Genomic DNA, 111,181 nt, shown 5'->3' on the forward strand with positions numbered 1-111,181 from the left:
CGCCGGCCGGGCTGTAGTTGGCGCCCCAGCCGGAGGTGATGGTCTGGCCCGCCGGCAGGGTGAAGGCGAGCGCCCAGTCGGTGAGGGGTGAGGTGCCCGTATTGGTGAGGGTGATCGTCGCGGTCAGTCCGGTGTTCCAGGCGCTGGTGGTGTAACCCACCCGGCAGCTGCCCGGGGTCGGGTCGGTGCCGGGGCCCGGGTCGGTCGGCGCCGTGGAGTCGAGGCCGAAGAAGGTGATGGCCCGGGCCGCCATCCCGGAGGCCGGCAGGGTGTGACCCGCGCCCTGGACGCTGATCGCCTCCACCGGGGCCTGGTCGCCGGTGCTGCCGTAGCGCGTACGGGTCCAGCCCGACTGCGGGCTGTCGGTGGAAGCGGGTGTCCGGCTCACGCCCAGGACATCGGTCCACTGGTCGATCTCTTCGTTGAAGTTCGGGTACCTCAGCGTGGCGTCCTCCGTACCGTGCCAGACCTGCATGCGGGGCCGGGCGCCGGCGTAGCCGGGGTACGCGGCCCGGACCAGGCTGCCCCACTGCTGCGGGGTCCGGTCGACGGTCCCGTTGGCACAGGCGCTGTTCCAGCCGGATCCGTCGCTGGTGGCGAAGCACGAGTGCGGTACGCCCATGAAGGCGGCGCCCGCCTTGAACACGTCGGGGTAGTTGCCCAGCAGGACGTTGGTCATCATCGCGCCCGAGGAGGCGCCGGAGACGAAGACCCGCCCCGGGTCGGTGCCGTAGCGCTGCTGCACGTAGCTCACCATGGACCTGATGCCGACCGGGTCGCTGCCGCCGTCCCGCTTGAGGGCCTGCGGCGAGGAGACGTCGAAGCAGTTGCCGCTCCGGGTCGCCGACGGGTAGATCACGATGAACCCGTACCGGTCGGCGAGCGAGGCGAACTCCGTACCCGAGTAGAAGGCCGGACCCGAACCGGTGCAGTAGTGCACCGCCACGAGGACGGCCGGCCGCTCACGGACGCCGTCCGGTACGTACAGGTGCATGCGCAGACCGCTGGGATTGCTGCCGAAGCTCGTCACCTCGGTCAGTGCGGCGGCGGACGCGGGAGGTGCCACCGCGAGGAGGAGCGCCGAGACGAGGGGGAGGACACAGCCGAGGAGCGCGGTGAACAGTGCTCCCGGTGACCGCCGCGGCCTCGCCCGCGAGGGCACTCGTAGCGTCGATACGGCTGGTGTCGCGGCGACCGGTGGGTGCGCGGACCTCTCGGTCCCAGATCGGCCGGTCCTGGATCTGTTGGTCATGTCCCTGTCCTTCCTAGACTGCCCGCTGTGAAGGGTTTGCTGTTGCGGCTGTCGGCGCTGGACGCGGACGCCGCCACCGCCGTGCGCGTGATCGCCCACTTCGAGGCGCTGCTCGGCAGCGGTCCGGATCCGGTGTCCCTGGTGCGGTCCACCGCGGGTCTGGCCGGGTGCCCGGCGGGGCTCGAACTCCCCGACGGGCGCACGGCACGTTTCGGGCCCGACGGGACGGCCCTGGCCGGAGCGGCGGGGCATGTCTCGGGGCGGGTGGGTCTGGAGCCGTCCGGTGCGGTCTGGCTGGAACGGGCGGGCGCCCCGGGCCCGTTCGACGAGCTCGTCCTGGAATGGATGGCCATGACCGCGCGGGTGCTGGCCGGCAGGCCGTGGCAGCCCCAGGTGCTCCGCGCAGCCGATCCCGCCCTGGTCGAGCTCGTCCTGTCCGGCCGTGAGGACGCCTCGGACCGGGTCCGCGCGCTGCGGCTGCTGGGCCTTGCGCCGGAGGCGGAGCTGCGGGTGGTCGCGGTGGCCGGGCGGCCCGGAGCGGACGCCGGGGTGGAGGCGGTGGCACTGCTGGGACGCGGGGCGCTGCGGGGCACGGTGCGGGTGGCGCGGGTCGGTGCGCTGGGCGCGGTGCTGGTGCAGCGTGCGGGCGGGGGCGAGGCCGGTGCGGCGGCGGAGCTGCGGGAGGCGCTGCGGGCGCGCGACCGGGAACGGGGTGCGTCCCGTAGGCCCGCGCACGGTATCCGCGTGGGCGTCGGCGGCGCGGCGGACCCGCTGGACGCGCGGACCTCCTGGGCGCAGGCGCGGGCCGCCCTGCGGTTCGCGGTGGCGGACACCCCGCAGGACGCGGTGGCCGACCACGGCGAACTCGGTCCGGTCGCCCTCCTGGCGGAGATCCCGGCCGATCGGTTGCGGGCCCAGGAGGACGTACGGAGGCTGGGGAGACTGGCCTGCGGCGAGCCCGGCGAACGGGCCGGGCAGGGCAGCGATCTGTTGGCGGCTCTGGCCGCGTTCTGCCGTACGGGCACCCTGCGACAGGCGGCGGCCGAACTGCACCTGCACCACAGCTCGGTGGCGGCACGGCTGGCGCGCGTGGAGAAGGAGTTCGGCTGGAACCTGCGTGATCCGCAGGACCGATTCCGCGCCCAACTGGCGCTGTACGCACTGCGGTTGGCGGCTAACTCGGCCGACGCCGCCGAGGCGTCCGGGGCGGTTGATGCCGGGGCCTGACGGCGGCCCGTCGTCCGCGTGCTCCTCGTCGCCATGTCATCGCCGCCCAAGTGCCGTGCCCAGCACGTCGATCGCCTCGTGGGTGGCGTCCCGGATGACGGCGGCGTGTTCCACGGCCCACGCCCCGTGGAACGTCCCCGGGAGCAGGCGGATCCGGGTCGGTACGGAGGCGCTCGTCAGGGCGTGGGCGTAGTCGACGCCCTCGTCCCGCAGCGGATCGAACTCCATGACCGAGATGTACGCGGGCGGGAGCCCGGCCAGGGCGCCGGCCGCCGCACGGGCGGGGGCGGCGTACGCGGGGACCGCGTCGGTGGCGCGTACGCCCGCCCCCAGGTAGGCCTCCCAGCTGAGGCGCGCGTTGTGCCGGTTCCACACCGGCGTATCGGTGAACAGCCGGGCGCTCGGGGTCTCCAGCCGGTCGTCGAGAGCGGGGCTGCACAGGTGCTGGAAGCAGGCTGCGGGCCCGCCGCGGTCCCGGCAGAGCAGCGTCAGCGCGGCGGCGAGGCCCGCGCCCGCGCTGTCCCCCCACAGAGCGATGCGATCGGCCCGGATGCCCAGGGCGCCGGCGTTGTCCGCCAGGGCGCACAGTCCCGCGTAACAGTCCTCCAGGGCCGCGGGGAAGGGGTGCTCGGGCGCGAGCCGGTAGTCGACGGAGACGACGAGTACCTCCAACTCCCGGCACAGCATCAGGTTCCAGTCGTGGTCGACATCCGGTGACCCCAGGACGAAGCCGCCGCCGTGCATGCCGTAGACGACGGGGAGCGGGCCGGCGCCCCGGGCGCGTCGCTGCGGTCGGTAGACGCGCAGCACCACGTCCGGGGCGCCGGGCGGGCCGGGGGCGACGAGTTCGCCCACGTCGACTCCAGCGGTGTCCGACGCGGGCAGGACCGCGGCCAGTTGACGGGCCTGGGCGGCTCGGGCGGCGGCCAGATCGGTGATGTCGACCTCGGGCATCATCGCGAGTGCCGCGGCCAGCTCGGGATCGAAAGTGTGCGGTGAACGCATGTCTCTCCTCCGGTCCCGGACGAGCCCCGTGGGGTGGTGATGCGACGCTCTCACGTCGTGTTCCCGCAGGTCATCAGACGTACGTCGGGATATGTGGCACCGGTGCCCGACGCGGCGGCGTTTCTCGTCGTTCCGGCGGTTGGCATTTCACCCGGTGAGCGCGCCGATGTGGCGGGTGACCTGGGAAGACGTGGAGACGGTGAGGCGTGACGACCCTCTTGACGGAGGGCGGGGAGCCTCTCTACATTCTCCCCGCTCGATCGCGAGCGCATCCGAAACTTTCGACCACGACGGGCGAGCCGCACGGGCCCGAGCGCCCGGAGGGGTGAGCCGTCGGTACGCGGAACCGAGGCCGGCATTGACCACCAGCAGGAGCACCGCAACCGGAAGTGCCACCGTCATCGCCGCCGGGCAGCGCGCCCGCCGCGGGACGCCCCTGCTGCCCAACGGCGGGTCGAGCCCGACCGCGCCGGCGGTCCCGGGGGCCGCCCGGGCGGAGGAGGCCGGCACCGGCATCGTCGAATCCACCCGGCGCGGTGGCAGGGCGCTCGCCCTGACCTTCGACGACGGCCCGAACCCGACCGACACCCCGCGGCTCCTGGGGGTGCTGCGCAGGCACCGGGTCAAGGCGGTGTTCTGTCTGTGGGGCGACCACGTCAGGGAGCACCCGGAGCTGGTGCGGGCGATCGTGGCGGGCGGCCACACCCTGGGTAACCACACCATGCACCACGAGGACCTGGCCTCCTGGGCGCCGGAACGGATCCGGGCCGACCTGGCCGCGGCCAACGCCTTGATCCAGCAGGCCGCACCCGGTGCGCCTATCCCCTACTTCCGTGCTCCCTACGGCAGTTGGGGGCAGAGCGCCGAGGTGGCGAGCGGCCTGGGGATGCAGCCGCTGGGCTGGCGGCTGGCTGTCGGGGACTGGGAGCCGCCGGACACCGGCGAACTGGTCCGCCGGATCGAGGAGGGGATCACCCCGGGCTCCGTGGTGCTGCTGCATGACGGCGGGGGCGATCGCAGCCGGACGATCGCGGCCGTCGACCGCATCGTGCCCGAACTCAGGGCGCAGGGCTGGCGCTTCGAGCTGCCGGCCCGGAGCGGGTGACCCCGGTCCGGCCGGTGCTCGGCCTCCCTCGTCGCTGAAACCGTTGCGCCGACGCCGCCCACGCCCGGCGCGAGCAACCAACTACAGCGCTTCCGGGCCCCGTTCGCCCGTACGCACCCGCACCACCGTGTCGACCGACTGCATCCAGACCTTGCCGTCGCCGATCCGGTCGGTGCGGGCGGCGCGCACCACCGCGTCGATGACCGGTTCAGCCTCCGGGTCGGCGACGAGGACCTCGATCCGGACCTTGGGGACCAGGTCGACCCGGTACTCGGCGCCCCGGTACACCTCGGTGTGGCCGTGCTGCCGCCCGTAGCCGCTGGCTTCGGTGACGGTGAGGCCTTGCACGCCCAGGTCCCGCAGCGCGGTCTTCACCTCGTCGAGGCGGTGCGGTCTGATGACGGCGGTGATGAGCTTCATGGGGCGGGGTTCCTGTCCTTGGAGAGCGGCGTCGGCCGGGAGGCCACGGCTTGCGGAGCGCCATGACCCAAAGCGCCGTGATCGTAGGCGCTCTCCGCGTGCAGTGTCTGGTCCAGGCCGGTGAGCTCCTCGTCCGCGGAGGCGCGCAGGCCCATGAACCGGTCGACGGCCCTGCCGGTCGCGTACGTCATGAGGAAGGTGTACGCCGCCACCGCCAGTACGGCCACGGCCTGCCGGGCGAGCTGGCCGAAGCCGCCTCCGTAGAGCAGCCCTTCCGTGCCCCCGGTCATGGTGGCCGTCGCGAACAGGCCGATGAGCAGGGTGCCGACGATGCCGCCGACGAAGTGCACGCCGACGACGTCCAGCGAGTCGTCGTAGCCGAAGCGGAACTTCCACGCGACCGCGTACGAGCAGACGACACCCGCGGTGAGTCCGACGGCGGCGCCGCCCAGGATGCCCACGGTGCCGCAGGCGGGGGTGATGGCGACCAGTCCGGCGACCGCCCCCGAGGCGGCGCCGAAGGTGGTGGGGTGGCCGTCGCGCTTCTGCTCGACGAAGAGCCAGCCGAGCAGCCCGGTGCAGCCTGCGACCAGGGTGTTGAGGACCGAGGCGGCCGCCAGACCGTTCGCGCCGAGGGCGGAGCCGCCGTTGAAGCCGAGCCAGCCGAACCACAGCAGCCCCGCGCCGAGCATCACCATGGGCAGGTTGTGCGGACGCATCGCGTCCTTCTTGAACCCGATGCGCGGCCCCACGACGAGCGCGAGCGCCAGCCCGGACGCCCCGGACGCGATCTCCACGACCAGCCCGCCGGCGAAGTCGAGGGCGCCCAGCGCATCCTTGATCCAGCCGCCGGGGCCCCACACCCAGTGGGCGACGGGGGCGTACACGAGCAGGGTCCACACGGGGACGACGACGAGCCACGCGGCGAACTTCGTACGGTCCGCGATCGCACCGCTGATCAGCGCCGCGGTGACGATCGCGAAGGTCAGCTGGAACGTGGTGAACAGCAGGGTCGGCACGCTGCCGGTCACGGAGTCGGGCCCGATGCCGGCCATCCCGACGTGCCGCAGATCCCCGACGAGTCCGCCGAACGCGTCGTCACCGAAGGCCAGCGAGTACCCGGCGAGCAGCCAGACGACGGTGACGAGAGCGATCGATACGAAGCTCATCATCAGCATGTTGAGTACGTTCTTCGTGCGCACCATGCCGCCGTAGAAGAGGGCGAGCCCGGGTGTCATCAGCAGAACGAGTGCGGTGGCGGCGAGCAGCCAGGCGGTGTCGCCTGTGTCGATGCCGGCCGCGGCCACGGTTACGGGGGTCACGGGGGAGTCCCTCCTCGGGGCGCGTGCGGTGCGGGCGACTGAGAGCGTGACCGGTGCGCGTTTCGTCGGAGGGACCTGGATGTTTCCGCCGCATTTCATTGCGCGGGAGTTGCCGAAATCTCACGGTGCCGGAACGCCCCTTCGGGTAGCTTGCGCCATCTGGTACGTTGCATTGCATGGAACCCGGTAAGGCGAGTGGCCCGGCGGACGGTCAGCCCTCGGGGAGGATCGAGAGCCAGCTGCTCAAGGGAGTGCTGGAGTACTGCGTACTCGCGCTGATGCGGGAAGAGGCGAAGTACGGGGTGCAGTTGCTGCGCGAACTGGAGGAGACGGGTGCCCTGGCGACCGGCCAGGGAACGGTCTATCCCCTGTTGGCGCGGCTGCGGCGCGAGGAGCTCGTCGTCACCACCTGGCGGGAGTCGACGTCCGGCCCGCCGCGGCGCTACTACGAGCTCTCCGAGGCCGGGCACGACGCCCTCGCCCGCTTCACCGCTGTCTGGCCGGGGTTCCGGCACGCCGTCGACCACCTCGTCATGCCGGGCAAGGGGCTCGGTGGGCAGAGCGAAGGGCACCACCTTGAAGACCGATGAAACACTGACGCGCGAGTACCTGGCGGCAGTCGAACGCGAGACGTCGACGCTGCCGGCTGCGGCCCGCCAGGAACTCATCGCCGACCTCGGCGAGCACATAGAGGTCGCGCTCGCCGAACGGCCCGGCAGTGTGCGCGAGATCCTGCGGGAGGTGGGCGACCCGCGCGCGATCGCCGCGACGGCCCTCCAGGAACTCGGCGGAGCCACGACCACGCGGTCCCCCGGGCCGGGTCGCCGCCGCTCGCCGGCCTGGCTTCCGCTGGTGCTCCTGGTGGCCGGCGACGTGCTGCCGTACCTCGGCGGGATCGCCCTCACCTGGATCGGCTTGGCTGTCAGGGTCACCGCCGTCGTGATCCTGTGCCGGGCCCGCCACTGGACCGCGGCCCAGAAGTGGACCGGCCTGACGCTGACCGTCATCGTCCCGGTCGTCGCGCACGTCGCCTGGTACTTCTCCCCCGTCCCCCACCACGGCAGCGCGGTGGAACCGGTGGTGCGCTGGACCGTCATCGCCCTGGTGTTCCTCCTGACGCTCGCCGGCGCCGGATGGCTGTGGCGAAACAGGCGCTCCGCCTGAGCGCTGTCCCGAACCGCCGCCCGCCGTGCGGCGCGGTCGAGGCGCAGGGGCAGGAGCCCGGCAACGCTCGCACGGGGGAACGGAGTTGTGGTGGAGACGCCCCTCGGATCCGTACCCCAGCAGGGTGAGGCAGGGGATGCGGAAGGTGCGCATACTCGGTCACATGAAGAAGCAGGGGCAACTCGCCGACTTCCTCCAGGCACGCAGAGGTCAGCTGCGGCCCGAGGACGTCGGACTGCCGACCTACGGTGAGCGGCGCCGGGTGCCGGGGCTGCGGCGGGAGGAGCTCGCGATGCTCGCGGGCATCAGCGCCCCCTACTACACCCGCCTGGAACAGGGCCAGTCGCGCAACGCCTCCCCTCAGGTGCTCGACGCCCTCGCCGGTGCGCTGCGGCTGGACGAGTCGGAGCGGGCCCACCTGCACGCCCTGGCCCGCGCACCGAGAGGAGGCGGTCCCGCCGGCCGGCCGAAGCCCGAGCGCGTTCCCGAGGCCACCCGGGCGCTGCTGGCAGCCATCGACGGCACACCCGCCGTCGTCCTGGGCCGCCGCAGCGACGTCCTGGCCTGGAACCGACAAGGACACGCCCTGTTCGCCGGCCATCTCGATCCGGCCGGTCCCGATCACCCGGGCCAACGGCCCAACATGGCCGCGATGGTGTTCCTCGACGCACACACCCGCGAGCTCTACACCGACTGGACGGCCAAGGCCAGGGCCGTGGTGGGCAGTCTGCGTCTGACTGCCGGCCGGTACCCGGACGATCCGCGACTGGCCGGTCTGATGGGTGAACTGACCGTGCGCAGCGCGGAGTTCGCCCGGATGTGGGCGGACCACCGGATTCTTGCCTGCGACACCGCCGAGTACGAGATGCGCCACCCGCTGGTCGGGACGCTGACCGTCACCCAGCAGACGTTGCAGAGCCCGCAGGGCGACGGCCCGTCCATGGTGGTGGCCACGGCCGCCCCAGGATCGCCGTCCGCGACGGCCCTGACCCTGCTCGCCCACGCCGTCGCGCCACAGGAGGCGGCCCTTCCCCGGCGCGACGCGCGCCCCCGCACCACCGGCTGATCCGAACCCTCCACCGATCGGCCCACCCCCGCCCCGCGCCCACCGGACGGCGGCACGACCGCCTCCGGGACGCGCCCCCATGACCGAGGCGCCGCGTCGCGATGCGGCGCTCCCCGTACCGAGGCACCGCATCGCGGCTGCCGCCTGCCCGAAACCGGAGAAGCAACCATGTCCGAGCGCACCCTCATGACCACTCTGCCGGCCCTTCTCGTGGCCGCCGCAGCACTCACCGCGGCCGCACCGGCCGGCGCGACGCCGGGAGGCGACAGGCCGCTGACCGACGTCCGTATCGTCCGCCACTTCGACCCGTCCGCGGGCCAGAAGCCGGAGAACGTCGCCCTGCTGCCCGACGGCTCGGCGTACGTCACCTTCGCCGCGGCGCGCCAGGTCGCCCACATCACCCCCAGCGGCGCGACCCACATCCTGGCCACGCTCCCGGCACCCGCCGACGGCGGATCCCGTACGCCCGTCCTCGGCTTCGCCCTGACCACCGGCATCGTCCGCGCCGCGGACGGCACCGTGTACGTGCTGTACGCCACCGGCACCTCCGACCTGACGGGCCTGTGGCGGCTGCGCCCCGGGCAGGACCCGCAGCGCATCGCCGCACTGCCCGCGGACGGACTGCCCAACGGCCTCGCCCTGGACGAGCGAGGACGGCAGCTCTACATCACCGATTCGGCGCTCGGCACCGTGTGGACCGTCCCCACCGCCGGCGGCACCCCCACCACGTGGTCCACCGCGCCCGAACTCGCCCCGGCCGGTTTCCTCGGCGTCAACGGTGCGAAGGTGCACAACGGTGCGCTGTGGGTGACCAACCTCGACCGGGGCACCCTCCTGCGCATCCCCGTCCTCCCCGGCAACCGCGCGGGCGCGCCGCAGACCAGGGCTTCCGCGCTGGCCGGCATCGACGACTTCGCCTTCACCGGTCACGGCAACCAGGTCCTGGCGGCGCTCAACGGCCCCAACCAGGTCGTGCGTATCCGGCCGGACGGCACCAGCACGACCGTCCTCGATGCCGCCGACGGGCTCCAGGGCCCGACCTCCGTCGCCGTCCGCCACGACAACGTGTACGTGTTCAGCGCCGCCTACACCGCCACCGACCCCAACCTGCTGCGCGCCCGCCTGAGCTCCCGCCGGTGACCTCCGGGGCCCGTACCGCCCCGCCGCCCTGCGCGGGAAGGCCTCGCGGCCGCGTCCGGATCCGCCCCCGGATCGCCGGTCGCGGCCGTTCGGGGGAGGCCGACTATCTCTCCGCCCGGCGCGTGGAAATCTATGGCGGCCGTAGTAGACATTGGGTGGTGTGGTGGTTATGGTTTCTCTTGTAGCCGAGATCGAGCAAGGCCCGGCAGAGACGAACTGCCAGGCAGTAGTACCCGCAGAACGGTGCGGTGGTGGAGTTTCGAAGCCAGGGTTGTTGCAGGACGGCGACGGGACTGACGACCGCACCGGGTGGCCCGCGGTGATCAGGGGCCGCCACGAGCAGGACCGCAGTTCAAGCGGTAGCAGTACAGCAAGTGCAGTTCGCAGTACCAGCAGTACGCAGTACCAGCGGTTCGCAGTACCAGCAGTGCCCGTTGGTAAGTTGTTGACCAAGAGGGAAGAACGGAGGAGTTGAGCGCCATCAGGATCGCCCGGGCGGAATGACAGAGCTCGGGTACCGCAGGACATCGATAGTGAGGTGGTCTCCGGTCAAGCAACCGCGATCCCCGTACCCCCGACAGTCTTCAGGTCGGGTATGCGGACACAGAAGGCCGACGCATGATTGTCGGCAGATGGTGTAGCAGTTCCTTCGGGGCCCTGGTGCCAATGGCACCAGGGCCCCTCCACGCGTTCCAAAGTGAGGTGCAAGTGACAGCAGATGATTCGTTCGGCCGTCTCGATGACGACGACTACCCCGCCTACACGATGGGCCGGGCCGCCGAGATGCTCGGCACCACCCAGGGCTTCCTCCGCGCCATCGGCGAAGCCCGCCTCATCACCCCGCTGCGCTCCGCGGGCGGCCACCGCCGCTACTCCCGCTACCAGCTGCGCATCGCCGCCCGCGCCCGGGAACTCGTCGACCAGGGCACCCCCATCGAGGCCGCCTGCCGCATCGTCATCCTCGAGGACCAGCTCGAAGAAGCACAGCGCATCAACGCCGAATACCGCCGCAGCGCCGAATCGGCGGACTCACCGCCCGCAGCCTGAGTGCAGCGCGCCCGCCGGGCACCGGCGGGCGCGCACACCGCGTCCCGGGCGTGATGGTCCGCGGATCCCTCCGGCCGGCCGCGAACCCGTCCTCTCAGTCCTCTCGACGCGCCGCATCCTCCTGCAGGTACGCCGAGATCATGGCGAGGTCGTCGGCGATGCTCAGTACGCCGCTGACATCGGTCGTCGGGGTGGAGGCGCCGTTGACTCCCGCGTAGAAGACGTCGAAGCGTCCGTTGCCCTTGTCCAGGTAGCCGGCGATGGTGATGGCGCCCACGGCCAGGCGGTTGTTGAGTGCGTCCAGTCCGACGGCGGCGCCGGTCTTGGCGAACACCTTCCCCCGCGCGGGGCAGTCGCGGCAGTTGTCGGCCAGCAGGCCGTCGACGCCGAGGATGGGGAGCGCGTTGCGAAAACGCTCCGCCTCCGGCGTGCGCAGCCAGTACGTCAGCATCTGCACCACCGCCTTCGGGGTGGCCCGGTCGGCGGGATTGCCGCCGCGGCCGTCCGCGAGCTGCACCTGCCTGCGGTCGACGCCGGCGCGGTCCAGGAAGTCGGCCAGGACCGGGAAGCCGTCCATGCAGTCCCGGCTGCCCGTGGTGACAGCCATCAGGCACATGGCGAGGTTGGCGCCGAGGTTGTGGCTGACCTTGAAGATGAGCTTGGCGTACTGGGCGAAGGGCGGGGACGTGTACGTGGCCACGCGCGGCCGCCCCTCGTACGAAGCGGGGAGCCCGCCGGCCGGGTTGGGGCCCGTCGGGTGGGCCGTGACCTTCACCCCGGCCCGTTGGAGCGCCTCGATCAGAGCGGTGCGTCCGAAGGCCGACGGGTCGGCGATTGCGGACACCTTCAGCGCCGGGGCGGAGTCGGCCGCGATGGTGCCGGACACCCGGATCCGGGTGCCGTGGTCGGAGGTCGTCACCTCGATGTCGGTCGGCTTCCCCGCGGCCACGGTCTTCACCGTCGACGTGACGCGGTACGGGGCGACCTTCGGGCGCCAGTCCAGCCGTGCCGGGGCGCCGGGGCGGCTGCCCGGGGTGGTGAGCAGGTCGATGAGGTTGTCGTTGATGATCAGTGGGGTCGGGACGGGGTCGAAGCTGGGCTCGGGGTTGAAGAGCCGGTCGTCGACGATCACGTTCCCGTCGACCCGGGTGATGCCGGAACGCCGCACCTGCTGCGCGATCAGGTTGATTCCGGCGAGCGGGTTCTCCGGGGTGAGCGTAGCCCCGGGGAAGCTGTTGGCGTACGTGTGGTCGAGGTCGGTGTAGGCGACCGTGCCGTCGGGACGGGTTCTGCCGCCCATGGTGAGGTCGCCCTGGGCGACCAGGTCGAGGTTGCCCTTCAGGGTGCTGCCGCGCTGCTCGCCGACCGCGTAGACCGGGGTCCTGAAGCGGTGGTTGCCACCGAGGGTCTTCCACGCCCCGGACACGCTGAACAGCTTGGCCGTCGACCCGGGGATGAAGAACTGCTCGGCGAAGCGGCTGTGGATCACCCTTCCGCTGTCCGGGTCGCGCTGGAGCAGGCCCCACTGGGCGTTGGGGTAGTCCGGCTTCCGCATGATCTCCGTGATCCGCGGGTCGAGCCGGTCGGAACGGCCGTCGTCGGCTGACGAGGCGGCCTGGGCTCCCGTGGCCGATGCCAGGGCCAGGAGCACCAGGGCGGAGCATCCGGCGACGACGCGACGCCGAAGAGGTCCGGAAATCCCTCCTCGCACCGCGACGCGCACCGTTCGTCTGGGCAGAATCCTGTTCATGGGCTCAGGTATGAACCCCGGGGGGCGCCGGAGACGGGCGGCGCGAACGGTAGTCACCCGAACGGTGCGACGCATTGGTCGAATTGCCCGGTGAACCACCGGCGGGGCGAGCGTGACGTGCCTCCACCCGGGGCCGCGGCGATCACGGTCCGACGCCCTCGGCGGCACCGTACGACCCCGTCGCGCCCTCCCCCCTGTCGCGGAATCCCGGCCTTTGTCGCCGCCCGCCTGCAGATTTGTCCGCGATCGGTAACCGAGGCAGCCCGCAGGGGCGTTCGTGTGTCTTGATGGGTGCACGGCATCGGTGGAGAAGACAAAGGGGCGGGCGGACATGGCGAAGCACAAGGGAAGGGCATGGCATGTCCGGCTTCTCGCGGCGGCGGTCGGGGTGACCGCGATGGCTGCCGCGACCTCGGTGTGGACCGCGCAGGCCGGCACCTTCACAGGGCCGCACACACGTGTCGCCGCGCCGGAGGCCAAGCCCCAGGACCGGGTGGCCAAGGTGGCGGTGGACATCGCGCACGCCTCGGACCGCGGTGCCAAGGGCGTCAACATCACCATCGACGACGGGCCGGACCCGGTCTGGACGCCGCAGGTGCTGAGCCTGCTGAAGACCAGCGGCGTGAAGGCCACCTTCTGCATGGTCGGCACGCAGGCGCAGGCGTACCCGAACCTGGTCAAGGCGGTCGTGGCGGACGGGCACCGTCTGTGCAACCACACGGTCTCGCACGACACCGCCATGGACAGCAAGTCCGAGGCCTACCAGTCCCAGCAGATCCTGGATGCCGAACGCATGATCACCAAGGCGTCCGGAGGCGTCCGGCCGCAGTACTACCGGGCCCCGGGCGGCGCCTTCACCCCGTACAGCCGAAAGCTCGCCGCGTCCCGGGGGATGCGACCGCTGGGATGGAACGTCGACACCAAGGACTTCGAGCGGCCCGGCGTGGACACCATGGTCGCCACCGTCAAGAGTGAGATCTCCAACGGGCCGACCGTCCTCTTCCACGACGCGGGAGGGGACCGCTCCCAGACCCTGGCCGCCCTGCGCGAGGTCCTGCCCTGGCTGAGGGAGCAGGGGTACTCCTTCGGCTTCCCCGTCCGGTGAGTGAGGTCCCGTCAGGATGACGGGGGGCCGAGGAGGCGCCGCAGTGCCGTCGGGGTGTGGCCGAGGTACTGGCGCATGGTCCGGCAGAGATGGGCCTGGTCACAGAAGCCCAGGTCGGCGGCGAGGCCGGCGAGGTCGTCCTCGCCCGCGTCCAGCCGGTCGAGTGCCCGGCCGACACGGACCCGGTTGCGGTAGCGGGTCAGCGGCACCCCCAGCTCGCGGGTGAAGGAGCGGCTCAGACGGTACGGCGAGGCGCCGAGGAGCTCCGCCAGCGGCAGCAACCCCTCCGAGGCGGGGTGGGCCACACCGATCGCGTGCCGGGCCGCGGCGACGAGCACCGTCTCGTCCCGGCCGGGGCGGCCGTCGGCCGGTACGGCCCCGTCGGCGGTCCGGCCGATGGTGGCGGAGAGCAGGCCCAGGAGCTCCTCGGTCACCGCGTGGTCCACATCGCCGGTGCGGGCGGACGCGAGGACGCGGCGGTGGGCCAGGTCGAGGCGGGCGTCCACGTATACGCTCCGGCGGGCCGGGCGGGCGTCCTCACCCGCCACGACTCTCCACAGCGCGGGCGTCAGGCTGATCGACGTGCACGCGTCGCCCCCGCCGACCGGGTGCGCGAAGCGCTCCTCCTCGCCCGGAACGCCGAGATAAGCCATCGTCAGGTCGACGTCGACCGGGATTCCGGCGGTCTGCCTGCGGAACCGGCCGCGGCGCACGAGCACCACACGGTAGTCCTCCCGCACCTCCGCCGGTGCCCAGCGCGTGTGGTCGTCACGACAGTCCACCGCGGTGACGCAGAAGTCGGGCCCGGCGGCGAGGGCGGTGGAGGTGAGCACCCCTGAACGCTACGCCGGGGGTCGGACAGTGGTCCCGCGCAAGAATCTTCAAGACCGGGGCAGGCCCCGGCGAGCAGGCTGGGCAGCGTCCCCTTCACACCTCGCCTCCCTCGTACCGCCGTCAAGGACTCGACGTCGTGGGAGGCGCCCGCTCTGCCTCGCCCTTGGCGCGAGAGCGGTCACCCCGACCGGAGAAGACCACATGGCCCACATCCGCAAGGAATTCCTGATCGACAACTCACCGGAGAACATCTGGGAGGTTCTGCGCGACGTCGGATCCGTGCACGAGCGCTTGGTGCCGGGCTTCGTCACGGACACCCGTATGGAGGCGGACACCAGGATCGTGACCTTCGCGAACGGTGTCGTCGTGCGCGAACTGATCGTCGACATCGACGAGGCGGCCCGCCGAGTCGCCTACGCCGTGGTCGGCGGTTCGATGACACCGAAACACCATCACGCCTCCATGCAGGTCCTCGACGACACCGAGGGACGCAGTCGTTTCGTCTGGACCACCGATGTGACACCGGACGAACTCGTGGGCCCCATCGGAGAGATGGTCGACAAGGGCGTGCTCGTCATGCGGGAGACGCTGAAGGCCGTCCCGGCTCCGACGGACACGTAGAAGCGTCACATGAGCTCCTGGCGCCGAGGAGGCACGGCTCATCACACTCGCGGTGTGTGGCATTTCTCACATCATTAGCTCGGCAAGTGAAGGCAACTGTACCCATTCGCCCTTTCTGTCTTTCCCGGTTTTGTGGTATGGGCCGAAACGAGGAAGGGATCGTGAGGGCCGGGCGCGGCCCCGGCCCTACGATCGTCTCAAGTCGCACCTGCGTGCCCCACTCCGCTGTGACCCCTTCTGCCTTCTTTTCGGACCCCCGAAGGGCTCTTGTGAAGATTCGCCGCATTCTTGCCGCAGCTGTCGTCGCCGCAGGGTCCACGCCTGCTCTCCTGCTGTCGGTCACCCCCGTGTCCGCCGAGGACATGCCGGCCGCGCAGACTCGGCAGAAGCCGACCGTCGCGGAGTTGACGAAGGCCGCCGCCGCAGCGCAGTTGGCGTACGACGACGCCGTATCGGACGAGAGCACCGCCCGCGCGGCTCTGGAAGCGCTTTGGTCGGACACCGGTCCCCTGGTCGTGGCGGCCAAGGCCGCGCAGGCCGCGGCGGACGCCGCCACCACCGCGAAGACCGAGGCCGACCAGGCGGCCGCCGACGCCGAAGCGGCGGTCGACGCTCTCCCGGAGACGGCGACGGACGCGGAGAGGACCGCAGCGGCGACGACTCTCACCAAGGCGGAAGCCGCCGCGGAGGCGGCCGGTGAGACCAAGGCCGCCGCCGACGCCAAGGCCGCGAAAGCCCTGAAGACGCTGGACGACGAGCGGGTCGCCGCGGCCCGGAAGCTGGGCCGGGCGCAGGGGGCCGCCGAGACGGCGCTCGCTGACAAGACCGCCGCCGACGAGGCGCTGGCCAAGGCGAAGAAGGAGGCCGCCGACGGTCTCCACGGCGGCGACTACTTCGATTTCTGCGTCTCCGAGACCAGGTTCACCGCAGTAGTCACGGGTCTTCCGTCCAGGGTCGTCGCCGGCACGTGGGTCGACTTCCGGTTCCGGGTGACCAACGGCACCGACAAGTCGATGGACATCGTGATTCCGTCCGTCGATGTCTTCGTGGCCGCCCGGACTGGAGCCAGGAATCGCCTCGACCACCTGGTGCACCTGCAGCGGTGGTCCGCCTCGTCCTCGAAGTGGAAGACCCTCGACGTCGAACACCACATGGACAAGATCAGCCCGCTGAAGTCCGGCGCGCACGTCGACGTGAAGATGCGCCTCACCGTAGAGGCCTCGGCCCCCGTGAGCAACGGCCGCACCGTCGTCCTCAGCAACTACTGGAACGGCGACGGCACCTGCGGCCAGAGTGCGAAAGTCGCCGGACCCGCGTTCGTGGTCGTTCCGGCGGGGACTCTGCCGGGCAAGGTCGACGACGCCGAGCCCGGCGCGGCCGGGCCGAACGCTTCGGACCTCGTGCCGCAGAGCGGTGCGTCGGCCGGACCGGTGAGCGGCAGTCTCGCCGCCACCGGTGCGTCCTCCGCGACGCCCCAGCTCGCCCTCGCGAGCGGCGCGGCCGTGGTGATCGGGGCGGGCGCGGTGTTCGCCGTGCGCCGTCGCAAGGACTCCCGCATCTGACGCACGGGGCGGGAGGCCGGCCACGCCCCCCGCCCACGCTTCGAGCGCTCACCGGCCCCGGCACCGAGGGGTGCCGGGCCCGCCGCTGAAACCCGCCACGTCAAGGTCAGGCGCAGCAGTCGGCCTGACCGGGGGGCAGTCCGAGGTTGTCCACGGGGGCCCCGCGTGAGCGCTGCCTCCGCCCGCGCATCATGCCCGGCGCAGCGCGGAGCGGCCCGCGTAGCGCGCCGAGTCGCCCAGCTCCTCCTCGATCCGGATCAACTGGTTGTACTTCGCCGTCCGGTCGGAGCGGGAGAGTGAGCCCGTCTTGATCTGGCCGCAGCCGGTCGCCACCGCGAGATCCGCGATGGTGGTGTCCTCCGTCTCGCCCGAGCGGTGCGACATGACGGCCGTCCAGCCCGCCTCGTGGGCCACGGACACCGCGGCCAGCGCCTCGGTCAGGGTCCCGATCTGGTTGACCTTGACCAGGACCGAGTTGCCGACGCCGGTGCGGATGCCCTCGCGCAGCAGCGTCTCGTTGGTGCAGAAGACGTCGTCACCGACGAGCCGGCAGCGGTCGCCGACGCGGGCGGTCAGCTCGCGCCAGCCGTCCAGGTCGTTCTCCGCCATCGGGTCCTCGATCGAGATGACCGGGTAGGCGTCGATGAGTCCGGCCAGGTAGTCGACGTTCTCGGACGGGGTGCGGCACACACCCTCGCCCGCGTAGTCGTACACCCCGTCGTGGAAGAACTCCGACGACGCCGGGTCCATGAGCAAGCCGATGTCCGTGCCGGGGCGGTATCCGGTGCGCTCGATGGCGGTCATCACGAAGTCGAGCGCCTCCTCGGCGGTACGCAGGGCGGGCGCGAAGCCGCCCTCGTCGCCGACGCCCGTGGAGTGTCCGGCGGCCAGCAGATCGCGGCGCAGGGTGTGGAAGACCTCGCTGCCCATGCGTACGGCTTCCGCGAAGGTCTCCGCGCCCAACGGCGCGATCATGAACTCCTGGAAGTCCAGCGGATTGTCCGCGTGGGCACCGCCGTTGACGATGTTCATCACCGGCAGCGGCAGGAGGTGGGCCTCCGCGCCGCCGAGGTAGCGGTAGAGGGGCAGGTGGTGGGCCGCCGCGGCGGCCTTGGCTGCGGCGAGGGAGACACCGAGGATCGCGTTGGCGCCGAGCCGGGACTTCGTGGCGGTGCCGTCGAGGGTGATCAGGGCGGTGTCCAGACCCGCCTGGTCGGACGCGTCCCGGCCGCGCACGGCCGCCGCGATCTCCCCGTTGACGTGGGCCACCGCGCGGTCGACGCCCTTGCCGTGCCAGCGCGAGGCGTCCTGGTCGCGCAGTTCCACTGCCTCCCTGGTGCCGGTGGACGCGCCGGAGGGGACAGCAGCCCGCCCCAGGGAGCCGTCCGACAGGACGACGTCGACCTCGACCGTGGGGTTGCCCCTGCTGTCGATGATCCGGCGGGCGGTGACGGTGTGGATGGCGGCGTCGACGGGTCCGGCTGTCTGTGCGGACATGGGAGTTCCTTGCCGTTGTCGTGTGCCGTGGCCCCGGCTGCGACAACGCTGGCGCTGAGCCCGACAAGGCAAACCCTACAGCAATGCTGCTCAGTTTGGCTGTACAGCATTGCTGTGTAGGTCAGCTGTGCAGCTTTGCTGACCAACGGGGTAAAGTGCCCTATGCCCACCCCGGAAGCCGCCGCCGTCGCCGCCGAACTGCGCACGGCGATGGGCAAGCTCACCCGACGCGTCAAGCACGAGGACAGCATCCCGCTGGGCCAGGTCGCGGTGCTCGGCGTACTCGACCGCGACGGCGCCATGACCACCAGCGACCTCGCCGCCGATCAGCGCGTACGCCCCCAGTCGATGGCCCGGGCGGTGGGGCTGCTCATGGAGCAGAACCTGATCACGCGCCGCGCGCACCCCACGGACGGCCGCAAGTCGCTGGTCGAACTGTCGGATGCGGGCCGGGCCGCGCTCGAAGCGGAACGCGGCCGCAGGGCCGGCTGGCTCGCGCAGGTCATCGAGGCCGAACTCACCGATGAAGAGCGGGCTTTGCTCGCGCAGAGTGCGGCCTTGCTGGAACGGCTCGCCACCCGCTAGCGCCCCGGCGGACAGCTGTCGCCCCGCCGGGACGCCCGGTGCGCCCGCGGGCCGTCGGCTTCGCCGGAGCGGGAGACACCCGGCCTCCTGGCCACCTCGCTGCGCTCCGCGGGCGGTCATCGCCGCTGCTCCGGCCGCCGGCCGCGCCTCGCCGGCCGCGCCCGGGAAGCAGTCTCCGTAAACAGAGGCGGAACGCCCGGTCAATAGCCGCGCGGATCCGCCCCGTTGACGCGGCTGCGCTCCCGCGGGAAACCCGTCGACAGTCCGCCGATCCCGAGGAGGAGCTCATCGAGCCGTACCTGCGGCTCGGTTGGCCCGTCCGGGGCGGGGGTCAGGCCGGCGGGATGTCGGCGCGAGCGTCGTACTCGGCGCGGGCGGCATCGATGTGCGTCAGGTGCGTGAGGCTCCACTCCAACAGGGGTGCGGTGGCGGTGCGGAGGGCCCGGCCCATCGGCGTGAGCTCGTAACTGACGTGCGGTGGCATGACATTGCGCACGGTCCGCGTGAGGATTCCATCGCGTTCCAGGCCGCGCAGGGTGACGGTGAGCATGCGCTGGCTGATTCCGTCGACGGCCCGCTTGAGTTCGGTGAAGCGGCGTGGACCCTCGCTGAGGTTGCGCACGATCAACAGCGACCATTTGTCTCCGACGATGCCGAGCACTTCACGGACCTGACACGGGTCCTCCGGCTGTGCCGGCCGCCGCGCTTCGTCGCTCGCTGTGCCGCTCATGGTTACCTCCAGAGAACCAGGGCACCCCAATGTGCCTTATTGATCGAGGTGCGGCAGGTGCAGCACGATGATTCCGGTTCCCGAAGAGTACTGAGGCACCAACAGGAACCGTAGCGCTCTCGTGCCTCCATGCCCTGAAGAGGATGCTCCTCATGCCGACCTTTCTGTTGGTACACGGTGCCTGGCACAGCGGCCGGTGCTGGGAGCGCGTGGTCCCGCTGCTGGAGTCGGCCGGACACCGGGTGATCGCGCCCTCGCTGACCGGCTACGGCGACAAGGCACACCTGCTCGGCCCCGAAGTCGGGCTCGACACGCACGTCGAGGATGTCGTGAAGCTGATCCACGAGGAGGACCTGACCGAGGTGGTGCTCGTGGGTCACAGCTACGCGGGCCTGGTCGTCTCCTCCGTGGCCAACGAGGTACCGGAACGGATCGCGCATCTGGTGTACCTGGACGCGATGGTCCCGGAGCACGGCGAGACCGCAGTCGACGTGCAGCCCATGACCCAGAACCTGATCGACCTGGCCGCCGCGTCCGACTACGACTGGCGCATCCCGCCACTGCCCGAGATGCCTCCGCCCTTCGGGCTGTTCGGGGTCACCGACCCGGCGGACATCGCATGGCTGCGTGCGACGCTCTCCGATCAGCCGGTGCGCTGCCTGCAGCAACCGGTACGGCTGGACAACCCCGCCTCGGACGCGGTTCCGCGCACGCACATCCACTGTGTGGGCGCGGAGCCGGAAGGCATCGTGCGGCGGCCCGTCCCCGCCCTCCAGCCCAACGGCTCACCGGCACGGATACGGGAACTGCCGACCGGCCACGACTGCATGATCACCATGCCGGCGGACCTGAGTGAGCTGCTGCTCGAGTCCACCCGCCGGTAGCGTCCGGACCGTGACCGCGGCCCCTGAACCGCTCCGGACAGCGAAGAAGCCCCCGGCCGCTGGCCTGGGGCTTTCTCATGGAGCGGGTGACGAGAACTCCCTCCTCACTTGTCACTCTCATGCCATACGCTGCCCGATAGCAGCCGCGCCCCACGTGCCCCGCACTCCGCGGACACGTCCGGGTGCTGCGCGGTGCTACCGACTCCCGGTCGTCGACCGGGTTTTCTCGTGGGGGTTACATACTGTGCGTACGCGCAGCATCTCGACCGCGACAGCGCTCGCGGTCCTCTTCAGCTCGGTGGTACTGAGTGTCTCCGCGGCCGGTCCCGCATCGGCGGCCACCGCGACCATAGGCTCGCCCGCGGGCATCGTCGTCGACGGCGTCGGACAACGGGTCTTCGTCGGCGACGACACGAACGACAGGATCATCGCCGTCGGCTACGACGGCAAGCTTGTCGACTCGGTGAGCGGCATCGACGGGATCTTCGACCTGGCTCTTTCCGACGACGGCACCACCCTGTACGCGGCGGCGCGGGTCAGCCACGAGATCGTGGCCCTCGACGCGGCCACCCTCGACATCAAGGCCCGGTACCCCGTGGCCACCAGCATCGGCCCGCTGTACGTCGAATTCACCGGCGGCAAGGCCTGGTTCACCTACGAGGACCAGGTGGACGGCCACGGCAACCTGGGCTCGGTCGACCCGGCGGTGGACCCGGCCGGCGGGACGGACCCGGTGACGCTCGGACAGCTCTCCCGGGATTCCCGAGTCGGGGGCGCGCCGCTCCTCGACACCGACCCGTCCGCACCTGGACTGCTGGCCGTCGGCGCGACCGACTTCTTCGACATGACCAAGGACCTGATGGCCGTCGTCGACGTCTCCGGCGCCACGCCCCAGGTGACCGCCTGGCACAACGGCGACTACTCGCTGAACTACGTCAGCGACATCGACCTCGTGCCCGATACCCCGCAGGTGTTGGTCGACGGCACAGACCGGCACGCCTACGCAGACGGGAAGTTCACCGCCGTCGGCGGCTACCCGGCCGGGCAGCGCGCGGACATCGCTCCGAACGGTCTGGTTGCCCAGACCAGCGACGCGAACGTCGCGGTCTACCGGCCCGGCGCGACCAAGCCGATCCGCACATACGCCGCCGACACCTCCATCCTCGCCTGGGCCCCGGACGCCTCCCGGATCTTCGCGCTCGTGAACTCGCCCGGCGGCTACACCCTCAAGGTGCTCACCGACCCCACGCTGAACGTCCCGAGTCTGACGGTGAACGCACCGTCGACCGCCGCGCGCGGCAAGCAGCTCACCGTGACCGGGAAGCTGTCGGCGACAGTGCCGCTGCCGAGTGGGGTCAAACTGCAGGTCACCCGCACCGACCTGGAAAGCCCCCAGGGCAAGGCGCTGCCCGCTGTCACACTGAAGGCGGACGGTTCGTACACCTTCACGGACACCCCGCCGGCCGGCGGCACGGTCACGTACAAGGTCGCCTACGCGGGCGACGCCGCGCACATGGCGGTCAGCGTGTCCGACAAGGTCACGGTTCCCCACACGAAGCCGACGCTGACCCTGAACAAGAACGGCAACGTCTACAACTACGGCGCCGATGTCGCCTTTACCGCACACCTCGGCTCGACGTACAAGAACCGCACGGTCGAGATCTGGGCGAACCCTTTCGGCGGCGACAAGCCCAACAAGCTGCTGAAGACCGGGACGGTCAACTCCAGCGGCAATATTTCCGCGACGGTGGACATGACGCGGGATACGGAAGTCACCGCGGTCTTCAAGGGGGACACCCGCATCGCGCCCCGGACCGTGAAGTCCACGGCATACGCCCGGGTCAAGGTTTCCACCGCCGTCTCCAAGCACTACAAGACGGCCAAGATCGGCTCGACGTCGTACTACTGGTTCCACAAAAGCACCGATCCGCTGCTCACGACGACCATGTCCTCCTACAAGGGGCGTAAGCAACGTCTCGACCTCCAGGTCTACTCGGGCGGAAAGTGGTATTCCGCCGGCTCGGAGTACTTCCCGCTGGGCACGAACGGAAAGTCGGCCGTACGCCTGGGGGCGCCGGGAAAGTCCGGGATCAAGGCGCGGATGCGGTCCGTCTACGTCAACGGGTCGTCCGGTGACACCGTGAACTCCACGACGTATGGCTACTGGAAGTACCTGTACTTCTCCAACTAGGCCGTCCGCCCGGATCACTTCACGGATCCGATGCCTTGTGAAGGGCTCTACCGCTCGCGGTGGGGCCCTTCGAGGTTCGCTGCACGGGGACGGGGCGCGCCCGGTCACCGAGGGGATTCACCGTGTCATCGATACCCGAGGTGGGCATGGCAGCGGGTCTGCTTCCAGAGCTTCTACGCTCCGCCCGCGCTGCTCCAGTCCGGTCCGCACGACGGTAGCGATGTCCTCCACGCGATCCGGGTTCTCGGTCGCGACATCGAGGTCCTAACTGACCCGGTCCACCAGGCCGTCTGCCTGGACCGCGTAGCCGCCGGTGAGCGAGAAGGGGGACAACCGCCGCTTTCTGGCGTCAGGGACGCAGGGATCCACGGCGGACGCCCTGCATGCGGGCGCCAGTCAGCACGGCCCCGTCCGTCTTCGCTGAGATGAGGACAGCGTCCGTCAGGTCGGCGTCGGTGAGGTCGGTGCCGGTGAGGGTGCGCTACGCGGGTCCGCGTCGCCGAGGGAGCATTGCTTCGCCTGACTAGCCCTCGCCGAGTGCGGCGATCCCCTTTCTGATTCCTGCAAGGAAGCCCGGACCGCTCCCCGCGGACGTCTCGGTGCTGCGCGGAAGGCCGCACCAATACACGCCGCAACAGCTTGCACCGGTGCACCCCGCAACGCTCCGGGAATGCATGACACGGTCTCCCGCGCAATCGTCTCTCCGTGTGACGCTGTCGGCTCCGCCCGATCTGTACAGGTCACGTCAAGGCGGGCAGCTTGAAGGAGCCTCGTGCCGGAGCGGATCAAAATCCATCGGTGCGCTCCATGGTCTCCCGTACCGCATCCATCAACTCTTGATCCGATAGGTCGTCAGGATCTTTGAGATCTGGGTCGATGGAATAGTCCTCCACCAGTGAAAAGATCTGATCGAAGGCTGTGAGGAGTGGGTCGCGGAGCCTCTCGCCGTTGTTCTGGGATTCGCGGCGGGCGTCTAGCCAGCCGCGAGCGAACTCCGCTCCACCGATGGATCCCGTGGTGAAGGCCTGCATCAGAGTCACCTGACGAGCAGCGCTTGTTCCGGCGGGAATTTCCCGCGCACGGGCCCAGGCAATGTGGCGGGGAGAAAATGACTGCGAAATTCCCTTGAGTCCCGGCCAGCGCTCGGCTGCGACCCGGGCGTATCGCCCGAAGCGGGCTCGCCCTCCGTCCACCCCTTCCGGAACGGCGCCCTTGAGGAATTCCGCGGTACCTGCCACCAGTGCGTATCCAGGGTGGGAGAACAGGATCGCACCCATCCGGTCCGAGGAGGCAAGGAGGACGGGGAGGTTGATGCCGACCAATTCTGATGCCGCTATGTCTGTTGCAACCGGAAGCCAGGTGCGGTCGGCGGTTTCGGATCCGACCGCTATCACCAGTACAGCGTCCGCTCCTACCCTTCGGCAGCCTTCAGTGATGTGCCGGCCAAGAGCGTCGTCCACGTGCGAGCCGGCGGGCACCGGAACGATTGGCTTGGGGCCGTCGGCCAACCAGGCTGGGTTGTATTCCCCGAGGCTAGACAATATCTCTAGGCATTCGGAGTTTACTTTGCTTGAGGCGTCGTTATCAGTCACCGAAGAAAGGGTAGGTCAGGCCGCCCCGTGCCGATCCTCGTGTGACTGGTTCCGACCGGCCACCTGCTCGAACCACTCGGCCGGCACCAAGCAGGCGACGGTCTTCCCCCTGCGAGTGATGGCGGCGGCCTCACCGGCGATCCGGGTCCGGTCCAGGATCTCGCCCATCCCCTCGCGCAGGTCGATGGTTGTGTATGTCTTCGTCTCCATGCACCGAAACATATGGCAACTATCATAGTTGCCATACATGCTCGTGGGGTGCTGGCGGCCGGAAGGAATTGATGGACGCGTTGGGCGGAACGGGCATGCAGAGCACTCGATCGAACTTGAGCAACAACAAAGCTCCGGGCTATCGACCCGGGGCTTTTTCTGGAGCGGGTGACGAGAATCGAACTCGCGCTCGGGCCTTCCGGCGCCAGGCGGCGGATGGCCGACCAGTCCGATGCGGCGGGTGCGGCCCGCGATACGGGGCAGGCGATCATGTAGAGGGGATGCCGGCGTGCGTGGCGAAGCATGTCTCAAGACCGGTCAGGAATCGAGAAGCACCAGCCTCGGCGCAGCCCCTAGCGTGATGGTCATGGCAACCACCGCTTCCACCGCAGCCGTCACGTCCCTTGCGTCCGTCACTCTTGAGGTGGCCGACCTCGAGGCCGCTCGCCGCTTCTACAGCGCCTTCGGCGTGGACGCGTACATAAGCCTGCGGGCGTCCGAGGCGCACTCCACCGGATTCCGCGGCTTCACCCTGGCGCTCACGGTGTCCGGTCCGGCCACCGTCGACGGTTTCTTCGGCGCCGCCGTGGACGCCGGCGCCACCGTCCTGAAGCCCGCCGCGAAGTCGCTGTGGGGCTACAGCGGCGTCGTCCAGGCTCCGGACGGGACGATCTGGAAGATCGCGACCTCGGAGAAGAACGGCACCGGCCCCGACACGCGCGAGATCGACGAGGTCGTCCTGCTGATGGGCGTCGAGGCAGTGAAGGCCACCAGACAGTTCTACGTCGGCCGGGGCCTGACCGTGGCCAAGAGCTTCGGCGGCAAGTACGCCGAGTTCGCCGCCGGTCAGTCCAGCCCCGTCAAGCTGGCGCTGTACAAGCGCCGCGCCCTGGCCAAGGACCTCGGCGTTCCCGTCGACGGCACCGGCTCGCACCGCATCGTCCTCGGCAGCACCGTCGGTGCTTTCACCGACCTGGACGGGTTCGCCTGGGAGGCCGTCGCGTAGCGCGTCTCCACGCGGACGCCCAGCAGGCCGGGGTCACGGTCCTCAAGCCGGCCGGCACTCTGCCGTGGGGCGGGTACGGCGGCACCTTCGCCGACCCGGACGGCTACATCTGGAGCCTCGCCTGCAGCACCCAAGGAACCGACCAGCCCTACGCCGAGCAGTCGTGATCTCTTGCCATACCGCCGCCCAGGGCGGCGTGGCGTTGCCGCGGCCGTCCAGGAAATGGCGATGGTCCCGGTGGGGAAGTGGGAGCGGGTACCCGGAGCCGGGCGGGACAGAACCGTGGTGAGCCGGCAGAACACCGGCAGAACAACAGGAGGAACACCATGAAGTTTCGGGCACACGTCGAGCCACCTGAGCCCATGCGGGGCCTGGAAGTTCCGCCCGAGGTGGTAGCGGCGCTCGACGGGGGCGCGCGGCCGCCGGTGACCATCACGGTCAACGGGCATTCCTGGAAGAGCCGGGTCGCCCTCCTGCGTGGCCGTCACCTGCTCGGCCTCAGCAACGCCAACCGGCAGGCCGCCGGTGTCGAGATCGGCGAGGAGGTCGAGGTCGAGCTGGAGCTCGACACCGAGCCGCGCGTCGTCGTCGAGCCTGCGGACTTCGCCCAGGCTCTGGACGACGAACCGGCCGCCCGCGCCGCGTACGACAGCCTTGCCCACAGCCGCAAGCGCGAGCACGTGCGCGCCATCGAGAGCGCGAAGAAGCCCGAGACGCGTCAGCGGCGTATCGAGAAGGCCGTCGCCACCCTGCGGGGCTGACCCCCGAAAGCAAGGCTCCGGCGGCAACGAAATCGCCGTGCGGAGGCATCGCCCTGCCCAATTCCTCCTGAAGGGACAATCATGTCAAAGCGACTGATGACCGGTCTGTACTGGTTCCTGGCCTTTGAGTTCGCGCTGGGCGCCGTGACCAAGTACTGGTCGGGCGACACGGTGTTCAGCTCGGCGTACTCCGTGAAGTTCGCCGAGTGGGGATACCCGTCCTGGATGCGCTTCGTGGTCGGTGCCCTGGAAGGTGCTGCGGCTGTCCTGCTGGTGATCCCTGATAAGCGAACACGCTTCCTGGGCGCCACGACGCTGATGTTCGTGCTCACCGGCGCGGTCACCACCCACATTGTCAACCATGACCCGGCGGTGGAAAGCTGGGCCGCGCCCACCCACCTCGTCATCATGGGTATCCTCGCGCTGGCCAACTGGCCCGCCGACTGGCGAGACCTCCTGCGGGCTCCTGCCGCGCCGACAGCCAGAACACCACGTCCAGCCAACGAAATGACAAGGCCGTAGCACCTCGGAAGCCATCCGCATGAGATGACTGCCGTGGACCTCGACGAGATGACCATCGGGGTCCGCATGGCGGCGCCCGAACTGATCACCGGTCGTCGTGCGCCTGGCGACGCCACGTCGGAGGCGGGCAACACGATGGTCCGCGCCGGCCAGTCGCCGGAGAAGGGGCAAGGACGCCTCCGGCGACAGCGTCACGCTCTCGCTGGGCGGGTACATGGCGGAAAAGGCCGAGACGTCCTCGCAGAGCCCGGCCGAGAGCGTGGGCCTCCTGGAAGCAGCCGTGATCCTGTTCATCGTGTTCGGATCGCTGGTGGCCATGGGCCTGCCGATCGTGACCGCCCCTGGCCACTATGGGCGGTCTCGCCCTGATGAAGGGGCGGGGCACCTCGTTCCCGCGCCGAACTTCGCTCCGACCTTCGGCGCCATGATCTGGCTCGGCGTCGGCATCGATTACGCACGGTTCCTCGTGACCCGTTACAAGGACGGCCTCGGGGACGGTGACGACCCCGAGAGCGCCACGGTCAAGGCCATCGTCACCGCGGGGCACGCGGTGCTCTTCGCCGGCACGACCGTGGTGATCGCGCTGATGGGCCTGCTCGTCATGGGGCAGCTGCTGATGACGGGGCTGGCCGTCGCCACGTCGATCACGGTGCTGGTCACGATGATTGCCGCCCCGACGCTGCTGCCCGCGTTCCTGGGCTTCAACGGACACAGAATCAAGTCGCTGCGCCTACCCCGTCGCGCGTCCCGCAGGAACCGGTCCGCCGGCGCACCGTCTTGATGGAACTGCGCGGCAAGGTCAACTGGTGGACGCCGGACGCCGGACACCGGAGGCGACCTCGACCGCACCGACCGGGGCCAGGGAAGAGGTCAACGTCTGCCCCCTTCTCACGTCGCAGTGCGAGGCGCCCCCGGAGTGCATTTTGGGAGAGGCCCCGGAGAGCAGACAACGACGAAGCCCCAGATCGCTGACCTGGGGCTTTGCGGAAGAGCGGGTGACGAGCATCGAACTCGCGCTCTGAGCTTGGGAATCAACGGTTCTTACGCTGTTGGAGCAGCCCTGACCTGCGATTTCGGATTGGGCAGGTGGATGGCTCCCGGTCTCTGGGAGCCGTATCTGACCGCTGTTGTCCGCTCCGCTGGGCACGGATGGGACACGAAAGCTGGCAGTGCGACACGTGCTCCGGGCGGGCGGACTGGTCAGAGGGGGATGATGCGGACTTGGTTGCCGCAGATCTTGGTCATGTCATCGCTGTCGGACGTCAGCAGGGCGACGGGTTTCGGCTGGCGGAGCGCGACCTCGGCGACCGTGGCGTCGACGGCGTACTTGTGCCCGTGCAGTCCGGCACCTTTGAGCAGCTCCGCTGCCGCTTTCGCGACCTGTTTCGGTGACCGGCTCCACCTTGATGCGGGACAGGGCCAGTTCGGGCGGGGCATGTTGGTACGGGAGTGGGCTACTTCCACGATGGTGTTCGCCCCGATCACCAGGTCGGCTCCCATGTCGTGGAAGACCTGCAGCATCGCGAGGAGCTTGCGGTCCTGCGCGACCCAGGCGGACAGTCCTTCCGAGTCCAGGCTCACGCGGCGTCCGCGTCCTTGGAGGAGCCGGCGGAGCCGAAGATCCTCGCGCGGGCCTCGGCGAGCTCCTCGTCGCTGAAGTCTCCATGCTCTTCCTCGTGGCGGCGGAGGTCGTCGCCGAGCAACTGGGACGGGGGACTTCGGGTGGCCGCCACAATGCGCGCCGATGGGCATGCCGGCGGGGTCCGGTGTGCACTCAAGCTCACGACCAGTGGAGGCAGTCCTCCGCGGAGAACTCCCCCACCGCCGAGTCCTTCACGCTTTCAAGGCCCGGGATGTAGGGGCGGACGTCGGGAAGTGGCGTGCAGAAGGTGATGTTGGAGGTCAGTAGTGCCTCGTCGGTATCGGCGAAAGAGAATGAGACGTAAGACTTCACCGCGGTGTCGCCGAAGTCTTCCTGCGCACGCTGCAGGCAGGCTGCGACATACGCCAGGCACCTCCGTACTAGGAGGGGTGCGCGTTCGTTCGTTGCAGTGGGCAGGTCGTAGTCCGTCATTCCCCTGCCGTTGATCGTCGTTTCCTCCGAGAGACGGTCGGAGTATGCCGGGAGGTCCTCGGGGAGGAGATCGGTCAGCACCCGCCCGCCGGTGGGTGTCAAAGACCATCCCCGCTCCACGACTTCGCGGAACATGAGGGGAATGTCCTGGGAGCTCAGTCCCGTTGTGTCTGTCTCCTGCAGGAGCGCTCTCATTTGAGCATTGCTTCGCATATCTGGCCCTCGCCGAGTGCGGCGAGCCCCTTTCTGATTCCTGCAATGAAGCCCGGACTGCTCCCGACGGACTTCTCGATGCTGCGCGGAAGGCCCTCGAACTTCCCCGTTTCGAAGTCGTACTGGTACTTCGCCCCCTTGTTGCTCTGGTCCTGGAAGTGCAACTGCCCGGCTCGCCCGCCGGGATCGGGGTTCTCCACGTCGATCCGGTACGGCCCATGATTCCACAACGTCTTGCTGGTGATCTGGGTGCCGTTGGCCCCGATCAGGCCCTTCGCGTCGGGATCCTTAATCCCGTAGAGCTCGCGGTTCCCCTCGATCCGCTTTTCCACGACGTCAGGGTGATAGGGATCCTTCTCGAGTCAAGGGGACGAGGTATATCCCTCACGCAGCGGCTCGTACGGTGCCAGACCGAGCGGGTCGGACCACCGGTGCGGATTGGGGACGTAAGTAACCGCGTTCGGCGCCGGTTCCAGCCCGAGCGGATCGGGAGAGACGTAGCGGGCAGTTTCGGGGTCGTAATGACGGCTGAGGTTGTAGTGAAGCCCGGTTTCGAAATCTGTCTCGGAACGGAGCCGGCCAGCCGAATCGTACGTGTACGACCAGGTCATTCCCTGTGGGTTGGTGACCTGCGTCAGGCGTAGCTCGGCGTTGTGGACGAATTCGTGACGGGCGCCGTCCGGGTCCGTGCGGGCCGAGAGTAGATCGAAGTGCGTGTATTCGAAACGGGTGGTGCCGCCCGTGGCATCGGTGTGAGTGAGGCGGTTGCCCTCGCCGTCGTAGGTCCATGTCTCCGTAGCGCCGTCAGGACCCGTACGGGCGGCGAGTTCGCCATCGGCGGTCCACGTGAATTCGGTGACGGCTCCCATTGGATCCGAACTGCGGACCGGACGGCCGAAGGCGTCGAGCTGAAAAAAAGCCATGGCGCCGAGCGGGTCGGTCAGCCGGAGCGGGAGTCCTGCAGGGTCGCACAAGACCTCGGTCGTCCCTCCTGCCGCGTCCGTAACAGAGACATACCGACCACGGATGTCGTAGGAGTAGAGGGTCATGAGACCGGAGGGACCAGTGAGCGCCGTCCGGTTTCCTCGGTCGTCGAACGCCTGGTGCCAGCGGGTGCCATCGGCCAGGATGTAGGTGGACAGCAAGCCCCGAGCATCGTGCTCGCGACGTATTTCGGTGCCGTCGGGCCTGACGATGCTGCTGAGCCGTCCATGCACATCATGGGTGAAGACGGTGGTGCGGCCGAGCGGGTCGGTGCGGGTGAGTTGGTTTCCGTCCTCGTCGTAGGTGAAGCGCGTGATGTTTCCGAGCGGATCTGTGGTGGCCAGGATGCGCGAGACGGTGGAGGACCTTGTCGATCGCCAACTGGGCCTGGCCCTGCGCCCATTCGACCGTCCCGGCGAATGACTCCAGCGCGCCCGCGGCCTTCTCGAAGGCGTCGGCAGCCTTGAACCACTGGGGTGGCTCCACGGACACCGAGTCGCGGAACGCGTCTGCCGTCTTGCCCTTGAGCTCGGAGGCGTCCAGGCCCTTGAGCCCGCCACCGACCTTGTCGAGAGCACCTTGCAAGTTCTTCAGCGTCGCGGTCGAGCGGATTTCGGACGGGCTGCCGTAGATCAGCTTCATCTTGTCCTCGGTCTGCCCCAGGTCCATCTCCTCAACCTCGGCGCCCATCCGGTTCGCCACCGAACGCGACTGCTCACGCACCCAGTCCGCGCCGGAGTCCCAGCCCACGTCCTCCAACCGGTCGGCCGTCCAGTCCCCGGCGTCCTCGACCCGGCACCGACCCACTTGGTGCCATCCTCGACGGCGTCCTCAATGACGTCCGGAGTCAGATCGCTGACAAGATCCCCGAGCCCCATGGCCGGGGGCGGAACCTTCGTCGGGGTCGGGACTCTGGGTCTGGCGGTGTGTATGTACCTCTCCGTGCGAGAAGACAAAACTTAGGAGTACACTCCATAGGAGTTCATTCCTAAGGAGTGCCTGCGTGTCCAGTCCCGCGCGCCCGACCAAGCCGGCCCATGTCTTCGACCGGAGCGTCGAGTGGGACGCTCTCGCCGCCTTCGTGAGCCGGCCGCTGCCGCACGCCATGCTCGGGATCGTCAGCGGCAGGCGGCGGATGGGCAAGACCTACTTGCTGCGCGCTCTGGTGGAGCAGCAGGGGGGCTTCTATTTTGGAGCCACGGCGGCGACGGAGACGGAGTCCCTGCGCCAGTTCGCTGCGGCTCTTGCCGGTCATGTGGGGTCGCCGGTTCCCTTCTCCTTTGCCACCTGGGACGACGCGATCTCCTACCTGTTCGGGCTGGCCTCGCCGCGAAGTTCTCAGGCGCCACTGCTTGTGGTCATCGATGAATTTCCGTACCTGGCGAAGACCGCCCCGGAGCTTCCGTCGATAATTCAGCGGGAGGTTGACCGGTTCCAGGTTGAGCAGAGCCGGATGCGGCTTCTCCTGTGCGGGTCGGCGATGTCCGTCATGGGTGGACTGCTGGCGAGTACTGCACCCTTGCGAGGGCGGGCTCAACTGGAGCTGGTCGTAAGGCCTTTCGGGTACCGGGCGGCGGCTGAATTCTGGGGGGTCGCTGACGACCCCGCGCTCGCTGCCCGTCTCCATGCCGTGGTCGGAGGCACACCTGCGTACCGCCGGCAGTTCCTTGCGGACGACGTCCCCACCGGGCTGGAGGAGTTCGACGACTGGATTTGCCGTACGGTCCTCTCGCCCTTCAGTCCTCTCTTCCGGGAAGCCCGGTACCTGCTTGCCGAGGAAGCGGACATCCGGGACACGGCCTTGTACCACTCGGTCCTTGCCGCGGTGGCCCAGGGGAATTCCACCCGGGGAGGGATCGCGGGGTACATCGGCCGTAAGTCGGTGGACATCTCTCACCCCCTTCACGTCCTGGAGGACAGTCACCTTCTGGCGCGGGAAGCGGACGTCTTTCGGTCCGGGAAGTCCCAGTACAGAATCACCGAGCCGCTGATCAATTTCTACGAGGCGGTCATGCGGCCCGCCTGGGCACGGCTGGAAAGCGGACAGGCGCGAGAGGTGTGGGCGCAGTCCGCGGAACGCTTCGCGGCGCAGGTGGCCGGACCGCACTTCGAGACAGTGTGCCGTGAGTACATCCTCGGGCCGGGCCGGGCCCTGCTCCGCTCCTCCCTGGGGGAGGTGGGCGGTGGCGTGGTGACGGACCCCGTAGCGCGGCGGCAGACGCAGATCGACGTAGCCGTGGTGGAACCCGGGTCCGGGGGCAGCAAGCAGGCGGTCCACCTGCTCGGAGAGGCGAAATGGGGCACCGTCATGGGGCTGAGGCACCTGGAGAGGCTGGCTCGGGCACGGGAAGTACTCACCGCACGGGGCGCGGACACCAGTCGATGTCAGCTGGCCTGCTTCAGTGCAGCCGGCTTCAGTGACTCGTTGCGAAGTGAGGTGTCACGCGGAGCACAGGGCGAGGACGGCGTGCTGCTCCTCGGTCTCGACGAGCTCTACGGAGGGGCGTTCCGTGCACAGCTCCACTGACCGAGCGTCAGGCACGGAATGGGCGTGCGATGCCTGATCCGGTCCAGACAACAACGAAGCCCCAGGTCCTTGACCTGGGGCTTTTCTATGGAGCGGGTGACGAGAATCGAACTCGCGCTCTGAGCTTGGGAATCAACGGTTCTCACGGTGTTGGAGGGGCTCTGAGCTGCGGTTTTGGAACGGGCAGGTGGATGGATCCCGGTCTCTGGGAGCCGTATCTGACCGCTGTTGTCCGCTCTGCTGGGCACGGATGGGGCACGAGAGCTGGCAGTGCGACTGAACCCGCCGAAGTGCGCGGTCCGGGCGGGCCGGCTGGTCAGAGGGGGATGATGCGGACTTGATTGCCGCAGAGTTTGGTCATGTCGTCGTTGTCGGAGGTCAGCAGGGCGACGGGTTTCGGCTGGCGGAGCGCGACCTCGGTGACCGTGGCGTCGATGGCGTACTTGTGCCCGTGCAGTCCGGCGCCTTTGAGGAGCTCAGCCGCCGCTTTCGCCGCCTCTTCGGTGACGGGCTCCACCTTGACACGGGACAGGGCCCAGTTCAGGCGAGGCATGTTGGTGCGGGAGTGGGTTACTTCCACGATGGTGTTCGCCCCGATCACCAGGTCGGCTCCCATGTCGTGGAAGACCTGCAGCATCGCGAGGAGCTTGCGGTCCTGCGCGACCCAGGCGGACAGTCCTTCCGAGTCCAGGACGACGGTCTCGATGCGCTCGCTCACGCGGCGTCCGTGTCTTTGGAAGAGCCGGCGGAGCCGAAGATCCTCGCGCGGGCCTCGGCGAGCTCCTCGTCGCTGAAGCCTCCATGCTCTTCCTCGTGGCGGCGGAGGTCGTCGCCGAGCAACTGGTGCCGGATCTGGCGGGCCACGGCTTCCGCTACATAGCCGGAGACGTTGTCCGTGAGCTTGCGGAGCTCCGCCACCTGGTCGCTGGGGAGCGTGACGGTGATGCGAGTCGTTGAGGACATAAGTCAAAGCATACTGGAGTATGCGCATGCTGGCTCGGGTCTCAGGACCCCAGCCTTGACGCCCGCGTCGCATGCTCCGGGTGGAGACATGGGGGCGGTCGCTCTCCGGCCGTCCATAGCGAGTGAGGCTCCGGGCCGGTGCCGCTGGACGGCAAGTAAAAGGCCCCAGTCTTTGACCAGGGCCTTGATCAAAGAGCGGGTGACGAGAATCGAACTCGCGCTCTGAGCTTGGGAATCACCGGCGCCTACGGTTGCCCCGTGCGCCCTGACCTGCTGATACGTCACTCCGCAGGTGCTCCTGGTGTGGTATCGCGGGCCCCGTGTTCGCCGCTGTTGTCCGTCGGGCTGGGCATGGATGGGGCATGATTGGCGCGGTGCTGCGGATATCCGTCGAGGTGCGCACTGATGGGCATGCCAGCGGGGATGCCAGTGCGCGCGCACGCTCACGATCAGGGGGAGCACTTCTGCGTGGAGAACTCCGAGATGGTGCGCCCGTGCTGTTCTCAAGGACCGGGCCTCCTCCACGTAGCCGCCGGTGAGCGCGAGGGGGACAACCGCCGCTTTCGGGCGTCAGGGACGCAGGGATCCGCGGCGGACGCCCTGCATACGGGCGCCGGTCAGCACGGCCCCGCCAGTCTTCGCTGAGATGAGGACGGCGTCCGTCAGGTCGGCGTCGGTGAGGTCAGTGCCGGTGAGGTCGGCGCCGACGAGCCTCGCGCCGCGCAGGGAGGCTCCGCAGGCCACGGCACCGGCCAGGCGGGCGCGGGAGAGGACGGAGTCGTCGGCACGAGCCCTCGTCAGGTCGGCGTCGCCGAGGTCGCAGAGGCCGGCGTTCACTCGGGTGAGTACGGCGCCCGCCAGGCTCGCCCCGCGCAGGTCGGCACCGGTCAGGAAGGCGTCGGTGAGGTCGCAGCCGGTGAGGGTGGCGCCACGCAGGTCCGCGTAGCCGAGGTGGACGCCTGAGAGGTCCAGACCCGAGAGATTCGCACCGGCCAGTGGGATGCCGCCCAGGTCGTTATCGGTGCCCCACGGCTGCGTCCATGAGCGCACCATCGCGCGCCAGTCGCCGGTGCCCGTGGTCAGGGCGGACCGGAGATCGACCAGGAAGGGCGCGTTCTCAGGCTGAGCCCATCGCCTCCGCAACTCGGTTGCGTGGCTCTCTTCGTCCGGGATGCTGGGGGGAGTGGTCATGCGGCTGGCGTTCCGTCCCTCTTGTCACTGTTGTTTGATCTGGTGCAGGAAGCCCTTTACGCGGTCCAGGTGGTAGACCGTTTCGTCGTACTTCTTGATGAGGACTTCGAGTCCTCGATCCGTCATCCCCTCCGGCAGTCGTTCCATCTCCTTCCAGAGGACCTTACGGACGTTCTCCAGTCCCTGCTGTGCCTGAGTGAGGTCCTTGATGTGATCGAACGGCGTTCCGTCCGCCTTCCGTGCCACCACCTCACCCGCGGCCTCCCGGCGGGCCGCTGAGTAGTGATTGTGGTTGGGATCGGAGTTGATGCGGCCAATCGGGTCGTGCTTGATGTTCTCCAGCTTCTGGATGGCGTTCGTCGCCTCATCGCTCAAACCCAGTTCGCGGTAGGGTGAGAGCCCCAACGGGTCGCACCAGGTCAACGGGTTGTGCACATAGGCAGCCGGGTTGGGCGCGGGGGTCAGGCCCAGTGGGTCGGGGGTGAGATATCGGGCGGTTTCGGGGTCGTACTGCCGGAAGGAGTTGTGGTGGAGGCCGGTTTCGGGGTCGAAGTACTGGCCTGGGAAGCGTAGCGGCGTGTAGGCGGTGGCCGTGCTGTTCCATGTGGTGTTGCCCCAGAGCGTGGCGCGTGTGTGCCAGGCGATGTCACCATCCTCGTCGACGAGTTCGGTGGCGGTACCGACGAGGTCGGTGGCGATGGCGAAGAAGCGCTCGTCGACCGTGTTCTGCGAAAGTTCCGTGCTGAGTACCCGCTCCGTCTGGGACAGCGGCCGGACGCCGATGTGGTCCCAGGTCAGAGCGACAGGGCGGGGGAGTCCGGGTGCGATGGTGGTCTGTTCGCACAGCGTCCAGCCGTCCCAGGTGAAACGCACTTCCTCGACGGCCGTCTCGCCGTCCTGCGCCAGCCGTTGTTTGGCGGTGCGGCGGCCCAGCGGGTCGTACAGGTACCGCCAGCGGGAACCGTCGGGGGTGGTGACGGCCGTGAGCCGGTCCTCGACGTCCCATGCGTACTGCCATGTGTCAGCTTTCCGGGACAGCCGGCTTTTGCGGCGCAGGTTGATTCGGCCGCACTGGTCGTGCTCGTAGCGCACGGTTCCGGCGCGAACGACGCTGGTCCCGATGTAGTCGCGTGGGCCGGTCGTCTCGTGGCCAGGGTGGGAATCGGGCCACGACGCCGAGGTCTGGTTGCCGAGCGCGTCGTACGTGTACGTCTCTGCCCAGCGCCTAGCCGCCACGGCCGTCACCCGACCCACCGGATCGAGTTCATAGCGGACGGAACCGCGCAGTGTGTCGTCCAGCGCGGTGAGGTGGCCGTCGGCGCGATAGGTGTAGGTGCGGTGGTTGACGGTACGGGTACCGGCGAGGAGGTGCTGTTCCGCCAGTCGGCCAGTCTCGTTCCAGGTCGAAGCCAATGCCAACGTCTTGCCGACGGACCGCCGTAGCTCGTGCCCCGCGGCGTCGTGTTCGAAGGCGATCCGGCGTGTGCCGCTGGTGAGTTCGGCCAGGCGCCCGCTTCCGTCATATCCGTACGTCGTGATGTGTCCAGTGGGCGTGACGCGGCGCGTCCGTTGCCCCACCGTGTCGTACGCGTACGTGGTTAGACGGCCGTTGACGCTCTCGGCCTTGATGGCGCCGCGTCGGTCGTACTGGCGGATCAGCTCACCGTCCGGGCCCGTGGCCTGGACGATCCGTCCGGCATGGTCGTACGTGTAGGTGGTGATGGCGCCTGCCGCGTCCTTTCGGACGACCCGGTCCAGTTCATCGCGCTCGTAGGAGACGGTCTCGCCCAGGGGGTTCGTCCGGGAGACCACCTGCCCGACCGCGTCGAGTGCGTAGCGAGCGGTGCGGCTGTCGAAGTCGGTCTCGGACACCATTCGACCTGACCGGTCGTAGGCGTAGGACCAGCTCAGGCCCCGCGGGCCGGTGACCTTGGTCAGACGCAGCGCTGCATCGTGCTCGAAGGTGTAGCGGGCCCCGTCCGGTCCGGTTCGGGCCGCAAGCAGGTCGAAGTGTGTGTATTCGAAACGGCTGGTGAGACCTGCGGCATCAGTGTGCGAGGTGCAGTTGCCTTCGCCGTCGTACGTCCAGTACTCGGTGGAACCGTCAGGGTGGGTACGCCGGGCCGGTTCTCCGTCGGCGGTCCAGTCCAGTGTGGTGACCGCGCCGAGCGGATCGGTGATGCGGATGAGCCGGCCGAAGGCGTCGCGCTCGCACCGAGTGGTGCCGCCGAGTGGATCGGTGACCTCCAAGGGCTGTCCGGACGGGTCGCAGCGGAACGTGGTCACGGCGTCGGGCATGTCGGTGTACGAGAGGAGATGACCGAGGCTGTTGTACGCGTACCGGGTTGTGTGGCCTGCCGCGTCCGTGACCGCTGTGAGGTTGCCCAGTTCGTCGAACTCCTGGCGGGTGCACGCCCCGTCCACATCGGTGTACTCGACCGGAAGCCCTCGCTCGTCCCGGACGACTTCTATGCGGGAGCCGTCCGCGCGGCTGGCCGAGAACAGACGACCCTGCTCGTCGTACGAGAAGGTGGTCGTGCGGCCGAGCGCGTCGATGCACGTCAGCAGGTTGCCGTGTGGGTCGTGAGTGAAGCGGGTGGTGTGGCCGAGCGGGTCGGTGGTCGCGAGGACGAGGTTGCCGGGGCCGATGAGGTGACGGGTCGTATGACCCTCTGGGGTGGTCAAGGTGGTGGTGCGGTGCCCTGTCGCCGGGTCGGGTTCGTCGTAGTTGAGGGTGAGGCGGAAATGGCCGGCCTCGCCGCCCTCGGAGGTGATCCGGTGCCGGTCGTCGTACGTGTAGGCGTAGCTGTGGCCGTTGGAGTCGGCCCAGCCCGTGACCCTGCGGTGGTCGTCGTACGTGAAGGTGAGGGTGGCGCCTGAGGGCTTGGTGACCTCGGTGAGATTGCCATCCGTGTAGCCGTAGGCCCTGACCGGCCAGGCCGGCCGCCCGGTGAGTGTCAGTGCGATGACGCGGCCGTCGGCCGTCGTCAGGGACAGGTGGTAACCGGCGGAGTGGACCAATGCCAGGGGCGTGCCGTCCTCCGTGCGGTCCAGGGCGATGGTGTTGTTGTTGCGGTCGCTGATCTCGCCGAGCCAGGCGGTGCCGTCCTCGCCGGGTTCCGTCCCGCGGGGGGCGTCGAAGTGGCGTGTGAGGCCGGTGTCGGGGTCGGTGAGCGTGTACTCGCCACTCTCGTCGCGGCTGAGGACGCTGGGCGAGGTGCCGGATTCCGGGAGGGTGGCCAGGCCGGGGACGGGGTGGGGGTAGGTGATCAGGCGGCCGTCGTCGGTGACGTGGATGACGCCGGTCGCGTCGATTTCCAGGTGCTCGTCGACGGTGGAGGACCAGGAGGGGCCGAAGAAGCGGCCTGCGGTGTAGCCGGACTCGACCCGACGGGTGAAGACGAGCGGCAGGACGCCGGGCAGGACCACATCGGTCTGGGGCAGGAACATGCGGCCGGAGGCGAGGTCGACCGGGTCGGTGTCCTTGACGGTGCGCTGGCCATCGGTGCGGTTGTGGGTGCCTTCGGGAGCGTCGTCGATGAGGCGGCGTGCTTTGTTCGCGTCCTGTGCGAGGTCTGCGAGTTCCTTCGCGGTCCGGGCTCCCTTGACCGCGGCGCCTCCGCCGCCGGTCGCGGCGGTGAGGACCAGGTCGGGGACGAGGCGGCCGAGCCCTTCGGCGGGGTCCTTCATGAACTCGGTGACCATCTGCTTGCCGGTGCCCCAGGGGTCGTTGGCGACCTGGACGAGTCCGGCGGCGGTGTTGTTCAGCGCGAGGGCGTACTCGGCGGGGTGGGTGAGGTTGTAGGGGTCCATCGGGTTGACGGTGCGTACGAAGTTGAGGAGCCCGGCGGTGCCCTTGGCGATCCCGCCGACGAAGTGCGTGTTCATGATCTGGGTCTCGGCGAGCCCGTCCATGGCCTGCTCGGCGTAGCTCGGCTTCTTCGGCGCGGTGTCGCGCGCGGCGGCCACCGCGGTGCGGGCGGTCTCGGCTGCGGTGTTGCGTTGCGTGCGGGCCTCCGCCAGGAGTTGCTGGGCTTCCTCCATGCGGGCCTTGCCGGGGTCGGTGAACTCGCCGGGCCTGGGCGGCAGGGTGGCGGGGTCGCGTTTGTCGGCGGGCAGGGCGTTGTATGTGTCGACGGCCTTGTTGAACGTGTCGCACTTTTCCTTATGGGCGTCCATCGCCTCCTCGGAGGCCTTGGTACCCGCCTTCCACTTGTCGATCGCCAACTGGGCCTGACCCTGCGCCCATTCGACTGTCCCGGCGAACGACTCCAGCGCCCCTGCGGCCTTCTCGAAGGCGTCGGAGGCCTTGAACCACTTCGGCGGCTCGATGGTGACCGAGTCCCGGAACGCGTCCGCTGTCTTGCCCTTGAGTTCGGAGGCGTCCAATCCCTTGAGCCCACCGCCAACCTTGTCGAGCGAGCTCTGCAGGTTCTTCAGGTGTGTGGCGGTCGAGCGGATCTCGGACGGGCTGCCGTAGATCAGCTTCTTCTTGTCCTCGGTCTGGCCGAGGTCCATCTCCTCGACCTCGGCGCCCATCCGGTTCGCCACCGAACGCGACTGCTCACGCACCCAGTCCGCGCCGGAGTCCCAGCCCACGTCCTCCAGCCGGTCGGCCGTCCAGTCCCCGGCGTCCTCGACCCGGTCACCGACCCACTTCGTGCCGTCCTCGACGGCGTCCTCGATGACGTCCGGTGTCAGGTCGCTGACAAGATCCCCGAGTCCCATGGATCAGTTCCCCCCGTTGTCCTGCTGCTGTTGGCGGGCACGCTCCTCCGGGGAGGGCCCGAACGTCTCGTCGACCTGCCGGTCGAAGGCCTCCTGGTCGACGCCGAGCAGGTCGTTCAGCTGGTTTGCCTGCCGGCCGCCGTTGCCCTCGGTCACCAGCGCCCGGCCGGTGTCCTTCCAGGTCTGCCCTGCCTCGTCCCCGGCCCGCTGGAACGACTCCGGGCTGTAGTCGGGGCTCAGGTAGTCCGGGGTGAGCACGTCCCCCCAGCCCTGCTTGACGATGTCGGCCTCGGACGCGTTCGGATTACCCACACCCGCGTTGACCACGATCTTCAGCGTGCCCTCGATGTACTTCTCCTCCTCCCACAGGACCCCGGCGGACAGGCCCAGCTTCGCCGCGATGGCGTTGGCGTCCTGGACCAGCGCCCGGACCCCCCACTCCCACCGCTCGCAGAAGTCCTCGAACGTCACCGACAACCCGTAGTGACCGGCCTCCATACCGGTCATCGACAGGCCCGACACCCCCTTGCCCAGGACCGCCCCGGTGCCGGAACCGATCGCCTCCAGCTCGTCCACCGCCGCCCGCAGACCACTGGTGATCTTCTTGACGCTCGCCGGATCTATGTGCAGATCCCCCGCACCGCCGCCGCTCATCGCCCCAGCCCTTCGCTGTGGCCCGGCACGACAGCCGAAGCCTCCACGTCCTGCCCGTCGATGGCGACCGCATCCGGAACGATCCCCGCCACCGGCGGGAAGAACATGGACCCGTCGGGGTCGGCGATGTTCACCGCGACCCCAGCCGGCTCCCCCATCGCCGGAACGATCTCGTCCAGCAACCGTGCACCCCGCAACTCCGCGAACTCCCACGACCGCCCGGCGCCCCCGCCACCGTCGAGTGCGTTCCGCGCCTGAGCGAACCGGGCCAACGCCACCTCGTCCGTGAACCCGCACACCCAGCGGACCCCGCCGGACTCCGCGGTCCACAACCCGCCGCCGTCGATGGGCACCAGCACTAACGCCCGCCGGAACTCCCCCAGCAGCGCCCGCGGATCACCCACCCCGGCCCGCTGGTCCGCTATCCGCTCCGCCAGCACTGTCCCCTCGGCCATGAAGCCCCCGTACACCATCCGTCGATCGGTCCCGAACACCGTAGAACACCACGCCCGCGCACGGATCGGCAGTTCCGTCGGCCATGGCTGCTTTCGGCCGGCGGGGGCGTGAAGGTTGAGTGAGGTACGGGAGCACCGGCGGCGGACAGCCTGGTCCACGCGGCCACCGCGCTGAGTGACAGTTCCTGCGTTCTCAGTGCACACCAGGACGCCGGTAGCACAGCTCACGGGAGATATACCGTGGGCCAGACAACAAAGAAGCCCCCGGCCACTGGCCTGGGGCTTTTTCATGGAGCGGGTGACGAGAATCGAACTCGCGCTCTGAGCTTGGGAATCACCGTTCGCGCCAGCCTGGATGGGCGGCTGACCTGCGAGGGAACGAGTCTGCGGTGCATCTACTTCGGTATCGGCGATCTGGCGTTGACCGCGGCTGACCGCTCGATCTGGTGCGCATCTGGTGCGGTCAGATGATGAGGCAGACGGCCCATGTCGCACCCCGGGTCCCGCCCTTTACCGTGCGGACGACCTCATCAACGGGACCCTAGCAGTGGCGTATGTCCTCTCGATGGGGCCAGCCCAGGCGCCATCGCCACTTCGTCCTGAAACAGCTTCGACGGGCATTCCTTTGCAAGGTTGATACCCGTTCTACGTTCAGAGATGGTTCGGGGTGCCAAGAGCAGCTAGGGTGCTGATCCAGCTGGGATGAGGGCGGCAAGCGGAACGTCAAATTCGGGGATGATCCGGCGCATGTTGGCGTGCGCGATCGCAGTCCCGATCGCTGTATTGATGTGCCCGTTCATTTCCAATTCCCTTACGCGCCTGAAGATCGGTGCTAGATCTCGCCTGCTCTCAGTGAGCATTCGCTCGATCTCGCGCTCATCCAATACGGTATTTTTGAGAGTCGATAAAGCCAAGTCGGTGATCTCTTGGAGGAATAGAGTGTCAATGAGGTCCAGAAGCTCTTTCTTCGTGATGGCGTTTATTTGGTAGCGGTCAGGCTCCGGCCCAAAGGGGCGCACCAGGCGAGTGCCAATAAGGCGCTCGGCATGCATTATCTCTTTATTTGAAAATCCCCGCGTGAATAAACCGGGATAGTTTAGACCGGCATATTTTCCGGGGGGAAGGGATCCGGCTGTAGCGATCGTGCAACCGAGGCCAGCTAGGTAATCTAGGTCGGCAGGATCGGCGTCCCTTAGATCTTGAAAAAATGGTTCGATGGACTTTCCGATGCTTCTAGCAAGCGCACCGATTGAATGTATTTCGCCGTAGGCTAGCTGCTTTAATGCGAAATTGCAGGTGAGAATCGCGAAGTGATGAGATGACAAGTGTTCGGCGATTCCCACCGCGAAGTTCGAGGCAAGTTGTGAAGTGGCACGCTGGCGGCAACTTGCGCGACTGATGAGAAGTTCAATCAGCACTTCACCAAGGTCTGCATCACCCGTCTTTGCGTACCCTGACTGCGCGGAGAAAAGTGCCGACTGCGTGCCTGGGTCCTGAAAATCTTCCAGAACATACGGGGCCCGCTGCTGAAGAGATTCGACCAGGTTGAGGGTGAATTCATCGGCCCGCTGTTGAGCTATAGCGTGAGCCTCCCTGCTGAGTGATTGAAAGTTCTTTGCAAAAACTTCCATTGCCGTATCACGAGAAATCTCTTTTACGTCCCTGTACCCCATCCCTATGGCAATGTCCCTCCCGGCCTGCATGTTCAGACTATTGTCGCGCGATTTTTGTTGCCTAGTATTCCATTTCATGGTGATTTTCCGAACGTGTTACTGTCGCCAATCGTCAGGTCATTTCCGCTCTGCAGGTTGACTGAGTCGTTTCCGCTGCGTTGGATCTGCCTAGGACTTCCGGTGGAACCGCCTGGCGTGCTTCGGAGTTGATATATTCCGATGGCGATTCCGAGCAAGCCAAAAAATGCGCCCACGATCCCCCCTAGCATGCTCGCTTTCTCAAGTCCTAAGTACACGCTGACGATTAGGAGGGCTACTCCAAGGGCTGCGGTGCCGCCCCAGAGGGCGCGGCGTTGATTGCTAGTCACGAAATTATTGTCACGCACGTGTGTCGCTCGTGTCTGCCATTCGTCTAACTCGCCGTCTACCTGCCATGAAGCGGCCTTGGCTGGATACGTAACCGCCCCGGCGACCTGGAGGAGGGGGGTTGGGTAACCGGGTGCGATCAGGGCCTGGGATCCTTGGATGACTTCGAGCCCCTGGCAGCCAGTCCCTACCACTCTTCTCAGAGCGGTGTATCTCAGAGCCCTCCTTCCCTCATCCGGGTATGGACTAGGGCGCGGCTGGGCGCGGCTTCGGATGTCCAGGGTGTCGGATGTCCGCTCGCTATCGGTCGATCGGGATCTCGTAGACGATCTCGCAGTGCGCTGCAGGTACGACGATGTCCGCTGTCTCCACGGGTCGGCCTTGGTCGCTGTAGTACGTCCGCCGGATGTGCGTTACGAGTGCGACCTTTTGGATGCCGAGTAGTGACGCCTCCTCGGCAGTCACCTGTCGTGGCTCGGGCTGCTCCACCGCATGGCTGACGGTCACTCCGATCACGGCCATGCGGTTCACGACACCTGCGCCGGCGTGCGGTCCTCCTTCGGGGAGGACAACGAGGGTGCCGGCGGTGAGGTCGTATGGCTCCCAACTTGTCGACAGCTGCACCGGCCTGCCGTCCGCCAGGAACTCGTACGTCGTCCGCACGCACAGCTCGCCCTCGGCGATCCCCAGCCGCGCGGCGATCTCCGTCGGGGCCGGCACCTTCGCCTCGGTTCGGCTTTCCCAGTCGCTCTGTTTGCCGAGAGCCTTCATGTCCTGGCGGAACGGGGACCCCGTGGGCTGTTCGCGTGCGGAAGACCGCACGACTCGAACCCGTTGCCGGGCTTCGGCGACGTAGGTGCCCGATCCGGCCCGGCCTTCCAACACTCCCTGGGAGATCAGCAACTCCTGTGCCCGGCGCACCACGTTCTCGCCCACACCGCACTCCTGGCCGATCTGCGCGCGGGAGGGGAGGCGGTCCCCCGGCCCCCAGACGTGCTCCGCGATGCGCTGCCGGAGTTCGTCGGCGATGCGGAGATACGGCGGTTGCTCAGACATATGGAAAATCTAGTCCACTAGGCCTAATCTAGTTAACTAGCTTCACTGAAAGTGATTGTTTGTGACGGAGGCTGCCCTGTGTCCGCTTCGGGAGTGAGTGCGGCGGCCCTCGCCGCCCGGCTGTCCGCCGCCGGGCTCCCCACGCGCGTGGAGGAGCACACCCGGTTCACGACGGTCGAGGCAGAAGTGCCGGAAACCCTCTCCGCCGAGTCCTGGCGGGACGTCCTGGACGTGGTGGCCGATGCCGATCGATTCGGACTCCTGGCCACCAGCTTGAACGGCCGCACCTTATGGGCGGTCGTACGCAAAACGGTCCCCACGACGGGCGATGTCGGGGAACCGGGCTATCAGCGATAGGAGCTGACCAGCATGCTCAACCGTATCCGCCGTGCCGCCTCGCTCACCAGAGAGCGGTACTTCCCTAAGGGCCGGCGCCGCCGCCCCTTACCGCCCTCCCGGCCGCTGACTGTTCCCACCTGCGCCGCGTCGGCTGACGCTGCGCCGTCGCCCTGGGGCAGGCTTCGGCTGGCGCGGTTCATCGTCGTCCCCTGAGGGGTGAGGACGTCGCGCTTGTCCGGCCGTACCTGTTGGCGTGGGAAGCGCGCGTACGGACACGAGCGGTGGTCGTCGCGCCTCGCCTGGCGGCCGATGCCTGGTCGGCTCTCGCGGAGGTTCGCTGATGCCTCCTCGTCAACAGCCGCGCGGCGCGGACACCACTTCCGTCCCTTACCGCTCGATCGCGTGCCGGATCGGCACACACCCCTCCTGCGTTGAGTCCTCCCCGTTCTTGGCACCGGTCGACGTCCCGGTGATCTATGAGGGGTGCGACTGCCCGTGCCACTCGACGCCCGAACTGTCCGCGGCCGTGGAGGTGACGCTGTGAGGCCTCAAGTCCCCATCGGCGCGCTGGTTTCCCACATCGAGGTCACGGCGGCCACCGTGCAGCGCGGCGACGTCATTCAACTCGGCGGCCAGGCATGCCGGGTGAGAGACCTCTTTCAACTCCCCCATGGGGCAAAACAACTGGTCTTCGAGTCGGGCGAACTGCTGGCCATACACGCTCGTACTCGGCTCGTCGCCGTACGACTGATGACAAGGCGGTGACCGGCGCCGTGCCCTCTCGTCACCACGACATCGCCGACGATCTCCGCCACCAGATCACAACGGGCAGCATCAAGCCCGGCGAGCGCCTACCGTCCGAAGTCGGCCTGGCGGCCCGGTACAAGGTCAGCACAGTGACCCTGCGGCGTGCTCTCGCCGTACTCCAGGGCGAAGGACTCGTCGAGAAGATCCACGGCAAGGGCAACTTCGTCCGTCGCCCCCGCCGCAAGATCATGTACGTCGGCGGCTGGGGCACGCTGGACCCCTGGACCGCCGCCGAGCCAACGCTGCGCGTCACAGTTCGCAGCACCACGGTCCCGGCCTCGGTGCACCTGACGACATTGCTGAAGGTGCCAACGGGCAGCCCCCTCGCGGAGTACACCTGCCTCAGTCTCGAACAAGGATCGCCGCACGGCCTCGCCCGCATCTACATCCCACGCGACCTGGCCCCGGCCGGAGTTCTCGACGACAACGCTGCGTGCCGGGAAGCGGTCACGAGATTCGCCGTCCTCGGCGCGCCGCCGGCCACCGTCCGAGAGACGGTCTGCGCCCGCTCTCCCACACCGGACGAAGCTTCGGCCCTCCGGCTGGGAAACAGCATGGCCGTTCTCGCGGTCACGCGCATTGCCACAGACGCTACCGGTCGCGTCGTCGAAGCCGCGCTGCTCGCCTTTCCGGGAGACCGAGTCGACGCCGTCTTCACCGCTCACCACGTGCCCAACGAGAGGCCAACCCAAGGATGACAACACCGAACGAACTCCGGCTCCTCCCATGGTCGGGCCCGGGGGACAAGCCCTGCTACCTGAGTACTGACGACCCAGACGGCTACATGTCGGGCCTCGCTGACAACATCGAAGCGGTTCAACTCGGCACGGCAAGAGCACTGTTGGAGGAAGCTTCAGACGCTCTCGACAACCAGGGGACGTCCCTCGACGACATGCGGTGCCTGGTCAAAGAGCTGACCGGGGCTCTACGGGACGTCTACCGCGTAGCAACGAGCCGCAGCCACCTCCGTGCAGCGAGCGATCTGCGTGAGTCCGCCTATTGATCTACGGTCCCGCCGACCGGCACGGCAAGAGAGGCCCGTGGCTCTGACCAGACCAGATGCCATGGGCTTCTCGATCTTCTGACAGGCCGCCTTCCACTGAACGGCCTGAGGACTGCTTCGTCCCGAAAGCGATTGCGACCCTGGTTGAGGACACCCGACCTGCTCGTTCGGCTCCGGCACTGTCCATTAGAGTCCGGGACCGTTTCGGCGGAGTCGCTGCGTTTGCCCCTCTGTTTGGCCCCCCATGTGGGGCGGCTGACTCCTGTATCTGCGCTGATCAGATGAAGAGCTGGAGAGCCTAGGGAGGTGGCCGAGGCATGGTTCGGTCGGGCCTCGCCATCGTGCTGTTAGACCGCGATGAACAGCTGCGGAAGGTCCTTCAGCTGTCGCCACGAAGTGTTGTAGGCGAGGGCTGGGATGCCGGTGGCAATGCTCTCCGACGTAGCTTCGGGACCAGCCACATGCCGTACTCGTTGCCAGAGGCTCTCGTCCTCGTCGCGCCGGAGGTAGTGGTTGTGGAACACGGTGAGGAAGTCGGACCGGACTGGCCCATGGAACTGCACGCCGTGATGCGTGAAGCGCGTGAGGCCCACTCCGCCCTCTCGCCCAGCCTTGACCACCTGAATGCGATCGGCTCCCCCAGCGCTGCTGGCTCGGGGGTCCCTGTGATCGAGCCCTTCGGCTATGAGGGCCTCGACGTACAGGCCAGCGGTTGGGTGCTTGTACGCGGCAACTGACGGCGCGTATACGGTGGCGCGGCGCAGATCGTAGCCCTTCTGCCAGACGACGTGGATGTGCTCTCTGTCATCGGCGCACTTGTCTGGGTGGTAGTTGACGCGCCCCCAGGGTTCGCCGGCCAAGCCAGCGTCGAGGGGCTTGATGATGGCTTCGTCTTCGAGCTGCCGGAAGACAGCGAGGGTGACCTGCTTTTTGCCGATGGTCAGAGCCTGTACCTGGATGGTTGCGGTGGTGATCGTCGCGTTCTGCGGCGTGAGCTGCTTGCCTGTCACTGCATTCCCCCTAAGTGCGGGCGTGTTCGAGTCGGCGCTAGCGGTATTCACCGTCGGTATGTCAAGGCGTCCAGGTTAGGTGTCTGACGTGAGGTCCCCGGCATCACGCTTAAGCGGTGATATTTCATTCACAGCTATGCGTGTGGTGTTGCGCATCTGGGTTATTATGTCCCGCAGATAGTTAACGCCGCGAAACTCGTAAATGCTTTCGCGTATGTGTAGTTGCATGTTACGCAGTTCGGCTCGATACCTAAATCCGTCGCCGTCCATCTCCTCGTGAGAGAACACCATGGAGTGAAGAGGGTTTTTCGCGTCTGAAATGTCAACCTCAATCCCGTTCCCTTCGAGCGCTGAGGCTATTTTGCCGGCGTTAGTGAAAACGGTGATGAGTAGGCGGCCGTGAATCAGATCCGATATCGACTCAGGGGGAATTCGATAGAGGTAGAAGGGAAGATAAAGGTGGGCGCTACGTCCCTGCTCTTCAGGGATCGTTGAGATTGTTAGGCTGCATTCGTGCCGTCCTTCGGTTGCGAGAAGCCCAGATTCTTGAACGTCGGTTACGAAGCGTGCATTGTCCATGGTCTCCGGAGTGAGCCCTGTAGGAGAGTACAGCGCGGCGTACAGGAATGATCCGTCTATGCATGTGCTCGCATAACCGGTGCTTCTCGCGTCTGCGATTATCCGCCGAACATCCTCCCAGTGATGATTGGGGGTAGAGTCAACGTATGTTTTGATGGACTTACGGCCGTCCACCTCAAAAATTGTGTCGACTTTGGATTCGCTGTACATGACTACGTTGGCCATGCGTTGCGTCTGGCGGCCGATCCTCCGATCTGGGCGCTTGCTCCGGGGCACTTCTTCGGAGTCGCCGGAGATAGGGCGAGCGGGCGGGGCATGGTCATGTTTCGCGCTGGAATTTTCTGGCCGCATCTCCAAAAAACTGATGTCGACGCTGTAGCGCGCCAAATCGTCACCATCATCACCGACGGAGTTTCCGAGGTGCCGTGTTTTAACCTCGATCGTTCGATGCTCGCTGGTATCGGGTTTGATGAACGTGACGTCTCCGATCCGCATAATATCGGTGATGTCATGCAGGAGGGGGAATCCCCAACCGTCATTAGACAGGTGCTGTGAAATCGCTAGAAGCCCCTGGGTTCCGTAACCCTTCTGTGGAATCGGAACCGGGTCATTGTGCGAAAACGGGTAAAGGAGGCGCCTGTCATTCAGAAGCGCCCATGCGAAGGCATCGCCGAGGCGTCTGGCCAGCCATCGACATAGCTTCAGCGATTCCAGCGGCTCGGAGCTAGCTTTTTTGTTCTTGGGTCGACCTTTTGTGTCGGCGATCTCCTTCTGTATGTCTTGTTGCAGCTGAAGGAAATCCAATTGGAGTTGCCAAAGATCACTTGGTGTATTCCAATTTTGGCCGACAAGTCGAAGGGCTAGATACTCTATCCTGGTCGCCAGTTCAAAGGGCTTTCCTGAATAGACAGAGTTGCCTTCGGCGGTTGAGGGTTCAGACGTCACCTAAGGAAGTGTGGCGGATCGCGGTTGCTCTCGCCACCGGTTTCGAACATTCTTGGTTGCTACCTCAGCTGCTTCCGGTTCCTGCGGCAAGAACCCAGGCTTTTTACTCCCCAGGTGGTGGAGTCGTGCAAGGTCTTGCGCCGACGGCTCGGAGCTATCTCGGCGGCGAGTTCGCGACTGGTCATGATCAAGGACGGCACCGACTGACGGTCCCCTTCGAGAGCTCGCTCACCCATGATGAGTACCTGCTCCAAGTCGCCCTCACGCGCCGCCGTGACTCCGAGCGTGACCCGCGCCCCCGCGTTGCGCATCGGTGAGCGCTCGGTGCCGTCGAAGTCTGTCCCTGCCCTTAGCACCTCTTCGGCGAGCGTGCGCGCAAGCTTGTCTTCGCCGACCAGCCGGTAGTGGTTGTCCAGGTTCTCGGGGTACGGCATCCCTTCGAGCAACCGTCGCCCCTTGTCCAAGGCCACCTCAACTTGCCGGCGGTCCCCCATCCGCTCTTGCTCCACGGCGGTCCGTCGACACCCGCCAGAATGACGGACCGCCTGGCCAGGCAGCAGCGCCACCCCTACACAGACGAGGACAGACAACTGCGGACGTGGCACCCATTGCGACCGGACTGAGACCGCTTCGTCCCGAAGCAACTTGAGCGGGCGCCCGACCTTGAACCGGTGCCGATGCCACCTGCGCTGATGGGTCGCAGCTGTGCGCGATAGTCCGTCGTTGTCCGCTGGCGTTGTCACGCAGTTAGACACTCAGCTCGTGCCTCTGACTCACGACGTGAGCGCAACATGGCGGGGGGCCCGCAGCGCTCGCACGGGCGATACCGCGCACCCTGTGCGTCGCCCAGCAGCATCCAACTGGCATCGTCTAGGTGCCGTCCGTCGCCGACCATGAGGCCGCAGTGCTCGTTACCGTGAAAGACCTCGCGGCTTCCGGCAGCGCTGGCGCGGACCAATACCGCCGGTTCCCTGGAACGGTCGACGCCTTCGGCTGCGTAACACGCCTGCATGTACTCCGTCGCGTCACGTTGGTCATATGCACTGGTATACGGCAGCTCTCGTCCCCGCATGCTGAACCTCCGTCTGGGCCCGCTCGCCATCGCTACGTTGTGCATGTCTATCGCAACGTGGCCCCTCAGCAGCCGGGTTCAGCGATACACCACCAATTCAGCCTTGGCTGTGCTCTACAGATCGCACCATCTGCTGAGCCGGGTCGTCGAGCGGTGCGGCCAGTCGCAGCTGTGAAGGCTCTGCCACCGACGACCTAGCCCTGTGACCACCGCTTTGGGAGTCCGATCGGGCGTGCCTGACAGCGCGTCTGGCCGCGTATAGCCCGGCCACGCACTCTGCCCAACAGCAAGCTGATCCTCTGTCGTTGATGTCTAGTGGGGATGACCCTCATGGAACATGTTGAGGCTGAGCTGCTCACGGACGGCGGGAACAAGGCGGTGGAGCGCTGTCCGACCGACGGTTCCCGGGTTTGCCGATCCAAGGCGACTCCCGCCGTCCTTCGCAGCGAGGTCATCGAAGTGCTGGAGGCTTGCGAACGAGGTGAGGCGACTGCGGCCTGCAAACCCGCCAGCCTTCATTGTGCCGGTGCTCAGGGCCATCGGTCCCCCAGGGTTCGGCCGAGCCCGATGGTCTCCCCGAGCAATGTTGGGAGGGACCAGTGCCCCAAGAGCTTGAAGCCCACAGGTTTGTGATGCCATGCGGAGCTCTGCAGCGGTCTGATACAACGACAACATGCTGTTGGATGAAGCGGGACTCCTCGATGAACTAGACCGCCACAGGCGCTCTGTTGACACGGACTACTTCGACCTCTCCTTGCGCGAGTTGGTGCGCATGGTCTCTGAGCAAGAAATCAAGATCGCGCCCGCGTATCAACGCCAATTCCGGTGGGATGACGAAACACAATCCGCATTGATCGAGTCGTTCCTCCTAGGGCTCCCCGTTCCAGCGATTTTCGTGGCAACCAATCGCGACGCCACTTGGGATGTGGTTGACGGACTCCAGCGTATCTGTACAGTTTTGCGCTTCATGGGTGTGGACGCACCCGAATCGGACAAGTTCCGGTTCAGCGTCACGCCTCTGCGCTTGAAGTCACTCAAGACCCTAGTCGGTTTCGGTGACTTGACCTACGAAGAGCTTCCTCGCCCAATTCGGATGACGCTCGAACGGCGATTTCTGCGAGTCCAGGTTTTGAGCGATAAGTCTGAACCCGAAGTCCGCTTTGAGCTCTTCCGCCGGCTCAATGCAGGCGCAGTTGCTCTCACGGCTCAGGAGATTCGCAGTTGCATCTTCCGGGGCACTTTCCATGAACTTCTCGAAGACCTGTCACAGAACAGGCAATTTAAATCCTTGCTTAAACTGCAAAAATTGAACCAAACAAATGGCACCCCGGAAGAGTTGGTGCTCAAATTCTTTGCCTATTTGGACCGCTCCACCGAATTCGACGGCAAGGTGACAAACTTCCTAAATGAATATATGCGTGACAGATCTGCCGATACGGATTTGGTGGCCGATCGGGAGATCTTCGAGAAGTCGGTGGCCTTCTTGTCGTCGGTCGTCAACGGACCCTTCTTGCGGGGAAAGCTGTCGATCACCCCTCTAAATCAATTCGAGGCTGTATTGGTGGGGGTGGGTAGCCTCCTTCGCAAGGGGGTCGCCCCGCGTACACCGCCCTCGGGGTGGCTGAACGACGAGAAGCTCGTTAACTTCAGCACCGGCGCCACGAACACCCGCACTATGCTGCTGAATAGAATCAGTCGCGCCGAAGAGCTCATGTCGTGACGTCGTACGGTGCGGTCGAGAATATCTTCTCGGAAGCTGTGGGCCGCCTCGCTCGCGAACGTCGGCGCCTGCATCACCTATCCACTCAGGTGGAGCCTCAGGCCTTCGATCGTGATGGTTTCCTGGCTATGGGCAGGGCGCTTTCATATGTAGTCATGGGTGGAGTGCTGGAGTGTTTCATGCGGGAGCTCCCTAGAGCATTGGCTACCGACGTTGCCGCGCTAAGAATTCCGCGTAATCGCCTTCCTTTGGGTTTGATTGCAGCCTTGGAGGCTGCCGCATTTAGGAAATGCGGCGAAGGTACAATAGGTGCCTTGCTGGCCCGCACGTCAATTCTTCAGGGAGCAGTTGCACATTCCGGAGACTTGCGACTAGTCGAGGATTTCAGCGATTCCCTGAAGCTTGCGGATGGTTCTACGATCGGGCAGAAAAACTTTGAGGCGCTATGGGCACTTTTGGATTTGCCGGGGGACTGGCGTAACTCCCCGAATGATGTCTTCCTGCTGAGAGAGATCAAGGATAAGCGCAATGATGTTGCACACTGGGAGGCCGATCCGGTGGATGTCGGGCGGAGTAAGCGGCCAACGTCTTTGATCGACATGGTGGATCAGTTGATTGCCTTGCTCGATCACGCGCTGTTGCATATCTGCTATTGGTTCGAGGAGCGAATTCCAATCCAATCGAAACTCAGTGGTCAGTAGCTTGCGTCGTATTTGCCTGGGCTGTGCTGCAGCTCGGGCTACGGCACGACACCGAGCCCTCTGCGCGCATCTTTGTGCCATCAGGGCGAGTCCTGCATTACCACAACCACTCACCCCGGCTCCCATCCCGTCCGCCTTCGACCCACGCTCTGTGGAGCGGGCGTGGTTCAGGGCGTCAAGGTGGAGCGCGCCACTGTACGAACGACCTTGGCGCCCTGGGCCTCGTCTGCTCGGCTTCGCCTGGGGCGAAGGTGGTCGGGATGGGAGCCCCACGACGCTCACCACGAATCCGCCGGCACCCGCAAACGGCGCCCGATCCATCCCGGTGCCGTAGCGCCCCCGCCGGAGGCATGTCTTTGGCCCGCGGATTGGTCTCGACTCATGCCCGTGGGCCTATCCACTGCGGGCGCGCGTCGGCGGCGGCAGCGACGAGCGGGCCGAAGGCAGGAGCGTGGGAGCAGCCAGAGCCGGGAAGCGCGCCCGGCGGAGCGGAGCGCAGCCGGGTGCCTTGATGAAGTAGAGAAACTCTTACCGCGCTGCTCGAGTCAGAGTGCGATCGGCTTGTAGGCCAACGCTCGATCGATGATCCTGTCAGCGCTTAGGTCGGGATCGAAGTCCCAGTAGATGTACTCGCTGATGTGGGGGCATGCGAGTCCGCGGTGCAGGGCGTCCAGGATCTCGTCGCCTTCCGCTTCGCTGGCAATGTCGCCGTCCAGGAGGCGCTGGACGAGGGGTAGCGCTTCGTCACGGCTCATCCTCTCGCGAGGGTCCGGAGCCGTCACTGTGTCTTGTTCAGCCGATGGCCGTTGTGGCTCCGCACGTGCGGGCCAGCCCCGTCCAGGGCGTCGAGTAGGCGGATTGCGTAGACCTCGGACATGCGCTCGGTGATCTGCTCCGGGGTGAGCCAGTCGACCGCGGTTGACTCGGTTGATGTCCGCTCGGTGCCCCCGGAGGGCTTGCACCGGAAGACCATGGCAACGATGCCCCTGGTCGTGTTCTTGTAGACGCCCGTGAGCTCGTCGACCTCGACGCGGATGCCGGTCTCTTCCAAGACCTCGCGGCTGACGCCCTGCTCCGGGGACTCGTCCAGCTCCAGCACTCCGCCCGGCAACTCCCATGTCCCATTGTCCGCGCGGCGGATCGCCAGGAGTCGGCCGTCCTCGCGCACGACAGCCCCCGCCACGGACACACTGTGCTTCGGCGTTGACGGAGCTTCCTGGGCGCTGTTACTCATGTACAGGAGCATAGGAGAGTGAGTAGGTCGATGGGAACAGCAGTAGGAGGTGACAGGGCCGTACCTCGGTACGTTCAGATCGCCGAGGAGATCGTTCAGCAGATCCGGGCCGGTGTCCTCAAGCCTGGCGACATGGTGCCGAGTGAGTCAGAGCTGGTGGACCGCTACGGAGTCTCCGGCGGGACGATCCGGAAGGCCATGGTGGAGGTCCGTGCGAGCGGCCTGGTGGAGACCCGGCACGGCAAGGGGTCCTTGGTGAAGGCACGGCCCCCGGTGCGTCATCGGTCTTCCGATCGGTTCCGGCGCTCGCATCGCAAAGGTGGCAAGGCCGCTTACCTCGCGGAGTCGGAGCAGGCCGGCGCGACCGCCAAGGTGAGCGTGCTGTTCATCGGCCCCGCCGACGCACCCGAGGACATCGCGGAACGCCTCGGGGTGGACCCCGGGGCCAAGGTGCTGGCCCGTCGCCGCCTCTACTTCCGCAACGGCACTCCGGTCGAGACTGCAACGTCGTACCTGCCGTGGGACGTTGTGAAGGACATCCCGGAGCTGTTCTCCGAGAACCCCGGCCCCGGTGGGATCTACGCCCGTCTTGAAGACGACGGTCATGTCTTCGCGGAGTTCGTCGAGACCCTCCAGGCGCGGCCAGCCTCGAAGGCGGAGTCCTCCGAACTCGCGCTGAGCCCCGGCGCCCCGGTCATTCACCTCATCCGAGATGCCGTGACCGAAGAGGGTCGTGTGGTCGAGGTCTGCGACACCCTCATGGCCGCTGACCAGTTCGTCTTCAGCTACCGGATCCCCGCCACCGACTGACGTCCGCTCAACTCACCCCAGCCCGCTGCGATTTCCTCTTCGTAGCGGGTTGACTCATGTACAGGAGTAATGCACTCTTCTTCATGTCACTCATGTACATGAGTGGCGGAGTTCAGCACCTACAGAGGAGTGATCTGCTGTGCGTCAGATTCCCGTCGACACCACGAACGCGACCGTGATGGTCGCCAAGGCTCCCCAGCCCAAGGTCAAGGACCGCCGTACCGGTGAGATCGCCCTGGACAAGGACGGCGTGACGCTGATGACGGTGGAGGTCATGTTCTCCACGCCCGACGAGGTGGAGATCCTCAAGCTGACCGTTCCCCAGCCGGGCGTCTCCGAGGATCTGGCCATGGGCACCCCGGTTGCGCTGACGGGGCTGGTGGCCTCGGCGTGGGAGAACGAGTTCAACGGGCAGAAGCGGCACGGGATCGCGTTCCGCGCGGTCGCTGTCACCTCGCTCGCCGCCGCTGCGTCTGCCTCGAAGGCGGCCTGATCATGACCGGCTTCACGGTCGCCCTGGTGCTGGTTGTCGCTGCCGCAGTGATCCTGCGGTGGCGGCGCCCCTCCTGGTACTGGCTGGCCTTCGGCGCTGTCTTAGCCGCTCTGCGGGTCTTGGTCCGCTACGTCTCCGTGATGGACGCGTGCGGGCTGACCGTCCCGCCCTCCCGCTGGCGTCTCGCCCTTGCCCGGATCGCGAACCGGTCCGTGCCGGAGTCCCGCGCCCCGCGCATCCTGCGCGTCCACCCCACCCGCACCGGCCTGGTGCTCCGCCTCAAGCTCCGCCCCGGACAGGATGCGTTCGACGTCTCCGCCGCTTCGGACCGGCTGCGTCACTCGTTCGGCATGTACGGCGTGACCTCACGCGAACTGCGCTCCGGCGTCGTCGAAGTACGGATGACCGGATACGACGTGCTCAAGCGGGTGCAGATGCCCGCCAAGACCGACCCTGCACCGATGCGGGTGCCGGTCGCCCTGCGCGAGGACGGGGCAGTCCACTACCGCGACTACCGCAGCGTTCCGCACGGGCTCACCCTCGGCGCCACCGAGTCGGGGAAGTCTGTCTACCAGCGCAACCTGGTGGCCGGCCTCGCGCCCATGGACGTCGCGCTGGTCGGAATCGACTGCAAGCAGGGCGTCGAACTCTTCCCGCTGGCACGCCGGTTCTCCGCCCTCGCCGACAATCCCGACACCGCCTTGGAGCTCCTCGAAGCGCTCGTCACGCACATGGAGAACGTCTACCAACTGATCCGGGCTGAACAGCGGATCACGGTGAACGTGCCGGACGCGGCAATAGCCGCTGACATCTGGGACCTGCCCGACCACCTGCGCCCGGTGCCGGTCGTGGTCCTGGTGGACGAAGTCGCCGAACTCGCCCTGTTCGCGTCCAAGGACGAAGAGAGGCGCCGGGACCGGATCATCACCGCACTGGTCCGCCTCGCCCAGCTCGGCCGCGCCGCGGGAATCTACCTGGAGATCTGCGGGCAGCGCTTCGGCTCCGAACTCGGCAAGGGCATCACCATGCTCCGCGCCCAGCTCACCGGCCGCACCGCCCACCGCGTCAATGACGAGTCCTCCGCCAACATGGCCTTCGGCGACATCGCCCCGGACGCAGTCCTGGCCGCTATCCAGATCCCCACCGAGACTCCCGGCATCGCCGTCACCGGCGACTCCTCCGGCGGCTGGGCCCGCATCCGCGCCCCGCACACCTCGCTGCGCCAGGCTGTGAACATCTGCAACCGGTATGCCGACCGCACCCCGGCCCTGCCCGTCCTCGCGGCCTTCCACCCCGTGGTCGGTTCCCTGGCCCCGGCCTCCGAGCCGCTCGCCAAGGCCACCCCCGCCACGGCCTGAGTCCTCCCGCACTCCCGGCCGGCGCGACCGCATCGCGCCAGGTCCCTACCCGCTCCATGCCTGAAGGAAGGGAGACCGACTCCCATGTGTGAGCACATCGAGGACTTCCACCGCACTGTCTTGATGCTCGGCGCCCTGGCCCTGTACGCCGAAATGCCGTGTGCCGACGACGCGTTCATCGACTCCATTGGGCCGTCCCTGGCCGTGTCGCTTCCTGAGCCGCCGCCGGGGATGTTCCCGCCCGGCTACGACCCCATCGGCGGCACGGACCACCCCGGGGGCGTCTGATGGCCCGCCCCGCGTTCCGCGTGGACGCCGTCCTGGTCCAGGCCGTCATCGCCGGTGCCCTGTCCTTCGCCCACCTGCACGACCTCGCCAATGCCGCCGGGCAGGACGGCTGGAAGGCCTGGGCCTACCCGATCTCGGTGGACCTGCTCCTGGTCGCTGCCTGGCGGCGCCTGCGCAGCGAGGGTCCGTCTCGGCTGGCCTGGTGCTGGTTCCTGATCGCCCTGTTCGCCTCACTGGGTGCCAACGTCGCGACCGCCGGATTCCTCGACCTCACCCACCCGCCGGCCTGGCTGCGGTTCGGCATCGCGGGATGGCCCGCCCTCGCCTTCCTCGGCGGCACCCTCCTCGCCCACTCGCACTCCGCCGAGGAGCCGGAGCCAGTTCCGCCGGCACCCGCGGTCCCGCATCCCGCGACAGAAGTCGAGCGGGAACCCGCCCCCGATCCGGCACCCGAGCCCGAGCCGATCGCCGCGGCTGTCGAGAACACCCCGGCACTCGCCCCCGCCGGTCCGCCGGTCCCGGCCGCCCTGGTCGACCACGCCCGCAAGCTCGCCGCCGACCACCACGCCCGCACCGGCGCCCCGATCGACACCGACACCCTGCGCGCCCGGCTCGGCGTCCCACCACAGCTCGCCGAGACCATCGCCGCCCAACTCGCCTGACCAGACGGGAGAACCACCGCCATGCCCGCTCGTGACCACTTCCACTCCGTGATGCGGATCGGCCCCGTACAGATCGGCACCCACCGCGACCACCGCGGCCAGACCAAGCACGCCGCCGTCTGCACCGCTGACCGCTGCGGCTGGTCCGCCGACTACTCCAGCCAGAGCGCCGCCCAGCTGGCTGCCCGCACCCACCGCTGCACCGCCCGATAGGAGAACGGCCCCGTGGATGTCCCGCTCTGGTTCGCCCTGATCATCGTCGGCTGGCTCGGCATCAAGCTCATCCGCCCGCCCCTGTGGCTCGTCGCCGTCCTCCTGCTCGGCGGCTACCTCCTCGCCGACAGCCTCCTTGCCCCCGCCATCGACACCGCCGTCAAGTAACCACCCGCGAAGGGAGATCCACCATGTTCAAGCCCAAGGTTCCGACCATGCCCCAGCCCACCGGCCTCATCACCCGACCGACCGTCGTCGAGCCGACCGCCGTGGTCCAGCACACCCCGCCGAGCCCTGCCCCGCTGACTGTCCCGACTACTGCGGCCAGGCCCACCGTCCAGCTCACGCCCGGCGCCGTCGTCGCACTTGTGGGTGGTGGGACGGCCGTCGTCCTGGTCGTCGGCGCGGTCTTGGTCTCGATGCTCCTCGCGGTCGCCGTCACCGGCGCATCCGTCGCCATCTGCGCCCTGGTCATCCGCTCGCTCATCACTTCCGCAGACCAGCACCGCTGACCGGCCCCCGGACGGCGCACAAGCCGCCAAGCATCGCCGCCGCCCGGACAGTCCGGCCCCTTCCAACCGCAGCCGAAAGGACCGCCATCATGGCCCAGCACAGCCCTGCCCCGCCGCATCTCTGCCCGGACTGCAACGGCTTCCCCGTCGTCGCCATCGACACCGGGACGCTCCTCGACAACGGCACCCGCGCCACCCTTCTGGTCGCCTGCCGCCTCTGCCGCGGCACCGGCTCGACCCGCACCGCGACTTCCGCCCCGGTCGTCCAGCGGGAGCACGCGTGACGGACTCGATCCTCGCGAGCCTGGACCCGGCCACCCTCGGCGATCTGCTGCGGGTGGCCGGGTCCACCGGCTTCGACCGCTGGCAGGACCAGATCCGCCGCACCGGCGGCTGCTCCAACCCCATCCACCTCTCCGGCTGGACCCTCACCAAGGACAGGACCACCGGCCAGACCCTGCACCGCTACTCCACCAGCGCCGAGCCCGGAGGACGACTCCGCGTCGCCTGCGGCAACCGCCGCGCCTCACGCTGCGCGGCCTGCGCCTGGACCTACTCCGCCGACACCTACCACCTGATCCGCGCCGGACTCGCGGGCGACCAGGACAAAGACGTCCCCGCCACCGTCCGGGACCACCCCCGCGTCTTCGCCACGCTCACCGCCCCGTCCTTCGGTCCGGTCCACAACCGCCCCGACTCCGGCCGCTGCCGCTGCGCCACCACCCACAGCACGGATGACGATGCCCTCGGCACCCCGCTCAACCCCGACACGTACGACTACGCGGGCGCGGTCCTCTTCAACAACCACGCCGGGGACCTCTGGCAACGCTTCACCAACCGCCTCCGCCGTGAGATCGCCGCCCGCGCCGGCCTCACCCAACGCGAACTCAAGGAAACCGCACGGGTGTCGTACGGCAAGGTCGCCGAGTTCCAGAAGCGCGGGGCCGTCCACTTCCACGCCGTCATTCGCCTCGACGGCCCGGACGGACCCGACAGCCCGCCACCCTCCTGGGCCTCCGTGCAGCTGCTCAGCGACTCCATCCGCGCCGCCACCGCACACGCGTACACAACCATCACCATCCCAGCCGCCGCCGGCCAACCCGCCCGCTCACTGCGCTGGGGCGCCCAGCTCGACATCCGCCCCATCCGCGCCTTCGACGCCGGGACAGACATCACCGAACAGGCCGTCGCCTCCTACGTCGCCAAGTACGCGACCAAAGCAGCCGAGACAACCGGCACCGTCGACCGCCGCATCGGCAACCGCGAGGCCCTGGCCCTCCTCGACGTACCCGACCACCCGCGCCGCCTCATCGAAGCCTGCTTCGACCTCGACCCGCTCTACCCGGACCGGCGACTGAGGGCCTGGGCACACATGCTCGGCTTCCGCGGCCACTTCTCCACCAAGTCCCGCCGCTACTCCACCACCCTCGGCGCACTCCGCCAGATCCGCGCCGATTACCGCGCCGCCCAACAGCGCGAAGAACTCGGCCTCCCCGACCCGGACCAGGACCCGACCGTCCTTGTTCTCACCGACTGGCAATACGCCGGACAAGGCCACAGCCCCGGCGAATGCGTCCTCGCCGCCTCCATCGCCAAAGACCTGCAACACAACCGAGAGACAGCCCGCGAAGCCCTCGCCGACCTGGAAGGAGAACGGTCGTGACTGACCCCCTGCTCACCGTGGACCAAGCCGCCGAACGCCTCGGCACCACCACACGCTTTCCGCGCCGCCTTGTCGCCGAGCGCCGCATCGCCTTCGTCAAGGTCGGCAGCCACGTGCGCATCAAGGCGAGCGTCCTTGAGGCGTACATCGAGGGCAACACCGTCCAGCCGATCCGCCGCCGTCGCTCCCGCTACGGAAGGGCTGCCTGATGGGGAACGCCAAGGGAAGCCGCCGGCGCTTCGGTGCCGTGCGTCAGTACAGGTCCGGCCGCTGGACTGCGAGTTACCTGGGCCCGGACGGACAGGACTTCCGAGCACCCGAGACCTTCGACACCAAGAAGGACGCCGAAGTCTGGCTCTCCCAGGTCGAAGCGGACCTCACGCGCGGCAACTGGCAGGACCCGGACGCCGGGGCGGTGAACTTCAAGGAGTACGCCCTCCAATGGGTGGATGAGCGAGGTCTCTCCGCCACCACCGATGAGCTGTACCGACGCCTCCTGAGGCTCCACCTCCTGCCTACCTTCGAGGGCCTGGACCTCGACGAGATCACCGCACCCCGTGTCCGTACCTGGCGAACCGAGCGGCTGTCGTCCACCGGAGCAGCCACGACCGTGGCCAAGGCCTACCGGCTGCTCAAGGCCATCATGGAAACCGCGGTCGATGACGAGCTGATCCGCCGCAACCCCTGCCGCATCCGGGGCGCTGGGAAGGAGTCGTCCGCCGAACGCCAGATCGCCACCGTCGCCCAGGTCGATGCGCTCGCGGATGCTCTCGGGCCCCGCTGGCGGCTGATGGTCTACCTCGGTGCGTACGGTCCGATGCGCCCGGAGGAACAGGCCGAGCTCCGGCGTAAGGACGTCGACCTGGACGAGATGACCATCCGGGTCCGCATGGCGGCTCCCGAGTTGACCACCGGTCGCCGCGCTCCTGGCGACACCAAGTCGGATGCGGGCAAGCGGGTCGTGGTCCTGCCGGCCTTTCTCCGAACCGACCTCCGGCGTCACCTCGACTGGTACGCGGAGAAGGGGGCGGACGGACTTCTGTTCGTGGGGGAGAAGGGCAAGCCGTTCCGGCGTTCCACCTTCGGGCGGCAATGGCGCAGGGCTCGCGCGCTCGTCGGTATGCCGGAGGGCTTTCGCTTCTACGACCTTCGTCACACCGGTCACACCCTGGCCACCCGGTCCGGAGCCACCCTCAAGGACACGATGGTCCGCGCCGGCCAGTCGTCGGAGAAGGCCGCGTTGATCTACCAGCACTCGGACCTTGAGCGACAGCAGGAAGTGGCGAGCGGGCTGGACGACCTCGTGCGGTCCGCCCGTAAGAAGGCTGATCAGGGGCCTTCTGGTGCGGATCTGGTGCGCGACCCCTGAACTGGTCCAGACAACAAAGAAGCCCCCGGCCACTGGCCTGGGGCTTTTTCATGGAGCGGGTGACGAGAATCGAACTCGCGCTCTGAGCTTGGGAAGCTCATGTTCTACCATTAAACTACACCCGCGTAACGCACTGTCTGACCAGCGACGCATCGTTCGACACTCTACCCCATCGCAGACCCCCCGAGGCGTGAGCCCGGGTGTGGGTCGTGGCGGGGGTTCGGTGGAGGTTGCCGGGGTGGGTGGGAAGTGGATGCGGGTGTGGCGGGCGGGAGTTGGGGGCGTAGCGTGGGTGGTCGGAGTGCCGCGTGCGATGGCGTCCTGTTCATCCCCTAATGTGGCTTTCTCGTCCACGGCTTGATGGGGAAGGGACTTGATGGACTCCATGGAGCGCACCGTCGTCCGCTGTGCCGAAGGGCACGTTTTCGCTACCACCTCGTTCCCGATGCAGCAGCTCGGGCCCGGGCGGATCGGTCCAGGGCGGCTTATCCGCTGTCCTCGTTGTGCGCGGTTGCGGCATGCCGTGCCTGTGGTGTTCGAGGAGCGGTAGAAGAGCGGCAGACGAGCGGCGGGAGAGCGAGCGACAGGCGCGCGGGCGGCCCGATGGGGGCGGGCCCGCGCGTTCTGCGTATCCTCGGTGGGTGCTTCTCTCAGACAAGGACATCCGGGCCGAGATCGACGCCGGACGCGTACGTATTGATCCTTTCGATGCGTCGATGGTGCAGCCGTCGAGCATCGATGTGAGGCTCGACCGCTTTTTCCGGGTGTTCGAGAACCACCGCTATCCGCATATTGATCCGGCCGTCGAGCAGGCCGATCTGACCCGGACCGTCGAGCCGGACGGGGACGAGGCGTTCATCCTGCATCCCGGTGAGTTCGTGCTCGCTTCGACGTACGAGGTCATCTCGCTGCCCGACGATCTCGCGTCACGGCTGGAGGGCAAGAGTTCGCTCGGCCGGCTCGGGCTGGTGACGCATTCGACGGCCGGGTTCATCGACCCGGGGTTCTCCGGGCACGTGACCCTGGAGCTGTCGAACCTGGCGACGCTGCCGATAAAGCTGTGGCCGGGGATGAAGATCGGTCAGCTGTGCATGTTCCGGCTGAGTTCGCCGTCGGAGTTCCCGTACGGCTCCGAGCGGTACGGGTCGCGCTACCAGGGACAGCGCGGGCCGACCGCGTCGCGTTCGTACATGAACTTCCACCGGACCCAGGTGTGATGTCCGATGAGCGATGACGTGCGGGAGAACCTGACGTACGACGGCTTCGGTCATGCCGTGCGGGAGCTGGCACAGGCCGTGGCCGACGACGGGTACGAGCCCGATGTGGTGCTGTCCATCGCGCGCGGCGGGGTGTTCGTGGCCGGTGGTCTGGCGTACGCGCTGGACTGCAAGAACATTCACCTGGTCAACGTGGAGTTCTATACGGGTGTCGGGACCACGCTGGACATGCCCGTCATGCTGGCGCCCGTGCCGAACGCCATTGATTTCTCGGACAAGAAGGTCCTCATCGCCGACGATGTCGCCGATACCGGGAAGACGCTGAAGCTCGTCCGGGACTTCTGTATCGATCATGTCGCCGAGGTGCGCTCGGCCGTGATCTACGAGAAGTCGCATTCGCTCGTGAAGTGCGAGTACGTGTGGAAGAAGACCGACCGCTGGATCAACTTCCCGTGGAGCGTGGAGAAGCCCGTCGTGCGGCGCAGCGGGCAGGTATTGGACGCCTGACAGGCGGGGGACGAAAGCCCCCGCGGTCCCGTTCCGGGGCTGCGGGGGCTTTTGCGTTCTCGGGCGTTCGGTCGTTCTTTTCTGGAGCGTGCCCGGTCTTTTCTAGATCGTGCCCAGTTTGAGGATCGAGACCAGGGCGAGCAGTTGGATCGCGGACGCGCCCAGGGCCTTCGGCCACGGCAGGTCGTGGGACTTGCTCACCATCGAGGTGAACAGGGCCGCGGCCGCCAGCCAGGTGAGCCAGCCGAGGATCTGGACCAGGGAGTTCTCGCCGCCCAGGAAGAGCGCGAAGATCAGGCGCGGGGCGTCCGTGATCGACATGATCAGCATGGAGAGGCCCACGGTCGGCTGCCACGCGCCGTCGCCGCCGAGCTGGCGGGCGAGCGTATGGGTCACCGCGCCGAGTACCAGGCCGCCGAGCACGAAGCCGATGCCCGTGATGACGACGTAGGGGATGGCGTTGCCGACCGGTGCGTTGATGGCGTCGTCGCGGGCCTGGTCGAAGCCGAACAGGGCCAGCAGGCCGTAGAGGAACGTGACGATGAGCGCCGGGCCCCAGACGGGGTAGTCGCGCATCTGCCAGAACGTCGGCCCGGGGCGCGTCACGATGCCGCTCAACAGCTGCTTCCAGTGCAGGCGCGGGCCTGCGGGCTGGGCGGGGGCCTGGCCGGCGCGGTAGGTGTTGCCGTCGCCGTACGGGTCCTCGTTGATGCTGAAGGCCTGAGTGTGACCGGGGCTGTTCGCGTACGGATCGCCCTGGTGGTGCTGCTGGGGGTGATGGGGCTGCGGGTGCGGGTCGGCGAAGTACTCGGGCTCGTCCGCCCCGCCGCTGTTGTAGCCGCCCGCGTGGTAGCCGCCGCCCTGGTATCCGGGGGCGTTGTTGTAGCCGCCGCCTTGGGGCGGGGCGCCGTTGCCTCCTGTCGGCGGCCATTGCTGCTGTCCGTACGGCGGTGGTGCCTGATTGCCGTACGGCTGCTGCCGCGGTTGCTGTCGCGCTTGCTGCGGGGTGCGGTTGTCCCGGCCGCGTCCGATCCTGAATCCAGCCACGTAATCGAACGTACCTGGTCCGCACGGGTCGGGTGGGAGGGGCGGGGGAACTGGCCCGCCTTTGCGGCCTAGCTGTGACATCCCCTAAGGGAACCCTGGGGGGCTGTCCTCAGCCCGCTGTGAACAGGGCGCTGGTGAACGTGATCAGCGGGCGGTCCGGCGTGGCCGCCGGGTACAGCGCGATCAGGTCCGCCGTCTCGCCCCGGTGCGTGCGGACCACCGTGTCCGGCTTGCTGTCGCCGTCGAAGTCCGCGTACCGCTGGAGGAGGGTCGTTTCTGCACGAGCGGGGGAGGCGCCGTCCGCGGGCCTGCGCAGAGGGGCCGCCGGGAGCGGGTCGGACGGTGCCTCGAAGCGGTACGGGCCGCCCGGCCGGCCCGGTCCGTCGGGGCTGCCGAGCAGCAGGGTGCCCCTGCCGGTGGTGCCGGGCCGGTGGGGGACGGGTGTGTACACCAGGTCGTCGTACCCGTCGTCGTCCGTGTCCGTCCGGGGCTCGGGGGCGTACAGGGCCGGGCCCGCGCCCGGGAGGGTGCCGCCGGCGGCGTGCGGGCGGCCGTCGCGGGTGAAGGGACCCCGCAGGAAGCTGAGCCGGTCCGCGCTCGCCGTCAGGGCCAGGTCCGGGCTCCCGTCGCCGTCGAAGTCGCCGCAGACGGGGTGGTCGGGCCAGGCGTTGCCGAAGCGTGCCCGGTCCGGGATCCGCAGGGTGACCGCCCTGCCGGTGAGGCCCGCGGGGGAGCCGAAGAGGATCTGCAGCGGTACGGGCGGACGGCCGATGCCGTTGTACGGGGGGTCGGTGGCCACGATCAGATCGGTGAAGCCGTCCCGGTCCAGGTCGCACGACGCCTCGGCGTCGAACGCCGAGGGGAGGGTGTCGCCGATCTTGGCGGCGTTCGTGCGCGCGCTGAGCAGTTGGCGTACCGAAGGGTCCAGGCCGCGGGTGGCGGAGCCGTACACGACACCGATCCCGGCATCGTCGCCGTGGCTGTCGGCCGTCGGTTTCACCAGGTCGTCCAGGACGAGGTCGCGGTGGCCGTCGCCGTTGAAGTCGTCCGGGGTGTGGCTGCCGGTGCCGTGCGGGACCGCGTGGCGCGCGGCGCCGGCCAGTCCGGAGAGCGCGCGGGGAGGGGCGTCGCCGTTCTTGGGGGCCTGGGAGGCGGGGGAGCCGCCGCAGGCCGTCAGCAGGAGTACGCAGAGGCCGCCGACCGCCGCGGTCGCCGCTCCGGTGGGTCCGCCGGTTCGTGCTGTCGTTCTCGCCCTTGCGATGCGTATCCGCACGGGATACCTCCGATGCGCACCCCCGCGGGGATACCTCGTACGTCCTGGCCGGCCCCGGCACGGCGCTTTCGTCCTGGCCGCCACCTTGGTCGCGGCCGTCCCACATCATGCGTCACCGTGGCGGTCAAGCAGAAGCGGCCGGTCCTGCCCCCGAGGCAGGTCCGGCCGCTTGTGCAACGCGGTGGCGCGCTTCCGGTTACTTCACCGGTTCCGGCTCCGGCGCGTCAGCCGTTTCCGGCTCCCCCGCGGGGTCGGCCGGGGTCTTCACGGAGTCGAGCAGCAGCTGCGACACGTCGACCACCTGGATCGACTCCTTGGCCTTGCCGTCGTTCTTCTTGCCGTTGACCGAGTCGGTCAGCATGACGAGGCAGAACGGGCAGGCGGTGGAGACGATGTCCGGGTTCAGGGAGAGGGCTTCGTCGACGCGCTCGTTGTTGATGCGCTTGCCGATCCGCTCCTCCATCCACATCCGGGCACCACCGGCGCCGCAGCAGAAGCCGCGCTCCTTGTGGCGGTGCATCTCCTCGTTCCGCAGACCCGGGACCTTCGCGATGATCTCGCGCGGGGGCGTGTAGATCTTGTTGTGACGGCCCAGGTAGCAGGGGTCGTGGTACGTGATCAGACCCTCGACCGGGGTCACCGGGATCAGCTTGCCCTCGTCGACGAGGTGCTGGAGCAGCTGCGTGTGGTGGATGACCTCGTACTCGCCGCCGAGCTGCGGGTACTCGTTCGCGATGGTGTTGAAGCAGTGCGGGCAGGTCGCGACGATCTTCTTCGAGGCCTTCGCCTTCTTCGTCGAGTCGTCCTCGTCGTCCTCACCGAAGGCCATGTTCAGCATGGCCACGTTCTCCTGGCCGAGCTGCTGGAACAACGGCTCGTTGCCCAGGCGGCGGGCCGAGTCGCCCGTGCACTTCTCGTCGCCGCCCATGATCGCGAACTTGACGCCCGCGATGTGGAGGAGCTCCGCGAAGGCCTTGGTGGTCTTCTTGGCGCGGTCCTCCAGGGCGCCGGCGCAGCCGACCCAGTAGAGGTAGTCGACCTCCGAGAGGTCCTCGACGTCCTTGCCGACGATCGGGACCTCGAAGTCGACCTCCTTGGTCCACTCGACACGCTGCTTCTTGGCGAGCCCCCAGGGGTTGCCCTTCTTCTCCAGGTTCTTGAGCATCGTGCCCGCCTCGGACGGGAACGCGGACTCGATCATCACCTGGTAGCGGCGCATGTCGACGATGTGGTCGATGTGCTCGATGTCAACCGGGCACTGCTCCACGCACGCACCGCAGGTGGTGCAGGACCAGAGCACGTCCGGGTCGATGACGCCGTTCTCCTCGACCGTGCCGATCAGCGGCCGCTCGGCTTCCGCGAGGGCGGCGGCCGGGACGGCCTTGAGCTGCTCCTCGGTCGCCTTCTCGTTGCCCTCCATGTCCTTGCCGCCGCCTGCCAGCAGGTACGGGGCCTTGGCGTGCGCGTGGTCGCGCAGGGACATGATCAGGAGCTTCGGCGAGAGCGGCTTGCCCGTGTTCCAGGCGGGGCACTGCGACTGGCAGCGGCCGCACTCCGTGCACGTGGAGAAGTCGAGGATGCCCTTCCAGGAGAACTGCTCGACCTGCGAGACACCGAAGACGGCGTCCTCGGCCGGGTCCTCCCAGTCGATCTCCTGGCCGCCCGAGGTCATCGGCTGGAGTGCTCCCAGCGCGACCTCGCCGTCGGCGTTCCGCTTGAACCAGATGTTCGGGAAGCCGAGGAAGCGGTGCCAGGCGACGCCCATGTTGGTGTTGAGCGAGACCGTGATCATCCAGATCAGCGACGTCCCGATCTTGATCATGGCGACGAAGTAGATGAGGTTCTGCAGCGTGCCGAGTGCGAGTCCCTTGAAGGCGAGGACCAGCGGATACGAGACGAAGTACGCGGCCTCGTAGCCGCCGACGTGGTGGATCGCGCCCTCGAGACCGCGCAGGGTCAGGATCGCCAGGCCGATGACGAGGATGACGTACTCGACGAAGTACGCCTGCCAGGCCTTCGAGCCCGCGAACCGTGACTTGCGGCCGGCCCGGGACGGGAGGTTCAGCAGCCGGATGGCGATCAGCACGAGGATGCCGACCGTCGTCATCAGGCCGATGAACTCGATGTAGAGCTCGAACGGCAGCCACTCACCGATGATCGGCAGGACCCAGTCGGCCTTGAAGAGCTGTCCGTACGCCTGGAGCAGCGTCGGCGGCAGCGTCAGGAAGCCGATGGCGACGAACCAGTGCGCGAAGCCCACGATGCCCCACCGGTTCATCCGGGTGTGGCCGAGGAACTCCTTGACCAGGGTGATCGTGCGCTGCTTGGGGTCGTCGGTGCGGCTGCCTGCCGGTACCGGCTGTCCGAGGCGGACGAACCGGTAGATCTGCGCGACGGCTCGGGCGATGAGCGCAACGCCGACAACCGTCAGCACCAGCGACACGATGATCGCGGCGAGTTGCATGTGGGGCTCCTCGGGCCTGCGAGGGTGGGATCCAGCGATGATCGCTGATTACTCAGAAGCTTACTAAGCAGTAACTTAATCAGTCTGTGCTGACACTATCCACTTATTCCGCCGTCCTGTAGCCGGGCAGGCGGTGATCTGTGTCGCTCAGGTCCGCCTTGCCGCGCCGGGCGAGGCTCCGGACCGCCTCGCGCAGGGGTGCGCCGACGGCTTCCGCGAGGATCGCCAGGTCCAGCCCCAGCCGGTGGTGCTCGGCGTAGTACTGGTCGAGAAGGTCCGGTTCGTCCCACGGCATCGCCGAACGGTGGCGGACCTGGGCCAGGCCGGTCAGGCCGGGCTTCAGTTCCCGCCGCCAGTCTCTCGCACCGGGCGGCCGGTCGCGTACGCCGTCCGGAGTCAGCGGGCCCGGGCCGACCAGGGAGAGGTCGCCCCGTACGACGTGGGGAAGCCGGGAGATCACGTGGAGCCGCAGTCGGCGGGTGCGCAGGGACCGCAGGACGAAGGGCCTGCCGCCCGCTCCGACGCGGGTCGAGCGTGTCAGTACGTCCCCGGACCCCGGCTGTACGGCGAGGGCCAGGGCGGCGGCGGCGAGCAGGGGGGCGGCCAGGAGGAGCAGGGCCGAACCGAGTGTCAGGTCCAGGACGCGCTTCGCGGAGGGGCGCGGGAGGGCCGCCGGTTTCCATGCCCTCAGGGCCCTCCGGACCATCGGGAGGCGGGGTGGGCGGGGCGGCTGCCAGGTGCGTCCGGCGGGTCGGGGGCGCCGCCGCGGCCCGTGGCCCCGCCCTTGCCACTGCGTCTGCATCGTTCGCACCTGCCTGGGTCGGCTGCCTGAGTCGGGGGATCGCGTGCCGGTTTTGCACTGCTCACGGCATTTTGTGACAGAACGATCCCACGCGGCGATGATGGGGAGGGGTGTGTGACCCGTGGGGGCGGGCAGGTGTCGCCCGTACGCGGGTCGGATTTGCCGCTGATCGCCGGTATGTGATGTGTGTCCACCGTCACGGGCGAGCCTGTCGCGACTGGTAGTGCGGGGTGCGTGCACGATAGTTGAGTCGCCTCGACTCAGGTCTGTTGACACTGGAACGGGCGTCATGCATCCTTGAGCCAGATCCACTCAAGTAGTCAGTTGGAGGAATTGAAATGGCACGTGCGGTCGGCATCGACCTGGGCACGACTAACTCCGTCGTCAGCGTTCTCGAAGGCGGCGAGCCCACCGTCATCACCAACGCCGAAGGTGCCAGGACCACGCCGTCCGTCGTCGCCTTCGCGAAGAACGGCGAGGTACTGGTAGGCGAGGTCGCCAAGCGCCAGGCAGTGACGAACGTCGACAGGACGATCCGTTCGGTCAAGCGCCACATGGGCACTGACTGGAAGATCGACCTGGACGGCAAGAGCTTCAACCCGCAGCAGATGAGCGCCTTCATCCTGCAGAAGCTGAAGCGTGACGCCGAGTCCTACCTGGGCGAGAAGGTCACCGACGCGGTGATCACCGTCCCGGCGTACTTCAACGACTCCGAGCGTCAGGCGACGAAGGAGGCCGGCGAGATCGCGGGCCTGAACGTCCTGCGTATCGTCAACGAGCCGACGGCCGCCGCGCTGGCGTACGGGCTCGACAAGGACGACCAGACGATCCTCGTCTTCGACCTCGGTGGCGGCACCTTCGACGTGTCCCTCCTGGAGATCGGCGACGGCGTCGTCGAGGTGAAGGCCACCAACGGTGACAACCACCTCGGTGGTGACGACTGGGACCAGCGCGTCGTCGACTACCTGGTGAAGCAGTTCGCCAACGGGCACGGCGTGGACCTGTCCAAGGACAAGATGGCTCTCCAGCGTCTCCGTGAGGCCGCGGAGAAGGCGAAGATCGAGCTGTCGTCCTCGACGGAGACCTCGATCAACCTGCCGTACATCACGGCGTCGGCCGAGGGCCCGCTGCACCTGGACGAGAAGCTCACGCGCTCGCAGTTCCAGCAGCTCACCGCTGACCTCCTGGACCGCTGCAAGAACCCGTTCCACAACGTCATCAAGGACGCGGGCATCCAGCTCTCCGAGATCGACCACGTCGTTCTCGTCGGTGGCTCGACCCGTATGCCGGCCGTCGCGGAGCTCGTCAAGGAGCTCACGGGCGGTCAGGACGCCAACAAGGGCGTGAACCCGGACGAGGTCGTCGCCATCGGCGCCTCGCTCCAGGCCGGTGTCCTCAAGGGCGAGGTCAAGGACGTCCTGCTCCTCGACGTCACCCCGCTGTCCCTCGGTATCGAGACCAAGGGAGGGATCATGACCAAGCTCATCGAGCGCAACACCACGATCCCGACCAAGCGCTCGGAGATCTTCACGACGGCCGAGGACAACCAGCCGTCCGTGCAGATCCAGGTCTACCAGGGCGAGCGCGAGATCGCCGCGTACAACAAGAAGCTCGGAATGTTCGAGCTGACCGGCCTGCCGCCGGCCCCGCGTGGTGTGCCGCAGATCGAGGTCGCGTTCGACATCGACGCCAACGGCATCATGCACGTCGCTGCCAAGGACCTCGGCACCGGCAAGGAGCAGAAGATGACCGTCACCGGTGGCTCCTCGCTGCCGAAGGACGAGGTCAACCGGATGCGTGAAGAGGCCGAGCAGTACGCGGACGAGGACCACCGCCGCCGCGAGGCCGCCGAGTCGCGCAACCAGGGCGAGCAGCTCGTCTACCAGACGGAGAAGTTCCTCAAGGACAACGAGGACAAGGTCCCCGGCGACGTCAAGACGGAGGTGGAGACCGCGCTCACCGAGCTGAAGGAGAAGCTCAAGGGCGAGGACACCGCCGAGATCCGTACGGCCACGGAGAAGGTCGCGGCCGTCTCCCAGAAGCTGGGCCAGGCGATGTACGCCAACGCCCAGGCCGAGGGCGGCCCGCAGGCCGAGGGGCAGCCGGGTGCCGAGCAGGCCCAGGCCGACGGTCAGGACGATGTCGTCGACGCCGAGATCGTCGACGACGAGAAGGACTCCAAGGGCGGTGCGGCGTGACCGAGGAGACTCCGGGCTTCGAGGAGAAGCCCGACGTCCCCTCCGGCGCCACCCCTGACGACGCCGAGCCGAAGGCCGCCACCCCCTCTTCGGAGGAGGCGGCGGCCCCGGCCGGGGACGCGAACCAGACAACGGCACTGACCGCACAGCTGGACCAGGTCCGCACGGCGCTCTCCGAGCGCACGGCCGACCTCCAGCGGCTCCAGGCCGAGTACCAGAACTACCGCCGCCGCGTGGAGCGGGACCGGGTCACGGTCAAGGAGATCGCAGTCGCGGGTCTCCTGTCCGAGCTCCTGCCCGTGCTCGACGACGTCGGCCGGGCCCGCGAGCACGGTGAGCTCGTGGGCGGGTTCAAGTCGGTGGCCGAATCGCTGGAGACGGTCGTCGCCAAGCTCGGACTGCAGCAGTTCGGCAAGGAGGGCGAGCCCTTCGACCCGACGATCCACGAGGCCCTGATGCACAGCTACGCGCCGGACGTCACCGAGACGACCTGCGTGGCGATCCTGCAGCCGGGCTACCGGATCGGCGAACGCACCATCCGTCCCGCGCGGGTGGCGGTGGCCGAACCCCAGCCGGGTGCGACCCCCGCGGCCGCCAAGGAAGAGAAGAGTGACGACGAGGAGAGCGGTGGCGGCGAGGAGGTCTGACATTCCGTCCGACCACCTGGCAGCACACCGCCCGCCCACCCGCCCGGCCATGTGGCGGGTCGTCCGGAAGGAGGGACGTCGATGAGTACGAAGGACTTCGTCGAGAAGGACTACTACAAGGTTCTCGGCGTCCCGAAGGACGCCACCGACGCCGAGATCAAGAAGGCGTACCGGAAGCTCGCCCGCGAGTTCCACCCGGACGCCAACAAGGGCGACGACAAGGCGGAGGAGCGCTTCAAGGAGATCTCCGAGGCGAACGACGTCCTCGGTGACACCAAGAAGCGCAAGGAGTACGACGAGGCACGCGCCCTCTTCGGCAACGGTGGCTTCCGTGCCGGACCGGGCGGGGCCCAGGGCAACTTCAACTTCGACCTGGGGGACCTCTTCGGAGGTGCCCCGGGCGGGGGCCAGAGTGGCGCCGGCGGGTTCGGAGGCGGCGGTCTGGGAGATGTCTTCGGCGGCCTCTTCAACCGGGGCGGCGGCGGCACCGGCACACGGGTGCAGCCGCGTCGCGGCCAGGACATCGAGTCCGAGGTGACGCTCAGCTTCACCGAGGCGGTCGACGGGGCCACGGTCCCGCTGCGGATGTCCAGCCAGGCGCCCTGCAAGGCGTGCTCCGGCACCGGCGACAAGAACGGCACCCCCAGGGTCTGCCCGACCTGCGTCGGCACCGGCCAGGTCTCGCGCGGCAGCGGCGGCGGGTTCTCGCTCACCGATCCCTGCCTGGACTGCAAGGGCCGGGGCCTCATCGCCCAGGACCCCTGCGAGGTCTGCAAGGGCAGCGGCCGGGCGAAGTCGTCGCGCACCATGCAGGTCAGGATTCCGGCGGGTGTTCTCGACGGCCAGCGGATCCGGCTCCGCGGCAAGGGCGCCCCGGGCGAGCGGGGCGGACCGGCCGGTGACCTCTATGTCGTCGTCCACGTCGACGCCCACCCGGTCTTCGGCCGCAAGGGCGACAACCTCACCCTCACCGTGCCCGTCACCTTCACGGAGGCGGCGCTCGGCGGCGAGGTGAAGGTCCCCACACTCGGCGGACCGCCGGTCACGCTGAAGCTTCCGGCCGGCACGCCCAACGGGCGCACCATGCGGGCCAGGGGCAAGGGCGCGGTCCGCAAGGACGGTACCCGCGGGGACCTGCTGGTCACCGTCGAGGTGACGGTCCCCACGGACCTCGGCCCCGAGGCCCGGGACGCCCTGGAGACCTACCGCAAGGCGACCGCGGACCAGGACCCGCGGGCGGAGCTGTTCCAGGCAGCGAAGGGAGCTTGAGGTGGACGGCCGACGACGCAATCCGTACGAACTCACCGATGAATCCCCGGTGTACGTGATCTCGATCGCGGCCCAGCTCTCGGGCCTGCATCCTCAGACGCTGCGCCAGTACGACCGCCTCGGCCTGGTCTCGCCCGGCCGCACGGCCGGACGCGGCCGGCGCTACTCGGCCCGCGACATCGAGCTGCTGCGCACCGTGCAGCAGCTGTCGCAGGACGAGGGCATCAACCTGGCCGGCATCAAGCGCATCATCGAACTGGAGAACCAGGTCGCCGCCCTCCAGCAGCGCGTCGCCGAACTCTCGGCGGCCGTGGACGGTGCGGCGGTGGCCATGCAGCAGCGCGAGGCGCAGGTGCACGCCTCGTACCGGCGCGACCTGGTGCCGTATCAGGATGTGCAGCAGACCAGCGCGTTGGTGGTCTGGCGCCCGAAGCGACCGAAGGACTGAGCGGGGGACCTCCCTGCGCAAGGAGCCCGTCACCCCGGAACACCGGGGTGGCGGGCCTCCGTGTTGTGGGCGGCGGTGCGGGCACTTCAGCTGCGTGGTGCCGCGGGCCTGTCCGGCGTGGGCGGCGGTGCGGGCTCGGCGATGCCGGAGCGGACGAGGAGGGCGCCGAGGTGCGTGCGGCTGGTGGCGTCGAGGGTCTGCATGAGCTTGGCGATGTGGGTGCGGCAGGTACGGACGCTGAAACCCAGCTTCCGTGCCACGGCTTCGTCATGGTGCCCCTGGACGAGGAGGCGGGCGATGCTGAGCTGCACGGCGGTGACGGGAGTTCCCGGGGCGGCGGTCTGCAACTGCTCGGTGATCGGAGTGGCCTGGGCCCACAGCACCTCGTACACCTGCACCAGGTAGCGGACCAGCGCCGGATGCCGGATCTGGAGAGCCACCTCGCGGTCGGCCGTCGCGGGGATGAACGCTACGGCGTGGTCGAAGATGATCAGCCTGTCGATGGTCTGTTCCAGGGTTCTGACCTGCACCTGTCCGGGCGGCATTCGCTCCAGGTAGTCCCTGACGGGGGCGCTGTAGCGCGCCGGGTGCTGGTAGATGTGGCGGAGCCGGGCTCCTCTGCCCACCACTGACAGGCCGTTGGCCAGACCCTGCTCGATCTGCTCGGCGGACCGGTGACCGCCCGGCTGAGCGGTCAGAACCTCGGTACCGGCGACGGCGGCGGCTTCCTGGAGCGCGGAGTCGATCAGCCTCTTGCCCTCCAGGGCGGTGATGGAGAGGTTGGGGTCCTCGCTCGCGATGGCCGCCAGGGGTGCCAGCGAGTCGACCAGTGCCGCGCTGCGGCGCACCTGTTCGTAGACGTTGCGCGTGATGGGCTGCAGCAGGTGCGCGAGCGCGGCGGAAGGCGTGGCAGGGCGCAGCATCGTCGGATCGCGGGGGTCCGGGTGGAGCAGGGCCATCTCGATGAGGCAGGGAGCCGGTGAGATCTCGGCTCGCGGCAGGCGCCCGCGCCGCAGGGATTCGGAATAGAGACGGATCGCCGGCTCGCACAGTTCGGAGCCGCTGTGCGGGTGATTTGGTATGCCCGTTTCCGTACCCATCTGGACCCCCTCATTCTTTGCAGTGCAACAAGATGACGGTGGTGAAACCCTAGCGACCGGGGGAGTGTTGACGTGTCGGGGGAGCCGGGAACTCCCTCGGCTTCCTCAGGGCACGACCGCGCTTCTCCCCCGTTGCGTGGTTGTGCTCCCGGCCCGGGGGTGGGGATTTCTGGGTGCCGGCCGGTCAGGAATCCTGTTCGAGGATTCCTGACCGGGAGATCAGATAGCCGAGCTGGGCACGACTGTTGCTGCCGAGCGCGGCGCTGAGCTTGGCGATGTGGGAGCGGCACGTACGTACGTTCATGCCGAGACGACGGGCGATCGCCTCGTCGACATGGCCCTCGACGAGCAGCTTCGCGATGGAGTGCCGTACCCCCGAGATGCCCTCGGGCGTGGGGTCGTACGGGATTTGCTCCTGCAGGGGGATCGCACGCCGCCAGAACTGCTCGAAGACGGTGACGAGGTATTCCACGATGCCCGGGTGCCGTAGTTCGAGTGCCACCCGCCGGTCGTTGGTGGCGGGAATGAAGGCGACGGTGTGATCGAAGATCATGAGCCGCTCTATGAGCTCTTCGAGCGTGCGGATCTCCACCTTGCTCTCCGACATGCGGGCCGCGTAGGTGAGGGTTCCGTGACTGTGCCGGACCGTGTGCTGGTAGAGGGTCCGCATGCCGACACCCCGCTGGGTGAGGACGTTCCCCCGCTCCATCGCGGTGTTGAGCGCGTCCTCGCTGCGGCCGCCGCCGGGCTGGATCGTGAGCACTTCCGAGTGGCACTCCGTCATGGCCAGCTCGATCGACGCGTTGATGCGGTCGATGCCTTCGAGCACCGTGATCGCGTGCGTGGTCGGCGGCGCCTGGGCGCTGATGGCCATGAACGGTTCGAACGCCTCGGTGAGTTCGACCGACAGGCGCCGGCGGTCCTGGATCTCCCGCTCAATGGGGTGGAGCCGTTGGGTCAGAGCCGCCGACGGGGGTACAGGTCTCAGCCATGTGGCATCGTCGGGATCCGGATGCAGCAGAGCGAATTCCAGCAGGCAGGGGGCCAGCTCGGCCTCGGTCCGGGCTATCTTTCCGACACTCAGCGCGCTGGCGTACAGCCGGGCGCCCTCGTCGCACAGAGCGCTCACAGAGTGGGGATGTGTCGCGTTTGTGTCACTTGTGATCATTAGTCCACCCCCCAGGAACATGAATCTGCAGGAACATGATGCATCGGTTCTGTGGCATTGACGTGCCTGAATAGGCAATCGTCTTGTGATGCGGGGGAGAGGACACATTGGAAGTGAGGACGAAGCCAACTATGAGTAACAAGATGCTTCGCTCGGTGCTTGCTGCGGCCTTCTCCGCCGGGCTGATGTTCGGGGCGATCAGCACCCTGGGATCTGCTGGGCACGGTGAGCTCGCAGGACCGACGAGCGCACAGCTTCAGGCCGTACCGCCGCCCGATCTCGCATGGGACAGCGTCCCTGTCGATGCGACGGCTACCCAGGCCCGGAACGTGGTGGCATCTGACCTCGCCTGGGACCTGGTGCCGATGAAACCGGCTCAGCCGTGACCACCCCGCCGGACGACCGGACCTTCCGGCGCGAGATGGCAACCGCCTACCGCTCAGGGTGGCATTTCATCGACCTCGTCACGGCACTCCCCCACCGTGGTGATTCGTTGATGGTCACTCTGTTCGGCGACCCGGTCGTCGTCGCCCGTGAGGACGACGGGGAACTGCGCGCCTACCGGTGCCTCCGCAAGCCGCGCGGAGCGCCGCAGCCCGTACGCTGCGCCATTCGGTACGACATGATCTTTGTGAACCTCGCGCAGCGTGACCATCAGCTGTTCGAACCTGAAGCCATCTCCGCCACCCCCCGCAGTGCCTGAGCGATCCCCCGTCGTTCCACGTCGCTCAGACACTCCCCCACACAACGGCGCCACCGTGACCTGAACACGGTGGCGCCGTTGTGCTTCTCCCGGAGACATTCCGGTCGGAGCAGTGCAGAAGGTGACAATCTTCTCTGTCTGTGGGGCGTGGCCCTCCCTGCTCCGCCCTCCCATTCCAAGGGACGTTCATGAGCGGACACGAGGTCGAAGAACTGCCGGGCCGGCGCGGAGGTGACGGTGACGCCGCATACTCCGACGCCATGCTGCTCCACCGCGAGGCGGAGGTCTCCTTCGACGACACGGTGAACTGGAAGGTCCTGCTGGCGGTGTGGCTGAGGGCCGCCGCCGTGGCGTCCGCGGTGCTCCTCCTCTTCGGCTTCGTCGGGCTCATCGCCCTGGCCGGCGATCCGGGGAGCGGTCTCGGGATCATGGGGGTCGGCATGCAGATCGCCATGATCGCCTTCGTCGCCGTCTTCCTGGCGTCGAGGACCGCCGAGCCGGTCGGTGAGTGGCGGATCCTGCTGGCCGACCGGGGACGGCACGCCGAATCGGCGTACGCCGAGATCGCCAGGGCCGCGCGGGAGCGCCGACTGCCGGTCGTGCCCGTGTTCCGCCGCATCCGCACCGGGGGTGAGCACCCCCGTGTGACCCACCGGATGGTGCTCCGGGACGGGAGTTACGTCGCGTACCTCTCGGTGTTCGCGTACGGCACCGGCCTCTACGTGGGCTGGGTGATGCGGCGCGACCGGCGGGGCACCGAACTCGTCGGGCAGTTCGTCTCCGACTTCGTCAGGGGCTTCGGCGGTACCGACACGGAGAAGGCCGTGATGCGGACCGAGCCGCCGCGCGCCATGCGGGAGGCGCTGCACGCCGCCGCCCTGGAAGGGGTGCGCGTCGCCGTCGACGGACGCACGGTCGCTCCCGGGGCGGCCTTCCCGCACGGTCTCCCACGGACCGAGGAGGACGTCGCGGCGCCCGTCCCGGTCCAGGAGCCCACGCCCATGGCGCCGCCGCCCCTGCCGCGCCGGCGGCCCTGGGCGGAGGGCGGCAGCTGAGGGTGCGCGAGGGGCCGGCGGCGGGAGCGGTCAGCCCCGGCCGAGTGCCCGGTCCAGGCTGATCTCGATGACGACCCGGTCCGGGTTGGGCGACGGGGTGCGCTCGTAGCGCTCCATGTGGCGGCGTTCCGCCGTCTCGACCCTGTCCTGCTCCGTGCGCACCCTGGCGACGCCCTCCAGGGTCGCCCAGCGCGCCCGGTGCACCTGGCAGGCCGCGACGCGGGCGCCGTCCGGGCCCGCGGCCAGGATGTTGGCGACCTTGCGGCTGTTCTTGTTGGTGATGATGCGGGCGAGGCCGGCCTCGGGGTCGTACGTCACGCACACCGGCACCACGTGCGGGGTGCCGTCGGGGCGGGGCGTGGTGAGGGTGCACAGGTGGGACTCGCGCCAGAATGCGAGGTATTCCGGGCTGGGGTTGCGTACGTCGACTGCCATGGGGCCAGCGTAGGCAGTCCGGGGGGTGGCCCGGGCCGGTGGGCGGCCGTGCACGGCCGGGCGGCTCGGAACACGGCGGGCCCGCGGCTCGCTTCGAGGAGGGGAACCGTCTCGGGGCGAAGGGCAGCCGGCGCTCGGAACGGAAGGGCCCGCCCGGGCGCCGCCCCGGTTCCGTCTTGAGATCTGCCTTGAGTGGAATAGACTCAACTTTGTGCACGTTGATCGTGTCAGTAACGAGAACGGACCAGTCGTCGCAAGGAGGAGAGAGCGCACGTGGACGCCGAGCTGACCAACAGGAGCCGGGACGCCATCAACGCGGCCACCAGCAGGGCCGTCAAGGACGGGCATCCCGATCTGACCCCGGGGCACCTGCTGCTTGCGCTGCTGTCGGGGGAGGACAACGAGAACCTCGTCGATCTGCTGGCAGCCGTCGAGGCCGACCAGATCGCCGTACGCACCGAGACCGAGCGGCTCCTGAGCGCGCAGCCCAGCGTGACCGGGTCGACCGTCGCGCCGCCGCAGCCCAACCGTGAGCTGCTCGCCGTCATCAACGACGCCGCCCGCCGGGCGAAGGAACTCGGCGACGACTACATCTCCACCGAGCACCTGCTCATCGGCATCGCCGCCGAGGGCGGTCGCGCCGGTGAGATCCTCGACGGGCAGGGCGCCAGTGCGAAGAGGCTGCTGGACGCATTCGAGAAGAGCAGGGGAGGGCGCCGGGTGAGCACACCGGACCCGGAGGGCCAGTACAAGGCCCTGGAGAAATTCGGTACGGACTTCACCGCGGCCGCACGCGAGGGCAAGCTCGACCCGGTCATCGGCCGCGATCAGGAGATCCGTCGCGTCGTCCAGGTGCTTTCGCGCCGCACCAAGAACAACCCCGTGCTGATCGGTGAGCCCGGCGTCGGCAAGACCGCCGTCGTCGAAGGGCTGGCCCAGCGCATCGTCAAGGGTGACGTCCCCGAGTCCCTGAAGAACAAGCGGCTCGTCTCGCTGGACCTCGGTGCCATGGTCGCGGGCGCGAAGTACCGCGGCGAGTTCGAGGAGCGCCTGAAGACCGTCCTCTCCGAGATCAAGGAGAGCGACGGCCAGATCATCACGTTCATCGACGAGCTCCACACCGTCGTCGGCGCGGGCGCCGGAGGCGACTCCGCCATGGACGCGGGCAACATGCTCAAGCCCATGCTGGCCCGTGGCGAGCTGCGGATGGTCGGCGCCACCACGCTCGACGAGTACCGCGAGCGGATCGAGAAGGACCCCGCCCTGGAGCGCCGCTTCCAGCAGGTGCTCGTGGCCGAGCCGTCCGTCGAGGACACCATCGCGATCCTGCGTGGGCTCAAGGGGCGCTACGAGGCCCACCACAAGGTGCAGATCGCGGACGCCTCGCTGGTCGCGGCCGCCACCCTCTCGGACCGTTACATCACCTCCCGCTTCCTTCCCGACAAGGCCATCGACCTCGTCGACGAGGCGGCCTCCCGGTTGCGCATGGAGATCGACTCCTCGCCCGTGGAGATCGACGAACTCCAGCGCGCCGTCGACCGGTTGCACATGGAGGAGCTGGCCCTCAAGAACGAGAGCGACCCCGCGTCCAAGCAGCGGCTGGAGAAGCTGCGCCGCGACCTCGCCGACAAGGAGGAGGAGCTGCGCGGTCTCAACGCCCGCTGGGACAAGGAGAAGCAGGGCCTGGAACGCGTAGGTGACCTCAAGGAACGCCTCGACGAACTGCACGGCCAGGCCGAACGGGCCCAGCGCGACGGTGACTTCGACACCGCGTCCAAGCTGCTGTACGGGGAGATCCCCGGCCTGGAGCGGGAGCTGGCCGAGGCCGCCGAGGCCGAGGAGGAGGCCGCGAAGGAGCCCAAGGAGACCCTGGTCAAGGACGAGGTCGGGCCGGACGACATCGCCGATGTCGTGGGTGCCTGGACCGGAATCCCGGCCGGCCGTCTGCTGGAGGGCGAGACCCAGAAGCTGCTGCGCATGGAGGAGGAGCTGGGGCGGCGGCTCATCGGGCAGACCGAGGCCGTGCAGGCCGTCTCGGACGCGGTACGCCGCACCCGGGCCGGGATCGCCGACCCCGACCGGCCCACCGGATCGTTCCTCTTCCTCGGTCCGACCGGTGTCGGCAAGACCGAGCTGGCGAAGGCGCTCGCGGACTTCCTCTTCGACGACGAGCGGGCCATGGTCCGCATCGACATGAGCGAGTACAGCGAGAAGCACAGCGTGGCCCGGCTGGTCGGTGCCCCGCCCGGGTACGTCGGCTACGAGGAGGGCGGCCAGCTCACGGAGGCGGTCCGCCGCCGCCCGTACAGCGTCGTCCTGCTGGACGAGGTGGAGAAGGCGCACCCCGAGGTCTTCGACATCCTGCTCCAGGTCCTCGACGACGGCCGGCTCACCGACGGCCAGGGCCGGACGGTGGACTTCCGCAACACCATCCTGATCCTGACGTCCAACCTCGGCAGCCAGTACCTGGTCGACCCGCTGACCAAGCCCGAGGAGAAGAAGCGGCAGGTCCTGGATGTCGTACGGGCCTCGTTCAAGCCGGAGTTCCTCAACCGGCTCGACGACCTGGTGGTGTTCTCCGCCCTGACCGGCGACGAGCTCGCCCACATCGCGGGACTCCAGATCGACCGGCTGGCCAAGCGGCTGGCCGACCGGAGGCTCACCCTCGACGTCACCCCGGCCGCCCTGGCCTGGCTGGCCGAGGAGGGCAACGACCCCGCCTACGGTGCCCGGCCGCTGCGCCGCCTCATCCAGACGGCGATCGGCGACCGGCTCGCGAAGGAGATCCTCGCGGGCGAGATCACGGACGGCGACACGGTGCGCGTGGACCGGGTCGGCGACGGCCTGATCGTCGGCGCGGCGACCTGACCGCAGCACATGTGGCGTAACGGCGGCCCCGCTCCCCACCTGCTGGATATCAGCTTGTGGCGGATCGGGGCCGTCCGGGCTTGCCATGCCCCGCCCGGCATGGGAGAGGATGGCAGTCAACCGCACGAAGGGAAATTACGGTGAGCATCGATCCGTCCTCGATTCCTAACTTCGGGGGCCAGCCCGAACCGCAGGCGGCAGGACCGGAGGGCCCCGTCGTCCCTGACCAGGACCTCGTCAAGCAGCTCCTGGAGCAGATGGAGCTGAAGTACGTCGTCGACGACGAGGGCGACCTCGCGGCGCCGTGGGAAGACTTCCGCACGTACTTCATGTTCCGCGGCGAGGGCGAGCAGCAGGTCTTCTCGGTCCGTACGTTCTACGACCGCCCGCACGACACGGACCAGCGCCCGGTCCTCCTCGACGCGATCGACGACTGGAACCGCCGCACCCTGTGGCCCAAGGTCTACACGCACACCCACGAGCCCGAGGAGGGTGCCGAGGACACCGGCACCTCCGTCCGGCTGATCGGTGAGGCGCAGATGCTCATCGGCACCGGCGTCTCCCTGGAGCACTTCGTCTCCTCGACGGTCAGCTGGGTGCGCGCTTCCATCGAGTTCGACAAGTGGCTGCTCGAGCACCTCGGCCTGGCGCCCGAAGAGAAGGGCGCCGAGGAGAACGCGGCCGGCACGGAGCAGTCCGCTCCGGAAGCCTGAGCCTCTTCCGGCCCACGAGAGCCCGGCCGGGGCAGCGGTCCGTACGACCGCTGCCCCGGCCGGGCTTTTTCGGCTGCGGGGGCCGTGCCCGGCCGTCCGAAATGAGCAGGGTCGCCGAAAAGCCCCGAATGGCCACCCGTCCGGTGCGCGCCAGCCGGTGACACGACACCTCCGGGCCGTAGATCCCGTGTGTATCCGCGCGCAAGGATGCTCGGGACGATATCGGCCCCGGGAGACAGTTTGTCCGCTCAGAATGCGAGCAGGGACGCAAGGTTCTCTTCGAGTACTGCGGCACCCTGGAATTGCAGAGCCGTGATGCCGGAATTCTCGGCGGCCTGCACATTGGCGGACTTGTCGTCGATGAAGAGTGCTTCGCCGGGGGACACCGAAAGGGCCGCGAGTGCCTGCTCGAATGCGCGTGGATCGGGTTTCTTCGCCCCGAGGTCGCACGAGAAGACCAGGGTGTCGAAGCATGCGGCGACCTGCGGCATGATCCGGGGCAGCGCGTCGAGCAGCAGCGCGTCATTGTTCGAGAACAGGGCGGTGCGCCTGGGGCGCGCGGCATTCACGAGTCGCAGGACGTCGTGATCGGGCTCGAACGCCGTGCCCCACAGCTGCTGGAGCGCCCGCAGCCCACCGGTGAACCCCAGCTCGGTGCGGACGACCTCGTGGATGCGTCCGGCCGTGGCGTTGCCGAGGTCCCACTCGTCGATGAGACCGGTCGCGTAGAGCGCGGACTCGACGTCCTCGGGGCTCACGCCGCAGGCCGCACCCAGCTTTTCCAGACGCCGTTCCGGGACGTAATGGCATACGACATCGCCCAGGTCGAAAAGAATCACTTTGGGGTTCATGGGGGTGGACGATAGCATGGTGCGGTTTGCCGTAATTTCGGATCTGCACGGAAAGTCCGCGAACTTTCGAGCCATTATGGAAGCTGCCCGGGGACGCGTGGATTCGATCGTTCTGACCGGTGATTACTTAGAGGCGAAGATATCCAAGAAGGAGATGTCTTCGGGCCTCGTGCGGCCGCCGGAGGACGTGGTGGACCACGATCCGGACCTGTGGGCGGAACTCGCGCGCTGCGTCCTGGTCCGGGGCAATCAGGAGGAGCGCATCGCCACGCTGCTCGGCGACCGGACGGTCCCCGGGCTGGCGCCGCTGCTGGCGGCGCCCGAGCGCTGGGTCACGCAGGCCACCCGGTTCGAGCACGGACACCGCTTCGCCTGGGCGCGCGACGGGGACGTGCTCACGCACCCCGTGCTCGACGAGGAACCCGGTGGGCCGGTCGTGATCCACGGGCACAGCCACCGCCGGATGCTGACGCTCGGCCGCGCCCGCGGCTCAGCCGCCGCACCACCCGGCGGCCCGCGCAGGACCGTGCCGGTCATCGGCCGGACCCATCGGCTGCCGCCCCACGGGATCCGCGTGGTCAACGCGGGCGCCGCCTGCGACGCGGCGGCGCACTGGGCGCTCTACGACGAGGACGCCCGCACGGTCACCTTCGAGACCGCGGGCGGCACAGGCACGACGGGCGAGACGGGAGAGGGCTGATGGAGAACGAGGAAGAGCGACGTGTGCAGGGGGCGGGCCGCCCGCGGGTACTGGTGGTCGCCGGCCGGGCGGGAAAGCTCCAGGTGGCCAAGGACGCCGGGTTCGAGGTCGTGTACGTCCAGGCCCCCCAGGTCTTCACGCAGGCGCACCGGGACGGCCTCGACGAGGCGCTGCTGCTCGACTACACCCGGCCGGAGCGGGTGATCCCGGTGGTGGCCGGCCTGCACAGCGTCGCCCCGCTGGACCTGATCGTCTCCTTCACCGACCCGGGGCTGGACCTCGCGGCCACCCTGAGTGAGCAGTTCGGGCTGCCGGGCAACCGGGCCGCCGTCTCCGCCGTGCTGCGCGACAAGCACGCACTGCGGCGCCGGCTCGCGGAGGCGGGCATCGAGCACCATCCGTGCGCGCGGGTCAGGACGGCGGCCGATCTGCGGGCGTTCGGCGACGCCCAGGGCTACCCGCTGATCCTCAAGCCGCTGGACGGCACCGGCAGCCAGGGCGTCCGGCGGATCGACTCGCCGCAGGACGCCGACCGGGCGTTCGCCGCCGAGACGGTCACCGATGTGCCGCTCCTCGCCGAACGCTTCCTGACCGGCACGGAGATCAGCGTCGAGACGATCTCGCAGCACGGCCGGCACCGGGTCATCGCGCTCACCCGCAAGTTCATCGACGAGAACTTCGTCGAGAAGGGGCATGTCGTGCCGGCGGGTGTCGGCACCGAGGACCGCGCCGCCGTGGAGCTGCTCGTGCGGGGACTGCTGGACGCGGTCGGGCTGACCGAGGGGTGTGCCCACACCGAGGTGATGCTCACGCCCGACGGCCCGGTGATCATCGAGTCGCACAACCGCATGGGCGGCGACCGGATCTACGAGCTGGTCAAGCTCTCGCACGGCACCGACCTCGAACGGCTGAGTTATCTGCTGCCGCTGGACCGGGAGGTCCTGCCGGCGTCGTCGCCCCGGCCGCAGTGCGCGGCCGCCATCTGGTTCGTCCGGGCCGAGCCCGGACGGGTCGTGGCCGTCGACGGCGAGGACGCGGCCACCGGTCTGCCCGGTGTGTGCGAGGTGGTGGTGACCGCGGCGCCGGGCGACACGGTCGCTCCGGTGCGCTCCAGCAGCGACCGGGTCGGCTACGTCATCGCGACCGGCGCCGACTCCGACGAGGCCCTCGGGCGTGCCCGGCGGGCGGCGACGGCGATCGTGGTCCGTACCGAGGCCGCGCAATGAGCGACGCCAACGCCCCGGGGCCGGACGGACCCGGGGCGCACCCGGTCACCCATGTGATGGCCGGGTTCGGCGCGGCCCTCATGGCGGACCTGGACCGGCTGCTGCCCCCGCGCTCCCTGCTCGTCGTGGAGGAGCCGGACGTCGTCGCCGCGCGGAACATCGCCTCCCGGGCGGGCGCCCACCCCTGCTTCGCGGGCCTGGTCGCAGCGCCGATCCACGACGAGGACGATCCGTCCGCCGTTCTCGCCGCGGTGGCCAGGCCGGATGCCGTACGGGCCGTGCTGCCCGGTGTGGAGTACGGCGTCGCGGCGGCTGCTGCTCTCGCCGACGCCTGGGGTCTGCCCGGCGCAGGAGTGCCGGCCGCCCGGATCCTGCGTGACAAGGCTCTGCTGCGCGAGGCCGCCGACCGGGCCGGACTGCCGCAGCCGAAGTGGCGCCGGGTGGCGTCGGCCGGTGAGGCCGAGCGCTTCCGGGCGGAGTCCGGCGGGCGTTGCGTACTCAAGCCCGCCAACCGGCAGGGCAGCCTGGGCGTTCAGCTCCTCGACGCCGGCGACGACATCGAGGAGGCCTGGGCGCACACCGTCGGCGCCGACGAACCACGGCTGCGCGCCCGCCGTCGGCTGCCCGCCGCCTTTCTCGTCGAGGAGCGGGTCAGCGGCCCCGAAGTCAGTGTCGAAGCGGTGGTGTTCAAGGGGCAGGTGCTGTTCCGCAACGTGACCGGGAAGGTGGTCAGGCCGGGGCGGCATCCCGTCGAGGCGGGGCACCGGGTGCCCGCGGAGCTGCCGGCCGGTGTGGACGACGGGATCGCCGCGGCGATGGACGGGCTGGTGGCCGCCACCGGTTTCCGCACGGGCGTCCTGCATGCCGAATGGTTCCTGCGGGACGGCGCGCACCCGTGCCTCGTGGAGTGCGCGGGCAGGGTCCCCGGCGACGGCATCCATGAGCTCATCGACCTCGCCCACGGCGGCTCGTTCGTCGCCGACCTCCTGACCGTGCTCGGCGGATCCGGAGACGTGGCGCCCCGCACCCCGCGCCTGCACGCAGGGGTGCGCTTCCTGGACTGCCCGTCGGGCACCGTGGATTCGGTCACCGGCGCCGAAGCCGCGCAGAAGCGCGCCGGAGTGGTGAAGGTGCACATCGCCGCCGTGCCGGGGCAGAGCGTCGGCACCGTGTCGAGCTCCCAGGAGCGGGCCGGATACGTCATGGCCACGGGGGCGACGGCCCGCCTGGCCGAGCAGCGGCTGGCGCAGGCCGCCGCTGAGGTCCGCTTCCGCGTACGGACCGGCCCGGGCAGTGAGGAGAAGGCGTGAGCGAGCACATCCTGGTGGTCGGCAGCGGACGTGACCTGCCCGGACGGGTCCGCGCCGTGCGACCCGGCATCCGCACCTCCGTCATCTGCCGCATCGACTACCTCTCGCGGCTCCGCGACCGCGAGGAGCACAGCCGGATCATCGCGGTACGTCATGACGCCCCCGACAGCGAGTGGGCGGCCCTCGCCGCCGCTGCCCACGGCTGTGACCCCTTCACCCGGATCGCCACCTTCGGTGAGCGCGACCAGGACCGGTGCGCGTTCATCGGCCGGGAACTCGGCCTGCTGACCCACACGCCCCGGACCGTCGAACTGGTCCATGACAAGGCAGCCATGCGGGCGCTCCTCCGGGACACCGGCCTCGACCCCACTCCGTCGGCTGCCGTCTCCTCCCTGGCCGCACTGCGGTCCTTCGTCGCCGAGCACGGTCTGCCCTGTGTGGTGAAGCCGGTGCACGGCTCGGCGAGCGTCGGTGTCGCCGTCGTACGCGAACCGTCGGAACTGCCCGCGGCCTACGAGCGGGCCGGCGGCGAGTTCTACGGACTCTCCGGTAGGGGGGTGCTGGCCGAACGGTTCCACGAAGGACCGCAGTTCAGCGTGGAGGCGTTCTCGGAGAACGCCGAGCACCAGGTGGTGGCCGTCACCCGGAAGTTCTCCGATCCGGAGCACTTCGTCGAGCTGGGCCACGTGGTGCCCGCCGAACTGGCCCCGGGGCAGGTGGAGTCCGTGCACCACACGGTGGGCGCGCTGCTTGACGCGCTCGGGGTGGCATCGGGCGCGACGCACACCGAGGTGGTGCTGACCAAGGACGGCCCCCGGGTGATCGAGACCCATCTGCGCATGGGCGGCGACGAGATACCCGTCCTGGTCCGGGAGGCGACCGGAGTGGATCTGGGTGACTTCCTGGCACGCCAGGCGAGCGGCGAGAGCGTCCTGCCGGAGCTGCGCGCGGCGCTGGCGGCCGGCCGGCTGCGCAGCGCGGCCATCTGGTTCGCCGCCGCGCCGTCCCAGGGGGTGATCACCGAGATCCGCGGTCTGGACGAGGCCCGCCGGACGGCCGGGGTGGACGAGGTCGTGCTCCTGGCGGAGCCGGGAACGGTCTGCGAGGGGCTTCAGTCGTCCGACTCCCGCCCGGCCTCGGCCCGGGCGCACGGCGACACGGCGGACGAGGCTCTTGACGCCGCCCGCACCGCGCTGGCCGCGCTGGAATTCCATGTCCGTACCGGCATGCCCGTAGGGGAGACGGTGTGAAGCACGTCGGCACGGGGCCGCAGGGCGCGGAACCCGCCGGTCGTCGGCCCGACGGCCGGCTGTCCACCGGACACGACTCAGGAGGCAGCAGCATGCAGGACACCGTCCACCGAACGAGCACGCTGCGGGCTGCCGCCGGTGAACTCCGTGACGAGATGCGCCGGCACGGCCCCCGGGGGGCCGTGAGCACCTCGGGTGCCGTCCAGTCCTGGCACCGGGTGAGCGGACGGTTCGCCGAGAGCCGCGTCAGCGACCTGAGCCTCCAGCAGGGGCAGGCCACCGCCGCGCGCTACCTGCTGCCCGACGGGTTCCGTCACCGGGCGCTTCCCGGTCTCGACCCCACGGCGGCACGGCTCGACGGTGCGGCGGGGGGCCGGAGCGGCCCGGCCGGCGCGGGCTCGTACGGTCCGCCCGTCTGGCTGGAGATCCCCGCGGTCCTGCGGGCGCTGCACGCCCTGGAGGATGCTGCGCGCGGTTACGACGCGAGCATCGCCCAGGTCGTCATCGACTTCGAACTCAGCGAGCAGGACATGTGTCTGGTGGCGGCCGGCGACGACCCGCGCGTCCATGACGAACGGCGCCTGCTCAGCTATCTCTCGGTGCGCGTCATCGCCCGGCGGGGCGGCCGGGTGTCCACCGGCTTCTACACGCCGGGCACGTGCGGCCCGCTGGAGGGCATCGATGTGCGCGCCTGCGGCGCCGAGGTGTCCCGCAGGGCCGTCGCGGGTCTCGACGCACGGCCCGCCCCGGTCGGCCGGATGCCGGTGGTCGTCGCGGGCGGCCGCGGCATGGTCCTGCTGCACGAGGCCTGCTGCCATCCGCTGGAGGGCGACGAGGTGGTCCGCGGCTCGGTGTACGCGGGGCGGCTCGGCGAACGGATCGCCTCGCCCCTGGTCACGGTGCGGGACGACCCCACGGTCCCGGGAGCGGTCGGCTCGTACGCGTACGACGACGAGGGCGTCGCGGCAGGCCCCACCACGGTGATCGAGGAGGGCAGACTCACGGGCTACCTCACCGACCAGGAGTCGGCGGCCCGGCTCGGTACGGCGTCCAGCGGCAACGGGCGCTGCACGACGGTGCTCCAGCCGCCGCTTCCCCGGATGACCAACACCTGTCTGGCCGCGGGGACGTCGAGCGTGGCGGAGATCATCGCGGACACGGAGTCCGGGATCTACGCGGAGCATGTCGGGGGCGGCGAAGTCATCGAGGCCACCGGTGAGTTCACCTTCCGCGTGACCAACGGCCACCTGATCGAGAAGGGCCGGATCACCGATCCGATCCAGGAGACGACCATCGCGGGGGTCGGTTCCCGGATGCTCAAGGCGGTGGACGCGGTGGCGGACGATCCCACGGTCGGGGCGGCCAAGTGCGGCAAGTTCGGGCAGTGGGTGCCCGTGGGTGTCATCGGGCCGACACTGCGGGTCGGATCCCTGCTGGTGGGGGGTACGGAGCGATGAGTGACGTGGTGCGGGAGCTCGGCAGCCGGGCGCTGCTGGACGAGGCCGCCCGCCGGGGCGCCGACTGCGAGGTGTGGTCCGTACGGCGGGAGACGGAGGAAGTGGTCTGCCGGGGCGGCACGGTCGAGCGGCGCAGCGACGTCGTCTCCGGGGCCACCGCCGTCACCGTGTGGTGCGAGGGCACGGAGGGGTACGCGGTACAGGCCCTGCCGGATTCGGCCGATCCCGCGCTCGTCCGGTCCGCCCTCGCCGTGGGCCGGGCGCTGCCCGACCGGGTGGTGGCTCCGGACGACCCGCCCCCCGCCCCGGAGCGGCCGGTGCGGGCGGTGCACCGGCCGTGCCTGGACGAGGCGACGGTGGGCGCGGTGCGGTCGCTGAGCGAGGCACGGACGGGCCTGGACATCGAGCTGCGGGCCAGGGCGGAGCGGTCCTCGGTGCGGTTGCACCGGCAGGGCGGTGAGGCGCGCGGCTACCGTACGGGCCTCTTCCAGCTCCAGGCCCGCGTCACCTCCACCACCGCGGACGGCGTCGGCTTCGTGTCGCACCAGGCGTTCGGGGACCGTGCCGCCGGTCCGCTGGGGGAGGCCGCGCCCCGGGATCTCGCCGAACTGTGCGAGCTGGCCGATGTGCTGGCCACCCCGCCCGTGGCGGATCCGAGGTACGACGACGTCCTGGTCACGGGGTGGGTGATGGTCAAGCTGCTGGCGCTCGTGGCGCCCGCCTTCCAGCTGGACACCGTCAACGAGGGGCGCTCGCCGCTGGCCGGCCGGACGGGACGGCGCGTCTGCGCCCCCGGTGTGGACCTCGTCGACGACCCGGCCGCGCCGGAGTATCCGCTGGCTGCCCCGTGGGACGACGAGGGGACGCCCACCAGGGCCGTCCCCCTCGTCACCGACGGGGTCCTGCGGCGCTTCCTCGGCAACCGCCGCAGTGCGCCCGGGCCGACGGACAGGGGATCGGGGTGGCGGGGTGCCTCCGGCGAGATGCCGAGGGTCGGGCCCAGCCACCTCTCCCTGCGCCCGGGCCCGGTCATCGGAGCCGGACCACGGGAGGGGCGCAGGCTGTTGCGGGTGGTGCAGGCCAACGGCGCCCACACGTCCAACGGCATCACGGGCGACTTCTCCATCGGTGCCAACGCCGTGCTGGAGGAGCCCGGCGGGGTGTGCCGCAACGCGGGCAACATCACCCTGGCAGGCAATGTCTTCGAGCTCCTGCGCAGGATCGAGGGCCACGACGGTGTGGTGCGGGTCAGCCGTTCGCACACCGCCTTCCTCACCAGCCCGGGTGTCTGGGCGAACCACCTCACCATCGGGCGCTGAGGGCGCCATGCGGATCACACAACTGCCGGAGTTCCGGACGTTCTGGGCCTCCCAGACCCTGAGCATGCTGGGTACGGCGGTGAGCCGGGCGGCCGTGCCGCTGCTCGCGGCCACCGTGCTGTCGGCGACCCCCTTCCAGATGGGCCTGCTCCAGTCGTCGCTGACGGTGTCGTTCCTCGTGCTCGGGCTGCCCGCGGGCGCCTGGATCGACCGGATGCGGCGCCGGCCCATCATGATCGTGTGCGATCTGGCTCGTGCGCTGCTGATGACCTCACTGGCGGTGGCCGCGCTGCTGGGGCGGCTCGACTTCACGGTGCTCATCGTCGTGGGACTGCTTCTCGGCGTCGCCCGGACCTTCTACGAGATCGCCTACCAGTCCTACATCCCCTCCCTCGTGGGGCGTGACCGGCTGGTCGAGGGCAACTCCCGGCTGGAGAGCACCACATCGGCCTCCCAGACGGCCGGTCCGGCGGTGGCGGGCGTCCTGGTCCAGGTGGGGGCGGCGGCGGGGGTCACGGTCCAGGCGGTCAGCTACCTCTTCTCCGGGCTGCTCCTGCTGCGTATCCGCAAGCCGGAGCCCGTTCCCGAGCGGGCCGGGACGGGGAACATGAGGGCGGAGATCGGAAGCGGTCTGCGCTTCGTCCTGGGGAACCCGTTGATGCGTGCGGTCGCCGGCTCGGCGGCCACGTACAACTTCTTCTACGCCGTGCAGTCCCCCCTGGTGGTGCTGCTGCTCGTCGGGGAGGCCGGCTTCTCCGGTGCGACGGCCGGTGCGCTCATGGCGGTCGGCGGGGCGGGCGGGCTGCTCGGTGCGGCGACGTCGGGGTGGATCTCCCGGCGGGTGGGGCAGGTCCGGGTGATCTGGCTGGCCTATCTGGTCACCATCCCCACGGTCGTACTCCTCCCGTTGACGGGGACGGGATGGCGGGTCGTGTTCTTCGTCGTGCCGTGGTTCACCGCCGCGTACGGGCTGGTCGTCTACAACGTGGCGCAGGTCAGCTTCCGCCAGGCGATGTGCCCCGACCGCATGCTGGGGCGGATGAACGCCAGTGTCCGGTTCCTGATCTGGGGCATCATCCCGTTCGGCGGACTCGCCGGTGGTGCGCTCGGGGAGTGGGTGGGGGTGCGCGGAGCACTGCTGGCCGCCGCGGTGGGGATGGCCTCGGGCGTGCTGTGGCTGCTGTGTTCACGGCTTCGCCGGATGCGGGACATACCGGTGGACGCGATCTCGGAGTCGTACGCGAAGTCCGGGTAGCGCGTACCGGGTGGTGCGGGGGCGGTGAGTGGCCGGCAGGCGGCAGGACCCTTCGGCGACGCTGGCGAGGGGTACTGCGTCCCTGCCCGCTGCTGTCATTGTCCGCCGGGGTCGGCGAGCAGACCACGCTCGCTGATCAGGAAGCCGACGTGGGCGCGGTTGCGGGCGCCGATGCGCTGCATGATCTCGGATATGTGGCGCTGGCAGGTGCGGGGCGAGATGCCGATGGTGCGGGAGATGACCTTGTCCTCCTCGCCGCGGACCATCAGCCGCATGATCTCGGACTTCACGTCGTCGCCCACCGAGTGAACGCGCCCCCGGTCGTACTCGGTGGGGAACGGCGCGGCGTTCAGCCATGACCGCTCGAACGCGGAGACCATGAAGTCCACCACGCTCGGTTCGTTGACCAGGACCGCTCCCTGGGGCGCGTCCCGTAGTTCGATCAGGGCGGCAGCCGAGTCGAAGACGATGAGCCGGGTCAACGAGCCGGTGATGGTGCGTACTTCGGCGCCGCGAGCCGTGACGTTCTCGACGAACGCGATGGTGGGCAGGTCGTACTGGGCCGCGTACTGGTAGATGGTGCGCATCCGCACCCCGCGGTCGAGCAGCACGGACGTCCGGTCGGCCGACTCGGCCAGCACGTCCTCGGGCCTGCCACCTCCCGGCTGGGAGGTCAGGACTTCGCTCCTACATCGCTCCGACATCTCGGTGATGAGTTGCCTGACCGTGTCCAGGTCCTCGATGAGCTGGACGGAATGGCTGCTCATCCGCTGCAGCAGGCTGTTCTCGTAGATCGGGATGAGGTTGGACAGTTCGTACCGGGTCTGGTCCACCTCGCGGATCAGCCGGTTGAGCTTGCGCACCGGCTCGCCGAGCAGCAGGGTGCGGGCCCGGTCCGGCGGCACCGCCACGAACCGGGCGGGGTCGTCCTCGTACCTGGACACCAGTCGGTACCGGTGCAGTTGCTCCATCGCCGCCTGGGCCTCCGAAGGCGCGAAGCCCTCCTGGTCGATCAGGTCCGCTGCCCGGAAGGACTTCCGGCTCACAGCGAATTGATAGGCGCGTGTGGCGAGCGGCCCGAGGCGGGTCGGCCCGGTAGGGGCATGAATGTCAGAAATTGACACCGTTCATCTCCCTGTCCTGTTGGAGTCAGTCCGAAAGATGATCCTGTCCCCCCGCAGCGGATACAACTGGCTCCTGGTCAAAATAGCGATGTCTTCCGGGGGAAATGGTGCAGGCGATTTCGTTCGAGCTGTGAATGGGAGGTAATGCGTCGTGAAGATCTTCTGTCGATGTATCCGGAGGTGCGTGGCGGTCGGCGCGGTGGTTGCCGGTACGGCCCTGCTCGACCTCTCGATCACCCCGACGGACCTGGGATGGGGCTGACAGCGCCCCCGTCCGTGTCGTCCGGTACGAGTGATCGACAGGAGAAACCAATGTCTCAATCGGGCCCGCGGCCGGGTCGCTGGCGTCTCGTGGTGGTGGGGGGCGGATCGGCCGCCGCCATCCAGGTGCGCAGAGGCGACGTGCCGCCCCAGGAAGTGCTCGTCGTCGCGGAACGATTGGGCACGGGCATGGCCTTCCTCGGCCGCAGCACCCTCCAGTCCTACGCCGGCGAACTGCTCCTGTCCGGCCGGTCCGAGGAGCTGCGGGCGATGATGCGGGCCGGTGATCTCCGGCCGAGCGCGAGCGAGTACGACGCCTACGTCCAGGAGTCCCTGATGCGCTCGGGGGCCTCGGTGACGCTGGCCCGCGTGATGGACATCCAGAAGAACGCGCAGGGCTTCGTCCTCAGCCTGCGGACACCCGGCGGAGTGCGCCGGCAGGTGTACGCGGACGGGGTGGTCCTGGCGACCGGCAGCACCCCGCGCCGTCCCCCGGAGGACCTGCGGGCCGCCGGGGCGCTTACCTACGACGTCGTCCACCGGGAGCTCGCGGCGGGCAGTTCCCGCCGATGGGAGGGGATGTCCGTGGTGATCGCCGGGGCGGGCAACTCGGCGATGCAGACCGCGAGCCTGATGGCTCCGGACGCCCGTGACGTGACGATTCTGGCCAACAGGTACGTAGGCATGTACCCCGCGGAGAGCGATGACAGGTTCGCCTGGCGGGCCCCCTCGCAGCTGGCGTACGAGCTGGTCGTCAAGAGCAGCCGGGAGTGCGGCCGGCAGCCGTGGAACGTGCCGTGCGTCCGTCACCTGGTCCACGAGTCCCTCGAAGCCGACGGTGACAGGATCCGCTGGCGCTACCGCGAGACGAGCAATCTCGGGGTTCTGGGCTCGCACTCCACCGCGGGCCGCTGCCGTCACGCGCAGGCGCGCCGGGTCGGCGGTGAGGATGCCGACGGCCTGTGGGAGGAGACCCGCCCCCGGGACTCCGTGGTGGTCGTCTGGGCGACGGGCTGCACTCCCGTCTACCCGCCCGGCGAGCTGATGGGCTCGCTGGAGCGGGAGCCGGACGGCACCGTCCGGCGCGACGCGCACGGCCGCACGGACGTGCCCGGTCTGCATGTCACGGGGGCCTGTGCCGGGCAGCGCTCGGTGAACGAGACGGCGCCCGCGCTGACCCGGGCCCCGGCGGCCCCGGCACAGGGCCGGGAACCGGAGCTCGCCGTGGAAAGGGCGACCGTATGAGGGCGGGAGTCCGGCCCTATCGCATTCTCGCGCTGGAGGGGATAGACGGCTCCGGCAAGACGACGGTGGTGGGACGGCTTGCCGCGGAATTCGGTTCGGCCGTTCGAACGGAACGTCTTTCGCCGCGCATGGGCGGTGTCTTCCGAGAACTGATCAAAGAATCACCCGAATCCCCGGCGCGTTACCAGGACGTAATTCCGGGTGGGCTGCGTCACGCGGCCTATGTGATCGACGCGATATCCCAGTTCCATTATTTGGACACCGAATACGCACAGCACGATTGGCTTGTTTTCGATCGTTGGCTGCCCACGTACGAGGTCTACTGCGACGGACGCAGCGTCCACGACGACTGGTACCGGCGGCTCGCAGGCCTGCTGCCCGTGCCCGACCTGCTGATACGACTCCGTACGAGCCCCGGGGAGGCGGCCCGCAGGGTCACCCGGCGCGGTGACTGGACGGCCGACCACTGGAGCGCGGAACGGCTGCTGGCCGACCTCACGCGGCTGGATCACGGCTATGACCGCGCCTTCGAGGGCCTCGCGCACCACGTCGTCGACGGCGACCGCGACGCCGAAGTCGTATACGACGAGATCGCCTCGCTCCTTCGGGAGGCCGGGTGAGCAAGGACCCGACCACCACGCTGCTCCTGGTGGCCGACAGCTCCGCATCGGACGCGCTCAGGCCGCTGACGGCCCTTCGCGGATGGCTGGCAGAGCATGAGGTCGACCTCCAGGTGCGCAGTTACGGGCAGGTGTCCGGCGGGCTGCCCCCGATGACGGGCGACACCGTGGTGATCCTCGGATTCCCGCACACCTTCTGGGACACGGAGGTCGAAGGGCGGCTGGCCGGCCCGTACGGCACCCGGGCGTACGCACAGGCCCTGCACGCCTACCTCCTGCGCACCGGGCAGAAGCTGGCCGATACGGCCGGCGCGTCCCTGCGGTACCTCAACACCCCCGGAGCCGTTGCCCTGACCCGGGACAAGGCGGCGGCGCAGGCACGGCTCAAGCGGTGCGGGGTCCCGGTCCCCGAGGTCCTGGACCGGCCCCGCCCCGGCGACGTGCTGGCGGAGCTCGGGCGGGGCAGGTCCCTCTATGTGAAGGCCGTCTGCGGCTCCATGGGCAAGGGGATGGCGCACCTGGCCCCGGACCGCTGGCGCACCAACTACCACTACGAAGGCCGCGATCTGCTCGCCCCGGGCGAGCCGGCCGGCCGGGCCACCTGGGAGAGCCGCGAGCAGTGGCTCTTCCACGAGGTGCCCGCAGGCGACCGCCGGTTCCTGGAACTCCTCTGCGACACCCGGGGGTTCCTCTTCGAGCGGCAGATCGAGGCGAGGGGGCACGGGGCCCTGCGCGCCGAGTTCCGCATCACGGTGGCCGGCGGCACCGTCGTCGCCGCCGACGAGCGGACGGCCCCCCGCGACGCGCTGACCACAAGACGGGCCGAGGGCGGTGCCGGCCGGACCGCGGACCCGGCGGACCCCTGCGTCCGCGCCGCCTCGCAGGCCGCCGTCCGCGCGGCCGCCGCGCTCGGGCTGAACTACGCGGTGTTCGACGTGGTGAGCGGCGCCGACGGCGAACCGTACGTCGTCGACACCACCGCGTTCCCGGCCACCGGCACACCGGCCGGGCTCTGGCAAGACCTTCTCGACCTGCTGGTCGTGCGCCCCGCCGTGGGCGCCCGGCCGGCCGTGTGAGCAGTCAAACCTCTACTGAAGGAGATCCGGCATGCAGTCCCTCGATGAGTTCTTCACCGGTCTGAACGCCGAGGTCAAGGCCACCGACTGTGTGGACAACGACTTCTTCGCGGCCTTCCGTGCGCAGAAACTGACCGTCGACGACGTCCAGAGGTTCGCCGACCAGTACTACCTCTACATCCGCACGTTCCCGCAGATCCTGGCCGGTCTCGCGCACCGGGTCGACAACGAGGAGATCCGCCGGGAGCTCGCCAAGACCATCGTCTCCGAGCTCGGCGGTGGCGGTGAGGGCGGCATGGGGCACTACAAGATGTTCAAGAACTCCTGCGAGCCGCTCGGCATCGAGGTCGCCAAGGCGGGCTCGATCGACTACCTGCCGGAGACGACCGCCCTCGTGGAAGGGATCCGCACCCTCTTCGAGGAGGGCAGCGTCGAGGCGGCGCTCGGCGGCCACTACACGATCGAGCTCAGCGGCCTCCCGATGATCAACAGCTTCTACGAGGGATTCCGCGCCCTTCCCGGCTCGACCGTCGAGAGCATGGAGTACTTCTACCTCCACCTCCTCATCGAGCGCGAGCACGTGGAGTGGATCCACGCCGCCGTCGAGCAGGCCACCGGCGGACCGGAGTCGCGCGAGGAGATCAAGCGCGGCGCGCTGCTCATCGCGGGCCTGCTGGGCGACTTCTGGGGCGCGCTCCACCGCGAGCTGGTCCTTGAGCCGGTCGGTGTGTGACACATGATGCAACCCGATGGATTCCGCGTCATCGACGGTGACGGGCACGTCATGGAGCCCGACAGCATGTGGGGGGAGTACATCGATCCCGCCTTCCGGGACCGGGCGCCGCGCCGCGCACGGTCCGACGGGCAGGGCTGGGCCCAGATGCTGGTGGACGGCCGGCCGATGTACCGCCACTATCCGGACGAGCTGGTGGCGGAGTTCGAGCGCCGCACGCTGGCGGAGTACGGGGAGTACGCGGCGCGGGGCTTCGACGCCCCGTCCCAGGTGAAGTCCCTGGACGACCAGGGGATCGAGATGTCGTTCCTCTACCCGTCCCTGGGGCTCGGCACGGTGGCGATCGACGGGATGGACCCGAAGCTCGCCGCCGCGATCTCCCGCTCCTACAACCGGTGGCTCGCGGACTTCTGCTCGCACGCCCCGGACCGGCTGAAGCCCGTCGCGCTGCTGAGCCTGCACGACGTCGGCCTCGCGATCGGTGAACTGCGGTACGCGGTCCACACGCTCGGGATGCGCTCGGTCATGCTCCGGCCCAACATGGTGTCCGGACGGTCGGTCGGGCACCCGGACACGGCCCCCTTCTGGGCCGAGTGCGCGGAGCTGGGGGTGTCCGTCAGCTTCCACGAGGGCTGTCACACCATGCTTCCCGCCGCGGGTGCGGACCGGTTCACCACACACTTCGCCATGCACAGCGCCTGTCATCCCATGGAACAGATGATGGCGTTCATCGCCCTCGTCGACGGTGGTGTGATGGAGCGTCATCCGGACCTGCGGTTCGGCTTCATGGAGGCCGGGTGCGGCTGGGTGCCGTACCTCCTGTGGCGGATGGACGACCTGGAGTACCGCAACTGGAAGTTCCAGATCCCCGGCGTCAAGCACAGGCCCAGCGAGTACTTCCGACGGCAGTGCTGGGTCAGTGCCGAGGGATGCGAGCCGTACCTCGACAAGCTCGCGCCGGACATCGGCACCGACCGGCTGCTGTTCGCGAGCGACTACCCCCACCCGGACCACGAGTTCGGCGAGGAGCTGGAGGACGTCCTCAAGTCGCCGCTGTCCGACGACGTCAAGCGGGCGATCCTGTGGGACAACCCCGCCGCGTTCTATGGCGTCGTCTGACCTGCTGCCGGTGTCCGGGGCCTTGGCGCCCCGGGCACCGGCCCCGGACGTGTACACGCACACCGACGCGCTCGCCGAGCGGCACGGGGCCGTCAACCTGGGCCGCGGAGCACCCGACTTCGACGGCCCGGCGGTGCTGCGTCGCGCGGCGACGGCCGCCATGCGGGCGGGCGTCAACCAGTACGTGGCCTCGGCCGGCCACCCCGAGCTGCTGGAGACCCTGGGCGCACTGGCCGTCCCCGAGGGCACGCGGTACGACCCGCGGACCGAGATCACCGTGACGGCGGGAGCGACCGAGGCCCTGGCGACCGCGCTGGAGACGCTGCTGCGGCCCGGCGACGAGGTGCTGGTCCTGGAGCCGTTCTACGACTCCTACCCGGCGCTCGTGCGCAGGGCGGGAGGGGTCCCCGTCGCCGTACCGCTGGTCCGCCGCGGCAGCGGCTACGTCCTGGACGCGGACGCGGTCTCCGCCGCCGTCACCGGCAGGACCCGGGTCCTGCTGCTCAACACCCCGCACAATCCCACCGGCTGGGTCGCCTCGGCCGGCGAACTGGAGTCGCTCGCCGCCCTGGTGCTCCGCCACGGCCTGTACGTGGTGTGCGACGAGGTGTACGAGCAGCTCGTCCACGGCACCGGGCAGGACGACCGGCACCGGAGCATCGCCTCGCTGCCGGGCCTGCGAGAACGCACCGTCGTCTGCTCCGGGGCCGCCAAGTCCCTGAGCGTGTGCGGGTGGCGGGTGGGCTGGGCGTTCGCCCCGAAGGAACTCTCCGGGCCGCTTCGGGACGCCCACCGGATGCTGTCCTACTGCGCACCCGCGCCCCTGCAGCTGGGGGTCGCCGCCGGGCTGGCCTGGGCCCACCGCACCGGATGGTTCGGCCTGCAGCGCCAGGAGTACCGGGCCCGGCGCGCCGCCCTGCTGGCCGGACTCGAAGCGGCGGGGCTGTGCCCGGTCACCCCTTCGGGTGGATTCATGATCATGGCGTCGACGGGTCCGGACCTGCCCGCCGATCCGCTTCGGGCCAACGAACTGCTCGCCCGTGATTTCGGGGTGACCGGGCTCCCGCTTCCCGGGTTCCACGTCCGGCCGGAGTCGGCGAGTGGTCTGCTGAGGTTCGCGTTCTGCAAGGAACTGGGCGTACTCCAGGAGGCCGCGCGCCGCCTGTCGGCGCTCGCTCCGGCCACTGAAAAGGGGACACTCCCGGCATGATCACCGACGACATCGAACCCTTCGCCCGTGCAGCCGGAACCGTCCCCGGCCCGGACGCCCCCGTCGAGTCCGTCTGGGTGGGATTCAGCACCGGGCACCGCGTGCTCGACGAGGCCGAACTCGCCGCGCTGTGCACCGTGTTGCACGGCCACGGCCCGGCCGAGGTGCCCGGGCGCGCCGCGCGGGAGCTGATCTCGTACACCGCACCGGTGGACGCCGCCCCCGACGCGCCGGCGCCGCCCGCGGTCATCCTGCACTCCGCGACCCGCACCACGCGCGGCTTCGACGGCGACCTCGCCGACGTCCGGGCCGGACGGGACCCGTACGACGTGGCCGGCTACCTGGAGAGCCGGGCCGTCTCGCTCGCGGCCGGGGGCGATCTCGCGGTGGGCCGGACCCGCCCCTGGCAGGACGCGGTGAACCACTACGGCACCGACTCCCTCGACATCGGCCTGACCGAGCTGTACTACCTCTCCGACGCCCTGCTCACCGCAGCCGCCGCGCACGGGCCCGACGGGACGGGGCCGCTGGCGGCCCTGGTCGACTGGCTCCGTGAGCGGCCGACGGCCGTGGTGCGGCTCTACGCGCTGGACCCGGAGACCCAGGTGTTCCTGCTCTGGCTCAAGGAGAGGGCCGGCCTGGACGTGCTGTACGTGGACGCCAACAACCCCGTGGTGTCGGAGCGGTGGAACCGCAAGAACCACATCCACCCCACGGTCGCCGACGCGCTCACCGTCCGGGCCGACGGGCTCGGCCCGGCCGAGCTGCTCGCCGCCGAGCAGCGGCTGTCGGAGGCGTACCGGCTGCTGGGGATGGCCGTCCCGGTCCTGCCCGGCTATCTGGTGCCCCGCACGGCGGACGCGGAGTCCTTCGGGGACGGGCTGGTGGCCGCGGCCGCGCTGCTCGCCGGCCGGCACGGACTGGAGCGCGGCTGCCTCAAACCGTGCGAGGCGGGCGACGGGGCCCGGATCGTGCCGGGCCTCCCGCTGAAGGACGAGGCGGCGCTGCGGGACCACGCGCGTGACGCCCACCGCCACGGCGACGCCTATGTACTGGAGGCCCATATGGACTTCCTCCGGTGCCGCGTGGGCACCAGCGACTTCATCGTCAGCCCCTCCGGCCACATCCGCGGCGGGCAGGTCGCTCCGGGCATGACGCTCCAGCTGATGAACGGGGTCTCCTGGGAGGGCAATGTCACGCTCACCGCGGAGGACTGTGCGCGGATGGGGATGCCCGCGGAGCACCACGCGTCGATGACGCGCGCCATGGACGCGGTGCGCGATGCCTTCCGCGGTCCGGGCAGCGAGGCGCAGGGATGCCGGGGCGGCATGGTCACCGGTGGCGTCGACTTCGCGGTGGGCCGGATCGGCGGGATCCACGGTGACGGGCTCGTGCTCGGGGCCATCGACTTCAACCTCTCCTCGCACGGCGCCGAGTACATGCGGGTGTTCCAGGACGAGGTTGCCGCGGACCCGGACGCCGGCCATGTCGCCACCCGGGTCTACCGGCCCGGCGCCGAGGCCGACATGGCCGCGACCCAGGCGGCCGTGGAGCGGCTGACGCCCCCCGGGCGCAGGAGCAAGGTCGTGGCGAGCGTCCCCGGGCGCTGGGGCATGGTCGCCGTCACCGGCAGGGGTCTGGAGGACGCCGCCCTGGCCGCCGAGGCTCTGGTCGACGGACTGCGAGCGGCGTCCCTGGCCCGGGGACCGGTATGACCGGTGGCCCGGCTGCGGGCGCCGGCCCGGCCGGTCACCGGGCACCTGCCGGTTCAGCCGGCCGGGAGCAGCGCGGACACCGGCTGGGCTGCCCGCAGCAGCGCCTCCACCAGCCGGCGGCTGCCGGCCGGATGGTCGTGCGGGAGCTCCTCCGGGTGCCACTGGACACCCAGCGCGAACCAGTCCGCGTCGGTTCCCGAGGCTTCGATCGCCTCGGGTATGCCGTCCGGTGCGTGGGCGCTCACCCGCAGGCCGGCGCCGGCCACCCGGCACGCCTGGTGATGGCGGCTGTTGGCGGGCACCACATCCGATCCGAGGATGGCGTGCAGCCTGCTCCCGGGGGCGACGGCGAGGTCGTGGTACCGCGTCGGCTCGCCCTCCGCCCCGCCGTGGCCCGCCGCCCCGCACTCGGACGGCAGGTCGCGCCAGAGCGTGCCGCCCAGGGCGATGTTGAGCATCTGGGCGCCCCGGCAGATGCCGAGCAGGGGCACCCTGTCCTGTCGGGCCCAGCCCGTCAGCAGCAGCTCCGCCCGGTCCAGTTCCGGATGGACCTCGCCCTCCGGGCCCGGTCCGCCGGCGTAGGAGTCGGGGTCCAGGTCCATGCCGCCGGGCAGCAGCAGGGCGTCACAGTTCTCGTAGAGGACGCGCAATTGCTGTTCGGGCAGCGGGGAAATCCCCAGAGGAATTCCCCCGGCGGCCTCCACCGCGGTGAAGTAGGTCATGCTCTGCATCCATCGATCCGCTTTTCCGGGACGCCTCCACGGGCGCAGCGGAACACCAACGACAATGTCTCTCATGGCAGTTGATTGAATCACACGGATGAGGACTGGGGTATGGAGAGAAGCTATCGGCTCATTGCGGTCGAGGGTGTCGACGGGAGCGGAAAATCCACCCTGGTGGAGAATCTCCGCAAGAATCTCTCCGTGGACGCCCGCGTGGAAGTGGCTCGTCCCGCACGGGCCATGACCGCCGCATTCCAGGAACTGGCCGAGAGCGGCCGTGCGGAATCGGTGCTGTACCAGGACCGAATACCGCCCGATTTTCGGCACGGCACCTACGTACTGGAAACCGCCGTGCAGTTCCACTATTGCCGGGAACGGTTCGAGAAGGCCGACGTCGTGCTCTTCGACCGCTGGTTCCAGACCTGGGACGTGTACTGCGAGGAGATCGCCGAGTACCGCGACTGGATGCTGCGCCTCACCGCGACCGCACCCCGGCCCGACCTCCTCCTCTGGGTCCGGGTCGACCCCGAACTGGCCTGCCGCCGACTCGTGGAACGGCAGGACCGCTGGGCCCGTATCTACTCCCCCGCCGCGCTGCTGGACAAGATCACGGCGCTCACCGAGCGGTACGAGAGGGTCATGAAGGAGGCCGGGACCGACACCGTGGTGCTCGACGGCACCCGGTCGCCGCAGCAGGTCCTGGCCGAGGCCCGCGAACACGTCGCCGCCCTGCTCCACGCCCGGCCGGCCGTCTCGGCCGCGACCGTGCGGGAGGTCTGAGATGGAGACCCTGGAGAGCGTCCTCACCCGGCGCAGCGCCCCGCGGCTCGCGGCCCCCGCACCCAATGACCTGGAGCTGCTCGCCCTGGTGGAGGCCGCGATGAGCGCCCCCGACCACGGCCGCCTGCTGCCCTGGCGGCTGGTCTCGCTGCGGGGCGGGGAGCGGGAGCGGCTGGGGCGTCGGCTCGCGGCGGGCGCCGGGGACGACGCCCAGGCTCGGGCGCGTGCCGCGGCCAAACCGCTGCGCGCCCCGTTGCTCGTCGCCATCGTCCTGTCGCCGGTGGAGCACCCGAAGATCCCGCGCTGGGAACAGCTGGCGGCGGCCACCGCCGTGGTCAGCACCCTGTCCCTGCTGCTCCACGACCGGGGCTACGCGTCCATCTGGCGCACCGGCCCCGCCACCGAGGACGCGGGGGTGCGGACGCTGCACGGCCTCGGTGCCGGGGAGCAGCTGCTGGGCTGGCTGTACGTGGGCACGGCGTCGGGTGCCACTCCGCCGCGGCCGCGTTCCGACCCGGGGCGGTATCTCACCGCCCTGAGCGGCCTGGGCTCGGGGGCCGCGGGGGAGGGCGGGGAATGAGCATCGACCCCCAGGAGTTGCGCCGGGCGATGTCGGCCGTCCCGGCCGCGGTGAGCGTGGTCACCACGCTTGCCCCGGACGGTTCGCCGCGGGGCTTCACCGCGACCTCCGTGGTCTCGCTGTCCCTGGCCCCGCCGCTGGTCCTCGTCTGTGTCGGCCGTTCCAACGCCTCGCACGGCGAGTTCGTGCGCGGTCGTGGGTTCGCCGTCAACGTGCTCGGCACGCAGCATCCCCCCATCGCGGCGAGATTCGCCCGCGAACCGGCCGGAATCCGTTTCGCCGACGGCTCCTTCACTTTGTCGCCCGAGGGCTTCCCGGTCCTCCCGGACGCCGTTGTCCAGCTCTCCTGCGAGCGGCACGAGGTGCTGGAGGGCGGGGACCACGACATTCTGATCGGCCGTGTCGTCGGAATCGGTGGGGCGGCCGGCGATGCGTTGATGTACGGCCGCAGGCAATACCTGTCTTTGTCTCAATTGCCCCCCTGTCCGGTCTCCGCCACCGCCGTATCCGAGGGTCTTAACGCCTAGCCGGTCCGACAGGTGCGGCAGCAGGATGAAGATGCCCGTCCGGCAGGTACGCCGGTGGGTTCGTAATTCCGTCAAGAGAAAGATTGGTGGAACGATATGAATCCCGACATCACGCTCGGCGAGTTCAACGAGCAGGAGTTCACCGACTCCTCGGTGAACAACATGATGCGGTTCACGGACTTCTCCCCGCTGTCGCGGGCCGAGGAGAGCGCGGCCGAGAGCGCCATCGCGCTTCACTGATCGATCCTGAAGACCGCCGGGGCGGGCCGCAGGGCCGGCCCCGGCGATTTCGGCGGAGGTGTACGGAGTGCGAAGCGCGTTCTACACGATGGCAGGACCGGCGGCCGAGGGCCCGGGAGCCCCCGGGGTGTACGCGGTCGGGCTGAGCGCCTCCGAGCTGGAGGAGTGCGATCAGGCGACCGTCACCCACCGGATCGGCCGGCTGGTCCGACGCGCCGGCGAGCTCCCGGCCGGGACGGTACGAGAACTCCCCGAGGACGCGCCGACGGCGCTGACCGTGCCGGACGATGGATGGCTGGCCGTCGTCAACACGAGCCCGGAGAACGCGGGCTGGGTGGTCCTGAGCCCGTCCGAATCGGCGCTCGCACGGCTCGGCCCCGGCAGGCTCGTGCTCTGCGGCCGGGCCGGCGCGACGCTCACCCATGTGCCGATGGCCTGCGGCGACCGGCTGCCACCGGCGCCCGCCCCGCAGTGGGGCACGAGGACCCCGGAGGGGACACCCCATGTCTGACCGCGGACGCATCATCGTCCTGGACGACTTCTACGCGGAGCCCGACAACGCGCGCACGTTCGCCCTCTCCCACAACTACCGCAGCGCCGCCGCGTACAACTACCCGGGCTGGCAGAGCGAGAAGATGCTGCACAGCCCGGCCCTCATGGAGACCTTCGCCGAACTGACCGGCCATCAGGTCGACGTGGACTTCGACTCGTTCACCTTCGGGGGCTTTCGGCTGGCCACCGAGGAGACCGGGCGGCTGGCCAATGTGCACGCGGACCAGGCGGCGGACTGGGCTGCCATGGTCTATCTGACGCCGGGAGCCCCGGACAGTGCCGGAACCGGCTTCTTCCGGCATCGCAGGACCGGTCTTGAGCGCCCACCGACCGATGCGGAGGCCCGTGCCGCGGGGTACGGCGACGCCTTCGCGTACGAACAGGCCGTGATCATCCCCGAGTACGCCGACGCCGACGCGTGGGAGCTCGTCGAATGGGTGGCGCCCGTCTACAACCGGCTGATCCTGTTCCAGGGCTGCGATCTCTACCACGCCTCGCTCGGCGGCGCCGGGAGCACTCCGTCCGACGCCCGGCTGACCCACAACTTCTTCTTCAACGAGATCGCCCACAGGGGCCCGGTGTCCCTGCGTGACGGCTCCCGCCTTCTTCCCGCCGGCTCCGGACGATAGGACTCCCTCGTGCGTTCACTCCTCTCCGTTGCCGCACAGAACCTGCCGGGGGCCGACGGGGCGGCATTCGTCGCGCTCTCCGGAGCGCTGCTCACCCGCGAGGGGGAGAACATCGTGGAGCCCGGTCTGGCGGGGCAGCCGTTCCGTCCCTCGCGGCGGATCGCCACCGCCCCCGACGCCGCCCGGCTGCGGGCGTCCTCGGGTCTCGGCCTGCGCACCCTGGCTCTCGTCACCGAGCGGGACGCGGAGCGGGGGCCCGACCGGGGCGGCGACCCCCAGCGGCTCGTCCTGCACACGGTGCTGGACGGCTGGAACCTGGTATGCGTCCACGGCCGTGACCTCGACCTGCGCGGGGCGGACCTGCGCGGAGCCGCCCTGGCCCACGCCGACCTGCGCGGTGCCGATCTGAGCGGCGCGGACCTGCGGGGTGCGGACCTGGAACGGGCCGACCTGCGGGGCGCCCGGCTGGACGGCGCCGACCTGCGCGGCGCGGTGCTCAAGCGGACGAACCTCATCGAGGCCGGCCTGCGCGAGGCCGACCTGCGCAGGGCCGACCTCAGCCACAGCGACTTCCGCGGTGCGGTGCTGGACCGGGCGGCACTGCGCGGAGCCGAGATGTGGTCGGCCTTCGTCGGCCATGCCTCGATGAAGGACGCCTATCTGGACGGCGTGGACATGTCCCGGGCCGACGAGCGAGGAAGGACGGCCACCGATGAGGATGCCGCGCGGCAGGACGGCACCGGCTCGGCCCCCGACGGCGGGTGAGCCCTCCGCGGCCTCCGTACGCAGGCTGCTGATCGCCCTGCTGCTGAACTTCGGGATCACCAGCGTCGCCTGCTACGCGCTGCTGCCTGTCCTTCCGGTGCTTCTGGAGGGCTGGCAGGCGGGACCGCTGTCCGTCGGCGCGGTGCTCTTCCTCTTCAGCGCGTTGCGGTTCTGCGGTTTCGTCGTGGTCGACCGGATGGACTTCAGCCGGGTACGGCCCGTGCTCACGCTCTCGCTCGCCTCGGCCGCGACCCTGGTGTGCGCGGCGGCGCTGGTGCCGAACCGCCGGATCGCGGTGGTGGTGCTGCTGCTCGGGGTCGCCGTGTGCATGAGCGTCAACTCCGTGACGGTGCGCACCTGCATCGGCGAGTTCGTGACCGACCCGGGAGCGCGGGTGGCCGCCTACTCGCGCCTCATGCTCGTCACCAACCTCTGCTCGGCCGCGGGGCCGATGCTCGGGGCGGTCCTCTTCTTCCGGTCCCCGCACACGTGGCTGCTCGTCGTCGCGGCCGTCTTCGCGGCCTCCGCCCTGGTCACCGCCGTAGCCGTGCCGGCCGGACTCCGGCTGAGGACGGAACGGCAGAAGGCCGCGGGCGGCTGGATGCGCACGGCGGCCCGCAGCCCCGGGATGCGCCGCACCGCCGTGGCCTCCTTCCTCTGCTTCGTTCTCTACTCGCAGTTGTTCTCCGCGATGCCGCTGTATGTCTTCGGTACCGGCCGCCCGGCCGTGGCCGGCTCGCTCTTCCTGCTCAACGCGGCGCTCGTGGTCGTGCTCCAGGTGCCCGTGGGGCGCCTCGTCGGGCGCCATATGGCCCACCGCAGGGGAGCGTTCCGGATGTTCGGCACGGTCGCGCTGTTCATGGCCGCGTCCTTCGCGGTGACGGGGACGGCCCGTCTGCACATCCCCGTGCTGCTGGCCGGCATCGTCCTGTTCACCCTGGGCGAGACGGTCCTGGGTGCGATGAACGACCAGGCGTTCGTGGCCGTGAAGGGCGAGCTGGACACCCTCTCCGCAGTGAAGTCGCGGATGCTGGTCACGGCACTCGGACAGTCCGTGGGCGCGTTCATGGGGGGCAGCGTGGCCCTGGCCGCCGCGCACACCTGGGACTTCGCCGTGTACTGGTACGCGATGGCGGCGCTCGGGGTCGTCGTGGCGGCTGCCTCGTGGCTGTACACCCCGACGCGGGACGGCCTCAGCGAGCGGAGCCCTGCCGCAGCCCCTTGAGCCGGGTGACGGCCTCCTCCAGAACCTCCGTACGCTTGCAGAAAGTGAAGCGGACGAAGGGGGCGCCCTGCTCACGGTGGTCGTAGAAGACCGCGTTGGGCACGCCCACGACCCCGCACCGCTCCGGCAGCGCCCGGCAGAAAGCGATCCCGTCGCCGCCGCTGTCGAGCGGGCGGATGTCCGTGGTGACGAAGTACGTTCCGGCCGGGCGGTAGACCGCGAAACCGGCCTCGGCGAGCCCGTCGCACAGCAGGTCCCGCTTGGCGCGAAGATCCGTTCGCAGCCCCTCGAAGAAGCTGTCGGGCAGCCGAAGGGCCTCGGCGACGGCGTACTGGAGGGGTCCGCCCGAGACGTACGTCAGATACTGCTTCGCCGAGCGCACCGCCGTCACCAGCTCCGCACTCGCGGTGATCCAGCCGACCTTCCAGCCGGTGAACGAATACGTCTTGCCGGCCGAGCTGATGGTGACGGTCCGCTCGCGCATCCCTGGGAAGCCGGCGAGCGGCAGGTGTTCGCCCTCGAAGACCAGGTGTTCGTAGACCTCGTCGGTGACGACCAGGAGATCGCGTGCGCACGCCAGCTCGGCGATCGCACCGAGCTCCTCGCGGGTCAGGACGGTGCCGGTGGGATTGTGCGGTGTGTTGAGCAGCAGCAGCCGGGTGCGGGGGGTGACCGCCGCGCGCAGTTCGTCGAGGTCCAGCCGGTAGGTGCCGGTGGACGGCTCGGGGCGCAGGGTCACCGGGACGCGGGTGGCGCCCGCCATGGCGATGCAGGCGGCGTACGAGTCGTAGTACGGCTCCAGGGCCACGACCTCGTCCCCCGGCTCCAGGAGCGCCAGAAGGGAGGCCGCGATGGCCTCGGTGGCACCCGCGGTGACGAGGACCTCGGTGTCGGGGTCGTACGCGAGGCCGTAGCGCCGCTGCTGGTGGGCAGTGATCGCGGTGCGCAGTTCCGGGACGCCGGGCCCCGGCGGGTACTGGTTGCCGTGGCCGGCGCGCAGGGCGCGGACCGCGGCCTCGCGGACCTCCTCGGGGCCGTCGGTGTCCGGGAACCCCTGGCCGAGGTTGATGGCGCCGGTGCGGACGGCCAGCGCGGACATCTCCGCGAAGATCGTCGTGCCGAACTCGGCGAGGCGGCGGTTGAGCAGCGGTCGTCCCTGTGTCATGACCGCCATCCTGCGCGGAAGCTCTGGAGTTGCTCAAGTCTGCTTTGGCCGGACGGGGGCACGGGAATCCCCCTGGCACGCAGGAATCGGTGCGGAGCGGGGGGCCTCGCTTCGGGGGACGGAAGGACGTGAGGTCCGTGAAGGGTGTGCTCATCGGGGTGATGGTCGTCGTGGGGGTCATGCTCCTCGTCGTGATGATGGCGAGCGCGGGAAGCCGCGGGAAGCCGCTGGGCCGGAACAAGCGGCGCGGCGTGGCGGGCAGCGGTGGCGGGGCGGGTGGCGGCAGCTGGTGGGCCGGGGACGGGGGCGGTGACTCGGGCGGCCACTCCGGCGGACACTCGGGTGGTCATTCGTGTGGCGGCGGTTCGTCGTGCGGCGGGGGTTCGTCGTGCGGCGGCGGGGGCGGATGCGGCGGAGGCAGCTGACACGGGGCAGCTGGTCCGCGGCCCGGCAAGGTCGGCCGGCCGGGCACCCGGCGGGGCTCGGAGGGGGAACCCTCCAAGTCCCGCCGGTTGTCTTTTTGTTGGGCCGCACGGCGCATCTCGGGTGAACACCAGAACCGGCAGGCCCCCGAGGGGATGGAAACCACGCCAAGTTGGGCAAAAACGCTGCGAGTGCGCCCTGGTTCGTGTTTTCCTCGATTGAGAGAACATTCAGCCCTCGGACCCCAGTTGGACCTGATCGGGCGCTTCCCACCTCCCACGTGCACCGCGTCGGGGCGTCCCCTGTCCACGTGTCCATGTGTGTTTTGCGGAGCCGACCCATGCTCACGACCCTCCATACGGCCTATTCCGACACCCGTGCCGACGATCTGGCCTGGGCGCTGGGGCGTGAACCGCTCCCGGCACTGGCGGTCCTCGACCTCCAGCTCGGCGGCGCGCAGTTGCAGTTGCGCCTGCTCGGTGCCTCCCACCAGGTGCTTCTGGAGGAGGAGCAGGGCAGTTGTTCCGAAACCGTCGCCTGTATCCCCGGCAGCAGCACCCCACTTCCCCTGGGCGTCTCCAAGCGCCTGGGGGACTGGGAGTACGAGTTCGCGGCCCGCGTCGAGACCCTCGGCGCGGGCTCCTTCGCGGGGCGCGCGCAGGAACTGCTGGCACTGGTCGCCGACCACCCCCACGGACTGGCCGGGACCTTCCCGGGGAGCCCGCACGCCTTCACCGCCATGCTTGCCCAGCGGACCGAGGGCCAGGTCCGGTGGCGCACCTGGCACGCGTACCCGCAGGAGGGCCGGCTGGTGGTGACCCGCACCCGGGTGGGCGTGCGGACGCCGGCAGTGGCGACGCCGTGACCGGCGCCAACTCCGTCGGGAGTGCGTCGATTGCACCCTTGTGGGTGACAAGCGGCGACGTTTCCGTGACGTAGCGTTCGCGGCATGATCGACCAGCAGGTGCCGCTGCGACGGGGCGCGGCGCGGCTTCCCGTGCGGCCGAGGACCGGCAGGTACCTCGTGCTGGCCACCGTGTTCATCTGCGCCGCCTGCGGGCTGGTGTACGAGCTCGAACTGGTCGCGCTCGCCTCCTATCTGATCGGTGACTCCGTCACCCAGGCGTCCGTCGTGCTGTCCGTGATGGTGTTCGCCATGGGCATCGGCTCGCTGCTCGCGAAACGTTTACGCGGCCGCGCCGCGGTCGGCTTCGGGCTGATCGAGGCAGCGCTCGCCCTGGTCGGCGGATTCTCCGCGCTGGTGCTCTACGCGTCGTTCGCCTGGATCGGGGAGTCGCGGTACGCGCTGGTCGGGTTCTCGCTGGCGATCGGGATTCTGATCGGTGCGGAGATCCCCCTGCTGATGACGTTGATCCAGCGGGTGGACCGGCAGGACGCGGGCGGGGCGGTGGCCGATCTCTTCGCCGCCGACTATGTGGGCGCGCTCGTCGGCGGGCTGGCCTTTCCGTTCCTGCTGCTGCCGATGCTCGGGCAGCTCACGGGCGCGCTGTTCACCGGGACGGTCAACGCGGCGGCGGGCGGGGCGCTGGTCCTGTGGGTGTTCCGGCGGGATCTCACGGCCCGCTCCCGGTGGCTGCTGATCGGCGCCAACGTGCTGGTCATCGCGGTGCTGGCCTCGGCCGCGGTGCTGGCCGACGACTTCGAGCGCGCGGCGCGGCGGGCGGTGTACGGGGACCAGGTGCGGGTCGCGGTGCGGACCGAGGTCCAGGAGGTCGTGCTGACCGGCGGGGGCCGGGGCTCCCTCGACCTCTATCTGGACGGACGGCTGCGGGTCAGCTCCCGCGATGAGTACCGCTATCACGAGGCGCTGGTGCACCCGGCAATGAACGGGCCGCACGCCCGGGTGCTGGTCCTGGGCGGCGGCGACGGGCTGGCGGCCCGCGAGGTGCTGCGCTACCCGGACGTGCGGAGCGTGACCGTGGTGGAGCTGGACCCCGCCGTCACCCGGTTGGCCCGTACGGACCGGGCACTGCGCTCACTGAACGCGCACGCCTACCGCGATCCGCGTCTGACCGCCGTGACCGGGGACGCGTTCAGCTGGCTGCGGATGGCGCACGAGCCCTACGACGTGGTGATCGCGGACCTGCCGGACCCCGGGATCTCGGCCAGTACGAAGCTCTACTCGGCGGAGTTCTACGGCCTGGCCGCACAGGCCCTCGCGCCGCACGGCCGGCTGGTCGTGCACGCGGGGCCGGCTGTGAGCCGGCCGCGCACCTACTGGACGGTCGAGGCGTCGATGCGGGCGGCGGGGCTGCACACCCGCCCCTACCGGATCAGCGGGCGGTACGCAGGATTCGCGGCCGGCCCCGACCGCGCCATGGGCAGTGCCGCGGAGGTGCACGGCTGGGGGTACGTGCTGGCGGGACCTGCCGTGGCGCCGGCCCTCGGCCTCGACCCGGGGGCGCCGCGGCTGCGCTCACTGACGGGGCCGACGCTGCGGGACGCGGGGCGGCGGGCGGAATCCGGGCGGCTGCGGGGCCAGGAGCCCTCGACGCTCGTACATCCGCGGTACTGGGAGGAGCGGTGAGAGGGGTGTGCCGGGCCGGGGCGGCGCCCCTCCGGGGAGGCGGAAGCGCTGACGCGGTGGCCGGGGCTGAGTAGGCTCGGTTTCCATGGAGCATGAGGTGTTCGTTCCGGTTCCGGTCCCGGCCCTTCGGCGGACGCTGGGCGATCCCGCCCGGGTCGCGCGCTGTGTGCCAGGACTCCAGCAGGATGCCGACACGTCCGCGGGCCCGCTGTCCGGCCGGCTCAAGGTCCGGGCCGGCGGCCACACCATCACCTACCGGGGCGCGCTGCGGCTCACCCCGGCGGCGGCCGGGGAACCCCGGGAAAACGCGTACAGCGTGTCGGTGACGGGTGAGGGCACGGAGGCGCGGGGCAGCGGCTCGGCGAAGCTGGCCCTGACCGTTCGCCTCGCCGAGCGCGAGGGCGGTACGGCGATCACGTTCGAGGGCACGGTGGGCGGCGACGGCCGCCTGCTGGAGCTGGACCCCGCGGCCGCGCTGTCGGCGGCGCACCGACTGCTGGACCGGTTTGCGCAGCAGTTGGTGACGGAGTCCCTGGGCCAGCACGACGGGTCGCAGGGCGCCACGGGCGAGGCGGTGGCCGACGACGGGGCCGACGACGCGGCCGACCCGGCACCGGCCGTCACCGCCGAGGAGCAGGCCGTCGGGGAAGCGGTGGAGCAGGCCATCGAGGAGGCTGCCGAAGAGGCGGACACTCCGCGTACCGATGGGGCCATGCCCCCGACCGGAGCGGACGAGGCGCCGCCCGGAGAGCAGTCACCGGACCAGGCGTCCGTCTTCGACACCCCGGTGTCGTCGTCGCTGGATCCCGTGGCCGGGATCGAGTTCACCGTCCCGGACGGACCGCCCGCCGAGGCCGCGCATGCCCGGCGCACCATGATCGGCCGCAGCGCGGAGGAGGTCGACCACGCTCCGCCACGCGGTCGGTACGCCCCGGTGCCGTCCCCCGACTCGATGGGTGCGGGAGCCACGCTCCGCTGGGTTGCCCCCGCGGCCGCCCTCGCCCTCGCCTCCGCTGTGGTGGTGGGACGGGCGCTGCGTCGCCGGAGGTAGCCGCGCCAGTAGGGTCGTCGTGTGAGCAGCAGCGAGAAGGACGTCCGGCTGTCCGTCGGCGACGCAGAGTTGACCGTGAACCCCGACAACGGCTGCCGTATCAGCAGCTTGCGGATCGGTGGCAACGAACTGCTGCGGCAGGGGGAGCGGTACGGCTGCTTCCCCATGGTGCCGTGGTGCGGCCGGACCGAGAACGGGCAGTTCCACAACGGCGGTGTGCTGCATCAGCTGCCGCTGACCGCCCCGCCGCACGCCATCCACGGCACGGGCCGTGACACGGCCTGGCGCACGGCGCGGGCGAGCGGGACGGAAGCCGCGTTCTACTACGACCTCACCGACCCCTGGCCGTACCCGGGGCGGGTGACACAGACCTTCGAACTCACCGATTCCTCCCTGACGTTGGCGTTCGGTGTCGAGACGTACGGGGATTCCTTCCCGGCGCAGGCCGGCTGGCATCCGTGGTTCCGGCGCAACCTCGGCAGCGGCGACGACGTCCGGATCGACTTCGATGCCGCATGGCAGGAGGAGCGGGGCGAGAACCATCTGCCGACCGGCCGCCGGATCCCGCCCCTGGCCGGTCCGTGGGACGACTGCTTCGGCATGCCCGACGGCATCGATGTGACGCTCACCTGGCCGGAGCAGCTGGAGCTGACGGTGAAGAGCCGCACCGAGTGGGTCGTGGTCTACGACGAGCAGGACGAGGCGGTCTGTGTGGAGCCGCAGTCGGGCCCGCCGAACGGGCTGAACACCGCCCCCCGCCATGTCACCCCGATCGAGCCGCTGGAGATCGCGACGACCTGGAGCTGGCGCACGCTCTGAGCGCGACCGCCCGCAGGCCTGGGCAGGTGCTGAGTACGGGTGGCGGCCGGGCGCCTTATTCTCGTAGCCATGACTGACGTACGTGCTGAGCTGTTGCAGCAGATCAAGGACAAGGCCGTGGTGCACGGCAAGGTGACTCTCTCCTCCGGTCTCGAGGCCGACTGGTACATCGATCTGCGCCGCATCACGCTGGACGGCAAGGCCGCTCCGATGGTCGGTCAGGTCATGCTCGACGCCACCGCGGAACTGGACTACGACTGCGTGGGTGGGCTGACGCTGGGTGCCGACCCGGTGGCCACCTCGATGCTGCACGCTTCCGCCGCCCGCGGGCAGGAGCTGGACGCGTTCGTGGTGCGCAAGGCGCAGAAGGCCCACGGCATGCAGCGCCGGATCGAGGGCGCGGAGGTCAAGGGCCGCCGCTGCCTGGTCGTCGAGGACACCTCGACGACCGGCGGTTCACCGCTGACCGCCGTCGAGGCGGTGCGTGAGGCGGGTGGCGAGGTCGTGGCC

The 111,181-nt window shown here is 69.1% G+C and carries 113 protein-coding genes, 1 tRNA gene and 4 pseudogenes (2 of these 118 running past the window's edge); 77 read left to right on the top strand and 41 right to left on the bottom strand.

What is annotated here, in order from left to right:
* On the bottom strand, positions 1–1,162 hold the 5' portion of the coding sequence (locus OG538_RS18895; RefSeq protein WP_406095083.1) for a PHB depolymerase family esterase. Its footprint begins 146 nt before the window's first position; only the first 1,162 of its 1,308 coding nucleotides appear in the window; the start codon lies at positions 1,160–1,162; its stop codon lies beyond the left edge, outside the window.
* Positions 1,163–1,279: 117 nt separating this feature from the next.
* Between OG538_RS18895 and OG538_RS18900 the strand changes: the two genes are divergently transcribed.
* Complete coding sequence (locus OG538_RS18900) at positions 1,280–2,479, top strand: PucR family transcriptional regulator (protein WP_406095085.1); 1,200 nt, start codon at positions 1,280–1,282, stop codon at positions 2,477–2,479.
* A gap of 36 nt (positions 2,480–2,515) precedes the next feature.
* On the opposite strand, the gene OG538_RS18905 is transcribed toward OG538_RS18900, so the two are convergent.
* Positions 2,516–3,484 carry an alpha/beta hydrolase fold domain-containing protein gene (locus OG538_RS18905; RefSeq protein ID WP_406095087.1) on the bottom strand — a complete coding sequence of 323 codons (969 nt, stop codon included), beginning with the start codon at positions 3,482–3,484 and terminating at the stop codon, positions 2,516–2,518.
* Positions 3,485–3,842: 358 nt separating this feature from the next.
* Between OG538_RS18905 and OG538_RS18910 the strand changes: the two genes are divergently transcribed.
* Positions 3,843–4,589 carry a polysaccharide deacetylase family protein gene (locus OG538_RS18910; RefSeq protein WP_406095089.1) on the top strand — a complete coding sequence of 249 codons (747 nt, stop codon included), beginning with the start codon at positions 3,843–3,845 and terminating at the stop codon, positions 4,587–4,589.
* Positions 4,590–4,670: 81 nt separating this feature from the next.
* On the opposite strand, the gene OG538_RS18915 is transcribed toward OG538_RS18910, so the two are convergent.
* Entirely contained in the window at positions 4,671–5,009 is a 339-nt protein-coding gene (locus OG538_RS18915; protein ID WP_406095091.1) for a P-II family nitrogen regulator, read from the bottom strand.
* A complete protein-coding gene (locus OG538_RS18920; RefSeq protein WP_406095093.1) occupies positions 5,006–6,331 on the bottom strand; it encodes an ammonium transporter in 1,326 nt (441 codons plus the stop codon). The genes OG538_RS18915 and OG538_RS18920 overlap by 4 nt, the downstream gene beginning before the upstream one ends.
* A 176-nt stretch (positions 6,332–6,507) precedes the next feature.
* Between OG538_RS18920 and OG538_RS18925 the strand changes: the two genes are divergently transcribed.
* The 5 genes from OG538_RS18925 to OG538_RS18945 all read left to right on the top strand — a co-directional run bounded on the left by OG538_RS18925 (position 6,508) and on the right by OG538_RS18945 (position 10,748).
* The gene (locus OG538_RS18925) at positions 6,508–6,921 is read left to right on the top strand and encodes a PadR family transcriptional regulator (RefSeq protein WP_406095095.1); all 414 of its coding nucleotides are present in this window, start codon (positions 6,508–6,510) and stop codon (positions 6,919–6,921) included.
* Positions 6,908–7,495, top strand: coding sequence for a DUF1700 domain-containing protein (locus tag OG538_RS18930; RefSeq protein WP_406095097.1), 588 nt, complete (start codon positions 6,908–6,910; stop codon positions 7,493–7,495). Before OG538_RS18925 ends, OG538_RS18930 begins: the two co-directional genes overlap by 14 nt.
* Positions 7,496–7,658: 163 nt before the next feature.
* A complete protein-coding gene (locus OG538_RS18935; protein ID WP_406095099.1) occupies positions 7,659–8,561 on the top strand; it encodes a helix-turn-helix domain-containing protein in 903 nt (300 codons plus the stop codon).
* A gap of 168 nt (positions 8,562–8,729) precedes the next feature.
* Entirely contained in the window at positions 8,730–9,701 is a 972-nt protein-coding gene (locus tag OG538_RS18940; RefSeq protein WP_406095100.1) for a hypothetical protein, read from the top strand.
* Positions 9,702–10,409: 708 nt separating this feature from the next.
* Entirely contained in the window at positions 10,410–10,748 is a 339-nt protein-coding gene (locus OG538_RS18945) for a MerR family transcriptional regulator (protein WP_406095102.1), read from the top strand.
* 94 nt (positions 10,749–10,842) lie between these two features.
* On the opposite strand, the gene dacB is transcribed toward OG538_RS18945, so the two are convergent.
* Positions 10,843–12,498 carry a D-alanyl-D-alanine carboxypeptidase/D-alanyl-D-alanine-endopeptidase gene (dacB, locus tag OG538_RS18950; RefSeq protein ID WP_406095104.1) on the bottom strand — a complete coding sequence of 552 codons (1,656 nt, stop codon included), beginning with the start codon at positions 12,496–12,498 and terminating at the stop codon, positions 10,843–10,845.
* A 331-nt stretch (positions 12,499–12,829) separates the two neighbouring features.
* On the opposite strand from dacB, the gene OG538_RS18955 reads away from it, so the two are divergent.
* On the top strand, positions 12,830–13,603 hold the full coding sequence (locus tag OG538_RS18955; protein ID WP_406095106.1) for a polysaccharide deacetylase family protein: 774 nt from the start codon (positions 12,830–12,832) through the stop codon (positions 13,601–13,603).
* An 11-nt stretch (positions 13,604–13,614) separates the two neighbouring features.
* Here the strand turns inward: OG538_RS18955 and OG538_RS18960 are convergent, their stop codons facing one another.
* Positions 13,615–14,436: a helix-turn-helix domain-containing protein gene (locus OG538_RS18960; RefSeq protein ID WP_406095108.1), complete on the bottom strand. Its 822-nt coding sequence runs from the start codon at positions 14,434–14,436 to the stop codon at positions 13,615–13,617.
* Positions 14,437–14,638: 202 nt separating this feature from the next.
* On the opposite strand from OG538_RS18960, the gene OG538_RS18965 reads away from it, so the two are divergent.
* Together OG538_RS18965 and OG538_RS18970 are read left to right on the top strand one after the other, a co-directional pair.
* Complete coding sequence (locus OG538_RS18965; RefSeq protein ID WP_406095110.1) at positions 14,639–15,058, top strand: SRPBCC family protein; 420 nt, start codon at positions 14,639–14,641, stop codon at positions 15,056–15,058.
* Positions 15,059–15,327: 269 nt separating this feature from the next.
* Positions 15,328–16,620, top strand: a complete 1,293-nt coding sequence (locus OG538_RS18970; protein ID WP_406095112.1) for an LAETG motif-containing sortase-dependent surface protein — start codon at positions 15,328–15,330, stop codon at positions 16,618–16,620.
* 189 nt (positions 16,621–16,809) lie between these two features.
* Here OG538_RS18970 and eno read toward each other — a convergent pair whose 3' ends face one another.
* Positions 16,810–18,117, bottom strand: coding sequence for a phosphopyruvate hydratase (eno, locus tag OG538_RS18975; RefSeq protein WP_406095114.1), 1,308 nt, complete (start codon positions 18,115–18,117; stop codon positions 16,810–16,812).
* 162 nt (positions 18,118–18,279) lie between these two features.
* Here eno and OG538_RS18980 point away from each other — a divergent pair, with 162 nt between their 5' ends.
* Both OG538_RS18980 and OG538_RS18985 read left to right on the top strand, forming a co-directional pair.
* Complete coding sequence (locus OG538_RS18980) at positions 18,280–18,702, top strand: MarR family winged helix-turn-helix transcriptional regulator (RefSeq protein WP_406095116.1); 423 nt, start codon at positions 18,280–18,282, stop codon at positions 18,700–18,702.
* 87 nt (positions 18,703–18,789) lie between these two features.
* Positions 18,790–18,900 (top strand): annotated as a pseudogene (locus OG538_RS18985) (MerR family transcriptional regulator); the annotation flags it as partial.
* A 133-nt stretch (positions 18,901–19,033) separates the two neighbouring features.
* On the opposite strand, the gene OG538_RS18990 reads toward OG538_RS18985, so the two are convergent.
* Positions 19,034–19,432: a winged helix-turn-helix transcriptional regulator gene (locus OG538_RS18990; RefSeq protein WP_406095118.1), complete on the bottom strand. Its 399-nt coding sequence runs from the start codon at positions 19,430–19,432 to the stop codon at positions 19,034–19,036.
* 152 nt (positions 19,433–19,584) lie between these two features.
* On the opposite strand from OG538_RS18990, the gene OG538_RS18995 reads away from it, so the two are divergent.
* Complete coding sequence (locus OG538_RS18995; RefSeq protein ID WP_406095120.1) at positions 19,585–20,316, top strand: alpha/beta fold hydrolase; 732 nt, start codon at positions 19,585–19,587, stop codon at positions 20,314–20,316.
* A gap of 244 nt (positions 20,317–20,560) precedes the next feature.
* Complete coding sequence (locus OG538_RS19000; RefSeq protein WP_406095122.1) at positions 20,561–22,507, top strand: YncE family protein; 1,947 nt, start codon at positions 20,561–20,563, stop codon at positions 22,505–22,507.
* A 349-nt stretch (positions 22,508–22,856) separates the two neighbouring features.
* On the opposite strand, the pseudogene OG538_RS19005 reads toward OG538_RS19000, so the two are convergent.
* The 3 genes and pseudogenes from OG538_RS19005 to OG538_RS19015 all read right to left on the bottom strand — a co-directional run.
* Positions 22,857–22,970 (bottom strand): annotated as a pseudogene (locus tag OG538_RS19005) (pentapeptide repeat-containing protein); the annotation flags it as partial.
* A gap of 322 nt (positions 22,971–23,292) precedes the next feature.
* Positions 23,293–24,099 (bottom strand): colicin immunity domain-containing protein, encoded by an 807-nt coding sequence (locus OG538_RS19010; RefSeq protein WP_406095124.1) that lies wholly within the window; start codon positions 24,097–24,099, stop codon positions 23,293–23,295.
* Positions 24,100–24,114: 15 nt separating this feature from the next.
* Positions 24,115–24,309: a type II toxin-antitoxin system Phd/YefM family antitoxin gene (locus tag OG538_RS19015; protein ID WP_406095126.1), complete on the bottom strand. Its 195-nt coding sequence runs from the start codon at positions 24,307–24,309 to the stop codon at positions 24,115–24,117.
* A 361-nt stretch (positions 24,310–24,670) separates the two neighbouring features.
* Between OG538_RS19015 and OG538_RS19020 the strand changes: the two genes are divergently transcribed.
* The 4 genes from OG538_RS19020 to OG538_RS19035 all read left to right on the top strand — a co-directional run bounded on the left by OG538_RS19020 (position 24,671) and on the right by OG538_RS19035 (position 27,379).
* Complete coding sequence (locus OG538_RS19020; protein ID WP_406095128.1) at positions 24,671–25,315, top strand: glyoxalase; 645 nt, start codon at positions 24,671–24,673, stop codon at positions 25,313–25,315.
* Between the two features lie 326 nt (positions 25,316–25,641).
* Positions 25,642–26,076 (top strand): YdeI/OmpD-associated family protein, encoded by a 435-nt coding sequence (locus OG538_RS19025; RefSeq protein WP_406095130.1) that lies wholly within the window; start codon positions 25,642–25,644, stop codon positions 26,074–26,076.
* Positions 26,077–26,157: 81 nt separating this feature from the next.
* A complete protein-coding gene (locus OG538_RS19030; protein ID WP_406095132.1) occupies positions 26,158–26,598 on the top strand; it encodes a DoxX family protein in 441 nt (146 codons plus the stop codon).
* Positions 26,599–26,812: 214 nt separating this feature from the next.
* On the top strand, positions 26,813–27,379 hold the full coding sequence (locus tag OG538_RS19035) for an MMPL family transporter (RefSeq protein WP_406095134.1): 567 nt from the start codon (positions 26,813–26,815) through the stop codon (positions 27,377–27,379).
* A gap of 419 nt (positions 27,380–27,798) precedes the next feature.
* Here the strand turns inward: OG538_RS19035 and OG538_RS19040 are convergent.
* From OG538_RS19040 to OG538_RS19060, 5 genes and pseudogenes are all read right to left on the bottom strand, one after another.
* Positions 27,799–28,179: pseudogene (locus OG538_RS19040) on the bottom strand (DNA-binding protein).
* Positions 28,176–28,331, bottom strand: coding sequence for a hypothetical protein (locus OG538_RS19045; RefSeq protein ID WP_406100456.1), 156 nt, complete (start codon positions 28,329–28,331; stop codon positions 28,176–28,178). The pseudogene OG538_RS19040 and the gene OG538_RS19045 overlap by 4 nt, the downstream one beginning before the upstream one ends.
* Before the next feature lie 47 nt (positions 28,332–28,378).
* On the bottom strand, positions 28,379–28,807 hold the full coding sequence (locus OG538_RS19050) for a hypothetical protein (protein ID WP_406095136.1): 429 nt from the start codon (positions 28,805–28,807) through the stop codon (positions 28,379–28,381).
* Positions 28,808–28,863: 56 nt separating this feature from the next.
* A complete protein-coding gene (locus OG538_RS19055) occupies positions 28,864–29,217 on the bottom strand; it encodes a hypothetical protein (protein WP_406095138.1) in 354 nt (117 codons plus the stop codon).
* A gap of 75 nt (positions 29,218–29,292) precedes the next feature.
* Positions 29,293–30,747: pseudogene (locus tag OG538_RS19060) on the bottom strand (putative T7SS-secreted protein); the annotation flags it as partial.
* A gap of 125 nt (positions 30,748–30,872) precedes the next feature.
* Here OG538_RS19060 and OG538_RS19065 point away from each other — a divergent pair.
* The gene (locus OG538_RS19065; RefSeq protein WP_406095140.1) at positions 30,873–32,396 is read left to right on the top strand and encodes an ATP-binding protein; all 1,524 of its coding nucleotides are present in this window, start codon (positions 30,873–30,875) and stop codon (positions 32,394–32,396) included.
* Positions 32,397–32,712: 316 nt separating this feature from the next.
* On the opposite strand, the gene OG538_RS19070 is transcribed toward OG538_RS19065, so the two are convergent.
* The 8 genes from OG538_RS19070 to OG538_RS19105 all read right to left on the bottom strand — a co-directional run bounded on the left by OG538_RS19070 (position 32,713) and on the right by OG538_RS19105 (position 43,482).
* Complete coding sequence (locus OG538_RS19070; RefSeq protein WP_406095142.1) at positions 32,713–33,114, bottom strand: DNA-binding protein; 402 nt, start codon at positions 33,112–33,114, stop codon at positions 32,713–32,715.
* Complete coding sequence (locus tag OG538_RS19075) at positions 33,111–33,359, bottom strand: hypothetical protein (RefSeq protein WP_406095144.1); 249 nt, start codon at positions 33,357–33,359, stop codon at positions 33,111–33,113. Before OG538_RS19075 ends, OG538_RS19070 begins: the two co-directional genes overlap by 4 nt.
* Before the next feature lie 570 nt (positions 33,360–33,929).
* Entirely contained in the window at positions 33,930–34,550 is a 621-nt protein-coding gene (locus tag OG538_RS19080; protein ID WP_406095146.1) for a pentapeptide repeat-containing protein, read from the bottom strand.
* A gap of 24 nt (positions 34,551–34,574) precedes the next feature.
* A complete protein-coding gene (locus OG538_RS19085) occupies positions 34,575–39,278 on the bottom strand; it encodes a putative T7SS-secreted protein (protein ID WP_406095148.1) in 4,704 nt (1,567 codons plus the stop codon).
* 3 nt (positions 39,279–39,281) lie between these two features.
* Positions 39,282–39,932 (bottom strand): hypothetical protein, encoded by a 651-nt coding sequence (locus OG538_RS19090; protein WP_406095150.1) that lies wholly within the window; start codon positions 39,930–39,932, stop codon positions 39,282–39,284.
* Complete coding sequence (locus tag OG538_RS19095) at positions 39,929–40,387, bottom strand: hypothetical protein (protein ID WP_406095152.1); 459 nt, start codon at positions 40,385–40,387, stop codon at positions 39,929–39,931. The genes OG538_RS19090 and OG538_RS19095 overlap by 4 nt, the downstream gene beginning before the upstream one ends.
* Positions 40,388–41,067: 680 nt before the next feature.
* Positions 41,068–42,138 (bottom strand): LPO_1073/Vpar_1526 family protein, encoded by a 1,071-nt coding sequence (locus OG538_RS19100; protein ID WP_406095154.1) that lies wholly within the window; start codon positions 42,136–42,138, stop codon positions 41,068–41,070.
* Positions 42,139–42,726: 588 nt separating this feature from the next.
* Entirely contained in the window at positions 42,727–43,482 is a 756-nt protein-coding gene (locus OG538_RS19105; RefSeq protein ID WP_406095156.1) for a GntR family transcriptional regulator, read from the bottom strand.
* 78 nt (positions 43,483–43,560) lie between these two features.
* On the opposite strand from OG538_RS19105, the gene OG538_RS19110 reads away from it, so the two are divergent.
* From OG538_RS19110 to OG538_RS19125, 4 genes are all read left to right on the top strand, one after another.
* The gene (locus tag OG538_RS19110; protein ID WP_406095158.1) at positions 43,561–43,839 is read left to right on the top strand and encodes a hypothetical protein; all 279 of its coding nucleotides are present in this window, start codon (positions 43,561–43,563) and stop codon (positions 43,837–43,839) included.
* 522 nt (positions 43,840–44,361) lie between these two features.
* Positions 44,362–44,586, top strand: a complete 225-nt coding sequence (locus OG538_RS19115) for a hypothetical protein (RefSeq protein WP_406095160.1) — start codon at positions 44,362–44,364, stop codon at positions 44,584–44,586.
* Positions 44,583–45,326, top strand: coding sequence for a GntR family transcriptional regulator (locus OG538_RS19120; protein ID WP_406095162.1), 744 nt, complete (start codon positions 44,583–44,585; stop codon positions 45,324–45,326). The genes OG538_RS19115 and OG538_RS19120 overlap by 4 nt, the downstream gene beginning before the upstream one ends.
* A complete protein-coding gene (locus OG538_RS19125; protein ID WP_406095164.1) occupies positions 45,323–45,631 on the top strand; it encodes a hypothetical protein in 309 nt (102 codons plus the stop codon). The genes OG538_RS19120 and OG538_RS19125 overlap by 4 nt, the downstream gene beginning before the upstream one ends.
* Before the next feature lie 347 nt (positions 45,632–45,978).
* Here OG538_RS19125 and OG538_RS19130 read toward each other — a convergent pair whose 3' ends face one another.
* From OG538_RS19130 to OG538_RS19140, 3 genes are all read right to left on the bottom strand, one after another.
* Positions 45,979–46,641, bottom strand: a complete 663-nt coding sequence (locus OG538_RS19130) for a hypothetical protein (RefSeq protein WP_406095165.1) — start codon at positions 46,639–46,641, stop codon at positions 45,979–45,981.
* A 75-nt stretch (positions 46,642–46,716) separates the two neighbouring features.
* Positions 46,717–48,165, bottom strand: coding sequence for a hypothetical protein (locus OG538_RS19135; RefSeq protein WP_406095167.1), 1,449 nt, complete (start codon positions 48,163–48,165; stop codon positions 46,717–46,719).
* A gap of 59 nt (positions 48,166–48,224) precedes the next feature.
* A complete protein-coding gene (locus OG538_RS19140) occupies positions 48,225–48,599 on the bottom strand; it encodes a hypothetical protein (protein WP_406095169.1) in 375 nt (124 codons plus the stop codon).
* Positions 48,600–49,567: 968 nt separating this feature from the next.
* On the opposite strand from OG538_RS19140, the gene OG538_RS19145 reads away from it, so the two are divergent.
* The 3 genes from OG538_RS19145 to OG538_RS19155 are packed head-to-tail and all read left to right on the top strand — an operon-like array spanning position 49,568 to position 51,658.
* Positions 49,568–49,870 (top strand): DUF6959 family protein, encoded by a 303-nt coding sequence (locus OG538_RS19145; protein ID WP_406095171.1) that lies wholly within the window; start codon positions 49,568–49,570, stop codon positions 49,868–49,870.
* Between the two features lie 40 nt (positions 49,871–49,910).
* Complete coding sequence (locus tag OG538_RS19150) at positions 49,911–50,957, top strand: DUF262 domain-containing protein (RefSeq protein WP_406095173.1); 1,047 nt, start codon at positions 49,911–49,913, stop codon at positions 50,955–50,957.
* Positions 50,954–51,658: a hypothetical protein gene (locus tag OG538_RS19155; protein WP_406095175.1), complete on the top strand. Its 705-nt coding sequence runs from the start codon at positions 50,954–50,956 to the stop codon at positions 51,656–51,658. Before OG538_RS19150 ends, OG538_RS19155 begins: the two co-directional genes overlap by 4 nt.
* Before the next feature lie 545 nt (positions 51,659–52,203).
* Here OG538_RS19155 and OG538_RS19160 read toward each other — a convergent pair.
* Together OG538_RS19160 and OG538_RS19165 are read right to left on the bottom strand one after the other, a co-directional pair.
* A complete protein-coding gene (locus OG538_RS19160) occupies positions 52,204–52,413 on the bottom strand; it encodes an e9imm peptide (protein WP_406095176.1) in 210 nt (69 codons plus the stop codon).
* A gap of 23 nt (positions 52,414–52,436) precedes the next feature.
* Positions 52,437–52,904: an NUDIX hydrolase gene (locus tag OG538_RS19165; protein ID WP_406095177.1), complete on the bottom strand. Its 468-nt coding sequence runs from the start codon at positions 52,902–52,904 to the stop codon at positions 52,437–52,439.
* A gap of 18 nt (positions 52,905–52,922) precedes the next feature.
* Here OG538_RS19165 and OG538_RS19170 point away from each other — a divergent pair, with 18 nt between their 5' ends.
* From OG538_RS19170 to OG538_RS19225, 12 genes are all read left to right on the top strand, one after another.
* Entirely contained in the window at positions 52,923–53,702 is a 780-nt protein-coding gene (locus OG538_RS19170; protein WP_406095179.1) for a GntR family transcriptional regulator, read from the top strand.
* Positions 53,703–53,841: 139 nt separating this feature from the next.
* Positions 53,842–54,195 carry a hypothetical protein gene (locus OG538_RS19175; RefSeq protein ID WP_382343798.1) on the top strand — a complete coding sequence of 118 codons (354 nt, stop codon included), beginning with the start codon at positions 53,842–53,844 and terminating at the stop codon, positions 54,193–54,195.
* Positions 54,196–54,197: 2 nt separating this feature from the next.
* Positions 54,198–55,553 carry an FtsK/SpoIIIE domain-containing protein gene (locus OG538_RS19180; protein WP_406095181.1) on the top strand — a complete coding sequence of 452 codons (1,356 nt, stop codon included), beginning with the start codon at positions 54,198–54,200 and terminating at the stop codon, positions 55,551–55,553.
* 84 nt (positions 55,554–55,637) lie between these two features.
* Entirely contained in the window at positions 55,638–55,841 is a 204-nt protein-coding gene (locus OG538_RS19185) for a hypothetical protein (RefSeq protein WP_406095183.1), read from the top strand.
* Positions 55,841–56,503 (top strand): DUF2637 domain-containing protein, encoded by a 663-nt coding sequence (locus tag OG538_RS19190; RefSeq protein ID WP_406095185.1) that lies wholly within the window; start codon positions 55,841–55,843, stop codon positions 56,501–56,503. The genes OG538_RS19185 and OG538_RS19190 overlap by 1 nt, the downstream gene beginning before the upstream one ends.
* Before the next feature lie 21 nt (positions 56,504–56,524).
* On the top strand, positions 56,525–56,716 hold the full coding sequence (locus OG538_RS19195) for a mobile element transfer protein (protein ID WP_385028118.1): 192 nt from the start codon (positions 56,525–56,527) through the stop codon (positions 56,714–56,716).
* A gap of 12 nt (positions 56,717–56,728) precedes the next feature.
* A complete protein-coding gene (locus tag OG538_RS19200) occupies positions 56,729–56,884 on the top strand; it encodes a hypothetical protein (protein WP_123526237.1) in 156 nt (51 codons plus the stop codon).
* Between the two features lie 23 nt (positions 56,885–56,907).
* Positions 56,908–57,228, top strand: coding sequence for a SpdD-like protein (locus OG538_RS19205; protein WP_406095187.1), 321 nt, complete (start codon positions 56,908–56,910; stop codon positions 57,226–57,228).
* Positions 57,229–57,317: 89 nt separating this feature from the next.
* Positions 57,318–57,512: a hypothetical protein gene (locus OG538_RS19210; RefSeq protein ID WP_406095189.1), complete on the top strand. Its 195-nt coding sequence runs from the start codon at positions 57,318–57,320 to the stop codon at positions 57,510–57,512.
* Entirely contained in the window at positions 57,509–58,891 is a 1,383-nt protein-coding gene (repSA, locus tag OG538_RS19215) for a replication initiator protein RepSA (RefSeq protein WP_406095191.1), read from the top strand. The genes OG538_RS19210 and repSA overlap by 4 nt, the downstream gene beginning before the upstream one ends.
* Entirely contained in the window at positions 58,888–59,100 is a 213-nt protein-coding gene (locus OG538_RS19220) for a helix-turn-helix domain-containing protein (protein WP_219572936.1), read from the top strand. The genes repSA and OG538_RS19220 overlap by 4 nt, the downstream gene beginning before the upstream one ends.
* Complete coding sequence (locus tag OG538_RS19225; RefSeq protein ID WP_406095193.1) at positions 59,100–60,260, top strand: tyrosine-type recombinase/integrase; 1,161 nt, start codon at positions 59,100–59,102, stop codon at positions 60,258–60,260. The genes OG538_RS19220 and OG538_RS19225 overlap by 1 nt, the downstream gene beginning before the upstream one ends.
* A 51-nt stretch (positions 60,261–60,311) precedes the next feature.
* On the opposite strand, the gene OG538_RS19230 is transcribed toward OG538_RS19225, so the two are convergent.
* Positions 60,312–60,385: transfer RNA gene (locus OG538_RS19230), tRNA-Gly, on the bottom strand.
* Positions 60,386–60,901: 516 nt separating this feature from the next.
* Between OG538_RS19230 and dcd the strand changes: the two genes are divergently transcribed.
* Positions 60,902–61,477: a dCTP deaminase gene (gene dcd / locus OG538_RS19235; protein WP_359135377.1), complete on the top strand. Its 576-nt coding sequence runs from the start codon at positions 60,902–60,904 to the stop codon at positions 61,475–61,477.
* Between the two features lie 6 nt (positions 61,478–61,483).
* Complete coding sequence (locus tag OG538_RS19240; RefSeq protein ID WP_371777508.1) at positions 61,484–61,984, top strand: phosphoribosyltransferase; 501 nt, start codon at positions 61,484–61,486, stop codon at positions 61,982–61,984.
* Positions 61,985–62,086: 102 nt separating this feature from the next.
* Here the strand turns inward: OG538_RS19240 and OG538_RS19245 are convergent, their stop codons facing one another.
* The 4 genes from OG538_RS19245 to OG538_RS19260 all read right to left on the bottom strand — a co-directional run bounded on the left by OG538_RS19245 (position 62,087) and on the right by OG538_RS19260 (position 67,474).
* Entirely contained in the window at positions 62,087–63,031 is a 945-nt protein-coding gene (locus OG538_RS19245; RefSeq protein WP_406095196.1) for a YIP1 family protein, read from the bottom strand.
* Positions 63,032–63,140: 109 nt separating this feature from the next.
* Complete coding sequence (locus OG538_RS19250) at positions 63,141–64,304, bottom strand: FG-GAP repeat domain-containing protein (RefSeq protein ID WP_406095197.1); 1,164 nt, start codon at positions 64,302–64,304, stop codon at positions 63,141–63,143.
* Between the two features lie 196 nt (positions 64,305–64,500).
* Positions 64,501–66,768, bottom strand: coding sequence for a (Fe-S)-binding protein (locus OG538_RS19255; protein WP_406095199.1), 2,268 nt, complete (start codon positions 66,766–66,768; stop codon positions 64,501–64,503).
* A 103-nt stretch (positions 66,769–66,871) separates the two neighbouring features.
* Complete coding sequence (locus OG538_RS19260; RefSeq protein ID WP_406095201.1) at positions 66,872–67,474, bottom strand: sugar transferase; 603 nt, start codon at positions 67,472–67,474, stop codon at positions 66,872–66,874.
* A 434-nt stretch (positions 67,475–67,908) separates the two neighbouring features.
* Here OG538_RS19260 and dnaK point away from each other — a divergent pair, with 434 nt between their 5' ends.
* The 4 genes from dnaK (at position 67,909) to OG538_RS19280 (ending at position 72,132) form a co-directional block, all read left to right on the top strand.
* Positions 67,909–69,768 carry a molecular chaperone DnaK gene (gene dnaK, locus OG538_RS19265; protein WP_406095203.1) on the top strand — a complete coding sequence of 620 codons (1,860 nt, stop codon included), beginning with the start codon at positions 67,909–67,911 and terminating at the stop codon, positions 69,766–69,768.
* Positions 69,765–70,415, top strand: coding sequence for a nucleotide exchange factor GrpE (grpE, locus tag OG538_RS19270; RefSeq protein WP_406095205.1), 651 nt, complete (start codon positions 69,765–69,767; stop codon positions 70,413–70,415). The genes dnaK and grpE overlap by 4 nt, the downstream gene beginning before the upstream one ends.
* Positions 70,416–70,496: 81 nt before the next feature.
* Positions 70,497–71,684, top strand: coding sequence for a molecular chaperone DnaJ (gene dnaJ, locus OG538_RS19275; RefSeq protein WP_406095207.1), 1,188 nt, complete (start codon positions 70,497–70,499; stop codon positions 71,682–71,684).
* Position 71,685: 1 nt separating this feature from the next.
* The gene (locus tag OG538_RS19280; protein WP_406095209.1) at positions 71,686–72,132 is read left to right on the top strand and encodes a heat shock protein transcriptional repressor HspR; all 447 of its coding nucleotides are present in this window, start codon (positions 71,686–71,688) and stop codon (positions 72,130–72,132) included.
* An 86-nt stretch (positions 72,133–72,218) separates the two neighbouring features.
* Here the strand turns inward: OG538_RS19280 and OG538_RS19285 are convergent, their stop codons facing one another.
* Positions 72,219–73,232: a LuxR C-terminal-related transcriptional regulator gene (locus tag OG538_RS19285; RefSeq protein WP_406095211.1), complete on the bottom strand. Its 1,014-nt coding sequence runs from the start codon at positions 73,230–73,232 to the stop codon at positions 72,219–72,221.
* Positions 73,233–73,416: 184 nt separating this feature from the next.
* Positions 73,417–74,400 (bottom strand): helix-turn-helix transcriptional regulator, encoded by a 984-nt coding sequence (locus tag OG538_RS19290; RefSeq protein ID WP_406095213.1) that lies wholly within the window; start codon positions 74,398–74,400, stop codon positions 73,417–73,419.
* 131 nt (positions 74,401–74,531) lie between these two features.
* On the opposite strand from OG538_RS19290, the gene OG538_RS19295 reads away from it, so the two are divergent.
* The 3 genes from OG538_RS19295 to OG538_RS19305 all read left to right on the top strand — a co-directional run bounded on the left by OG538_RS19295 (position 74,532) and on the right by OG538_RS19305 (position 76,158).
* Positions 74,532–74,786: a hypothetical protein gene (locus tag OG538_RS19295; RefSeq protein WP_406095215.1), complete on the top strand. Its 255-nt coding sequence runs from the start codon at positions 74,532–74,534 to the stop codon at positions 74,784–74,786.
* Positions 74,783–75,103: a (2Fe-2S)-binding protein gene (locus OG538_RS19300; RefSeq protein ID WP_136314816.1), complete on the top strand. Its 321-nt coding sequence runs from the start codon at positions 74,783–74,785 to the stop codon at positions 75,101–75,103. The genes OG538_RS19295 and OG538_RS19300 overlap by 4 nt, the downstream gene beginning before the upstream one ends.
* Before the next feature lie 188 nt (positions 75,104–75,291).
* The gene (locus tag OG538_RS19305) at positions 75,292–76,158 is read left to right on the top strand and encodes a hypothetical protein (protein WP_406095217.1); all 867 of its coding nucleotides are present in this window, start codon (positions 75,292–75,294) and stop codon (positions 76,156–76,158) included.
* A 30-nt stretch (positions 76,159–76,188) separates the two neighbouring features.
* Here the strand turns inward: OG538_RS19305 and OG538_RS19310 are convergent, their stop codons facing one another.
* Positions 76,189–76,593 carry a pyridoxamine 5'-phosphate oxidase family protein gene (locus OG538_RS19310; RefSeq protein ID WP_406095219.1) on the bottom strand — a complete coding sequence of 135 codons (405 nt, stop codon included), beginning with the start codon at positions 76,591–76,593 and terminating at the stop codon, positions 76,189–76,191.
* Between the two features lie 273 nt (positions 76,594–76,866).
* Between OG538_RS19310 and clpB the strand changes: the two genes are divergently transcribed.
* Both clpB and OG538_RS19320 read left to right on the top strand, forming a co-directional pair.
* The gene (gene clpB, locus OG538_RS19315; protein WP_406095221.1) at positions 76,867–79,461 is read left to right on the top strand and encodes an ATP-dependent chaperone ClpB; all 2,595 of its coding nucleotides are present in this window, start codon (positions 76,867–76,869) and stop codon (positions 79,459–79,461) included.
* Between the two features lie 140 nt (positions 79,462–79,601).
* A complete protein-coding gene (locus OG538_RS19320) occupies positions 79,602–80,174 on the top strand; it encodes a YbjN domain-containing protein (protein WP_406095223.1) in 573 nt (190 codons plus the stop codon).
* 248 nt (positions 80,175–80,422) lie between these two features.
* Here OG538_RS19320 and OG538_RS19325 read toward each other — a convergent pair whose 3' ends face one another.
* A complete protein-coding gene (locus tag OG538_RS19325; protein WP_406095225.1) occupies positions 80,423–81,025 on the bottom strand; it encodes an HAD family hydrolase in 603 nt (200 codons plus the stop codon).
* Between the two features lie 16 nt (positions 81,026–81,041).
* Here OG538_RS19325 and OG538_RS19330 point away from each other — a divergent pair, with 16 nt between their 5' ends.
* The 7 genes from OG538_RS19330 to OG538_RS19360 all read left to right on the top strand — a co-directional run bounded on the left by OG538_RS19330 (position 81,042) and on the right by OG538_RS19360 (position 89,542).
* Positions 81,042–81,725 carry a metallophosphoesterase family protein gene (locus tag OG538_RS19330; RefSeq protein WP_406100213.1) on the top strand — a complete coding sequence of 228 codons (684 nt, stop codon included), beginning with the start codon at positions 81,042–81,044 and terminating at the stop codon, positions 81,723–81,725.
* On the top strand, positions 81,725–82,951 hold the full coding sequence (locus OG538_RS19335; protein WP_406095227.1) for an ATP-grasp domain-containing protein: 1,227 nt from the start codon (positions 81,725–81,727) through the stop codon (positions 82,949–82,951). Before OG538_RS19330 ends, OG538_RS19335 begins: the two co-directional genes overlap by 1 nt.
* The gene (locus OG538_RS19340) at positions 82,948–84,261 is read left to right on the top strand and encodes an ATP-grasp domain-containing protein (RefSeq protein WP_406095229.1); all 1,314 of its coding nucleotides are present in this window, start codon (positions 82,948–82,950) and stop codon (positions 84,259–84,261) included. Before OG538_RS19335 ends, OG538_RS19340 begins: the two co-directional genes overlap by 4 nt.
* Positions 84,258–85,511, top strand: a complete 1,254-nt coding sequence (locus OG538_RS19345; RefSeq protein WP_406095231.1) for an ATP-grasp domain-containing protein — start codon at positions 84,258–84,260, stop codon at positions 85,509–85,511. Before OG538_RS19340 ends, OG538_RS19345 begins: the two co-directional genes overlap by 4 nt.
* A gap of 92 nt (positions 85,512–85,603) precedes the next feature.
* Entirely contained in the window at positions 85,604–86,968 is a 1,365-nt protein-coding gene (locus OG538_RS19350) for a TldD/PmbA family protein (RefSeq protein ID WP_406095233.1), read from the top strand.
* Positions 86,965–88,287 carry a metallopeptidase TldD-related protein gene (locus OG538_RS19355; RefSeq protein ID WP_406095235.1) on the top strand — a complete coding sequence of 441 codons (1,323 nt, stop codon included), beginning with the start codon at positions 86,965–86,967 and terminating at the stop codon, positions 88,285–88,287. Before OG538_RS19350 ends, OG538_RS19355 begins: the two co-directional genes overlap by 4 nt.
* Before the next feature lie 7 nt (positions 88,288–88,294).
* On the top strand, positions 88,295–89,542 hold the full coding sequence (locus tag OG538_RS19360; protein WP_406095237.1) for an MFS transporter: 1,248 nt from the start codon (positions 88,295–88,297) through the stop codon (positions 89,540–89,542).
* Between the two features lie 95 nt (positions 89,543–89,637).
* Here the strand turns inward: OG538_RS19360 and OG538_RS19365 are convergent, their stop codons facing one another.
* Complete coding sequence (locus OG538_RS19365) at positions 89,638–90,588, bottom strand: LuxR C-terminal-related transcriptional regulator (RefSeq protein WP_406095239.1); 951 nt, start codon at positions 90,586–90,588, stop codon at positions 89,638–89,640.
* Positions 90,589–90,978: 390 nt separating this feature from the next.
* On the opposite strand from OG538_RS19365, the gene OG538_RS19370 reads away from it, so the two are divergent.
* From OG538_RS19370 to OG538_RS19400, 7 genes are read left to right on the top strand one after another with little or no spacing between them, the layout of a single operon-like run.
* Positions 90,979–92,172: an FAD-dependent oxidoreductase gene (locus OG538_RS19370; RefSeq protein ID WP_406095240.1), complete on the top strand. Its 1,194-nt coding sequence runs from the start codon at positions 90,979–90,981 to the stop codon at positions 92,170–92,172.
* On the top strand, positions 92,169–92,792 hold the full coding sequence (locus OG538_RS19375) for a hypothetical protein (protein ID WP_406095242.1): 624 nt from the start codon (positions 92,169–92,171) through the stop codon (positions 92,790–92,792). Before OG538_RS19370 ends, OG538_RS19375 begins: the two co-directional genes overlap by 4 nt.
* Positions 92,789–93,868 (top strand): hypothetical protein, encoded by a 1,080-nt coding sequence (locus OG538_RS19380; protein WP_406095244.1) that lies wholly within the window; start codon positions 92,789–92,791, stop codon positions 93,866–93,868. Before OG538_RS19375 ends, OG538_RS19380 begins: the two co-directional genes overlap by 4 nt.
* A 31-nt stretch (positions 93,869–93,899) precedes the next feature.
* Positions 93,900–94,601 (top strand): TenA family transcriptional regulator, encoded by a 702-nt coding sequence (locus OG538_RS19385; protein ID WP_406095246.1) that lies wholly within the window; start codon positions 93,900–93,902, stop codon positions 94,599–94,601.
* A gap of 3 nt (positions 94,602–94,604) precedes the next feature.
* The gene (locus OG538_RS19390) at positions 94,605–95,720 is read left to right on the top strand and encodes an amidohydrolase family protein (RefSeq protein WP_406095248.1); all 1,116 of its coding nucleotides are present in this window, start codon (positions 94,605–94,607) and stop codon (positions 95,718–95,720) included.
* Positions 95,707–96,930, top strand: a complete 1,224-nt coding sequence (locus OG538_RS19395) for an aminotransferase class I/II-fold pyridoxal phosphate-dependent enzyme (RefSeq protein WP_406095250.1) — start codon at positions 95,707–95,709, stop codon at positions 96,928–96,930. Before OG538_RS19390 ends, OG538_RS19395 begins: the two co-directional genes overlap by 14 nt.
* Entirely contained in the window at positions 96,927–98,645 is a 1,719-nt protein-coding gene (locus OG538_RS19400) for a hypothetical protein (protein WP_406095252.1), read from the top strand. Before OG538_RS19395 ends, OG538_RS19400 begins: the two co-directional genes overlap by 4 nt.
* Positions 98,646–98,698: 53 nt before the next feature.
* Here the strand turns inward: OG538_RS19400 and OG538_RS19405 are convergent, their stop codons facing one another.
* Positions 98,699–99,367, bottom strand: a complete 669-nt coding sequence (locus OG538_RS19405; protein WP_406095254.1) for a gamma-glutamyl-gamma-aminobutyrate hydrolase family protein — start codon at positions 99,365–99,367, stop codon at positions 98,699–98,701.
* A 111-nt stretch (positions 99,368–99,478) separates the two neighbouring features.
* On the opposite strand from OG538_RS19405, the gene OG538_RS19410 reads away from it, so the two are divergent.
* The 8 genes from OG538_RS19410 (at position 99,479) to OG538_RS19445 (ending at position 104,665) form a co-directional block, all read left to right on the top strand.
* A complete protein-coding gene (locus OG538_RS19410) occupies positions 99,479–100,147 on the top strand; it encodes a deoxynucleoside kinase (RefSeq protein ID WP_406095256.1) in 669 nt (222 codons plus the stop codon).
* A 1-nt stretch (position 100,148) separates the two neighbouring features.
* Complete coding sequence (locus OG538_RS19415) at positions 100,149–100,727, top strand: nitroreductase (RefSeq protein WP_406095258.1); 579 nt, start codon at positions 100,149–100,151, stop codon at positions 100,725–100,727.
* Positions 100,724–101,254 carry a flavin reductase family protein gene (locus OG538_RS19420; RefSeq protein WP_406095260.1) on the top strand — a complete coding sequence of 177 codons (531 nt, stop codon included), beginning with the start codon at positions 100,724–100,726 and terminating at the stop codon, positions 101,252–101,254. Before OG538_RS19415 ends, OG538_RS19420 begins: the two co-directional genes overlap by 4 nt.
* A gap of 96 nt (positions 101,255–101,350) precedes the next feature.
* Complete coding sequence (locus OG538_RS19425) at positions 101,351–101,494, top strand: hypothetical protein (protein ID WP_406095262.1); 144 nt, start codon at positions 101,351–101,353, stop codon at positions 101,492–101,494.
* Between the two features lie 67 nt (positions 101,495–101,561).
* A complete protein-coding gene (locus OG538_RS19430) occupies positions 101,562–102,005 on the top strand; it encodes a hypothetical protein (RefSeq protein WP_406095264.1) in 444 nt (147 codons plus the stop codon).
* Positions 101,998–102,675, top strand: a complete 678-nt coding sequence (locus OG538_RS19435; protein ID WP_406095266.1) for a DUF6445 family protein — start codon at positions 101,998–102,000, stop codon at positions 102,673–102,675. The genes OG538_RS19430 and OG538_RS19435 overlap by 8 nt, the downstream gene beginning before the upstream one ends.
* A gap of 9 nt (positions 102,676–102,684) precedes the next feature.
* Positions 102,685–103,440, top strand: a complete 756-nt coding sequence (locus tag OG538_RS19440) for a pentapeptide repeat-containing protein (RefSeq protein WP_406095268.1) — start codon at positions 102,685–102,687, stop codon at positions 103,438–103,440.
* A complete protein-coding gene (locus OG538_RS19445) occupies positions 103,388–104,665 on the top strand; it encodes an MFS transporter (protein ID WP_406095270.1) in 1,278 nt (425 codons plus the stop codon). The genes OG538_RS19440 and OG538_RS19445 overlap by 53 nt, the downstream gene beginning before the upstream one ends.
* Here the strand turns inward: OG538_RS19445 and OG538_RS19450 are convergent.
* Positions 104,634–105,830: a pyridoxal phosphate-dependent aminotransferase gene (locus OG538_RS19450; RefSeq protein WP_406095272.1), complete on the bottom strand. Its 1,197-nt coding sequence runs from the start codon at positions 105,828–105,830 to the stop codon at positions 104,634–104,636. The genes OG538_RS19445 and OG538_RS19450 overlap by 32 nt on opposite strands.
* A 137-nt stretch (positions 105,831–105,967) precedes the next feature.
* On the opposite strand from OG538_RS19450, the gene OG538_RS19455 reads away from it, so the two are divergent.
* The 6 genes from OG538_RS19455 to pyrE all read left to right on the top strand — a co-directional run.
* Complete coding sequence (locus OG538_RS19455) at positions 105,968–106,255, top strand: hypothetical protein (RefSeq protein WP_406095274.1); 288 nt, start codon at positions 105,968–105,970, stop codon at positions 106,253–106,255.
* A 338-nt stretch (positions 106,256–106,593) separates the two neighbouring features.
* On the top strand, positions 106,594–107,118 hold the full coding sequence (locus OG538_RS19460; protein ID WP_406095276.1) for a DUF2617 family protein: 525 nt from the start codon (positions 106,594–106,596) through the stop codon (positions 107,116–107,118).
* Positions 107,119–107,202: 84 nt separating this feature from the next.
* Positions 107,203–108,801: a polyamine aminopropyltransferase gene (locus OG538_RS19465; RefSeq protein WP_406095278.1), complete on the top strand. Its 1,599-nt coding sequence runs from the start codon at positions 107,203–107,205 to the stop codon at positions 108,799–108,801.
* 85 nt (positions 108,802–108,886) lie between these two features.
* The gene (locus OG538_RS19470) at positions 108,887–109,852 is read left to right on the top strand and encodes an SRPBCC domain-containing protein (protein WP_406095280.1); all 966 of its coding nucleotides are present in this window, start codon (positions 108,887–108,889) and stop codon (positions 109,850–109,852) included.
* A gap of 21 nt (positions 109,853–109,873) precedes the next feature.
* Positions 109,874–110,671, top strand: a complete 798-nt coding sequence (locus tag OG538_RS19475) for an aldose 1-epimerase (RefSeq protein ID WP_406095282.1) — start codon at positions 109,874–109,876, stop codon at positions 110,669–110,671.
* Positions 110,672–110,740: 69 nt separating this feature from the next.
* Positions 110,741–111,181, top strand: partial view of an orotate phosphoribosyltransferase gene (pyrE, locus tag OG538_RS19480; RefSeq protein ID WP_384134282.1) — the 5' portion only. The gene runs 99 nt beyond the window's last position; only the first 441 of its 540 coding nucleotides appear in the window; the start codon lies at positions 110,741–110,743; its stop codon lies off the right edge, out of view.

It is taken from the genome of Streptomyces sp. NBC_01013 (assembly GCF_045162765.1).
Classification (GTDB): domain Bacteria; phylum Actinomycetota; class Actinomycetes; order Streptomycetales; family Streptomycetaceae; genus Streptomyces.

What these genes read in the sequence shown, in the direction of transcription:
- OG538_RS18940 (WP_406095100.1), top strand. Translation starts at nt 8,730, where the DNA reads ATGTCCGAGCGCACCCTCATGACCACTCTGCCGGCCCTTCTCGTGGCC.
- OG538_RS19410 (WP_406095256.1), top strand. Translation starts at nt 99,479, where the DNA reads ATGGAGAGAAGCTATCGGCTCATTGCGGTCGAGGGTGTCGACGGGAGC.
- OG538_RS19470 (WP_406095280.1), top strand. Translation starts at nt 108,887, where the DNA reads ATGGAGCATGAGGTGTTCGTTCCGGTTCCGGTCCCGGCCCTTCGGCGG.
- OG538_RS19285 (WP_406095211.1), bottom strand. Translation starts at nt 73,232, where the DNA reads ATGGGTACGGAAACGGGCATACCAAATCACCCGCACAGCGGCTCCGAA.
- OG538_RS18995 (WP_406095120.1), top strand. Translation starts at nt 19,585, where the DNA reads ATGCCGACCTTTCTGTTGGTACACGGTGCCTGGCACAGCGGCCGGTGC.
- OG538_RS19355 (WP_406095235.1), top strand. Translation starts at nt 86,965, where the DNA reads ATGAGTGACGTGGTGCGGGAGCTCGGCAGCCGGGCGCTGCTGGACGAG.
- OG538_RS19290 (WP_406095213.1), bottom strand. Translation starts at nt 74,400, where the DNA reads ATGATCACAAGTGACACAAACGCGACACATCCCCACTCTGTGAGCGCT.
- OG538_RS19125 (WP_406095164.1), top strand. Translation starts at nt 45,323, where the DNA reads ATGACAACACCGAACGAACTCCGGCTCCTCCCATGGTCGGGCCCGGGG.
- OG538_RS19210 (WP_406095189.1), top strand. Translation starts at nt 57,318, where the DNA reads ATGGCCCAGCACAGCCCTGCCCCGCCGCATCTCTGCCCGGACTGCAAC.
- OG538_RS19085 (WP_406095148.1), bottom strand. Translation starts at nt 39,278, where the DNA reads ATGGGACTCGGGGATCTTGTCAGCGACCTGACACCGGACGTCATCGAG.
- OG538_RS19090 (WP_406095150.1), bottom strand. Translation starts at nt 39,932, where the DNA reads ATGAGCGGCGGCGGTGCGGGGGATCTGCACATAGATCCGGCGAGCGTC.
- OG538_RS19360 (WP_406095237.1), top strand. Translation starts at nt 88,295, where the DNA reads ATGCGGATCACACAACTGCCGGAGTTCCGGACGTTCTGGGCCTCCCAG.
- OG538_RS19450 (WP_406095272.1), bottom strand. Translation starts at nt 105,830, where the DNA reads ATGACACAGGGACGACCGCTGCTCAACCGCCGCCTCGCCGAGTTCGGC.
- OG538_RS19030 (WP_406095132.1), top strand. Translation starts at nt 26,158, where the DNA reads ATGTCAAAGCGACTGATGACCGGTCTGTACTGGTTCCTGGCCTTTGAG.
- OG538_RS19160 (WP_406095176.1), bottom strand. Translation starts at nt 52,413, where the DNA reads ATGAGCCGTGACGAAGCGCTACCCCTCGTCCAGCGCCTCCTGGACGGC.
- OG538_RS18915 (WP_406095091.1), bottom strand. Translation starts at nt 5,009, where the DNA reads ATGAAGCTCATCACCGCCGTCATCAGACCGCACCGCCTCGACGAGGTG.
- OG538_RS18965 (WP_406095110.1), top strand. Translation starts at nt 14,639, where the DNA reads ATGGCCCACATCCGCAAGGAATTCCTGATCGACAACTCACCGGAGAAC.
- OG538_RS18935 (WP_406095099.1), top strand. Translation starts at nt 7,659, where the DNA reads ATGAAGAAGCAGGGGCAACTCGCCGACTTCCTCCAGGCACGCAGAGGT.
- OG538_RS19425 (WP_406095262.1), top strand. Translation starts at nt 101,351, where the DNA reads ATGAATCCCGACATCACGCTCGGCGAGTTCAACGAGCAGGAGTTCACC.
- dnaK (WP_406095203.1), top strand. Translation starts at nt 67,909, where the DNA reads ATGGCACGTGCGGTCGGCATCGACCTGGGCACGACTAACTCCGTCGTC.
- OG538_RS18955 (WP_406095106.1), top strand. Translation starts at nt 12,830, where the DNA reads ATGGCGAAGCACAAGGGAAGGGCATGGCATGTCCGGCTTCTCGCGGCG.
- OG538_RS19150 (WP_406095173.1), top strand. Translation starts at nt 49,911, where the DNA reads ATGCTGTTGGATGAAGCGGGACTCCTCGATGAACTAGACCGCCACAGG.
- OG538_RS19465 (WP_406095278.1), top strand. Translation starts at nt 107,203, where the DNA reads ATGATCGACCAGCAGGTGCCGCTGCGACGGGGCGCGGCGCGGCTTCCC.
- OG538_RS19140 (WP_406095169.1), bottom strand. Translation starts at nt 48,599, where the DNA reads ATGCCGTACCCCGAGAACCTGGACAACCACTACCGGCTGGTCGGCGAA.
- OG538_RS19340 (WP_406095229.1), top strand. Translation starts at nt 82,948, where the DNA reads ATGAGCGACGCCAACGCCCCGGGGCCGGACGGACCCGGGGCGCACCCG.
- OG538_RS19325 (WP_406095225.1), bottom strand. Translation starts at nt 81,025, where the DNA reads ATGAACCCCAAAGTGATTCTTTTCGACCTGGGCGATGTCGTATGCCAT.
- OG538_RS19035 (WP_406095134.1), top strand. Translation starts at nt 26,813, where the DNA reads ATGGCGGAAAAGGCCGAGACGTCCTCGCAGAGCCCGGCCGAGAGCGTG.
- OG538_RS19255 (WP_406095199.1), bottom strand. Translation starts at nt 66,768, where the DNA reads ATGCAACTCGCCGCGATCATCGTGTCGCTGGTGCTGACGGTTGTCGGC.
- dnaJ (WP_406095207.1), top strand. Translation starts at nt 70,497, where the DNA reads ATGAGTACGAAGGACTTCGTCGAGAAGGACTACTACAAGGTTCTCGGC.
- OG538_RS19170 (WP_406095179.1), top strand. Translation starts at nt 52,923, where the DNA reads ATGGGAACAGCAGTAGGAGGTGACAGGGCCGTACCTCGGTACGTTCAG.
- OG538_RS19375 (WP_406095242.1), top strand. Translation starts at nt 92,169, where the DNA reads ATGAGGGCGGGAGTCCGGCCCTATCGCATTCTCGCGCTGGAGGGGATA.
- OG538_RS18980 (WP_406095116.1), top strand. Translation starts at nt 18,280, where the DNA reads ATGCCCACCCCGGAAGCCGCCGCCGTCGCCGCCGAACTGCGCACGGCG.
- OG538_RS19195 (WP_385028118.1), top strand. Translation starts at nt 56,525, where the DNA reads ATGCCCGCTCGTGACCACTTCCACTCCGTGATGCGGATCGGCCCCGTA.
- OG538_RS19295 (WP_406095215.1), top strand. Translation starts at nt 74,532, where the DNA reads ATGAGTAACAAGATGCTTCGCTCGGTGCTTGCTGCGGCCTTCTCCGCC.
- OG538_RS19390 (WP_406095248.1), top strand. Translation starts at nt 94,605, where the DNA reads ATGATGCAACCCGATGGATTCCGCGTCATCGACGGTGACGGGCACGTC.
- OG538_RS19240 (WP_371777508.1), top strand. Translation starts at nt 61,484, where the DNA reads ATGAGCGATGACGTGCGGGAGAACCTGACGTACGACGGCTTCGGTCAT.
- OG538_RS19400 (WP_406095252.1), top strand. Translation starts at nt 96,927, where the DNA reads ATGATCACCGACGACATCGAACCCTTCGCCCGTGCAGCCGGAACCGTC.
- OG538_RS18925 (WP_406095095.1), top strand. Translation starts at nt 6,508, where the DNA reads ATGGAACCCGGTAAGGCGAGTGGCCCGGCGGACGGTCAGCCCTCGGGG.
- OG538_RS19190 (WP_406095185.1), top strand. Translation starts at nt 55,841, where the DNA reads ATGGCCCGCCCCGCGTTCCGCGTGGACGCCGTCCTGGTCCAGGCCGTC.
- OG538_RS19350 (WP_406095233.1), top strand. Translation starts at nt 85,604, where the DNA reads ATGCAGGACACCGTCCACCGAACGAGCACGCTGCGGGCTGCCGCCGGT.
- OG538_RS19020 (WP_406095128.1), top strand. Translation starts at nt 24,671, where the DNA reads ATGGTCATGGCAACCACCGCTTCCACCGCAGCCGTCACGTCCCTTGCG.
- OG538_RS19095 (WP_406095152.1), bottom strand. Translation starts at nt 40,387, where the DNA reads ATGGCCGAGGGGACAGTGCTGGCGGAGCGGATAGCGGACCAGCGGGCC.
- OG538_RS19180 (WP_406095181.1), top strand. Translation starts at nt 54,198, where the DNA reads ATGACCGGCTTCACGGTCGCCCTGGTGCTGGTTGTCGCTGCCGCAGTG.
- OG538_RS19305 (WP_406095217.1), top strand. Translation starts at nt 75,292, where the DNA reads ATGAGCGGACACGAGGTCGAAGAACTGCCGGGCCGGCGCGGAGGTGAC.
- OG538_RS19025 (WP_406095130.1), top strand. Translation starts at nt 25,642, where the DNA reads ATGAAGTTTCGGGCACACGTCGAGCCACCTGAGCCCATGCGGGGCCTG.
- OG538_RS19260 (WP_406095201.1), bottom strand. Translation starts at nt 67,474, where the DNA reads ATGGTCCGGAGGGCCCTGAGGGCATGGAAACCGGCGGCCCTCCCGCGC.
- OG538_RS19100 (WP_406095154.1), bottom strand. Translation starts at nt 42,138, where the DNA reads ATGAAATGGAATACTAGGCAACAAAAATCGCGCGACAATAGTCTGAAC.
- OG538_RS19105 (WP_406095156.1), bottom strand. Translation starts at nt 43,482, where the DNA reads ATGTCTGAGCAACCGCCGTATCTCCGCATCGCCGACGAACTCCGGCAG.
- OG538_RS19405 (WP_406095254.1), bottom strand. Translation starts at nt 99,367, where the DNA reads ATGACCTACTTCACCGCGGTGGAGGCCGCCGGGGGAATTCCTCTGGGG.
- OG538_RS19185 (WP_406095183.1), top strand. Translation starts at nt 55,638, where the DNA reads ATGTGTGAGCACATCGAGGACTTCCACCGCACTGTCTTGATGCTCGGC.
- OG538_RS19385 (WP_406095246.1), top strand. Translation starts at nt 93,900, where the DNA reads ATGCAGTCCCTCGATGAGTTCTTCACCGGTCTGAACGCCGAGGTCAAG.
- OG538_RS19395 (WP_406095250.1), top strand. Translation starts at nt 95,707, where the DNA reads ATGGCGTCGTCTGACCTGCTGCCGGTGTCCGGGGCCTTGGCGCCCCGG.
- OG538_RS18990 (WP_406095118.1), bottom strand. Translation starts at nt 19,432, where the DNA reads ATGAGCGGCACAGCGAGCGACGAAGCGCGGCGGCCGGCACAGCCGGAG.
- eno (WP_406095114.1), bottom strand. Translation starts at nt 18,117, where the DNA reads ATGTCCGCACAGACAGCCGGACCCGTCGACGCCGCCATCCACACCGTC.
- OG538_RS19370 (WP_406095240.1), top strand. Translation starts at nt 90,979, where the DNA reads ATGTCTCAATCGGGCCCGCGGCCGGGTCGCTGGCGTCTCGTGGTGGTG.
- OG538_RS19310 (WP_406095219.1), bottom strand. Translation starts at nt 76,593, where the DNA reads ATGGCAGTCGACGTACGCAACCCCAGCCCGGAATACCTCGCATTCTGG.
- OG538_RS19335 (WP_406095227.1), top strand. Translation starts at nt 81,725, where the DNA reads ATGGAGAACGAGGAAGAGCGACGTGTGCAGGGGGCGGGCCGCCCGCGG.
- OG538_RS18905 (WP_406095087.1), bottom strand. Translation starts at nt 3,484, where the DNA reads ATGCGTTCACCGCACACTTTCGATCCCGAGCTGGCCGCGGCACTCGCG.
- OG538_RS19205 (WP_406095187.1), top strand. Translation starts at nt 56,908, where the DNA reads ATGTTCAAGCCCAAGGTTCCGACCATGCCCCAGCCCACCGGCCTCATC.
- OG538_RS19330 (WP_406100213.1), top strand. Translation starts at nt 81,042, where the DNA reads ATGGTGCGGTTTGCCGTAATTTCGGATCTGCACGGAAAGTCCGCGAAC.
- OG538_RS19415 (WP_406095258.1), top strand. Translation starts at nt 100,149, where the DNA reads ATGGAGACCCTGGAGAGCGTCCTCACCCGGCGCAGCGCCCCGCGGCTC.
- OG538_RS19145 (WP_406095171.1), top strand. Translation starts at nt 49,568, where the DNA reads ATGGAACATGTTGAGGCTGAGCTGCTCACGGACGGCGGGAACAAGGCG.
- OG538_RS19225 (WP_406095193.1), top strand. Translation starts at nt 59,100, where the DNA reads ATGGGGAACGCCAAGGGAAGCCGCCGGCGCTTCGGTGCCGTGCGTCAG.
- OG538_RS19420 (WP_406095260.1), top strand. Translation starts at nt 100,724, where the DNA reads ATGAGCATCGACCCCCAGGAGTTGCGCCGGGCGATGTCGGCCGTCCCG.
- OG538_RS19165 (WP_406095177.1), bottom strand. Translation starts at nt 52,904, where the DNA reads ATGCTCCTGTACATGAGTAACAGCGCCCAGGAAGCTCCGTCAACGCCG.
- OG538_RS19080 (WP_406095146.1), bottom strand. Translation starts at nt 34,550, where the DNA reads ATGACCACTCCCCCCAGCATCCCGGACGAAGAGAGCCACGCAACCGAG.
- OG538_RS19075 (WP_406095144.1), bottom strand. Translation starts at nt 33,359, where the DNA reads ATGTCCTCAACGACTCGCATCACCGTCACGCTCCCCAGCGACCAGGTG.
- OG538_RS19460 (WP_406095276.1), top strand. Translation starts at nt 106,594, where the DNA reads ATGCTCACGACCCTCCATACGGCCTATTCCGACACCCGTGCCGACGAT.
- OG538_RS19445 (WP_406095270.1), top strand. Translation starts at nt 103,388, where the DNA reads ATGAGGATGCCGCGCGGCAGGACGGCACCGGCTCGGCCCCCGACGGCG.
- dacB (WP_406095104.1), bottom strand. Translation starts at nt 12,498, where the DNA reads ATGAACAGGATTCTGCCCAGACGAACGGTGCGCGTCGCGGTGCGAGGA.
- OG538_RS19435 (WP_406095266.1), top strand. Translation starts at nt 101,998, where the DNA reads ATGTCTGACCGCGGACGCATCATCGTCCTGGACGACTTCTACGCGGAG.
- OG538_RS19050 (WP_406095136.1), bottom strand. Translation starts at nt 28,807, where the DNA reads ATGTTCCGCGAAGTCGTGGAGCGGGGATGGTCTTTGACACCCACCGGC.
- OG538_RS19015 (WP_406095126.1), bottom strand. Translation starts at nt 24,309, where the DNA reads ATGGAGACGAAGACATACACAACCATCGACCTGCGCGAGGGGATGGGC.